The organism is Caulobacter sp. 602-1 (genome assembly GCF_003931565.1).
Classification (GTDB): domain Bacteria; phylum Pseudomonadota; class Alphaproteobacteria; order Caulobacterales; family Caulobacteraceae; genus Caulobacter.
In genome coordinates this window covers 340,488-453,090 of record NZ_RRYI01000004.1, presented here as the reverse complement: position 1 = coordinate 453,090, position 112,603 = coordinate 340,488, and the positions used below count along the sequence as shown (strand labels likewise).

The following is a 112,603-nucleotide window of genomic DNA, read 5'->3' as shown; positions in this document are numbered from 1 at the left end:
CGGCGAACTCGATGGCGAGGGATTTCGTCGCCGAGTTAATGCCGCCCTTGGTCAGGCTGGCCAGTACCGAAGGCACGTTGGTGTTGGCGTGATCGGTCAGGCTGGTGGTGATGCTGACGATGTGGCCGGAGCCCTGCTTGAGCATCCCCGCCGCCGCCCACTGGGTAATATGGAAGAAGCCGATCAGGTTTGTTGCGAGGTTCGCGTCGAAGTCTTCCGGCGTGAAGGCGGTGAACGGCTTGGCCGTGAAGATGCCCGCATTATTGACCAGGGTGTCGATCCGGCCGAAGCGATCCAGGGCTTGGCCAATGACGCGCTCGGCGGTCGCGGGGTCGGCGATGTCGCCTGCGACGGCCAGGATGTCGGGGTCGCCGCCCTGCTTGATCGAGCGCGATGTCGCCACTACGCGGTAGTTTCGGCTTCGATAGGCCTTGACCAGTTCAGCGCCAATACCCTGGGAAGCGCCGGTGACGATGGCCACCTTCTGTTCGTTGCTCATGGTTTGCCTCATGTGACGGAGGCGTGGATCGCCACCGGATGAGTGCAATGTCGGGTCGACCGACCACCGAGAGAATGGACACTTTGGTATCGGCAGTGTTGCGCGAACCGGTACAATTGGACCCGGTGGGTGGGATTAACCCCGGATCGTGGCGTGGTCGGATGCAAGCGCCTCGGCGTCGGCCGACAAGCGCGCAAACTCGGCCCTCAAACGTGGCGCGGCGAAGTCCAGGAAAGCGCGGACCTTCGGCGTGGCCGTCCGCCCCTGCGGCGTCACCAGGTGCACCGGGAGCGGCGGCGGCTCAGCATCCCGGAGAAGCAGGCGCAAGCTGCCGTCAAGCACACGCTCGGCCACATGATAGGTGTAGAGCCGGGTCACTCCGACACCAGCGACCGCGGCCGCCAGAGCCGCCCGGACGCTGTTGACCACCAACCGGGGCTTGAACTGGACCGATCGCGCGCTCCCGCCCGGCGAGGCCGGCGGAAACACCCAAATGTCGTGTCCGAAGTGCGTGGTGGTGACGATCCGGTGCCGGACAAGGTCGGACGGCTCCTCAATGCGTGGGTGCTCGGCCAAGTATCGCGGCGCGGCGGCGACCACCCTTCTCACGCCACCGCCGACCTTTACCGCCAGCATGGAGGAGTCGGGCAACTGCCCCACCCGTAGCGCGACATCGATCCCCTCCTCGACCAAGCTGGCGTGCCGGTCGAGAAGCAGCAGATTGACGGCCACGGCTGGAAAGGCGTCCAGGAAGGCGTCGATCACCGGCCGAAGGATTTCCTCGCCGCTGATCGGTGGCGCGGTGATGGTCAGAGTGCCGCGGGGCGCGGACCGTTCGCCGAGAACGACGAGATCGGCCTCCTCCAGATCGACGAGGATGCGCCGGCAAGCGGCCGCATAGCGCTCGCCGGCCTCGCTGAGCCTCAGCGAGCGCGTCGTCCGATGAATGAGCTCGACTCCGACGTGCTGTTCGAGGGATGCGATCGCTCGGCTGACGGCGGCCGGCGAGCGCCCAAGCTTTCTTCCCGCCGCCGCCAGGCTGCCCTCGTCCAGCGCCGCGACGAACACCCGCATCGCCTCAATACGGTCCATGACGCCCTTCCTGAGGATCAACTTCAATCCGCACCAAGCGATACCTCCAAGCGGTGCAGCGATCCATTCGTCGCAGGCGGGCCACGAACGGTCAGAAACTTGCGCTCGTCTTCAGGCCGAGAACGATGACGTCCCGTTTCGCCGCCAGGCCGCCCGGGTTATGGATGTACTGGAGGTTCGGACGGACCGTGAGCGTCGGCGTCGCCGCCCAGCCGTAGAACAGCTCCAGCGGGTACTCGGCATGAGGGGTTGGCGCGGCCCGGGACGCCCCTCGATTCTCCTGCGCTATGCGTCGCCGGACCTTGCGGTTGACGCCCAGCCGCCCCAGGGCGAGCCCGAGTGTGTCTTGCGGCCGCGACGCCAGCGGTCCGCGCCAGAACACGCCGACCTCGCGCACCGAACCGACGACGGAGACATCCTCGTCGGACTGGATGAAGTTGGCGAACACCGTCGGACCGCGACGTGGATCGCCCGGCGCTGGATGAAGCGGCTGCTCGGCCATCAGATAGTAACCGCTGGCATGGTTGAGGCGACGGGGCCGTCCGCCGTCTTGTCCGATCGGCGATCCGGCCTCGTTGAAATAGAGATCCTCGAACTTGCCCGTATTGCGCCAGACACCGATCCGGTAGGCCCCACCTAGGCCCGCCAAGTGCGGTGTCCACGTCAGTTCCGCAACGGCGTGCGCCCCGGTGGTTCCGGACGGATTGCCAAGCTCCAATCCTTGGTCCGGCCGGGTGAAGGTCGGATTGACCTGATAGACCGCCGTCTGAAGCCACAGCTTTTCGGCCAACCGGCTCTTGATCGCGGCCGCCCACTGGCTGGCGGGCCAAGTGTGCCAATTGGGTGTGATGTAGCCCGGGACCGCCCCGCAGAATCCCAGATTCTGGAACTCGCAGGAGAACGGAAAGATGTCGCCGCTCATCGGCAGACGGCCCAGTTTGACCGTAACCCGGCCAGCCATCAGCGTCTGTTGGTAGTAGAGCTGAGCCAGGCGCGTTGTGCGACCATAGCCGTAAATCTCCTGCGGGCTGAGCAGGAGGCCCAGGCTTCCCTTTTCGTTGAGGTCCACGCCGTTCCGGTTGGTGAGCGTCGCGTGCAGACTGGCGCCCTCCGGCGCGCCGATCCGCTCAAGATCGAAGTTGGCGTCCAACATGATCTGGTCGGCGTAGCTCGCCTCACGGCTTTCCCCGCCCCGCGCGTTGCTGGCGATTTCGTTGACGTAGGTGACCTGCAGGTCCACGCCCCGATCGTGGAGTGTCTGGCGCACGCCCTTCCAGTCGCCGAGCGCATAGGGCGCCGGGTCGGGAGCTTGCGCCCATCCAGGAGGGGCGAGCGCCAGCACGACCAGACCGGCCATGAGCCAGCTCACGACCTTCGGGGGACCGGCCACGTCTCAACCGCCGGCCTGGGCGGCAGCCATATGGGCCGCGTACCAATCGGCCCAGGCGGGGTCGGCCGCGCCGGTGAGCTTCTCGTGCTCGCCGTGAGCGGCGGCCGCGCGTCGCAGAGCCTCGGCCAAGTCGGCGACCGAGCTGAAGCTGGTCACGCCGGGGTCGATGCGGCCCGGGAAACGCGACGTGATTTCCTGCAACACCCAGCCGTTGCCGTCAGGATCGTCGAACGTCACGAACGAGGCGTAGCTTCGCCGCTGAGGGTCTGGTCCCTCGGCGCGGGCGGCCGGATCAAAGCGGTTGTAGCCCCCTGCCGCGTCATGGAAGACGGCGCTGGCCTGCACGCCCTTGCTGACCAGTTCGGCCCGCGCGGCTTCGATGTCGGTGACGATCAGATGCAGGAACTGCGCCGTGCCTGGCGCGGACGGGGTCAGTCCCGTGCCGATCAGGATGGAGGCGGGCGAGCCTGGCGGCGTGAACTGCAGGATCCGACCGCCCGCGTCGGTCGTGATGTCGGCGTCCACGCGCCAGCCCAGGCGGCGATAGAACGCTGCCGCGCGGTCGACGTCCGACACCGGTACGACGACCACCTCGAGCTTGTAGTCAGACATTCTCGCCTCCTCTTGTTCAGCCTGCGGCCGCGCGCTCAGTCCGGAGCAAGCCCGCGGAGATAGCGACCGAAGTTCAGCTCGAAGTCGCTGCGTCGGCCGTAGTCGAACCTGCCGAGCCGGGCGCGCCGGGCCTGCGTGTCGGGGTGGCGCAGGGCGTCGAAGAACATCCGGTTGCTGGACTCCAGTTCGTCGCCCGTCGGTACGCCCACGCGGTTGACCTGCGCCTTGAGGTCACCGAGCGTCTGACGGTCGAACGTGGCCAGTCGTCCGGCCAGCGCGTCCACGAACTCGTCGAGCGCATCGTCGTCGAGGGCGCGGTTTATCCAGCCGTAGCGCTCGGCCAGGTCAGCGTCGAAGTCGTCGCCGCTCAGCACGATTTCAAGCGCCCGCGATCGACCGGCCAGGCGCGGCAGCCATTCCAGCGCCCCGCCTCCGGGTGGGAGGCCAACGCCTACTTCCGGATTGCCAAGGATCGCGCTCTGGCGGCTGGCGAAGCGCATGTCGCAGGCGAGCACGAACTCGCTTCCAACACCGCGCGTGCGGCCGCGGATCTTGGCGATGCTCACGACCGGCGAACGGGCCATTCGGACGACGACGTCGATCCAAGGCGAATGGCCACTGGGTCCGGCTGTCCGCGGGAGATCGGCGGCTCGGGCCGTGTCGAAGTGGGCGATGAAGAAGTCCGGATCCGCGGATTGGAAGATCATGACCTTGGCCTGGGGATCGGCCTCGATCTCGGTGACCACCCTCTGCAACGCGATGATGCCCTCGGGCGCCAGCATGTTGATCGGCGGATTGTCGAACGTGATCCGCCAGACACCCGGCTGAGATCGATCGACCGTCAGGTGACGCTCGGCGCTCATCGCGGGATCTCCCGCAACCGGCCCACCAGGACTGCGGTCGTGAGGATTTCGCGGGTGTAGGTCGGACCATTGATCTCGTGGGCGGCATGCATCGCCTCGGCGCTGAAGGCGGCCGTCGCGTCACGCACCAGGGTGACGTCGTAGCCTAGCTCCATGGCGAAGCGGCCGGTGGCTTCGATACAGGTGTTGGCGATCAGTCCGACCAGGATCAGGCTCTGGATGCCCGCTTGTCGGAGTCTCAGATCCAGATCGGTATTGGCAAAGCCGCTGGAGCCCCAGTGCTCCTTGGCGACGATATCGCCCTCCCGCGGCTGGAAGTCGTCGTGGAACGCGCCGCCCCACGAGCCGCGGGCGAAAATCTGGCGCTGTGCGCCGGCCCGCTGGTAGGGTGTGGCGTGGCGCCAGTCCTCGTAGTCGCCTGGCTCCCATCGGTGGTGCGGCACAAAGACGATCTGCAGCCCGGCCGCCCGGGCTTCGGCGACGACCGTGCGCAGGTGGTCAAGCAGGCTCACCTCCTCGGCGATCGCCCTGAGGCGCGGCCAGGTCTTGCCGCCCTCGCTCAGGAAGTCGTTGTAGGGGTCGACGAGCAGAACGGCGGTGGTCTTGGGATCGTAGGTCATGGTTCAACCTTTCGCGGCCTGGCGCAGGGCGTAGCGCTCCAGGCTGGCGGCGAAGAGCGGTGTCTCTCCGGCGTTGTGGGCGCGGCTGAACGGCTGACGCTGAGCCCGGAAGACGTCGAACGGGATGCCCTGCCGGTCGAGATAGGCCGTGAACTCTTCAGTGGCCCAGGTCCGCACGTGATTGGTGAACTCGCAGCGACCATCGTCGAGCGGCGCCACGCTCAGTTCCCACATCACCACCATGGTCGTGCGTCCCGCGGCGGTGAAGAGGTCCGAGACGGACTCCAGAACCAGGTGGTGCGGCTCTGCGTGCTTCTCGACGTAGTGCTGGACCATCGGCGTGCCGCCGATCACCTCGACGTTGATCGACATCCTCCGGCCGTCCGGCGCCGTGGTCGCGCCGGCCGCGACGTGGGCAGGCGAGCACCCTTGGTATTCCTTGTCCGGCAGGCTGAAGCACCACGCCGGGATGTCGATAGCCCCGATCGGCGCGTTGATCACGGCCGTGAAGCTGGAGTCGACGATGACATTGTCTTCCATGGGTCCAATCCTTCTGAAATCAGCCGCGGGCGGTGTCGAGGATCGCCAGAGCGAAGGCCTCGGGCGCCTCCTGAGGCAGGTTATGGCCGACGCCGCCTTCGACGGTTCGGTGGGCGTAGGGTCCGGTGAACTTTGCCGCGTAGGTCGCGGGCTCCGGATGCGGGGCGCCATTGGCGTCGCCCTCCAGGGTGATGGTCGGGACGCCGATCGTTGGGGCGCGCGCCAGGCGTTGTTCCAGCGGCTCGTAGCGCCCCTCGCCCTCCGCCAGGCCCAGCCGCCAGCGATAGTTGTGGATCACAACGGCGACGTGATCGGGATTGTCCAAAGCGGCCGCCGAGCGCTCGAACGTGGCGTCGTCGAAGGTCCATTTCGGCGAGGCCAGCCGCCAGATCAGTCGGGCGAAGGCCCGGCGATTGGCGTCATAGCCGGCGCGACCGCGCTCGGTCGCGAAGTAGAATTGGTACCACCACTGCAGCTCCGCCTCGGGCGGCAGTGGCCGCGCTCCGGCCGCCTGCCCGCCGATCAGATAGCCGCTGACCGACACCAGGCCCCGGCAGCGCTGTGGCCACAGCGCGGCGATGATGTCGGCGCTCCGCGCGCCCCAGTCGAAGCCGGCGAGAACGGCGCGCTCGACACCCAGCGCGTCCATCATAGCCACGGTGTCCAGGGCGACTGCCGAGGGCTGCCCGTTGCGGAGGGCGTCGGCGGAGACAAAGCGGGTCGCACCGAAGCCTCTCAGGTACGGCGCGATGACACGGAGTCCATCGGCGGCGAGCCGGGGCGCGACCTCGGCGAAGGCGTGGACGTCATAGGGCCAGCCGTGCAGCAAGATGACCGGCGAGCCATTGGGCGGCCCCCATTCGGCGTAGGCGATCTCCAGATCGGCTGTCCTGACCCGCTTGAGCGATGGAAGAGGCGCGACCGGGGAGCCAAGATTCGATGGCGACGCGGCCAGGCTGGTGGGGGGCAGGCTCGCCGTCGCCGCCGAGACCACGGCGGCGCCCAGGAGGGTGCGGCGAACGGGATCAATCGTCTGGGACATCCGGTTGCTCCGCTAGCCGAAGGTGAAGCAGTAGGCGCGTGGTCCCGCGTCCTGGAACTCGATTTCGAAGGTTCGATCGCGGACCACTCCGGCCTGACGGATCAGCTGGTGCATTCGGGCCTCGCCAAGCTCGCCCCAGCCGGCGGCGTCGATGTCGACGCCGTGGTCCGCGCCAGGCTCGGCGCCGTCGATCCGCACGCGAAAGCGCGTGGCGCGCTCATCCGCCCCCGGGCTCATCACCAGATGCAGATCGCGAGCATGGAAGCGGAAGACGATCGATCCGCCGGCCTGTTCCACGGCGGCGAATTCCGGCTGGACATCCCACCGTCCCGAGAAGCCCCAGGCGTTCAGCGCCAGGCGCCCGGGCGCCGCATAGTCGGCCGCGCTCCCACGGCGCAGGCCGCCCCGCCCCGCGAAGTTCTCGGCCTTGGCGTAGCCGGTATAGGTCTCGGGGCTGGCCAAGTCGCCCCAGTCGGGCGCCGCCTGAGCCCGCTCCCCGACCACAGGTGAGAGCGGCTCCGTAACGCGTTGCCCCCGGACCTCGCCCAGCAGATCCTGAATGACGCGTTCTGAGCGAGCATAGTCTTCCTCACCCAGCCGTCGGTGCCGAATGCGCCCAGACGCATCGATGAAATAGAATGCCGGCCAGGCTGTGTTGTCGAACGAGCGCCAGATCGCGAAGTCGTTGTCGAGCACGACCGGATAGCGCACGCCCTGCTCAGCCACCGCCCGCCGCACCCGGGGCAGCTCGCGTTCGAAGCTGAATTCGGGAGTGTGGACGCCAAGCACGACCAGTCCGCGATCAGCGTACCGGTCCGCCCAAGCGCGTAGGTAGGGTAGCGGCCGTAGGCTGTTGATGCAGGTGTAGGTCCAGAAGTTGACCAGAACGACCTTGCCCGCCAGGTCGCCGGCGAGCAGAGGCTCGGTGTTGAGCCAGGCCATGCCGGGGGACAGCGCCTTGAGTGACTGGGCCTGGCTGACGCCGCAGGTGGCCAGCAACGCACCGGCGGCCGGCGCGGCCATCAGTCCGAGGGCGGCGCCTCTGCGGGTCGGCGAGACGGTTGACGGGCGGGAAACAGCAGGCATCGCGCATCCTCTGGCGACGAGTTAAGTTTCGGGGCGGATCGGACTTTGGGGGGAGGACGCCGATCCGCCCCGCCGGCCGCGGCTTAAGCGCGCCGCAGCGGCCGGAAGGCGGCCCGGAGATCCTCGGTCAGCCGCTGTGGCTGCTCCCAGGCGGCGAAGTGCCCGCCCTGGTCGTGCCGCTTGTAGAAGACGAGGTTGGGATAGGCCTTGCGCGCCCAGCTCTCGGGGGCCTGGTAAAGCTCGTCGGCGAAGGCGCTGACCGCCACTGGGATCGTCACGCCCTTCGGCGCGAAGAAGGCGAGCTTGCTTTCCCAGTAGAGTCGCGCGGACGAAACGGCCGTATTGGTCAGCCAGTAGAGCGCGACGTTGTCGACGACGTCTTCCTGCGAGAGGCCTTCCTGTTGGCCGGCGAACACCCGCGCGATCAGCTGCTGGCTCTTGGCGTCGTGGTCCAACATCCAGGCGGCCAGGCCGATGGGCGAGTCGGCCAGGGCGTAGAGCGTCTGCGGCCGGTTGGCCATCTCGTTGGCGTAGCCCAGGCCGTGCTTGTAGAAGGTGTCGAGCTGGTCGAAGGCGCGGCGCTCGTCGGGGGTCAGGCCGGCCGGGGCGGGCTCGCCATACTGCAAGGCCCTGGCCACATCGGCGGGCACGGTGGCGGGCATGTTGGTGTGAATGCCGATCAGGCCCTTGGGCTTGAGCAAGGCCATCTGCTCGGTGACGGCGTTGCCCCAGTCCCCGCCCTGGGCGACGTAGCGGGTGTAGCCAAGGCGCTGCATCAGCACGACCCAGGCCCGGGCGATCCGGATCGGATCCCATCCCGGCGTTGTCGGCTTGGCCGAAAAGCCATGGCCTGGCAGTGACGGGATCACGATGTGGAACGCGTCCGAAGCCGAACCGCCATGCGCCGTCGGGTCGGTCAACGGACCGATGATCTTCAACTGCTCGATGATGGAGCCGGGCCAGCCGTGCGTGACGATGATCGGCAGGGCGTCCGCGTGCTTGGACCTGATGTGCAGGAAATGGATGTCGAGGCCGTCGATCTCCGTCACGAAATTGGGAAGATTGTTCAGATAGGCCTCGCAGCTACGCCAGTCGTAGCGATTGGCCCAGTAGTCGGCCAAAGCCCGCATGGTGGCCAGTTGCACGCCCTGGCTGTCGTCCCCGACGGTCTCCTTCTCCGGCCACCGGGTCGCCAGGATCCGGCGCTTGGTGTCGTCGAGCGCGGCTTGGGGGATCTGGATCTTGTAGGGCCGGACGCCGACGCCGCCCGCCGGCTCGGCCGAGAGCCCGGCGATCTCGGCGGCCGCCGAACCGGCAAGGCCGATCGCCCCGGCGACGGTCGCCGACGCGGCGAGGAAGTGCCGGCGGGTGGACGGATAGAGTTCGGATTTCATGGCTGCTCTCCTCGACTTTGTCTGGAGTTCTTCGAGAACTTCAATTTCGAAGACAGCATGTATTGAGACTTTGCAGGCGCTCCATCAGACGTTGGTATTGGCGATACCTTGGTATGTGAAGGACAAGACAGGGTCAGAAATGGCAACGACCGTCGCCGGCCTGACCAGCGACGATCGCCCGCGTGACCAACCCTTCAAACCAGACTGACAGAGAGCGTGATCTCGGCGTTCAGCGCCTTGGAGACGGGGCAGCTCTTTTCGGCCTCGCGCGCGATACGCTCGAAGTGCTCGCCGTCTATCCCCGGAACCGAGGCGCGCACGCTCAGCGCCGAGCGGGTGATCGTGAAGCCCTCTCCGTCCCGCTCCAGCGAAACCGCCGCTTCGGTGTTCAGTTCGGTGGGCGTCAGGTCCGCCGCTTGCAAGGCGAAGGCCAGGGCCATGGTGAAACAGCCGGCGTGGGCGGCCGCGATGAGTTCCTCGGGGTTCGTGCCAGGCTGAGCCTCGAACCGGGTCCTGAATGAATAGGGGGTGTCGTGCAACGCCCTCGAGCCGGTCGAGAGGACGCCTTCGCCATCGCGGCCCGAACCTCGCCAAACCGCCTGCGCCTTGCGGATCATGTGTAGCTCCCTTGGCCGGACGATCCGGCCTGGCCACCATCGACGATGCGCGCGGCAAGTCGATTGGACCTTGGTGTCGCCGATACCTTGGTGCAATCGACGCCCCCGCCGCCCCACGCGATGCTCGCGCGCGCTTTGGGGAGAGTGGCATGCACCGAGGTTGGCGGGCTTTGGGCCTTGCGATGGTGGTTGGTCTCGCCGCGGGACCAGCGCTGGCGGACGACGACGGCGGGCCATCGATCGAGCCGGTCATCGTCACGGCGCAGAAGCGCCAGCAGACGGCTGACAGCGTGAGCATGGCCATCACCGCCGCCTCGGGCGAGACCCTCCGCCTCCGAGGGATCGACGCCGTCTCAGACCTGCCGCGCCTCGTGCCGGGCTTGACCCTCCAGGAGAGCAACTTCGCCTCGACCTCGATCACCCTGCGTGGTGTTGGCTTTTTCAACAGCGACCTGGCCACGCCGCCGGCGGTGTCCATCTATCTCGACGAAGCGCCCCTCCCCTACCCCGCGATGAGCAAGCTCGTCGCCTTCGACCTGGCGAGGGTGGAAGTACTCAAGGGACCACAAGGCACACTCTTTGGCCAGAACGCCACGGGCGGCGCGGTCAACTACATCGCCGGAAAGCCTGGCGAGGTCTTCGAGGCGGGGGCGGAGGCGACCTATGGCCGCTTCAACCGCGCCCGCCTGAGCGGCTACGTCGCGGGCCCGATCTCCGACACCCTGACGGGCCGGATCGCCGTGCAAGGCCGCTGGGGCGAGGGTTGGCAAAAGAGCATCAGCCGACCAGGAGACCGCCTCGGCCGGGTTCGCGAGTTGCAAGGCCGGGCGACCGTGGAATGGCGGCCGACGGACGCGCTCACCAGCCGCCTGACCGCGACGCTGACGCATGACGGGTCCGACAGCCTGGCGGGTCAGTTCCATGCCGCCGCGCCGATCGTGCCGGCGCTGGTCATCCCTGGACTGCTCGCCTTTCCCGTCGTCGCCAAGCCGCGCGCGGCGGATTGGAGCGCAAGGGCCGTCGGCGCGGATCAGCCGTTTCCGTACGCCAGCGACACCAGCTTCTTCCAGGCGCTCTGGCGCACGGACTACCGGCTGCGGAGCGAGCTCACCCTCACGTCGCTGACAGCGTTCACGTCCCTGGACCTAGCCTACGGTCAGGATCCGAACGGCACGCCGTTCAATCTGAACGAGGTCATCGACGAGGACGGCGTGATCGCCTCCTATTTCCAAGAGCTTCGGCTATCGGGACACAAGCGGCGGCTGACCTGGCTGGTTGGCGGCAACTACGCTCATGACAAGGTCAAGGACCAGCCGCGGCAGATCTTCCGCGACGTCGACCTGTCGCACATGTTCGAGGCTCTCGATCCGCTGGCCTATGCTGACCTCAACCAGATGACCAGCCGCGTCCGTGTCGACACCGCCGCCGTGTTTGGTCGCCTCGAGTATGGGCTTACCGACACGCTGATGGTGGAAGGAGCGCTGCGCTACAACAGCGACCGGCGCAGCTTCGACAGCTGCGTGCTGGCGGTGACCGACCACTTCGCCCGCTTCTGGAACTTCTTCCGTGGCGGTGCCGCGCCGCCCACGCGCGTTGGTGACTGCATCGTCCTCGACCCAGCAAACGGCTTGCGCCCCGTCGAGAACGTCCACAGTGACCTTGACCAGGACAGCCTGTCCTGGCGCGCAGGGCTCAACTGGAACGTTCGACCCGGTTTGCTCGCCTACGCCAATGTCAGCAAAGGCCTCAAGGCGGGCACGGTTCCCGTGGCTTCGGTCTCGGCCGTTCCGCAATATGCCCCGATCCCGCAGGAGTCGGTCATCGCCTACGAGGCCGGCGTCAAGGCAAGCCTCCTCGACCGACGCGTCCAGCTCAACGGCGCGGCTTACTACTACGACTATCGCGACAAGCAGTTGCGCGGCGCGGTCCAGGACGTGGCGTTCGGCCCCCTCGAGGCGCTGGTCTCGATCCCAAGGTCACATGTGCTGGGGGCGGAGGCCCAGCTGGTCGCGCGCCCGACCGAGGGCTTGGTGCTGGACGCCGCCCTCACCTACGGCCACACCCGCATCGACCGGTTCGAGGGCTTCGACGCCACTGCGGTCTTTGGCGACCAGTCCGGCACGCCATTCCCCTTCTCTCCCCCGTGGCAGGCGGTGGCCAATGTCGATTACGCCTTCCCGCTGAACGACCAGTTGCGCGGCTTCGCCGGCGGCTCGCTGACCTACCGCAGCGCCACCTACGCCGGGGTGGGCGCCCCCGAAAGCTTCCGCATCGCCGCCTACGCGCTGCTTGACCTGCGCGTCGGGATCGAGCGGGCCGACGGCCGCCTGCGCGCCTGGGCCTGGGGGCGCAACGTCACCAACGAATACTACTGGACGAACGTCTTCCTGAACGCCAACGCGGTCGCCCGTTTTGTCGGCCAACCCGCGACCTATGGCGTGACACTGGCCGCACGCTTCTGAGCATTCGACCGTGGACGTCACCTCCAACCAAGACCAAAGTACAATGGACGGCGGGTCGCGTTGGTCCGCATCGTCACCGACTGGCGGGCCATGAAAGCCAAGAATGGACACCGACCTTCGCCGACTGCTGGACGCGCTCCCCGGGATGGTCTGGACCGCCACGCCGGATGGCGCGTGCGACTTCGTCAACGAACGCTGGCGTGACTTCACCGGGGTCGGACTTGAGGCGCTGGCCGATCAAGGGTGGATTTCCTTGTTCCACCCCGAGGACGTCCCCGGCGCGTTGAGCACCTGGGCCGCGGCGCAGGCGGAGGCAAGGCCGCGAGAGATCAACATCGTGGCCCGGATCCGGCGCGCCGACGGCGTCTATCGGCGTTTGAGCCTGCAGACCCGGCCGCTCTATGACACGGGCGGGACGCTCACGGGCTGGTGCGGCGTCAACACCGACATCGAGGATCGGACTCGCGCCGAGGCGCAGCTTGCGGCCGAAAAGCGCCTGCTCGAACTCGTGGCGCGCGGCGTGGATCTGCCCAGCATCTTCGAAACGCTGTGCGCCGAGGTCGAGGGCCTCAGCCCCGACTCCCTCTGCAGCATCCTGTTCGTCGAGGAAGATGGCGATGACGGGCGGCGTCGGTTCCGGGTCGCCGCCGGTCCCAAGCTTCCCGAAGCCTACAACGCCGCCCTCGATGGCCTGCGGGTCGATCCCCACTACGGCCCCTGCTCACTGGCGGTGGAAACCCGATCGACGATCATCGCCGCCGATCCGCCTCGTGATCCGCGCTGGAGCGCGTCGGCCTGGCCCGGTCTCGTCACCGGGTTTGGCTTGGCCTCCTGCTGGTCGGCCCCGATACTGGGCAGCCATGGCGAGGTGCTGGGGATCTTCGCCATCTACAAGCGCGCGCCCAAGGGCCCGACCGACCAGGAAGAGGAGTTGATCGACCGGTTCGCCCGGATTGTCGGCGTGGCGATCGAACGCGCCCGGGCCGACGAGGCCGTGAAGGCGCACGCCGCGCGGCTGCGCCGCGCCCATGACCATCTGGCTCAGGCCCAGGAACTCACCCACACGGGAAGCTTCACGACGGACCTGGCCGCCGACACCCACGTCTGGTCCGATGAGCTCTATCGTATCCTCGAGTTCGAGCCGGGCGCGGCGGTCTCGCTTGGCGCGCTTCGATCCCTGATCCATCCGGACGATCTGGAGGCGTTCAACGCCGGTCTTGGCGCGACCCTGAACACGGGCGTCGACTTCGATGTCATCTTCCGCCTCACCACGCCCAAGGGGGCCCTGAAGTACCTCCACGCTGTCGCCAAGCACGTCGAGGCCGGCGCATCTCCCATGTTCATGGGCTCCATCCAGGATGTGACCGAGAGCAAGTTCTCCGAAGAGGCCCTCAAGGCGAGCGAGGCCGATTTGCGGCGCGCCAACCGCTATCTCGCCGGCGCCCAGCGCCTCAGCAAGACGGGCAGTTTCACATGGGTCGTGGAGACCGATGAACAGGACTGGTCCGAGGAGCTCTTCCGGATCTGGGAGATGCATCCGGGGGACGACCGCACGGTCTCGACTCTCAAGTCAACCCGCCTGCATCCCGACGATGTGTCGGGCGTCGAGAGGATCATGGGGCCGGCGGTCGCCGCCGGAGCGGACTACGAAGTCTCCTATCGCATCATCACGCCGAGCGGAGCGATCAAGCACCTGCATACCGTCAACCAGCGCCTGACCGACATCACCGACAAGCTCGTCTATGTCGGCGCGACCCAGGACATGACGGCCAGCCGGCGAGCCGAGGAAGCGTTGAGGGCGCGCAAGGCCGAGCTGACGCGGGTGAACCGTTATCTCGCCGCCGCCCAGACCCTCAGCCGGATCGGCAGCTTCACGCTGGACACCGCCACTGGCGTCCAGGACTGGTCCGAGGAAAACTACCGGATCTGGGAGTTCGATCCCCAGACGCCGCCGACGATGGAGATGGTCGCCGCAGCGATTCACCCCGACGACCGCGACCGCGCCCTAGAGACGCTCGGCGCGGCGACACAGGAGGGCGAGGACTTCGAAGTCTCCTACCGTATCGTCACCCGTAGCGGCGCCCTCAAGTATCTGCGCACGGTGGCCGTGCGGGTTCCCGACATCGAGGATCATCTTGTCTTCTTTGGGAGCAGCCAGGATGTCACCGAGGACAAGCTTGCCGAGGAGACGCTGCGCGCCAGCCAAGCCGAGCTCGTCCGCGCCAACGCGCACCTGACAGCCGCCCAACGCCTCAGCAACACCGGTAGTTTCACCTGGGACGTGCTGGCGGACGACCATCATTGGTCCGACGTCATCTATCAGGTGTTCGGCTTCGAACCGGGGAGCAGGGTCTCGGTGGGCATGATGTTGGCCGCCATTCATCCCGAGGACATAGCCGATGTTCAGGCGCTGATCGGCGAGGCGTCGAACGGCGAGAATTTCGAGCTCGTCTTCCGTATCGTCCAGGCGAGCGGCGACCTGCGCTACGCCCACGTCATGGGCCATCGCATCGACCAGGTCCCCGACCACCCGGTGTTCATGGGCGCGCTGCAGGACATCACCGCCCGCAAGCTGGCCGAGGACGATCTGAACCGGGCGCGCGCCGAACTGGCTCACATGTCCCGAGCCGCCGCGCTCAGCACCCTGACCGCTTCGATCGCTCACGAGGTCAGCCAGCCGCTGGCCGGGATCCTGGCGAATGGCAGCACCTCGGGTCGAATGCTGGCGCAGGTCCCCCCCAACCTCGACGGCGCCCGCGCCGCGATCCAGCGCACGATCCGAGATGGTCAGCGCGCCTCCGAGGTCATCAAGCGCCTGCGCGCCATGTTCGTCCGGCGACCGCCCAGCTTCGAGCCAGTGGACCTGCAAGAAGCCGCGCGCGAGGTGCTGGCCCTTTCGGCGAGCGAACTTCAGCGCCGACGCGTGCTCGTGCGCACCGATTTCGACGAGGGGCTGCCGCTGGTGCAGGCCGACAGAATTCAGATGCAGCAGGTGATCTTGAACCTTCTCCTCAACGCCGTCGACGCCATGGAGGCGGTGGATGACCGTCCGCGCGAGTTGCATATCGCCTCGCGACGTTCGGACGGCCAACTGGTGCTCGAGATGCAGGACGTGGGCGCGGGAATCGAAACCGACAACATCGACCAGCTCTTCGACGCCTTCCATACGACCAAGCCCGAGGGCATGGGCATTGGCCTCTCCATCAGCCGGTCCATCGTCGAGGCCCACGGCGGCCGGCTCACGGCGTCGCCCAACCCCGATGGTTCGGGCGCCACCTTCTCGTTCTCAATCCCCTGCGATCCGCCGAGCGCAGGCCTTCGCACAGGGCACGCGTAATGACCAACCCAAGCCTCGTCTCAGTAGTCGACGACGACGAGTCGGTGCGTGAGGCCCTGCCAGAACTGCTGCGGTCCTTTGGTTTTGACACGCGGGCGTTCGACTCCGCGGAGGCTTTCCTGGCGTCGGACGCCTTGGAGGGCACGGGCTGCCTGGTGCTTGACGTCGCCATGCCCGGCATGACGGGCCCTGAGTTGCAACGCGAACTCGCCCGCCGACAAATCAAGGTCGGCATCGTCTTCATCACCGCCCAGTCGGACGACCGCGTCGAGGTCGACGCCATGCGCCGCGGCGCCACCGCCTTTCTGCTCAAACCCTTCGATGAGACCCTGATCATCGACGCCGTCAACGCTGCGCTTGGCAAAGAGTAAGGGACCTTCCCATGCAATATGCGCCTTCAACCGCCCCGAAGAAGACCACCGCGCCGCCTGCGGCGACGGTCATGGTGGTCGACGACGACATCTCCATCCGGGAGTCGCTGGAAGCCTTGATCCAGGTCTGCGGCTGGGAGGCCCGCACCTTTGCGTCGGCCACCGACTTTCTGGAAAGCCGCCCTCCGCCCGGCCCGAGCTGTCTGGTGCTCGATGTCAGCCTGCCCGACCTGAACGGCCTGGACCTCCAGGCCAGGATCGCCGACGAGCGCGCCGAAATGCCGATCATCTTCATCACCGGCTACGGGGACGTTCCCACGAGCGTCCGGGCGATGAAGGCCGGCGCCGCCGAATTCCTCACCAAGCCGTTCGGCGATGAGGTGCTGCTCAGCGCCATCAGCGCAGCCTTGGAGCGCAGCGCTGGCGCCGTTGACGAGCGGGCGGCGCTGCAAAGCCTGCGAGAGCGGCGCGCCTCGCTCAGTCGCCGAGAGTGCGAGGTCATGGATCTCGTCGCATCGGGACTGCTCAACAAGCAGGTGGGCGGCGAGCTCGGTATCAGCGAGATCACCGTGAAGGCTCACCGAGGCCGGGTGATGGAGAAGATGCAGGCCCGCTCGCTGGCCGACCTGGTGCGGATGAGCGAGCGGCTGGGACTGCGCACCGGACGCACACGATACGAAAGTCTCGGCGATACCTAGGTTCAATGGCCGGCTACCGCGATTGGCGCTCTGATCGGAACCATCGCCGCGGCGCGGATGACGCCGGCGGGCATCGGGAGATCGGGCATGTCACGGGAATTCCAACTGGCTTCCGACGGTCGCGCGAGCCTGCCATTGCACCTGGTTGAGGAGATCAGCCACCGGGTCGTGAACGAGTACGCCGAGGCGATCTGCGGGCTTTCGCTGGCGGCGACGGGGCCTGTGGGCGGCGAGCTGCGGCAAGCCCTTCGCCGGGCCGCCGAACGCCTCCAGGCTCACGCCGAAAGCCACCGGGCGCTGCTGCCGCCCAGGAACGCCCAGGTCAATCTCGCCGATTATATCGGCACGGTATGCGCGGCGTTCTCCCGCGCGACGCTGGCCCAGCGTCGTGTCGGGCTGGTGCTTGAGGCCGACGAGATCTGGATTGCCTCCGACCGCGCCTGGAGGCTCGGCCTGGCCGCGGTGGAACTGATCCGCAACGCCGCGCGCCATGGCCTCCAGGGGCGCGGCGGCGTCATTTGGGTGCAGGTCATGCGGTCCTGCGGCGACGTGATCTGCCTGGTCAACGACGACGGCGCCGTCCCCGCGCGTCGCGCGCCCGGCCGGGGCACGGCCCTGGTCCAGGCCCTGGCCGGCGAGTTGGGGGGAACGGTGGAATGGCGCACCGGAGAGCCCGGCTGCTTAGCGTGCCTACGTATTCCGGCGGAGGCGGGCGCATGAGCGGGCTCCTCTCGCGGCTCGGCGTCAGGCTGCCGATCATCCAGGCGCCGATGGCGGGCACGTCGACGCCGCAACTGGCCGCGGCGGTCACCGAGGCCGGCGGCCTTGGCTCCATCGCGCTCGGCGCGGTCGATGCGGCGGCGGGCCGCGAGATGATCGCGGCGGTGCGCCGCGGCACGAACGGCCCGTTCAATGTCAATCTCTTCTGCCATCGACCGGCGCGGAGCGATCCGACCCTGAACGCGGGCTGGCTGGCGGCGCTTGCGCCCACCTTCGCAAGCTTCGGCGCCGCCCCACCAGCCGCCATCAGCGAGATCTACACGAGCTTCGCCGCCGATGCGGAGATGCTGGCCATGCTCGAGGAAACCCGGCCACCGGTGGTCAGCTTCCATTTCGGCCTGCCGCCCGCGGCGGCGATCGCGCGTCTGAAATCGACCGGCGCTCTCCTGCTCGCCACCGCCACATCACTGGCCGAGGCCCAGGCGTCGGTCGCCGCCGGCGTCGACGCCGTTGTCGCCCAGGGATGGGAAGCGGGCGGCCATCGGGGCGTCTTCGAGCCCGGCGCGCCGGATGGGCGGCTGGGCGTGGCAGTCCTGACGCGGTTGCTGGTCAAGCAGGTTCCGGTCCCGATCATCGCCGCTGGGGGGCTCATGGACGGAGCCGCCGTGGCCGGCGTCCTGGCTCTTGGGGCACAGGCCGCTCAGCTCGGAACCGCATTCGTGGCCTGCCCGGAGTCCAGCGCCGACAGCTATCACCGGGACGCCTTGATGGGCCCCGGGGCCGTCGCGACCGAAATGACCGACCTGATCTCGGGGCGTCCGGCCCGGTGCCTGCCCAACGCCTTCACGGCGCTTTCGGAAACCCTCCAGGCGACGCCGCGCCCCGACTATCCGATCGCCTACGACGCCGGCAAAGCGCTGGCGGCGGCCGCGCGGGCTCGGGGCGACGGCCGATACGGTGCGCAATGGGCCGGCCAGGGCGCCCCGCTAGCGCGCGCCCTGCCGGCTGCGGCGCTGATGGCCGCCCTCGAGCGCGAACTCGAGCTGGCCCGGCGCCCGTCCTAGGCCCCAAGCCCCCAAGCCATTGTTTGAAGGCCTGCTGGCGCGCGCATGACGTTGGTCATTTCGCGGCCGACCGCCCGCGCGTCGCTCTGGCGGAAGCGGCGAGCAAGACGAAGGTGTCGGCGACACCAAGGTCCAATACCGATCCGCGCTCCGCCGGCCCAGGTTTCAGAAACCGGGCCGACGCCCGGCCTGAACCGACGGAGCACCCTTATGACGCAAGAGCAAAACCGGGCGAAAACGCGGGCCCGCGACAGCGTTCTGGCCGTGCTGGGCGCGGCGACGATCGCGGCCCTGCCCTTCGCCGCGCCGGCGCCGGTCCGGGCTGAGGTTGTGGCCCAACCCGGCCAGGCCGGCGTTCCGTACAAGGGCATGCCGGCGCTCGCCCCGATCGGCGTTCGAGTCGACCACTACCTTCCGGTCCCCGGCCCCGCCGCCCCGCCCGTCGACCCGGCCAAGGGCTACCGCATCCAGGACCTGGGAACGGGCCTCTACATGGTCACCGACAACGCCTATCAGTCGATGTTCATGGTCTACGAGACCGGCGTCGTGGTGATCGACGCGCCGCCCGGTTACTCGGCCAAGATCCGCCAGGCCATCGCCGAGGTCACCGACCGGCCGATCACCCACGTCGTCTACAGCCACGCGCACACCGACCACATCGGCGGCGTGACCGACCTGGGCGGCCATCCGACGATCATCGCCCACGAGGAGACCCGCCGTCTCCTGGCGCGGGCCAATGACCCCAAGCGCCCTCTCCCGACGGTGGTGTTCAAGGATCGTTACGTCCTGAAGGTCGGTAGCCAGACGCTTGAGCTGAGCTATCCGGGGGTCGCTCACGAGCCTGGCAACATCTTCATCTACGCCCCCCGCCAGAAGACCTTGATGATCATCGACGTCGTGTTCCCGGGCTGGATGCCGTGGCGGCGATGGGCCCTGGCCAAGGATGTCCCCGGCTACTTCGCCCAGGTCGCCGAGATCGATCGCGTACCGTTCGAGACGCTGGTCGGCGGCCACGTCAACCGTGTGGGAACGCACGACGACGTCCGCGCCCAGCTGGAGTTCATGAACGACGTGAAGGCGGCGGCCGCGACGGCGCTTAAGACCACCGCGCTGGGCGGCGAGATGGCCGACAACGACAAGGCCAACCCCTGGGCGGTGTTCGACAACTACATCGACCGCGTGGTGGTCCAGTGCGTCGACGCCGTGACGCCCAAGTGGCAGTCCCGTCTGGCCGGGTACGACGTCTACATCTGGGACCAGTGCTACGCGATGGAACAGAGCCTCCGGATCGACTGACCGGCGCCGACGGAGACCTCCCCCCATGAGCAACAACACCCACAGCCTTGCCCTGATCACCGGCGCCTCGACGGGCATGGGCGCGATCTATGCCGACCGCCTGGCGCGTCGCGGTCATGATCTGATCCTGGTGGCCCGTAACGGCGACAAGCTGAACGCCATCGCCGACCAGATCGCACGGGACACCGGCCGACACGTCGAGACCCTGACCGCCGACCTGCGCCGCGCGGCCGACCTCGCGAGCGTCGCCGATCGGCTGCGCGCCGACCCGGCCATCACGATGCTGGTCAACAACGCCGGGGTCGGCGCCTCGACGCCGTTGCTCGACAGCGACGTGGAGGCGATGAGCGAGATGATCGCTCTGAATGTCGAGGCCTTGATGCGGCTGACCTACGCCGCCGCCCCCGCTTTCGTGGGCCGCGGCGGCGGGACCATCGTCAACATGGCGTCGATCGTCGCCATCGGGCCGGAGATCCTGAACGGGGTCTACGGTGGGACGAAGGCTTTCGTGGTCGCCTTGACCCAGTCGCTGCACCACGAACTGGCCGGACGAGGTCTAAGGGTCCAGGCCGTGTGCCCGGGGGCCGTCGGGACGGACTTCTGGGCGCTGGCCGGAACGCCGCTGGACCAGCTTCCGCCCGCGATTGTCATGAGTCCGCAGGACGCGGTCGACGCGGCCTTGGCTGGACTGGATCAAGGCGAGCTGGTCACCCTGCCAGCCCTGGCCGATCTCGCAGCCTGGCAGATCTACGAAGACGCCCGCCAGGCCCTGATCCCGGTCATCTCGCGCACCCGCCCGGCGGCTCGTTACGGCGTCGGGGACCGACCGGCGCCGTCCCCCACCGCCTAAAAGTTCACCCTTAACAGCGGGAACTCTCATGAAAGCCCTTCTCCTGGCCGCCTTGGCCTCGGCCGCCGCTCTGGCGACGCCGCAAGCCGTCAGCGCTGAAGACCAGCACGCCGCGGCCGCCGGCGAGCGCCCGGCGAGCCAAACCATCCTCCTGACCAAGCTCACGCCGGCCTACTGGCGCGTGACCTTCGCCAACCCACCGCTCAACATCGTCGGACCGGTCGAGGTGCGCCGCCTCGTCGAGATCCTGGACGAGATCGAAGCCGATCCGCGCGTGAAGGTGGTGGTCTTCGACAGCGCCGTGCCAGGCTACTTCATGGCCCACTACGACCTGCTCAAGCCGCTCGAGGACTCCACGAGCATGGCGCCAGGCCCCACCGGCATGCATCCCGTGCCCGACTTCATGGTGCGGCTGGCGCGCCTGAAGGCCGTGACCATCTCCTCGATCCGCGGACGCACCAGCGGCATCGGCAGCGAACTCGTCCTGGCCACCGACATGCGGTTCGCCAGCCGCGAGAAGGCCAGGCTTTCGCAGTTCGAGGTCGGGGCCGGCTTCGCGCCCGGCGGCGGGCCGATGGCGCGCCTGCCGCGCCTGGTCGGTCGGGGACGGGCGCTGGAGATCCTGCTCGGCGCCGACGGTTTCGACGGCGCCCTGGCCGAGCGCTATGGCTACGTCAACCGCGCCTTGCCGGACGCTCAGCTCGACGGCTTCGTCGACAGCCTCGCCAGGCGGATCGCCTCGTTCGACCAGCAGGCCATCATCGACACCAAACACCTGGTCGACGTGGCCAGCTTGCCGCCGGACGCGGAGATGCGCCAGGGTTGGGACGCGTTCATCACCTCCGTCCAGCGCCCGGGCGCCCAGGCCCGCGTGGGCGCCCTGGTCAAGCGTGGCCTGCAGAAGCCCGGCGACCTGGAGGACAATCTCAACACGCGTACGGCCGACTACAGCGACGCGCGGAACTGATCGGGATGGCCGCCTCTCCGATCTTGCGGTCGACGACCGCGACGGTCACCTACCATCGCGCCGAAATCGACGGCGTCGATGTCTTCTATCGCCAAGCGGGCCCCAAAGACGCTCCCGTCGTTGTGCTGCTGCATGGCTTCCCCTCGTCATCGCGGATGTTCGGCGGCGTGATCCCCCTGCTCGCCGTCAACCACCGGGTCATCGCGCCGGACTATCCTGGGTTCGGACACAGCGACGCGCCTCCTCCGGACCGCTACGCCTATTCGTTCGACCAGCTGGCGAGGACCGTGGACGGCCTTCTGGATCATCTCGGCGTCACGCGCTGCGTCTTCCTGATGCAGGACTATGGCGGTCCCGTCGGCTTCCGCTTGGCCATGTCCCGCCCCGACCGCGTCCAAGGCCTGATTATCCAGAACGCCAACGCCTACCACGAGGGCCTCGGCGCCAAGTGGGCGGGTATCGCCGACTACTGGCGCGATCCGGAAAGCCACGCCGAGCAACTGGACACCTTTCTCTCGTTCGAGGGCGCGCGGCGGCGCCATATCGGCGACAGCCCCAACCTGGACCGGTACGATCCAGACAGCTGGACCGACGAGTTCGCCGGGCTTTCGCGCCCCGGCCAGCGCGAGATCCAAGCGTCCCTGCTTTTTGATTACCAGACCAACGTGGCGGCCTATCCCCAATGGCAGGCGTGGTTGCGCGCGCGCCGGCCGCCGACCCTTGTGCTGTGGGGACGATACGACCCGTCTTTCGTCACCGCGGGCGCCGAGGCCTACCGACGCGACCTGCCCGACGCCCGCATCCACCTGCTCGACGCTGGACATTTCGCCTTCGACGAAGCTCTGGACGAGGCGGCGACGGTGATCCTGGACTTCCTCGCGGGGGTGGGACCATGACCCCCGCAGGCCAGCCCTCCCTCTGGCGGGCGGTGCTCTCGGGCGCCTGCGCCGCCCTGATCGGCATCGGGGTCGCGCGCTTTGCCTACACCCCGCTCCTGCCGGCCGTGGTCAGCGCCGGCTGGTTCAGCAGCGAGGCGGCCGCCTATCTGGCCGCCGCCAATCTTGGCGGCTACCTGGCCGGCGTGTTGCTGGCGGAGAGGTTCGCGGCCCGGCTGTCGGCCGTGACGACGTTGCGCGCCGCGATGGTCATTAGCACCGGAAGTTTGCTGGCCTGCGCCTTCCAGGCGGGTTTCAACTGGTTTTTCCTCTGGCGCTTCGCATCTGGCGTCGCGGGCGGCGTCATCATGGTCCTGGCCGCTCCGCTCATCCTGGCCCATGCGCCGCCGGCACGCAGGGGCTTGATCGGCGGATTTATCTTCATGGGTATCGGTCTTGGTATCGCCGCGTCAGGAACGCTCGTTCCCCTGCTTCTGCGCCAGGGTGTCGGTCAGGCCTGGATCGGTCTCGCTGTCACCACGGCCATGCTCACGGCGGTGGCCTGGGGCGGATGGCCCAATCCCCCTGCCCCAGCCCCAGCCCCAGCCAAGGCCGAGCGCCACAGCCGTCGGCCTCCTCGCCACCGGCTCACATTGCTGCACTTCGAATATGCCCTGAACGCCGTGGGGCTTGTGCCGCACATGGTGTTCCTGGCGGTGTTCGTCGCCCATGGTCTCAACCAAGGTGTGGATGCCGCGGGGTTCTACTGGGTGCTGTTCGGGTTGGGCGCGCTCGTTGGCCCGCTGGTCTTTGGGCACCTCGCCGACCGCGCCGGACATGACCGGGCGCTGCGGCTCGTGCTGCTGCTCGAAGCCGCCGCGACCTTGGCGCCGGCGGTCTGGAACGCGCCCGCGGCGTTGGCCTGCTCGAGCTTGTTCATGGGCGCGGCCACACCTGGCATCGTGCCCGTTGTCCTGGGACGCGCGCACGAGTTGGCTGGTTCGGGGCTGGCGGACCAGCGCGCGGCGTGGCGGATAGCCACTACCGGCTTCGCCGCGGCGCAGGCTGTCGCCGCCTATGGCCTCGCCTTCGTGCTCTCCGCCTCGCAAGGCGCTTACGGCCTGATCTTCGCGCTCGGCGCGGGAGCCCTGCTTCTGGCGTTCCTGATCGACGTCGTGGGTGAGGCGGTCGTGAGGCCAAGAACGCGGCGCGCCTGACCGATACCTTGGTCTCGCCGATACCTCCGTTCAATGTCGCCGGCTGGCGCGGGTCGGTATCCAGACCGAACGCCGCGGGACTGGCCTGCGGCGCAGAAAGACGGTGTCGCCATGACCGCAAAATACAGGGTGGCCGTGATCGTCGGCAGCCTGCGGAAGGATTCCTACACGCGAAGGCTGGCCAAGGCCTTGATGGCGCTAGCGCCCGCCAGCCTAGACTGCCACATCGTCGAGATCGGCGACCTGCCGCTCTACACCGAGGACCTCGACGCGGCGCCGCCAGCGGCCTGGACGCGATTTCGGCAGGACATCAGCCGGGCCGACGCTGTGCTCTTCGTCACGCCCGAATACAACCGCTCCGTCCCGGGCGGTCTCAAGAACGCCATCGACGTCGGCTCGCGCCCGCCGCAGCAAAGCGTCTGGGACGGGCTGCCAGCCGCGGTCGTCAGCCAGTCGCCCTACAAGCTGGGCGGCTTCGGCGCGAACCATCACATTCGTCAGAGCCTGGTGTTCCTGAACATGCCGGTGCTTCAGCAACCGGAGGCCTACATTCCGCAGGTTGGCGAGCTCTTCGACGACGTTGGCGAGCTTACGGCCGAGGCTCAGGCCTTCCTCACCCGCCTGGTTGCGGCGTTTGTGAACTGGGTAGCGCTCGTGGGTGGAGCGCGACCGTCCGGTGCGGAGCGCTAGGACCATGGACTCCACCGGTTCATGCGCGGGGAAGAAGCCGCGCCTCGTCGACGATGAACCCTCGCCGGCGCACGCCGAAGCATCGCCCTTGCCGCCGTGGCGTCTGCGCAAGATTCTCGGCCGGATCGAGGCCGGACTTGACCAGCGGATCAAGCTATCGGAGTTGGCGGCGCTGACCGGGCTGTCGACCGGCCATTTCAGCCGCACCTTCAAGAACAGCGTCGGCGATACGCCGCTGAGCTTCATTCGACGTCGGCGGATAGAACGCGCCAAGGTGCTCATGGCCGAGACTTCCGCTGGACTGGCTCAGGTGGCTCAGGACTGCGGGTTTTGCGATCAAGCGCACTTCACACGCGCCTTCCACCATTTGGTCGGACTGTCGCCCCACCGCTGGCGTGTCGGCCTCCGGGGGCCGGCTCGCTGACGGGCGGACGAGTGCGCCGCAACGCCTTGTGTCCGGTGTCGATTGCGCTCAGCTTGATGACCTTCAGGCATTCGGTGAACCGCGCCCGCGCGGCTCCCGAGGAGACGCTCTGAAGGCGCGGAAATCATGATGGAAGAGACCAGGGCGCCGGGGGCGCATTCAGCGTCGGACTTCGCCCCGACGCGCCAAGACCATGTGCTCCTCGACGGCGCGGGCGATCGGACCGACGACGAAGTCCGCGAGAGTGAGCGCGAGCTGCGGCTGATCGTGCAGAGCGTCGCCGGGATGATCTGCGTGTTCTCACCTCAAGGCGAGCTGATCGGCGGCAACCAGCAGCTGCTGGACTACTTCAAGCAGCCGCTTAGGGAAGTCGGCCAATGGGCGACGAACGGCACGACGCATCCCGAAGACCTTGACCATTGCATCGCCAGTTTCAACGCGTCGCTGGCCTCGGGCGAGCCCTACGATTTCGAGACGCGCTTCCGGCGGTTCGACGGGGCGTTCCGTTGGTTTCAGATCCGTGGACAACCGCTTCGTGACGCGGACGGTCAGATCGTGCGCTGGTATGGCCTGCTCACCGACATCGACGATCGCAAGCGCGCCGAAGAAGCCCTGCGCGCCAGCGAAGTTGACCTTCGTCTGACCATCAACAGCCTTCCGGGCCTGATCTGCACGTTCACCGCGGATGGCCGGTTCGAAGGCGGCAACCAGCGCTTCTACGACTACCTCGACATCGACCGGACAAGCGCCGAGGCCTGGGCGAGCAAAGGGCCCGCCCATCCCGACGACGTCGAAGTCGCCATCGCCGCGTTCAGGCAGGCCATGATCACCGGCGAGCCTTTCGAGTACGAGTCCAGGGCCAGGTGCCATGACGGCGTCTATCGCTGGTTTCAGGTCCTGGGTCGGCCCCATCGGGACGACGAAGGACGGCTCGTGCGCTGGTACAGCCTGCTGATCGACATAGACGATCGCAAACGGGCCGAGCGGGCGCTCGAAGCCAGCGAGCGCAATCTTCGACTGACGATCGACACCATCCCGGCCCTGGCCTGGTCGGCGACAACCGACGGAGCGGCCGACTTCCTCAATCAGCATTATCTCGACTACGTCGGCCAGTCGCTCGAAGGCCTGGCAGACTGGCAGTGGAGCCATTTCGTCCATCCCGACGACCTGCCCGCCCTCACCGCGGCTTGGTCCGGCTTCCTGACGAGGGGAACCGGCGGTGAGGCCGAAGCGCGGATCAGGCGCCGCGACGGCGTCTATCGATGGTTCCTATTCCGCGTCGATCCACTGCGCGATGGGGCGGGCGAGATCGTCAAATGGTATGGCGTCAACACCGACATCGAAGACCGCAAACGCGCCGAGGCGGCCCTGAGGCGCAGCGAGACTTTTCTGGCTGAAGGCCAGCGCATCAGCTCCACCGGCAGCTTCTCCTGGCGCGTGGATTCGGACGAACTGAACTTTTCCGACGAACTCTACCGCATCTTCGAATTCGACCCGGGCATGAGGGTGACGTTCGACCGCATTCGGGAGCGGGTTCATCCTGAAGATCATGATCTGCTCGCCGCCAAGATGGCGGAGATCCGCTCGGGCCGCGACAATCCCGATTACGAAATCAGGCTGCGGACCCCGGGCCAGCGTATCAAGTATGTGCGCGTGTTCGGCCGTCTGGTCCGACATCCGGAGCGCGGCCTTGAGTGCCTCGGCGCCGTCCAGGACGTGACCCAGCGCAAGCTCGCCGAAGACGGTTTGCACAGGGTGCGCGCCGAGCTCGCCCATGTGACGCGGGTCTTGAGCTTTGGCGCGCTCACCGCCTCGATCGCGCACGAGATCAATCAGCCGCTTTCGGGCATCATCACCAACGCCAACACCTGCCTGCGCATGCTGGCCGCTGATCCGCCCAACATCGAAGGCGCCCTTGAGACGGCGCGTCGCACGATCCGCGATGGCGCTCGGGCGACGGACATCGTTCTGCGCCTTCGCAAGCTCTATTCGAAGGACACCGAACGTGGCGACAGGGTCGATCTCAACGACGCGGCCGCCGAGGTCGTGGCCCTGCTGGCCAGCGACCTGCAACGCGCGCAGGTTACGGTGGAGACCGATTTCGCCAAGAACCTGCCTGTCATCGCCGCTGATCGCGTCCAGCTGCAACAGGTGATCCTGAACCTGCTGACGAACGCAGCAGACGCCATGTCGCAGGTTCGCGGGCGACAGCGACGAGTCACCATCCGGACGGCGAGAGATGACGCGGCAGCCATCGTCCTCAGCGTCCATGATCTTGGCCCTGGCATCAGGTCACACGACCCCGACGAGGTGTTCCAACCGTTTTTCACGACGAAAGCCAACGGCATGGGCATCGGTCTTTCAGTCAGCAGGTCCATCATTGAGAGCCATGGCGGACGCCTTTGGGCCGCTTCCAACCCTGACGGCGGAGCCATTTTCTCATTTTGCATTCCGGGGCCCGAACCGGTCGCGGCCGGCTAGGATCATTTCGGGCGCGGCAAGTCTCCTAGCCCCCGAGCAGCCTCAAGAGCTCCAAGGCCCCATAGGTGGACGACGCGGGGTTCTGCCCGGTGACCAGGCGGCCGTCGACGACAGCGAACGGGAGCCAATTGTCGGTCTTCTCGTAGAGACCGCCGAGGCGCTGGAGTTCATCCTCCACGAGGAAGGGCACGACATGGGTCAATTCGACGGCTTCCTCCTCGGTATTGGTGAAGCCGGTAACCCGCTTGCCGCTCACCAGAGGCTTGCCGTCGTGCATCACCTTGTGGAGCACGGCAGGAGCATGACAGACCGCCGCGACCGGTTTGCCGGCCTCCCAGAAGGCGCTGATCAGCGCGATGGAGACCGGATCATCAGCGAGGTCCCACATCGGACCGTGGCCGCCCGGATAAAAGACCGCGTCGAAATCCGTAGCCGAAACGGTGTCCAGCCGATCCGTGTTGGCCAAAACCTGTTGCGTAGCCGTGTCGTTCTTGAAGCGCGTCATGGCGTCGGTCTGATTGCCGGGCTCATCGCTCTTGGGATCGATTGGCGGTTGGCCGCCTTTCGGCGAGGCCAGCGTCACGGCCGCGCCAGCGTCCTTGAAAACATAGTAGGGCGCGGCGAACTCCTCGAGCCAGAACCCGGTCTTGCGGCCGGTATCGCCAAGCTGGTCGTGGGAAGTGATGACCATGAGGATCTTCATCAAGTGTCTCCATCGAAAGGCGCTTGGTCCCAAAGGGGGCGTAGGGCGGCCGTCTCGGGACAAGATCCGGGACGTGACGCGACGTTACGGGTTGCGTGGATCAGCGGCCATTGCACCTAGGTGTCGCCAATCCCAAGGTCTAACCCGTCCGCCCCGGGGTCAGGCCGTTCGGAAAGAGCCTGGCGGATGATCCGCTCGTAAACCTCGGGCGGCTGGGCGCCGGAGATCAGGTAGCGGCCTTCGACCACCACGGCGGGCACACCCGTGACGCCCGCTTGCAGCCAGTCGTGTTCGGCCTTGCGTACCTCATCGGCATAGCGTCCGGAGACAAGTACTTCGCGCACGGCGGCGCGATCCAATCCGACGGAGGCGGCCGCGGCCTCCAGCACTGAATGGTCGCTGGGAGGCTGCATGTGGCTATGATAGGCCGCCAGCAAGGCGCGCTTCAGCGCCGGCTGGCGACCTTGGCCATACGCCCAGTACAGCAGGCGGTGCGCGTCGAAGGTGTTGAAGAACCGGCTATCCTCGGCCGTCACCATGTCGAAGCCCAGGGCTGCGGCGAGAGCGCGTTGGCGTTCGCGGTTCGCCCTCGCTTGGTCGCGCCCCGTGCCATACTTGCGCGCGACGTTGGCGTAACGGTCCTCGCCCTCGGGCGGCAGGTCCGGATTGAGCTCGAAAGGGTGGAAACGGATGTCGGCCTCGACCAGGCCGTCCAGCCTCTTCAGGGCGACATCGAGATTTCCAAGACCGATGACGCACCAAGGGCAGGAAACGTCGGAGACAAAATCGATGGCGACGGTGCGTGGCATGGGACTTCCAATCTCGACGAGAGTCGCAAGCGCCCCTCGCCCGCCGAAGGCGTTCCGGACGCGAGCTTGAGGTGGGACCGACATTGCGCGCCGTGAACACTCGCCATCCGCACGACAGCCTTACGCCGAGCGGTACAACGATCGTCAGGGACGCAATGGCGCCCTGAGCCTCATCGGAGGCCGCCCCGGCGGCGCGGATCGTCTTCCGACGCGACGTAGTCGAGCCCAAGCGGCCCCATCGCCGTCACCTGGGTGATGTATTCGCCGTCCCTAGCCCAATGGAAATGAGGTTGGCCACCGGGCAGCACGACGAGGCTGCCAGGCCCAAAGGCCTGCAGCTTGTCTGTGACGAAGGTCTCCCCAAGACCGATGTAGAAGATCCCCGAGAGCACAGTGTAGGTCCGGTCCTCGGGATGCCGGTGCGGAGCGATCCTTGCGCCGGCGGGCAACCGGACCCGGATCACGTAGATCCCGGCCTGGCCGGGGTCTCCGAGCAGCACCGCCAGGCGGGCCTCGGGCGGAAAGGCCGCGAACTGCCGCCAGGCGACATCCTCGGGCCGCACGAAATGAAAATGGTCCTGGCCAGGTTGATGGGCGGCGGACATGGCGAGCTTCCCGAACGGCGATGCAGACCTGCAGATGCGCCTTCCCGGTCTTGGCCACCATTGGACCTTGGTGTCGCGAGGGCTCGATACCAAGGTCTCATCGAACCTTCAGGCGGTGCTCCCCAGATCTGGCTCGGTTGTTCTCAAGCAGGGCCTATTGCCATGACCGCATACGCCATTTTCATCCGTGAGCGCCTGCGCGACCCGGAAACCATCAAGAAGTACTACGAGAAGCTTCCGCACAGTTTCGACGGTCGAGACGTCGTGAGACGGGCCAACCAAGCCACCCCGTTGGTCCTCGAAGGCCCGGCAATCGAGAGCGTCGTGGTGCTTGAGTTCCCAACGATCGAAGCGGCGCAAGACTGGTATCATAGCGACGCCTATAGCGAAGCCCGTCGGTACCGGAACCTCTCAGCCGACTATCGGGCGTTCATCGTCGAAGGCCTCTGAGCCCACCGGGCGGCTTGGTGTTTGCGAAGCATCGCCGGCGAAGGGGCGGACAACGACCGGTGAGCGTGTCGACTGGGCATACCGCTCCCACCTCGCCGCGGCCCCCTCCCCCCTTTTAGCCGACCGTCCAGCCAGCGCGGTTAGCTGTTTGGATCCGGACAGGAACGGAACTCGCCAACCACTTCGTACACGCCCGGCTCAAATCGGGCAAAAGACAGGGCCTCTTCGAGAAATGGGCGTGGAGCCGGGTCTTGGCGCATAGCTTCGTAGTCAGCGAGACTGGCCCATCGAGCATACATGGTCACCTTGCCGCCATCAGTGCTCCGGTGAAGTGTTGATGAAATGAATCCGGGCGCTTTAATAACGATCTCGCCCGTGACTTTGGTCAGTATGTCTATTAACCGCTGCTGATTGGGCTGATCGACATAGAACACGTTGATGAAGACAACCATGGCATTCCAATTTGAGCGTTGAAGCGACCGTTCAGCCGAGATGGGAGTTGCCGGCGTAAAGGCAACAGCACATTCGCCACACTTCACCGCCATCACCGGCGGAGGCTTTCTTGGCAGCGTCGCGCCAGGAACGGCGGTCATCCACAGGTTCCGCGATCTGCCCCGCTACCCAGCATCATGCATCAGGACGTCTGAGACTTCGCCACGCACTTCCGCGCGGCGAATTCAAAATGACCTCAATGCCCCGCAAGCCCACGCCGCCCGCCGACGGTCGACAATCCCTGGACAACTCGCCAAACCGAACGCCAGCGCCCCAGAAGAAGCGCGGCCGCGCGCCCCGCCCCATCGTTCCCTTCCCGTCCCCGCTCTGGGAGGACTGGGACGATCCCGAGGACTTCGCCGAAGCGCTCGACCTCCACATGCGCCGACACAAGGACACGGGTTATGGCCTTCGCCGGGCGGTGTGCGGTCGCGACGACAAGGTGGAGAGCACGACCTTCACGGCCTGGCGACGCGGCGACAAGGCGCCGCGCAGCGCCACCAGCTTTAGGATCCTGGCCGCGCTCGAGCGGCGCTGGCGGCTGCCGCCCGGATATTTCCGCGCCAAGCTGCACCACCCGGGCAGGATGATCTCCAACGAGGCTCTGATCCCTCTTCCCGAGCCGGAACGCCGGCGGATGGCCTGGCACCTGCCCGACGACTTCGCGCGGCTCCCCCAAGCCAAGCGGGATGAGATCGTGGCCTGGGTGAAGTCGGTGATCATCACCGGCGCGACCGACTATCGCCGCTTCCAGGCCACGGCCATGAAGCAGCGGTTCGCGATGCAGTTCTCTGCGACAGGAACAATCAGACCAAACGCGGGGAAGTACTGGCCTGACGATGGCAGGACACGTCCCGTCGCCGCACCACCGGCTCTCGACGCCGAAGCCAAGGACCTTCTCGAGTTCAAATGCGCGACCCTGACCAGTCGCGGGCGCCAACGCGCCGGCGTCTGGGGCCCCGACACGGCCGATCAGAAGATGGAACATCTTGGCTTGATGCTCGGAGCGCTGGTCGCCTCCCCCGACGGCGACGTCGGTGGATTCGGGGTCGCCCTCGCGGACGTTACGTTCGGCCTGCTTGCGTTCCCGGCGGTTTGGGACTGGTACCTTGGCTGGCGACAAAAGCGCCGCGGGTTCTTCACGCAGTGGGAGTCCGAGATGCTGATCCTTGGCGCATCGCTGTGCCGGCGCGAGACGGGCTGGCTGCGACAGACCCCAGCCCTGGCCGAGCGTTTGACGCCGATTGAAGGGCTGATCACCGCCGCCGACGTGGCCGCCGCCCATGCCGACTGGAACGCGGTTTGCGACGAACAGCACCGTCATGCCCTGATCCGCGCCAAGGAGATCGCGCGCGTCAGCCGGGTCCATCGCGACCCGTTCGAGCCCATTCTGCCAATCTTGGAAGCCGACAGTCCGGTGGGCGAGTACCGCAAGATCACCGAGGAAGTGCTTCGCTATCGCCCCAGTCGGCGGCGTCATCCGATCTCCGCAGCGGAATCGACCCGCGCGTTTTTGATGCTCCGCTTTGGACTGCATCTGGGCCTGCGCCAGAAGAACCTGCGCCAACTCCTCTTCAAGCCCAGGGGCTGGCCAGCCACACCCGAACGTCAGCTGGAAGCTCTCAAACGCGGAGAGCTCCGTTGGAGCGCTCGAGACAACGGCTGGGAGGTGCTTGTCCCGGCCGCCGCGTTCAAGAACGCCGGTTCAAGCTACTTCCGCAAGAACCCGTTCAGACTGGTGCTGCCCGATCTCGGCGGCCTTTACGAGGAGATCGCCCAGTACATCGCGACCGACCGAGCCGTCCTCCTGCGCGGCGCGACGGATCCGGGCGAGTTCTTCGTCAAGACGATGAAATCTAGAAGCCGCGAGGCCGCCTACGACCAGAACACCTTCTACGAGGCCTGGCGGGTGACCATCCAGCGCTACGGCATCTACAACCCCTACACCGGCCGCGGCGCGATCGAGGGGCTCCTGCCCCACGGCCCGCACAATGTGCGCGATGTCCTGGCCACCCACGTTCTCAAGCAGACCGGCTCATACGAGCAGGCCAGTTACGCGATCCAGGATACCCCCGACACCATCGCGCAGCACTACGGTCGTTTCCTCCCCCAGGACAAGGCAGCGATGGCGGCGGGCGTGCTCAACAAGGTTTGGGCCGCCTAGATCGTGTCACCGCCGTAGAACCCGATCTTCGCCTTCATTTCTCGCGCGAGGTAACGGCGCCTCATTGCATTGTTTAAATAACGGCGCGGCGATCCCGCGCTGTCTGCACTCGGCTAGCCCACCCTTCGCTTGGCGGAATGTCAGGGATCAAATTTGGCGGGGAGCAGCCGCCGCTGCATCCAGGGTGTAAGAGCGCCATGAGCGGACTCTGGCATGGCTCCAGGAACTGGACGTTCACCTAGCGACCGACAAAGACGGCTTTCGACTCATGGCGGACCTTGCGCGAAGCACCGCTCGCTTATGGGTGAGCTATGCCCCAAACGCGTTTTCGGCAGCGATGCCGCGTCTTCTCGCTATGCTCTCTGGCGTTAGGCACGAGCCTAACGCCCCCTATCGGAGCGCGTGATCACGGCTTGGCCGGCGGCGCGGCGACGCGGCTAGGACAGGAGCTCGAGCAAGCGGTCGCACGCGAAGCCGATATTTCCCGCATGCAAGTTGGTGACGCCGAGCAGCAGGCCAGGTCGGGCCGTCGAGCGGTCGTGATACCAGGGCGAGAGCGGAAGCGGGGCCATCCCAAGGTCCAGCGCCCGACGCGCCAAGGCGACGTCGTCCACCTCGCCCGCAAGCGGGGCCGCTAGGGCCAAGGGCGCGGCATCCTCTATCGCGATCCTGTGCCGCAGCGACGCGTCGAGCGCGCCTTTCCGTTCCCGGTACAGGCGCCGCATCTGGCGCAGGTGGCGCAGGTAATGTCCGTCAGCGATAAACGTGGCCAGCGCCGACTGCGTGATCGTATCGGGCGCCGGGTTGAGGACGGCGGCGGCTTGGGCGAACCGATCCGCCAGCGCCGCGGGCGCGGCCACGTAGCCAAGCCCGGCGCGCGGGCCCAGCGCTTCGTCGAAGGCGCCGATGAGGATCACCCTGCCAGCTTTGTCGGCGGCGGCGAGGGCCGGCGCGGAGGGACGTGCCAGCTGCAGGCCGCCGAGTCTGTCGTCCTCGACGATCCAGGCGCCGTCGCGCTCTGCCCAATCGAGGAGATCCCTGCGCCTCCCCTCGGAAAGTGTGGCTCCCGTCGGCGCCTGTATCGTCGGCGAGACGATCGCGAGCCTCGCCGACGGCGCAAGCGCCACGCCTCGGTCGAAGACAAGGCCGTGTTCATCGACGGCAACGGGGACTAGGTCGACGCCGGTAAGGCGCAAGGCCTCCCTCGTGACCGGGCAACCCGGATTCTCGTGCCAAGCCTTCTTCCCGGCGGCCTCCAGCACCTGCATCGTCAGCCACAGGCCGATCCTGTAGCCGCTCGTCAGGACGATCTGGTCCGGCGTGCACCGGACCGAACGGGTAATGCCCAGCATGGCGGCGATCTGGCGGCGAAGCGCTGCGCTGCCACGCGGATCGGGCTCGGCGACGAGACTGGCGGCGTCGCGACGAGCGGCCCTGGCGCAAAGACGCGCCCAGAGTTTCGCCGGGAGCGCGTCTTGAGCCGGCATTCCGGGTTTGAAGGGAAGCGGCTCTGGCGAGACGCCGTCCAGCGGCGAAGGCTCTATGTCCGCAGCCCGGACGGGTGACGGTCCAGCCAGGCGGACGCGGGTGCCCGAGGCTCCCGCCGGAACCACCAGCAGTTCGTCCGCCAAGGCGTCGTAAGCGGCGCGAACGGTCCCGCGTGCGACCCCCAGCTGGTCGGCCAGGTCGTTCCAGCTGGGGAGCCGGGCGCCTTGCGCCAAGCGGCCCTCGAGTATTGCCTCGCGCAGGGCCGCCGTGATCTGCCCGGAGATCGAGCTCACCGGCGACCGGTCAATCCGGGGCAGGATAGTCCTGATCGCGGCCGATGAAGTCATGACGTCAGCTCACGGCTGCCTGCCGGAGCGCAGGCCGCCGCTAGAGCTATGGGTCCGACGCCGGAGGGTCGAGACGAGGTCGGATCATACAAAGGGAAGGGCTGACCTCGACCTTGGCATCGTCCACCCCGGTGGGACGTCCGCGCGACCTCAGGCGGACGTCTGCACCGCCTTTGCGTCCGCATCGAAAGCGGCGAGGAGTTTGGACCGGAGCGCGTCCAGCACGTTGGACGCCGTCACGCAGCGCGGGTCTTTCCGGTCGAGCGCGGTCGCGGCGGCGTTTAGTTCCTGGATGCGCTCGGCGAAGAAGCGGCGTGCGCTGGGGCCCGAAGGAAGCGCCGCGGCGTTGCGCTGCGCCGTGAAGGACATGCCGGCATTGATCCCCGGGAACGAGGGTCCGGCCGGCAGGCGCGCGGCCCGCTCGGCCAGCGGCGTCATGGCCTGCATCAGCCCCACCGCGCTGTGCACATACAGCAGCTTTTCGTCCGAGCCGGCCGGCAGGCCGTAGGCGGCGGCCAGCAGTCTCATCATCAGGGCATAGGTCGCGTTGGCGAGATCGACCGTGGCGATCGCATCGCGGTCATGGAGCCAGACATGGCCTTGCGGCTCCGGCGGCCGGCGCAGGACGGGATTTTCGGCGCTGGGATGGGCCGCAGAGAATGACGGGTTCTTCGCCTTCAGCGACCGCATCTCGGCGCGGATCTGGCGGAAGCGCTCGTAGTGCGAGTTTTCGCGGTGCCGCGGCGCGCCCTCGCCTTCCACGACGATATGCTCAATCGCCGCCAGGGCGCTTTCAAGGTTGGTCACGGGCGTGGCGCCGGGAAGCTTGGATTCGGCTTGGGTCAGCTGCAGCCGGGGATCGCCGCAGAACACGGCTTCCTCGCCGATCTGGGCCGTCAGGCGGCGCAGGTCGGCGGCGATCTCCTCATAGAACTCGCCAACGCTGCGGTATTGATATCCGGTCGGGGTCAGGCGCACCCCTGGCGCATGACGGGAGAAGACCTCGGCCGATTCGAAGCTCGGATCGTCGTGCTCAGCCGCGCCTTCGGGGCGTTCGAGATAGACGAAGTGCTGGATCACCGCGTCGCTGAAAGGCGCGAGCCTGACGACCAGGTTGGCCGGCAAGACACCTGGCGCTAGGGGGAGATTGTCGCGACCGAAGCGCGGCGCCGCGCCCAAGGCGGCCGTGATGTTCCACACGGCGATCAGATGGCTCATCTCCCCGACCGAGATCCCCAGGATCGCGCGCCGCCAGTTGGCGACCGCTTCGGCTTCCTCGGCATTCAGCCCCTCGCCCTCTCCGTCACGCAGGCTGAACATGGCGTAGAGGTAGGCGCACATCAGGCAGTGCTCGAGTTCAGCCGCCTCGTAGAGCGCATGCACAATCTTCTCGCGGGTCACGGCCATCATCTCTGCATTCCCTTCGCGGCCCGGCCCGAGATTGGGCGCCGAGGCGCGATTGCTCCATGACCGCTGAAGAGAGCGACGTGTAGGACCGTTTGGCGCCCGAAGGGCTGTACCAAGAATGGCTCTGGAGCGACGCGCGTCCTCCGCCCCGTCCAAGCCAGAGGACGGCAAGGCACTGGACTGAAACGGAAATCTGGGCGCGTTGCCGCTGGCCGACGAGGTTCCGCGCGCCGTCGCCAGACCCTTGGCTCAATACTAAAGTATAGGCGCAGCCCGCCCTTGGTCCGATCGCTGACGGTCAGCCCCGGTGCTAGCTTTCAGACCTTAGCGGTGACGTATCGAGCTCGGCGTCGGCCGTGCCGAGAGAGCCGCCTTGAGGTTTGCGTCGGCGCATGGAGGCGTCTCGTCCAGGATGAACCCGCCTTCCAGGCGCGTCGCTCCCAGGCCCACGGCCGAAGACGTACCGACCCCTGACTTTTTCCTGGCCGGCCGCTCGGAGTCCCTGCGCGGCGCCCTCGTGCGGTACTTCTTTCGGCGGGTCGGGAACCTCAGCGAGGTCGACGACCTGGTGCAAGACGTCTTCCTTCGCATCGTCAGGCGCGGAGCGGCCAGCGAACTGGAGAAGTTCGAGGGCTATGTCTTCAAGACCGCCGCGAGCGTGCTCGCCGACCGCGCACGCCGGCGAAAGGTGCGCCACGCCGCGCTACACGTCGCCTTCGAACCCGAAATCCATGCCGGCCAGACGCCGGGCCCCGAACGGACCCTCCTTGAACAGGAGGCGCTGCAGGCCGTCGGCGTCGCCCTGCTGCAACTTCCCGAGCGAACCCGCCAGGTGTTCGTACTTCGGCGGATAGAGGGCCTGTCTTCTCCCGAGGTCGGCCGCCGGCTCGGCATATCGCCAAGCTCCGTGGACAAGCACATGCTCAAAGCCATGGCCTGGATCCTGGCGCGCACGAGGGACGCCCGATGATCCGCGCCATCGTTCGAACGGATCCCTTGACCGCGGAGGACGCGGCCGCCGAATGGCTGCTGCGGCGCGAGGCCGGCCACGACATCGAACGCGACCCGGGCTTCGTCGCCTGGCGCGACGGGGCCGTGGAGCACGCAAAGGCCTGGGGCCACGCCACAGCGCTCTGGGACCTGGTCGACGGACCGGTCGCGGATGATCCGCTCTTTGCGGCGCTGAGGCGGGATGCGCTCCAGGCGCGGCCCCAGCGGCCGGCCTGGACCATCGCTGCGATCGCGGCCGCGGTCGTGGTGGGCGTCGCCCTGGTGGCGGTTCCCTGGATACGGGACATGTTCGACGGGCGATCGCTTGTCGCCCCGCAGCCAAGTTCGGCGTCGACCTACGCCAGCGGCGAGGTCCCGGAGACCATCGCCTTGGCGGACGGCAGCCGCGTGACCTTGGCGGCGAACGCCGCCATCGCCGTTGACGACCAGACCGGACGTCGCGCCGTGCGCCTCCTGCGCGGGGAGGCCTATTTCAGCGTCGTCCACGATGCTGGACGGCCGTTCGAGGTCGCGGCCGGCGGACGCACGATCACAGACCTCGGCACCGAATTCGACGTTCGGCTCGACGATGGCGCCATCACGGTCACGCTCGCCAAGGGCGCGGTCGCCTTGCCGCCCGCCGGGGGCAGCGGCCAGGCGCTCTTGCTCGTCCGCCCGGGGCAGCAGGTGACCGCGGCGCCCGGGCGGGCAGACAGGGTCGGCCAAGCGGACCTGGCCGAAGCCTTGGCGTGGCGCAAGCCCCTCCTGGATTTCTCCTCGACCCCGCTCTCCGAGGCCGCCGCCGCCGTGAACCGCTATGGCGGCGGCCGCGTCGGGATCCTCGACCCCAGCGTGGCGGCGATCCGGATCAGCGGGCAGTATCGAGCCGGCGATCCGGTCCGTTTCGCCCGCTCCGTCGCCGACGCCTACGGCCTGAAGGTGCGCATGGCCGCCGACGGCGCCGCAGAGATCGTCGCGCGCTGACGGCTGCGGTACAGGCGACGAACGACGGATTTTTTCTTCACGTCGGTGTGAGCTTGGCCACGGGCTGCGTTCTTGGTGCGCAGGAGGTCCCTGTAATGCCTGCACTGCTTGACCAGAACATCTACGGCAACGCGTCGCGCCCCGACGTGATCGCCTACGCCGGTCGCCTTTCCCTGCCCGCGCCAGCGTCGCCGGCGGATGAGGAGGAGCCGATCGTGGTCATCGTCGACGATGACGATGAGGTACGCGCCTCGATATGCGAACTGCTCGCCTCCGTCGGGATCTTGGCGCTGGGCCTCGGCTCCGCCGAGCGATTGTTCGACGGCGACCTGCTGGGCAAACCCGGTTGCCTGATCCTGGATGTCCGGATGCCGGGCGTCAGCGGCCTGGCGCTGCAGGAGCAGCTGATCGCCCGTGGCGAGGGCAAGCCGATCATCTTCCTCACCGGCCACGGCGACATCCCAATGACGGCCAAGGCGATGAAGGCTGGGGCCATCGACTTCCTGACCAAGCCCTTTCGCGACCAGACCCTGCTCGACGCGGTGTCGCTGGCGCTGGCTGTCGATGTCCGCCAGCGGGCCGAATGCCTTTCCCGGCGACGGACCCTCGACCTCTATGCGGCGTTGACGCCTCGCGAACGACAGGTGATGGCCGCCGTCGTGCAGGGCGGCCTTAACAAGTGCATCGCCTATGAGCTGGGGATCAGCGAGGTGACGGTGAAACTCCACCGCAGCAGCATGATGCGCAAGATGTGCGTGCGGACGGTGGCGGATCTGCTGCGCGCCTGGCAGTCGCTGCCGCTTCACATCCAGGCAGCGGAGGTCTCACCGTTCGAGGCCGTCGGCTAGAAGCGCGTCGACAGCGAGGCCACGATCCGCCGGCGACGGGGATCGCCGTACGGGCTGAAGCCGAGATCGGGCAACGACGCCATGATCGGCGGACTTTTGTCGAAGAGGTTCTGGATCGAGAGGCTCGCGTCCAGGACCGGCGAACCGAAAGCCTTTGACGAGGAGCTGAACCGCCGGTGCAGGCTGAGGTCGGCATAGGCCTGGGCCGCAACCCGATCACGCCCCTGATCCAGGATGTTCTGGGCGTTCCCGACCGTCGACGGGTCGGCCAGGCTCACGCGGTAACTGGCGTAGTACTGGACGTTGAGATCGACCGACACCGACCCGCGGCGCCAAACCGCGCCGACGTTGCCGCGCCACCGCAGCGGACCATCGGCAAAGCCCACCTTGTCGTAGACCCGCCCGCCGGGCGATCCGCCGGTGGTGAAACGAGGCTCCCAGGTCGCCGCGCCATAGAGGCGCGTCTCGACCTCGCGCCAGGCCGGAAGCGGCCAGTCCAGCTTGACGTCGACGGCCTCGACCTTGGTTCGGCCGGTGTTGATCAAGGTCATGTCGAGCACGGTGATCCGTCCGACGGTGTAGCCGGCCGCCCGATCGGCGTCGGTCAAGGGCGCGCGGATCACCCGGTCGGGATAGCGATGCTCGGCCGCCAGGAGTCCGGCCGGATCCAGCAGGAAGCGCACCGGTTCGTGGGACGCCAAGATCCGCGTATAGTCGACGGAGAGGCGCGGCGCGTCGGGTGTCTCGGGATTGACGACGAATCCAACCGAAAGGCTCGTGGCCTTGGCGGGGCCGACGCGCGTCGACCCGGCGGTGAGGAGTTCCCAGGATCCCTCGCCGCCAAGGGTCCGGCCCGGCCGGCGCGGATCGGGCACGGCCGCGGAGCCTGCCGGCTTTGACAGCGTGGCGCCCTGGAAGTCGGCCAACGTGGGCGGTCGACCGCCGGTCGCCAGGCTGGCGCGCAGGAGCAGCCGCCGTGTCGGCGCCACCCGTGCGCCCAGGGTGAACATGGTCGTGTCCTGCCGCTTCGAGAACCGGGAAGCGTTGGCGCCGGACGGCAGGATCTGCGCAGCGCCTTCCTGGACCGTCCGTTCGTGTCGCACCGCCAGCTGCGCTTCAAGTCCCCTGACCAGCGGGTTGGCGGCTTCCAGAGAGCCAAGCGGCGCCCGCAGCTCCAGATAGGCCGAACCCGCCTTCTCGACGCGCCTCGGCAGGGGGACGGTCTGTCCAAACAGGACCGTTTCGGCGTCGGCGACGCGTTCGCGCCTCGCCTCGACCACGACGGTGGTGGTCAGCGGCCCGCCCGGCAGGATCGTCAGCGGTCCCGACAGGCGCAACGAGGCGTCGAGAAGCCTTCCGTCGAGCCGGAGTCGTTGCTCGCTCGGGGTCGAGTAGGCCGGGAGCGCCGCGACCACCGCCGCCCAGCTTGCGAACGGCGCGATCGGCGGCTCGCCGCCCGGCCCAGGCCGACCCGTGGAGACCACCGTCAGGAGCTCCGCCCCGATGCTTGCGGCGTCTCGCCGGTAGCGGGTCCGCCCGGCGGTATAGTCCATCGCCGTCTTCCATCCGCCCGGCAGGTCGACGATCGCGCCCAGGGTCCAGCGCGAGGTCTCGATCGTATAGGCGGTCTGGTCGTTGACGACGCCGATGGGGAAACTGAGCGCGATCGGCTGAGCGAAGGGATTGCCGGGGGCGTCCGACGACAGGAGGAAGGTTCCGTCGGATCGGGCGCCGGCCCATCGACCGGCGTCGCGCAGGTAGAGGCCGTCCGCAAAGAACTCGGCCCGAGCCCCCAGGCAGCGGCGGACATTGAAAAGCCCGGACGTGGCGATTGGCGCGGTGGCGATATAGCGGCGCTTGCCGGAGAGGTCGTCGGAGATGTCCGCCGGTAACTTTCCGGCGTTCGCGGCCAGCGCCGCCTCGGCCTGCGCGGGCGCGCCTTCAAAGCCCAGCGGCAGGAAGGTGAAGGCCGAGCCGAGCGCCCTTGGGCCCTGGGCCGTCTTCAGCACGAGATCGCCGGCGAGGCTGGCGACCGAGACGCCGTTTCGGATCGGCAGCGAAACGGCGTAGGCGGCCGGATTGTTGTCGAAGCGCAGGCTAGCGGCGTCCTCGACATAGCCCCTGCGCCCGGTCTCGAGCGGGCCGGCCCGCCCGTGCGAGACGAAGAGCATGATGTCGGTGCGCCCACCGTCCGGCGTGAACCCCAGCCAGCCTTCGAGGCGGGACTGGGTTGCGTCGCCGCGATCGCTGACGCCGCCTTGGGCGGTCAAGGAGAGGCCGCGATAGTCCCGCCGAAGCACGATGTTGACGACGCCGCCGATCGCGCCCGGACCGAAAATGCCGCCCGCCGTGCTGGCGAGCACCTCGATGCGGTCGACGGCGCCGGGCGGGATCGCGTTGACGTCCGGCTGGCTGAAGTCGCCGATCGGCGAAGGCACGAACGGCATGCGTCGGCCATCGACGAGCACGAGGGTCGACGCCTCGCCAAACCCCCGCAGGTCGATCGTTGAGCGGACGTCGCCGCCGCCCAGGGCCAACGGACCCGCCTGGGCGTTGGCTGGCTCGTCCACGCGCAAAACCTCGTCCAGCGTGCCGCGAGCGGCCGTCGCAAGCGCGTCCGATCCCAGGACCTTGTAGGGCTGGATGTCGTTTTCGGTGCGGCGGATGTCGGCGTTCTGGGTTCGGCGACCGACCACCAGCAACTCGGCCACGGCGCCGTCGCCCGGGTCGATCTTCGGGGGCGCAGGAGGCGGGAGCGCGAAAATGACAAGGACGCCGTCGGGGGTCCTGCGCCAGGCAAGTCCGCTGCCCGCCAGCAGTCGGGAGAGGGCGGTTTCGCCACTCAGGCGACCGCGCACCGATGGCGCGCTTCGCCCGCGCAGGAGCTCGCGGTCGAAGAAGAGCTCCATTCGGGTCTGCCGCGCAAGGTCGGCCAGGGCGACCGCCAGATCGCCCGCGCGCACGTCGACCGAACCGACCGTGGCCGCCCACGCCGACGGCGCGGTTGCGAGGGCGACGGCCAGGGTCGCGCGTACGGCGGTTCGAACGAGGTGGTTTGCCAAGACGTGGTCGACCCTACGCCAGGACCAGGCGCAAGGGCCGCCCTGTCCGAGGGGGCTGCGCCCCCCCAACTGGGGCTTGCCAGGGGCCCCAGGAACAGCGGCAACTACGGCCTGCTCCGGCGCTCGGAGTCAGGAAAGCTGCGGAATCCGATTGTGCGATCGATCATGGCCGTCCTCATCGCGGTTCTGACCCTCCATCCCGCGATGGCGCCTGCGGCCGAGCAAGTCCGGCGGCTGACCCACTATACGCACCAAAGGTGGACGGAGGAGGCCGAGGCGCCCGCTCCGGTCTCGGCGATCGCCCAGGGACGGGACGGCTATCTTTGGCTCGCCACGGGCATGGGCCTGTTCCGCTTCGACGGGATCACCTTCGAGCCCATCGCCCTCGATGGCCGCGCCGACCAGGACGACCTTCCCAGCGCGATCCTGGCGGCGCGCAATGGCGACATCTGGGTCAGCTTCGCGGGCTCGCGCCGTTTCGCGGTCTATCGCGACGGATCGCTCCGCCCCTCCGCGATGCCCCCCGCGCCCGACCGCGTGGTGTCGATGGCCGAGGGCCGCGACGGCGCCGTCTGGGCGCTGACCGCCCGCTTCGACGCCCAGGTCCTCCGGGTTCAGAACGGGCGCTGGGAGGCGTTCGACAGCCGCCAGGGCCTACCGCGCGATGACGCGCTGAGCCTCCTGACAGCCGCGGACGGCGCGGTCTGGGTTTCCCTCACCAACGCCGTCGTCCGCCTGCCTTTCGGCGGACGCCGTTTCGAGGTCGTGCGCGCCACGCCCCGCGCCAACGGCATGCTGTCGCAGGACTTCCAGGGGCGCGTCTGGCTGTCGGAACGCGGCGGCAGCTACCCGCTGACCGGCCCCGGCGGACGGGGCCAGCCCGCTCCGGGGCCGCCGTACCGCACCGACGGCGCGCAAATCCGCGGTGCGCCGCTGTTCGACCGCGGCGGAAACTTGTGGATCGCCACCCGCTACGACGGAGTCCAGCGCGTGGCCGCCGCCGCGTCCGCCTGGGGGGCGCGCGCCCCGCCCCCGATCGAGGCGCGGCACGGAAGGGACGGTCTCTCGTCCGACCTGACCAACCAGGTGTTCGAAGACCGGGAGGGCAATATCTGGGTCGGGTCCGAAAAGGGCTTGGACAAGCTGCGGCCGGCGACCCTCAGGTCCGAGCCCCTGCTGGCGCGGCCCGCCGCCTTCGGGGACAAACTGCTGTCGGCCTCCGACGGCAGCGTCTACATCGGCGAGGCCGACGCGATTTATCGCGTCCCCCTCGGCGGCGAGCCCAGGGTGATCCTGCGCGGCCAAGAACCGCAGAGCCTGTGCGAAGCGCCCGACGGCGCGGTGTGGGTGGCGTTCGCGACCCGCATCGTCGTCCTGCGGGACGGTCGTACGATCCGGACCTTCAGCCGTCCCGACACCGACAGCATCGTCTATGACTGCGCCTTCGACCTGCGCGGGGACTATTGGATCTCCGCCGCGGCGGGCGGGCTGCTTCGCTATAGCGACGGGCGGTGGAGCACGATGTTCCAGCAGCCTGACGGCGAGGGCTTCCATCCCATGACCATGGTGCGCGACGCTCGCGGCCGGGTCGTCGTGCAGTGGTCGTTGCGGCGCCTGGCCTGGCTGGATGGTCCAGCGCCGCGCTTCTCTCCCCTGGCGCAAGGCCGAGATCCGACCGCGGTGACCCTCTACCCTACGGCCGACGGCGAGGTTCTGGCCGCCGGGGCCTTCGGACTTTCGCGGTTCAAGGACGAGCGCGTCGATACGATCGCGTCGGACAAGGGTCCGGGCGGGCGCATCAGCGGCGTGGTCCAGACCGAGGGCGGCACGTGGCTGGCCTATCCTCGCGCCTTGGTGCGCATCGCCTCGCCGGATCTGGAGCGTGCGTTCGCCAACCATGCCCTGCCCCCGCCCAGCTTGTCGCTCGGCTTCGGCGACGGCCTGACGGGCCGCCCCCATTCCCATAGCCAGCGAACTCTCGTCCAGGGCGGCGACGGCCGCCTTTGGGTCGCGACCGAAACGGGGACGATGTGGATGGACCCACGGCGTATCACGCGCACCAACCTGCCCCCTGGCGTCGCGGTGCGCTCGGTGGTCGGTGGCGGCCGCCTGGTCCGCGACCCGACGGCGCTTCGGCTCGTGAAGGGAATCTCGAGCCTGGAGATCGACTACGCCGTCCTCAGCTTCGCCGATCCGCGCCAGGTGAGCGTGCGCTACCGGCTCGAGGGCTTCGACAAGGACTGGATCGACCCGGGTCCCCGGCGCCAAGCCTTCTATACGAACCTCAAGCCGGGCAAGTACCGCTTCCAGGTGATCGCCGCCAGCAACGAGGGGGTCTGGAACCGGGAGGGCGCGACGGTCGCCATCGAGATACCGCCGACGTTCCTTCAGTCGCCGTGGTTCATCGCCCTTTGCGTCCTCGCGGCGGCGACACTGCTTTGGCTCTTCTACCGGCTGCGGCTGGCGCAGATGGAACAGCGGATCCACGTCGGCCACGAAGCCCGGCTGAGCGAGCGCGAGCGCATCGCCCGCGAACTGCACGACACCCTGCTGCAGAGCGTGCAGGGCCTGGTCCTTCGCTTCCAGTCCGTCGCCAACAAGATGCCGCCGGACACCAGATCCCGCGAGTTGCTGGAGTCGGCCTTGAAGCGCGCGGACGACGTGATCATCGACGGGCGTAATCGGGTGCGGGACCTGCGCGTGGCCGAAAGTCCCAGCGACCTGGCCGCCATCCTGGAGGAACGCGGGGCGGCCGCCGGGTTCGATCCGCCTATTCCGGTGCATGTCGTCACCGAAGGCGCTTCGCGCGCGGTCCACCCGTTGGTGGCCGCCGAACTCGGCCGGATCGCCGGCGAGGCGCTGTTCAACATCGCGCGTCACGCCAAGGCCCAGACCGTCGACGTGACTATCCATTTCACCGATCAGCAGCTGACCGTGCGCATCTGCGACGACGGGGTGGGCATTCCGGCCGATGTCGTCGCGCGGGGCCACAAGCCCGGGCACTTCGGCCTCGTGGGCCTGCGCGAGCGCGCCCAGCGGATCGGCGGTCGACTGTCGATCGCCAATTGCGCCGGCGCCGGCGCCGAAATCACCGTCAAGATCCCCGCGAAACTAGCCTACGCCGACAAGGCGTCCGCCAGGTCGCGGCTTTCGTCCCTCCTCCGCCTTTTCGGGAGATCCCCCGTTGTCTGAGCTCAGTGCGCGTCCCATCCGTATCCTCGTGGTCGACGATCATCCCATCCTTCGGGAGGGCGTGGCCGCGATCCTGGAAGACCGCGACGACATGCAGCTGGTGGGCGAGGCGCGGGACGGCGCCGAGGCCATCGAGCAGTACCGCGTCCTGCAGCCCGACGTGACCCTCATGGATCTCCAGATGCCCGGAATGGGCGGGGTGGAGGCCATCAAGGCGATCCGCGACGAACAGCCGAACGCCTGCATCGTGGTCCTCACCACCTACGACGGCGACGTCCAGGCGGTCCGGGCCCTCAAGGCCGGCGCCATGGGATATCTGCTCAAGAGCAGCCTGCGCACCGAGATGCTCGACGCCATCCACAGCGTTAGCCAGGGGCGGCGTTACCTGCATCGAAACATCGCCGACGAGATCGCCTTGCACATCCTGGACGACGGGTTGAGCGAGAGGGAGGTCGCGGTCTTGCAGCTGGTGGCGATCGGCAAGGCCAACAAGCAGATCGCCTTCGAGCTGGGCATCTCCGAGGAGACGGTGAAGGGCTACCTGAAGGCCATCTTCACCAAGCTCAACGTCGCCGACCGCACCCACGCCGTCACCATCGCGGCGCGGCGCGGGATCATCCAGCTCTAGGCGTCTTTAGCCACGGGCCGGCAAGCCTCAAGGCCGCCGGCCCAGCCACGCGGCGATGTTGAGGACGTAACGGTGCGTGTCGCGCAGGGCTTGCGGCTCGCGGGCCATGCCCTCGCCCGGGGTTTCGGAGACGAAGCTGGGGCAGCCCCGCGACAGGTCCCAGTTGTAGTCGGTGAAGTGGTGGAAGGTGCTCTGGGCGATCGCGCGTCCGCCCTGCGCGTCCCCCTCGAACGCGACCGCGAGGTTGAAGTCCCGGCCGGTGCTCTGGCTGCGCCCGGTCATGATCACCCGGGCATCGGCGTCCTTCGGCGCCATCACCGCGCCCTCGTGGGGATGGGCCGGCAGGTAGCGGAGGGCCCCTGTCGGCGAAGCGGGGTCGGCCAGCACGGGATGTAGCGGCTCCAGGGGTCGGATGAGCTGGTAGTCGCCGTTGGCGCCGGACCTGTAGTTGGGCCAGGAGATCGCCTGCGTCTCTTCATCGTCGCGGATATGCCGGCCGGTATCCGGCTCGGGATTGCGCGTGTGGAAGTGGTGCGCGGCGCCGACGCCGCCCAGGGTGCAGACCGAGGATCCAAGGTCCATATGGTCGCGCGTCACCATCATGCCGCCGCTGGCGGCGCGGAACCGCGAGATGGCGCCGCAATCGGCCTCCGTCAGGCCATCGCCGACATCGACCGCAAACAGCCAGAGTTGATCGAAGTCGCTCTCGTCCAGGCGCGACAGCACCGGGTCGGGCTCGCCCATGGCCGCCCGGTCGCGGGCCTCGACCGCGTAGAGCGGCCGGCCAGCGTCGTCGGTCGCGGCCGCCAGGAGGTCGCGGAGCAGGCCAAACCGCGCGATGGACCAGTCGTCTTCGGTTTTGGCGATCGTGGTCTGGAGCAAAATCCGGGTCGGCCGCGCGTTCATGGTCCCTCACATGTTCGGATAGTTGGGCCCGTCGCCGCCCTGGGGCGTCGTCCAGGTGATGTTCTGCGACGGATCCTTGATGTCGCAGGTCTTGCAATGCACGCAATTTTGGAAATTGACCTGGAAGCGCGGATTGGCGCCCTGCTCGTCGTAGAGCACCTCGTAGACGCCCGCCGGGCAGTAGAGCCTAGCCGGTTCCCCATATTTCGGCAGGTTTACGCCAATGGGGATCGAGGGATCCTTCAGCTTCAGGTGCGACGGCTGGTCGTCGGCGTGATGGGTGTTCGAGAGGAACACGCTCGAGAGCTTGTCGAACGACAGCACCCCGTCGGGCTTGGGATAGGCGATGGGCCGGTGGTCGGCGGCCAGTCCCGTCGCGGCGGCATCCGTCCCGCCGTGCTTGAGCGTGCCGAAGAACGAGAAGCCGTCGAAGCGGGTGGTGAACATCTCGATCAGGCCCAGAAGGTTGCCAAATATCGTCCCGAACCGCGACCATAGCGGTTTGACGTTGCGCACCGTATGCAGCTCCCGCCAGATCCTGGAGCCCTCGTAAGCTTCCTCGTATTCGACCAGCGTGTCACGGCCCCGGCCTGCGCGCAGCGCCGCGAACGCCGCTTCCGCCGCGAGCCTTCCGCTGGTGATGGCGTTGTGGCTCCCCTTGATCCTCGGGAAATTCAGCAATCCCGCCGCATCACCGAGCAGAACCCCGCCGGGGAAATAGAGCCGCGGCGTCGACTGGAAGCCGCCTTCGATCACGGCTCGCGCGCCATAGGCGATCCGGCGGCCGCCCGCCAGGTGCTTGGCGATCGCCGGGTGCTGCTTGGCGCGCTGGAACTCGTCGAAGGGCGACAGCCAGGGGTTCTTGTAGTCGAGGTGGACGATGAAGCCGACGGACACGTATCGGTCGCCGAAATGGTAGAGGAAGCTGCCGCCGCCGGTCTTGTCGTCCAGCGGCCAGCCCAGCGTATGCTGGACGAAGCCGGGCCGGAAGACCGCCTCGGGCACCTGCCAGAGCTCCTTCAGCCCGATGCCGTACTTCTGCGGTTGGCTTGCCCTGTCCAGGCCGAAGCGGGCGATGAGCTGCTTGGCGAGCGACCCGCGCGCGCCTTCGGCGATCATCACGTAACGCCCGTGGAGCTCGACGCCCGGCTCGAACGCAGGCCCGGGCTTTCCATCGCGGCCGACGCCGAAGACGCCGGCGACCACGCCCTTGACGGCGCCGCTCGTGTCGAGGACGAGGTCCGAGGCGGCCATGCCGGGATAGATCTCGACGCCCAGGGCTTCGGCCTGGGTCGCCAACCAGCGGCACAGCACGCCCAGCGACGCGATGTAGTTTCCACGGTTGTGGACGTAGGGCGGCATCAGCCAAATCGGGATCTTGAACGACCCCCTGCGTCCCAGCAGCAGGAAGCGGTCGGACGATACCGGCGTCTCCAGCGGCGCGCCCAGGAGCTTCCAGTCGGGGAAAAGCTCGGAGAGGCCGACCGGGTCGATCACCGCGCCCGAGATTGTGTGGGCCCCGACCTCGGAGCCCTTCTCGATCACCGCCACCGAGAGGTCGACACCGGCGGTCTTGGCCAGGTGCTTCAGGCGTATCGCCGCGGCGAGCCCCGAGGGGCCCGCCCCGACGATCACGACGTCATAGGCCATGACCTCCCGTTGGCGGGCGCCGGCTTGATCCATGGTCATGGCCTCGTTCCCAGCTTCAGCGCGCCGAGGCCGCGTCTTCGATCAAGGCGGCGACCTTGGCCGGCTGCGACACGAGCAGGGCGTGGGAGCCGCCCTCGACGACCACGGTCTTGCGGGCCTGGGCCCGAGCGGCCATGAACGCTTCGACCTGCGCCGGGACGTTGCGGTCGGCGGTGCCGTAGATGACGTAGGACGGCAGGCGTTTCCAGGTCGGGGCGGTGGCCATGTCCGAAAGCGCCCGTCCGGTGATCGGGCGCTGGCTGGCCGCCATCAGCGCCGCCTTCGCGGCCGGAACGTCCGCGGCGAACTGGGCGTGGAACTTGGCCGGTTGGATATAGAGGTCTTCGTCGCCGTCGGGCAGGGTCACCGTGGACAGCGCTTCGCCCAGGGTGGCGCCCGGGAACTTTGCCGACAACGACTTGGCCGATTCCCCCGCTTCCGGCAGGAAGGCGGCGACATAGACCAGGGCCGTGACGTTGGATTGGCCGTTCGCCGCCTCGGTGATCACCTCGCCGCCATAGGAATGGCCGACGAGCACCACCGGGCCGTTGATCGACTTGACCAGGGCCGACACCGACTGGGCGTCCGACTTCAGGTCGCGGAGCGGATTGGCGGCGGCGATGACCGTATAGCCGTCCCGGCTGAGCTTGGTCACGACGTCGTTCCACCCCGAGGCGTCGGCGAAGGCGCCGTGCACCAGCACGATGGTGGGCTTGACGGCGGGGGGCGCCGCCTGGCCCGCGGCCGGCAGGAGCAGGGCCAGGCCGAGCATTGCGGCCTTGAGGGAATTGCGCATGGAGAACTCCGTGGGTTCGAGGCCAACGCCTCGTCGTCCCGACCATGCGGCGTCCGGCGGCGGCCGCCCATCTCGCGGAAGGGAGAGGTCGCCCCCTCCCAAGGTCTAGGCGGCCGCCACATCTTAGTCAGAGCATGGTCATGCCGCCGTCGACCGCCAGGTTGACGCCCGTGATGAAGCTGCCCGCGTCTGAAACCAGGAACAGGGCCGCGCGCGCCAACTCCTCGGGGCGCGCCAGACGCCCGAGCGGTATGCGCTCGGCCATGCCGGCCTCGAAGGCGTCGCGTTGCTCAGGCCCCACGCCCAGCTTGCCCAGGATGGCGGTGTCCGTCGGACCAGGGCTTAGCACGTTAACCCGAACGCCGCGGTCCTTCAGCTCGAGCGCCCAGACTCGGGCGAAGGCCTCCAGCGCGGCCTTGGAGCCGGCATAGGCGGCATGGCCATGCAGCGCCTTTTGGCTGGCGATCGACCCGGTCAGCAGGATCGCGCCCCCGTCGCGCAGCAGCGGTTCGATCTTCTGGACGCCAAAGAACACGCCCCGCGCATTGACCGCGAACTGGGCGTCGTATTCGGCCTCGGTGACCTCTGGCGACGGCATGATCGTGTTGACGCCGGCATTGGCCATGTAGACGTCCAGACCGCCGAACCGCTCGCGGACGGCCTGGGCGACCGCCTTATGGTGGCCGATGTCGGCCACGTCGCCGACCAGGCCCAGGGCGGCGGGACCAATCTGGGCGACCGCGGCCTCGACCGCCTCGGCGCGACGTCCGGTGACGACGACCTGCGCGCCTTCCGCCGCGAAGAGCTTGGCCGAGGCCAGGCCGATGCCGCTGGCGCCGCCGGTGATCACGGCGACCTTGTTCTTGAGGGTGTCCACTGTTCTTACGCCTCCAGGCGATGGGTTGATTGCACCGTCCCAGATGGCCGTGAATGTGGATCGGATAAGACAAGCCGGCGGCACAGGGCCTGTTCCATCCTGGCCCAGATGATCGATCCCCTGGACCATGCCGCAGGCCTGTCGGCCTTCATCGACGCCGTGGAGACCGGCTCGTTCAGCGCGGCGGCGCGGCGGGCCGGAACGACGCCCTCGTCGGTGTCCAAGAGCATCGGGCGGCTGGAGCGCCGGCTTGGCGTGCGCCTGTTCGTGCGGTCGACACGCAGCGTCGCCACGACCGTCGAGGGCGCGGCCTATTTCGAGCGCGTCGCCCCGCTGCTACGCGCCTTGGCCGAGGCGCAGGACGTGGTTCGCACGCGCTCGGCCGAGGGGCGGCTAAGGGTTTCCCTTCCCACGGACCTTGGCCGACTGCTGCTCGATCCGTTGACCCGGATCTTCATCCCGCGCAATCCGGGCGTCAGGTTGGAGGTGGACCTGAGCGACCGCCACGTCGACCTCGTCCGCGAAGGCTACGACTTGGCGCTCAGGGCGGGCGTCGCGCCCGATCCCGATCTCGTCGCACGCCCGCTTGGCGCCGCGCCCCTGGTTCTGGTGGCCTCGCCCGAGCATCTCGACCGCCATGGCCGGCCCGAAACCCTCGCGGACCTGGCGGCCGCCCGGCACGTCCGCTACCGCCTCCACGGCGAGCTCTTCCCAATCCGGTTCGCCAACGGCGTCACGCTGCGCCCGGAAGGCGTCCTCGACTGCGACAGCGGCTTTGCGCTGAGGTCGGCTGCGATCAACGGCGTGGGCGTGGCCCAATTGCTGCGCTGGACCGTCGACGAGGATCTTCGGGCCGGGCGGCTCGAGGTCGTCATGGCCAACAGTTCCCTTCCGATCGTGCCCTTGAGGATCCTGCACGCCTTCGGCCGCTTTCAGCCGCTCAGGGCGCGCCTGTTCTCAGATTTCGTCGCCGAGCAGGTTGACCGGTTGGCGCATTAGACGCGGCGACATCCAACCCTATCCGCAGGCATAGGATCGGCCTGCCTTTTCGCCGGATCGATGCAGGTCCGCGCCGCGCCTACCGTTTGCTTGAACCCGCCGTCGCCATTGGCCGGTGGACTGAAGAGAGCCACGGAACCGCCGCCATGCCAGCGACCGACTTCAACGAGACATCCAGCCTGCCCCTGCCCAACCTCACCGCCCTTATGGCGCACGCGCTCGGCGGCGTGTCGACAGGGCAGGACGGCGCCGGAAACACGCTCAGCGGCGCTCTGACGAAGAGCGTGCAGCCTCCAGCGACGATCGTCTACACTGGGGGACTTGCGCCCTGGCAGGTCAAGCGCCTTGAAATCCACCTGGCGCAAAGCCTGGACGCCCCTTTGCGTCTCCAGGAAATGGCCGCCCTCGTCAGCGTCAGCACCAGCCATTTTTCCCGCGCGTTCAAGAAGACGTTCGGGCGCCCGTTCTCGCAATATGTCACCGCCACCAGGCTCGAACGCGCCCGCACGCTCCTGCGGAGCACCCGCCAGCCGATCAGCGACATCGCGCTGGCATGCGGGATGACCGACCAGTCGCATCTGACCCGGCTCTTCCACCGCCGCTTCGGCGCGCCGCCGCACGCCTGGCGACGGGCGCACGGCTGGCCCGGGACGGTCGATCAGGCCGAAGGATGATCTAGCGGCAGTAAGATCGTGAACATGGCCCCGCCCGCGGCGTGGTTGGCGGCCGAGATGGTCCCGGCGTGCTCGGTGATGATCGACTGGCAGATGGCCAGGCCAATGCCGATACCGCTGTCCTTGGTCGTGAAGAAGCCGTCGAAGACGCTGGCCAGGTGTTCGGCCGCGATGCCGGGCCCGCTGTCGTGGATGGCGATCGCCACGCCCGTTGGCGCCGGAGAAGCCGAGAGATGAATCTCGCGCCGTTCGGAGCCGTAAAGATCGATCGCCTGCACGCTGTTGACCAGCAGGTTGACGACGACCTGCTGCAACTGGATCCGGTCGCCGTGGATGGCGGGCAGGTCGTGCTGGAGCGCCATCATCAGCGTGATGCCCTTGGCCTCGATCTCGTGCCGGACGATCATCACGGCCTCCTCGATCGTCGCGCGGACGTCCAGTCGCGTCCGCTGCGGCTCGCGCTTCATCGCCATGCCGCGGATCCGCTCGATGATCTGGCTCGCGCGTCCGGCGCTGGCGGCGATGCGCTCGGTCAGCAGACGGGCCTTTTCCAGGTTGGGCTCCTGCTGGCCCAGCCATCGCAGGCTGGTGTCGGCATTGGTCATGATCGCCGAAAGCGGCTGGTTGACCTCGTGGGCGATCGAAGCCGCCAGTTCCCCCAGGGTCGAAAGTCGCGCCGCATGGGCGAAGTTGGCCTGGAGCCTGCGCAGCTCGGCTTCGGTTCGAAGGCGCTCGGTCACGTCTTCGAGCGTGATGAAGGTCGTGTCGAGGTATTCCGGCGGTGCGGGATAGGTCACCGACAGCACGACATCGCGCAGGCGCCCATCGAACGTCCGCAGCTTGGCCTGCTCAAAATAGTTCCGGCGGCCCTCGAAATGGGCGCGCATCACGCGGTTGGCCATCTTGGGGGTGGCCGAGAAGAGATAGCGCACCGACTGGACCAGCTCGGCGGCGCTGCTGGCTCCGAACAACCGCACGGCCGCTTCGTTGACCTCGGTGACGAGGACGATGTCCTTGGCGTGTTCGACAAGCTCGGGATGGTCGTCGAGATAGGCGGCGATGTCGGTCACGCCCTGCGCGCGAAGCCGTTCGAGCGCCTCGCCCGAGTGGCGGGCGTCGACATAGAGCAACGGCACCGGCGTGAAATGGATGAGCTTCCTGTAGCGATCCTCGCTCGCCTGCAGCTCCCAGGCGGTGCGGTCGTCGCTGACCGCGCCGTTGATCATCAGGAACAGGCTGTTGGAGCGACCGGGTTCGACTGATCGCCAGGCCGTCGCGGTCGCACCCGCCAGGCGCCCGTAGGGTCCAAGCGTACGGACCAGGGGCGAGCCGATCGGGCGCAGCCGGACCTCAGCGATCAGTCGGGCAATGTCGTCGCGACTCTCGGCCGGCCAATAGTCGGTCAGCGGGCGACCGATCATCTGGTCGCGGTCGGCCATGCCGCCGAACAGGCGCACGGTACGGGCGTTGGCGTCTATGATGCGGCACGCGTCGAGCAGGGTCAGGCCCTGGGCCTGGGTGCTGGCCAGCGTATCCAGTTCCCAGCAGGCCGCCGTCGTCCGCCGGAGGTCGGCGATGGGGTCCAGGGCGGTTTCGTGCGCAGACAAGCGGACGGGCTGGCCGTACTCCACCACATCCCTCAAGCTACCGTCAGGATGGCGCCTGAGCGTTCGCCGCACCCGCGCGCCGACGATCCGGCCGGCGGCGCTGCGGCGCGCGACCTCACCGGCCCAGGCGCCTTCCTGGACCAGGAGCGCCCATTGCTCGGCGTCGCGCACGGGATCGTCGGCCATCTCGCGCAACGGCAGCCCGACCATGGCCATGGCCGGCCATCCGTACAGCGCCTCGGCCGCCGGGTTCCAGTAGCGGATCACCCCTGCGGGGTCGGTGACGACCACCGCTTCCGCGGCCAAGTCGACTAGGTCCCCGCAATCATCCTGCCCCAGGGCGCGAAAAAGTACGGTCATGAGGCCTCGGCCCATGCGGCGAGGACGGTGCGGTCGGTACGGGAGGCGCAGCAGAACGTCATAGGCGGAGTTTTATCGCGCACCGTCCGCCTTCTCCTCCCACGAACGAGCCCCCTGGGCGCCCCTCTTTCGCGTGGACGGTCGTTTTGACGACGGCAAGAGGCGCAGCGAAGCCCGTTCGCCGGTCTCACAGCGGACCGCGCGGCCCGCGCCCCCGGTACGGCGGCCCTATCCGTTGGTCTAGGCCGCCTTCGACCTTGTGCGAGCCCGTCGCCGATCTTGGCGACCCAAAAGCCGCCGAGCGTACAGTGTCGGCCCAACGGGCGCTTCGGTAGCAATAGGTCGAGCCGTGTTAATCGGACGCGCCAGGGATGGTGGATGCAGGGGTTTTTCCGGTTTCCCTCTGCGACCAACGAAACGGTAGGCGAGCGCCCAACCTGTCCGGCTCATCCTATTCCATTCGACGCGGGTTCTCGGCGCCCGGGCGGCAAACAGGTGAGACCATGATTACTCCGGAAAGCTCCATCACCCAGGGCGTTCGGGCGCGCGCCCTCTTCGAAGGCCACGACATCGCAGACAGCGCCGACGTGGTCGTCGTGCGCGATCCGGGTCATCCGCCCGCCTACTACTTCCCGCGCAAGGACGTGTTCATGGTCTTCCTGCGCGAGACCGACAAGGTCACCCACAACGCCGACAAGGGCGAGGCGCGCTACTTCACGATCTATCGCGACCAGCACATCGTCGACAACGTCGCCTGGTCCTACGAAGCGCCGCCGCCCGCCTTCGCGGCCATCGCCGGCCGCATCGCCTTCCAGCCGGCCCATGTCGACTTCCAGGTCGAGGGCCATTCGACGGCGGACGCCCAGGAAGACGATGACCAAGAGGCCGGCCCCGCCTGATCGGGGGGGGCGAAGATCCCCAATTCGGGGCGTCCGCCACAGCGCCGCGAAGTTTATAACGCGGACCTAGAAGGGTCGCGTTATGAGCAAGACTGCGGACGACATCGGTCCTGAGCGGGACAAGCGCGGCGCGGGCCTCTACGGCGCGGCGCTCGAGTACGGCCTGCACTGCCTCACCTGGCTCGTGGGCCGCGAGCGTCCCGCCAGCAGCCGCGACTTGGCCGCCCTCCAGGGCGCGCCTGCGGCGATGGTCGCCAAGATCATGACCAAGCTGGAGAAGGCGGGCCTCGTCGTCGCCAGCGGGGGCGTGCGCGGCGGCTACAGCCTGGCCCGCTCGCCGGAGACCATTTCCGTGCTGCAGGTGGCCGACGCCATCGACGGCCGCAGGCCGCTCTTCGAATGCAGAGAGATCCGGCGCAGCTGCGCCCTGTTCGAGGCCGATCCGCCGAACTGGGCGACCCGCAAGGTGTGCGGAATCCATGCGGTCATGCTGCGCGCGCAGAAGACGATGCGCGACGAGATGGCCAAAACCAGTTTGATGCAGATCGTCCAGGGCGTGCCCGCGCCGCCCGAGTTCGGCGTCCAGGTCGGACACTGGTTGGACGATCGCATCGAGGTTCGCGAACAGGCGCGGGTCGCCGGCATCAAGCGCAGGGAGTCTGTTCGATGACCAACGCCGCCCGTGAAGCGCGCACCGACCTGGAGATCTCCAGGCGCCGCGACGATGACCTAGCCCCCGTCGTGATCGTGGTCGATGACGACGATGCGGTGCGCCTGTCGATCTGCGAGTTGCTGGAGTCGGTGGGCATCGCTTCGCTGGCGTTCGCCTCCGCCCGGGAGCTGATGGAGGCCAGCGTCCTGGACCGTCCCGGCTGCATGATCCTCGATGTGCGCATGCCCGGTCTCAGTGGACTGGACTTCCAGAGCCACCTGGCCACGCATGGCATACCCACCTCGATCATCTTCCTCACCGGCCATGGCGACATCCCCATGACGGTGCAGGCGATGAAGGCCGGCGCCGTGGAATTCCTGACAAAGCCGGCTCGCGACCAGACCCTCCTGGACGCGGTCAACCGCGCCATCGCCGCGGACCTGGCCAAGCGCGGCGACGCGCGCATGGCGCGCGAGAACATCGCGCTCTTCCAGCGGCTCACGCCCCGGGAGCGCCAGGTTATGCGCGCGGTGGTGCAAGGCGCGTTGAACAAGCAGATCGCCTACGAGCTCGGGATCACCGAGGTCACAGTCAAGCTGCACCGGAGCAGCTTGATGAGGAAGATGCGCGCGCCCTTCGTGACCCACCTGGTGCGCGCCTGGCAGTCCTTGCCCGCGGAGCTGCGCGAGGAGGCCGGCGGCTAGACCTTTGTATAGGTAGGACCTGAGCCGGATTGCGCGGATGAATTGTCCCAACGACAAAGTCCTGCCGCGTAAAGGGCCCTAAGCTTGTCCACCGAGCCTCTTTTCGCGATCGTCGACGATGACGAGGCCGTGCGACAGGCGCTGTCCGAACTGCTCGAGGTCTCGGCCTGGCGCTGCCTGACCTTCTCGAACGCTCCAGCCTTCATCGCCGCTCATGCGCCCGGACGCTTCGCGGCGGTTGTGACCGACCTCAACCTGCCGGGGCAAAGCGGCTTGCAACTGCAGCACCATCTGCGGTGCGTCGACCCTGGCCTGCCGGTCATCGTCATCTCGGCGCAGTCGGACCCTGGCGTCCGCGCCCGGTGCCTGGCGGCGGGGGCCATCGCCTACCTGACCAAGCCGATCAGCGACGAGATGCTGCTGGTGCACCTGGCTGCCGCCGCCAGACAAAGCTGACAGCCTGTACGCTGGTATGGGGCGCCCTGCCCCTTTGGCCAAATCGTGGCCGACGCCCCGACACCCTAGGGTCGCCCGAACGCCTAGGCGGGCTTCTCCCGCCGGCCCACCTCCGGGAGATCCTGATGAAACTCTATTACGCTATCGGCGCCTGCAGCCTCGCCGACAAGATTGCTCTGGCGGAAGCCGAGATGCCTTGCGACTTCGAGCGCGTGGAGCTGCCCGAGCGCGTCACGGAAACCGGCGCCGACTATGCCGCCATCAATCCCAAGGGTTACGTCCCGGCCCTGATTCTGGACGGCGGGGAGATGATCACCGAGAACGTCGCCATCCTGTCCTGGATCGCCGAACAGTCGCCCAAGCTGCGGCCCGAGGGCCCGCTAGGGTGGTTCCGGCTTCTCGAAGCCCTCGCCTACATCTCGACCGAGGTGCACAAGAGCTTCCACCCCTTCTTCACGCCCGGCGTCACCGAGGACGAAAAACAGGCGGCCCGCGAGTTGGTCGGCCGCCGGCTGGACTATCTGGCGGCCGGCCTCTCCGACGCGTTCCTCCTCGGACCGCAGCTGACCGTGGCCGACGCCTATCTCTTCGTGATGCTGCGCTGGGCCAAGCCCAATGGCGTCGTCCTGCCCCCGCCCCTGGCCGCCTTTTACGAGCGGATGAAGGCCCGTCCGACGGTCGCCGCGGCCCTAGCCGGCGAAGGCCTCTACGCCTAGGCCGACGTTCGACGACCGGGACCTATGCGCCGGTATAGGTCCCGCACGTCCTTTCGCCCAATCGCATTCGGCCGCCCCGCGGTCCTAGCCTCCGTCGCTGGTCGAATGACCTCAGGACGGAGGCGATAGAGATGAAGATCGTGGTGGTTGGCGGCAGCGGCCGCATCGGAGAAAAGCTCGTCTACAATCTGCGCCAGGACGACTACAAGGTCCTGGAGGCGTCTCCGTCGTTCGGGGTCAACACCATCACCCAGCAGGGCCTGGACGCTGCCCTGGCCGGCGCGGACGTGGTCGTCGACGTCACCCAGTCGCCGAGCCTGGACGGACCGCCTGCGCTCGAATTCTTCGACACCTCCGGCAAAAACCTGCTGGCCGCGGCCAAGGCCGCCGGCGTTCGCCACCACGTGGTGCTGTCGATCGTCGGCACCGAGCGACTGCAGGCGAGCGGCTACTTCCAGGCCAAGAAGCTGCAGGAGGACCTGGCCAGGGACTCCGGCCTTCCCTTCAGCATCCTGCGCTCCACCCAGTTCTTCGAATTCATCAGCGGGCTGGTCCAGGACGGCACGGGTCGCGACGTGGTCATTTCGCCAGCACGCGTCCAGCCGATCGCGGCCGAGGACGTCGCCGAGACCCTCGCCGACATCGCGCTCAGCGCGCCTTTGAACGGCATGGTCGAGGTGGCCGGGCCCGATCGCTTCCAGCTCGACGAGGTGGCCCGGGAGGTGCTGACTGCCTACGAGGATCCGCGCCAGGTCACCCCCGACTGCGGCGCGCGCTATTTCGGCGCACTGCTCGGCGACACGTCCCTGCTGCCGCAGGACGTACCGCTGATCGCCGAGACCCGGTTCCACGATTGGCTGAGCGCCAGCCTGCAGGCCTCGCCGATCGTCCAGAAGCGCAGGCAAGGGTGAGCATCATGAACATCGTCGTTGCCGGCGGGACCGGCGTCGTGGGCGCCAAGCTCGTGGACATTCTCCGGCGCCAGGGCCATGAGGTCCGCATCGCGGCCCGTTCTGCGGGGGTCGACGTCCTGACCCGCCAGGGCCTGGACGAGGTTATGGTCGGCGCCGACGTCGTGGTCGACGTCCTCAACTCGCCGTCGTTCGACGACGCGCCCGCCCTGGAGTTCTTCGAGACCTCCACGCGCAATATCCTGGACGCCGCGGCGGCCGAGGGCGTGAAGCACTACCTGGCCCTGTCCATCGTCGGCGCCGACCGGCTGCAGGCCAGCGGCTACTTCCGGGCCAAGCTGGCGCAGGAGCGGCTGATCCGCGAGGCCGGTTTGCCCTACTCGATCCTGCGCTCGACGCAGTTCTTCGAGTTCCTCCAAGCCGTGGTGAACGACAGCCTCGACGGCGACGTCGTGCGCCTGGCTCCGGCGCGGGTCCAGTTCATCGCCGCAGAGGATGTCGCGGCCGCCCTGGCCGACATCACCGGCCGCGCGGCGGCCAACGACACGATGGAGGTGGCGGGTCCCGACCCGCTGCGCCTCGACGACCTCGTCAAGCGCTTCCTGGCGGCCCGGCGGGACGAGAGGTCGGTGGTCGCCGACCCCGACGCGCTCTATTTCGGCGCGATTCTGGACGACCAGACCCTGATCGCCGGGCCGGCGCCACGCTTCGGGCACACCGAGTTCGACCTATGGATTCGGCGCACGGCTCAGGCGGCGGCCTAAAGCCCCGCGCCCCTTCCAAACGCGGCGGGCGGCCCTTTAAGGACCGCCCGCCTTTTTCATTTCTTCGACAGGCTGGGCGTCAGGCTGCGGCCGGAACATTGGCCTTGAGCCAGTCCTCGAAGGTCGTCAGGCCATGGATGTGGGCGTCCGTGGGCGTCAGCGAACGATCCTCGAGCTGGACGCCAAAGTAGAGCGCCTTGTGATCGGCCACGACCTTGCGGGCGTCGCCCGTCGCTTGCAGGTAACGGGTGACGAACTTGTCCAGGCCGAACGCCTCTGGCCCAGCGACCTCGAGAAGCCCGTTGACCGGCTCGCCCACCACCACGTCGGTCAGGGCGCCGGCGACGTCGGGCGCGGCGATCGGCTGGACAAGGGCTGGAGAGACGTGGATCTCCTCGCCGACCTGGCCGGCCTGGATGATGCCTTGGACGAACGGGAAGAACTGCGTCGAGCGCAAGATCGAGAAGGGGATCGGGGAGGCCCGGATCAGCGCCTCCTGGACGATCTTGGCGCGGAAGTAGCCGCTGTCCTGAAGGCGTTCGGTCCCCACCACCGACAGGGCGACGTGGTGCTTGACGCCCGCCTTCTGGCCGGCGGCCAGGACGTTGCGTCCCGAGGTGATGAAGAAGTCCAGGGCCGGCGCAGCGTCGAACTGCGGGGAGTTGGCGACGTCGACGACGACGTCGGCGCCCGCCAGGGCCGCGTCCAGCCCTTCGCCGGTCAGGGTGTTGACGCCGGTATTGGGCGCCGCCGCGACCGCCTCGTGACCTAGGGCGGCGAGATTGGTGACGACACGGGACCCGATCAGGCCGGTGCCGCCGATGACGACGATCTTCATGAGGCGTCTCCTCGGTTGGAAAATGGCCGGCGCAGCATCGCGCGCGCGCGGGCGCGGGAGGATCGCCTCCAAGGGTCGGGCGGCATGGTGACCTGGGCTGAGCGCGTATAGACCAAAGACGTAGGGCCCGCGACGCCGCCTCCGCCCACGATACGTCCTTCGCATAGGTTGACGCACCGCCTGGCGAGACCAGCGGCGTAGCCGCCTGCGCCAACGGCGTAGTCCCGCGCGCTGGGCGCACAATGGCGGCCTTGCCGGTCGAAAGCGCACTGTCGGCAGGTCTTCACCGTCACAGAGGAAACGACGATGACCTCCACCCCGCGCTTCGCCCCGTTCAAGCTCCTGCCGGACGTCACCAAGGCGATGATGGCCGTCGAAGCCGCCCTGGGCGACAGCGGCATCGAGATCGGCCTCGCCGAGTTGGTCCGCCTGCGCGCCTCGCAGATCAACGGGTGCGCCTTCTGCATCTACATGCATGTGCAGGACGCCAAGAAGCACGGCGAGACGGACCTGCGCCTGCAGCTGCTGGACGCCTGGCGCGAGTCCCCGCTGTACACCGAACGCGAGCGTGCGGCGCTCGCCTGGACCGAGTCCTTGACCCGCGTGGCCAAGACCCACGCCTCCGACGCCGACTACAGCCTGGTCAAGAGCCAGTTCAACGAGACCGAGATCGCGGCCCTGACCGCGCTGATCAGCATGATCAACGCCTGGAACCGGCTGCAGATCGGCGCCGGCGCGACCCACCCCGCTCCCGCCGCGCCCGCGGCCTAACCGATCAGGCCGCCGCCGGCCTGAGGCGCATCGACGCCCCTCCCCCCAAGGTCGATGCGCCACGACGACCATCCCTCCCCGCGGATGTCGCGTCGTTACGGCCACGCCCCGGCTCCATAGCGCCGGGGCGTGGCTTTTCTCTTTTCAAGGATCCGTCTGATGTGGAAATCCATCTCCATCACCCTGGCCGTCGTGCTGGGGATCGCCGCCGTCGCCAACGGCCTTTTCATGCTCGTCTCGCCTGAAGGGTGGTACTTCGCCGTGCCCGGCGTGACGACCACCGGCCCGTTCAACCAACACTTCATCCGCGACATCGGCCTGATCTTCATGCTGATCGGCGCGGCCTTCCTGATCGGTGCGCGCAAGCCGGAATACAGGCTGTTCTTCTGGGCGGCCCCGACCATCTGGCTTTCGGGCCACGCGCTGTTCCACTTCTGGGAAGTGGCCGTGGGCATCTGCTCGGCCTCGGTCCTGCCCCGGGACTTCCCGGCCGTCACCCTGCCGGCGATCCTCGGCTGGGTCGCCACGATCTGGGCCTGCCGTCAGAAGCCAGCGTCCTAGACGGCGGCGGCGCCGGGCCCTTGCCCCCCGGCGCCGCGCCTATCGCCCCGGATGGTGTCGCTCGCCGTTGGAAAGATGCGCCACGCGCCGATCGGGCAGGATCCACATGCACGCCACCACGGCGTAGAGGCCAAGGGAAACCCACGGCGCCACGAACGCGATCGCCACCCCCACGGCATAGATCGCGATGGAAAGATCGGTCTTTCGATCCCCGTTGAGGGCTGTCGCCAACTCTGACTGCGCCCCCTCGCGCCGCACGAGGCAGGCCGAAAAGATCCGGAACGCCGCGCCCGTCAGCAGCAGGATCAGGCCGTAGACCGCCACCGGCCCGTGCGAGAAATGGCTCTGCTCCATCCACGCCGTCGTGAACGGGATCAGCGACATCCAGAACAGCAGGTGCGAATTGGCCCACATCACCGAGCCGCAGATGCCGCTCGAGGCCCGCATGATGTGGTGGTGGCTGTTCCAGTAGATGCCGACATAGACGAAGCTCAGGGCATAGCCCAAGGCCGTCGGCAGCAAGGGCGCCAGGTCCGATAGACCGACGCCCTGCGGCGGGCGCAGTTCCAGCACCATGATGGTGATGATGATGGCGATGACGCCGTCACTGAAGGCCTCCAGCCGCGTCTTGGACATGCCCTTCTCCCTGCAGCGTTGAGCACGGGAGTAAAGCCAGCGGGGCGCGGCCGCGCCCAGATGGCCCTAAGGCTCGCCCGACCTGACCCTTGGTATGGCGCCCGCCGAGGCCGAACGAGCATGGGCCGACAAGACCCGGCCCCGAGGCGCGGTCGACGATTTGCCGGGCCCAAACCGGGCAAGGAGAAGACCATGACGACCAAGGACACCGAAGACCAGACCCCGACGCAAGCGGTCGCGCCCGGCGAGGAGGACGAGCTCCTGGACGAGGCGCTGGAAGAGAGCTTCCCCGCCAGCGACCCGCCTGCGGCGGATCATTTCGACTAGGCGACCTTCGCTGCGGCGCGTGTCGGCCCAGTGGCCCCGCCGCGCCGACCGGCCGCGATGCGGGGAGCGACGGCCCGACACCCGGGCGCCCGACCGCCCGGCCGGTCCCACGCATCCGCACCTCCCCGTTCCCCTCATTTTCGAGACACCTGACCATGACCGATGCGGTTCCCACCACCGAAGCCCATTTGCGGGCGCACTTTCCGAGCCTCCCGCAATCACCCCTGATCTCCAGGGCGTTCGACTATGCCCGCGAGCGCTGTCCGGCCTTCCTGTTCAATCACGTCGCGCGCTCCTGGGCGTTCGCGAGCAAGCTGGCGGTCCAAGACAACCTGGCGCACGACGCCGAGGTCCTGGCCGTGTCGACGTTGCTGCACGACCTGGGCCTGACCGACCACGCCCCTGGTCCCAACCGTTTCGAGGTAAATGGCGCGAACCTGGCGGCCGCCTTCGTTCGCGAGCAGGGTTTCGACGACCGCCGCGCCCAATTAGTGTGGGACAGCATCGCCCTGCATGCGACGCCGTCGATCAGCGCGTTCAAGGAGCCGGAGGTCGCGTTGTGCGCGCGCGGTATCGGCGTCGACTTCGGGACCCCCGACAACGACCTCCTGGGCCCATCGCCCATCGCCCTGGCCCTCGCCGCCGCGCCGCGTCTCGACATGAAGCGCCAGTTCACCGCCTGCGTCTGCCAATTGGCCCGCTCGCGGCCCGAAACGACCTACGCCAACTTCATCCGCGATTTCGGCGAGCGGCTGGTCCCCGGCTACAAGGCGCCGTCCTGGGTCGACGTCATCGCCAACGGACCGTTCGAAGAGTGACCCGTGCGGGCCGGGGCGGCTCCCGCTTCCCCGGCCCCCGCTCCCCGGCGGACAATGGGGTCGGTTGCGCGCCGACCGAGCCATCCGCCCGCGCTGCGGCCGAGCCGACGTGTCGGTCCCGAACCCCTTGGGAAGCAGCTTTTCGGACCGGCCTGGCCCTTACGGCGCCTGGCACCTATGCGGCGGGATAGGCTCACCCAACCTCCGCCTTATCCGCCAAGACCACGGGACAGGTGGGGGCGCCGAACCCCGAACCGTAGAGTTAAGGCCTGACGGAGCGGCCGAGACACGGGCTCGGTGGAGACGATCGAAGGCCTGCGCCTCGGCCAAGTCGCCGCGGCTCGGAGCGTCGCCGACCGACCCACTTTTCGCGGCTGTTTTCGGAAGGCCGTCGAGGGCCCCCTCGGCCACGGCGGCGGACTGTCCCCTCAACGGAAGAAAACTCGATGAACCATGAAAGCCAAAACGCCTCGCGGCGCGGCGTCATGACCGCTGGCTTGGCCGCGGCCGCCGCGATCGCCGCCGCGCCGGTCCAGGGCGCAGCTCAGACCACCCCCTCCTCCTCCCACAGCAAGTCAGGAACCACGACCATGGGCAGCAACTTCGTCACCGCCAAGGACGGCGTCCATATCTTCTACAAGGATTGGGGCCCCAAGGACGCCCAGCCGATCGTGTTCCACCATGGCTGGCCGCTCTCGGCCGACGACTGGGACAACCAGATGCTGTTCTTCCTGTCCCAGGGCTACCGCGTCATCGCCCATGACCGCCGCGGGCATGGTCGTTCGAGCCAGACGGACACGGGCAACGACATGGACACCTACGCCGCCGACCTGGCGGTGCTGACCACCCACCTGGACCTGAAGAACGCCATTCACGTCGGCCACTCCACCGGCGGCGGCGAGGCGGCGCACTATGTCGCCCGCTACGGCGGCGCCGGCCGAGTGGCCAAGGTGGTGCTGATCGGTGCGGTGCCGCCGATCATGGTCAAGACGCCGGCCAATCCGGGCGGCATGCCGATCGAGGCGTTCGACGGGCTCCGCAGCGCCCTGGCCGCCAATCGCGCCGAGTTCTACCGCGACCTGGCCTCGGGGCCCTTCTACGGCTTCAATCGCCCCGGCGTGAAGCTCCGTCAGGCGGTGGTCGACAACTGGTGGCGCCAGGCGATGATGGGCGGCGCCAAGCCGCAGTACGACTGCATCGCCGCCTTCTCGGCCACGGACTTCACCAACGACCTGAAGACCATCGACGCGCCGGTCCTGCTGATGCACGGCGACGACGACCAGATCGTGCCGATCGCCGACGCCGCTCTGATCGGCATCAAGCTGCTGAAGAAGGGCACGCTGAAGGTCTACAAGGGCTTGCCGCACGGCATGGCCACGACCCACGCCGACATCATCAACGCCGACCTGCTGGCCTACATCAAGGCCTAGCGACGTTCGCGCGGAGGCGCTCGCCTGCCGGCGGGCGCCTCCCCAGCGCCGAAGCCGCCAAGCTGTTCAAGCGCTGCAGCGCCCACGGCTAGACGCACGATCGCAAGACCTATGCCCTGGTATGGCGCGTCCTATGCCTCGGCCCAAATCGACCCTACGGCCTATCGCCTCCTAGGTTTCGACGCCGCGTTTGAGCGGCCTCGAGAAGGATAGGTACATGACCGTAGGCAATATCTCGCCCGTGCTGGGAACGGGCTCAGCAGACCTGGTTCCGTCGCGTTATGCGGTGCGGATTGGTGAGATCGACGTCCTGGTGATCAGCGACGGGATCCTGCCGATCGCGACCGAGGTGATGTCCAGCAATGTCGATCCCGCCGAACGCAAGGCATGGTTCAACGACATGTTCCTGGGTCCGGACGCGTTCGACTGGCCCCTCAACGTGGTGGTGATCCGCGCCGGCGACCAGACCATCCTCGTGGACGCGGGCCTCGGCGGGCAATTCGACGGCTTCCCCCGGGCGGGCCAGTTTCCGCAGCGCCTGAAGGCCGCCGGCATCGACCTGGCCTCGCTGACCGACATCGTGATCACCCACATGCACATGGATCACGTCGGCGGCCTCCTGATCGACGAGGTGAAGGCGCAACTTCGCCCCGACGTGCGGATCCACGTCGCCGCCGCCGAGCTCGAGTTCTGGAAAGCGCCCGACTTCTCCCGGACGGCCATGCCGCCGCCGATCCCGGACGTCCTGCGCGCGACGGCCCAGCAGTTCGCCGCGCAGTTCGCCGACAAGATCCAGACGTTCGTGGACGAGAAGGAGATCGCGCCGGGCGTGGTCGCCCGGCGCATCGGTGGGCATACGCCTGGTCACAGCGTGGTGCGCGTTACGTCCGGCGACGACCAGCTGACGTTCGCGGGCGACGCCCTCTTCCCGGTCGCCTTCGATCACCCCGATTGGCAGAATGGCTTCGAGCATGACCCGGAGGAGGCCACCCGCGTGCGCCTGCGCCTCATGAAGGACGCGGCGGCCAGCAGCGAAATCGTGGTGGCCTCGCACCTGCCGTTCCCGTCCGTCGGCCGGATCGCGCTCAACGGCGATCGCTTCCGCTGGGTCGCGGCGGTCTGGGATTACTGATGGCCTGATCGACTAGGCGCTGGCCGGGGGCGGATCAACGATCCGCCCTTGGCGGCGCGACCTCGACGCGGACCCACAAACGGAGGGGTCAAACCCCGCCCTGCTAGAGGCCACGAACCCGCGGCCAGTCGCCCCAGAGCTCCGTCGAATCCCGTTCGGACGCGGCCGGCTTCGCCTGGATTACGATCCTACGGCGTGCGCCTCCAGCGCCATGAGCGCCGGGTCGCCAACGGCGGCTGACCGCCGCCGAGGCGCCACTTATCTGAGGGGGCCTAGTGGCGGGTGGTCGGCACCGGATCGCAATCGGCCGGGAAGGTCAGCCGGGCGCCCTCGCCATGCGGCCCCATCGACCATTCGATCCGGCCATGCAGCAGGCTCACGAGATTGATGACCCGGCAGAGACCGGAGCCCCAGCCCCAGCCGCGGCCGACGCGAACCACTTCACAGAAGACCTCTCCGTCGGCGACGCCGACGCGGATCACGATCTGGCGCCCCTCTCCCCGCGGCGCGTGCGAGGTCGCGCTGCCGACGAGCTCGGCCACAATGAGGCTGACCAGCCAGCAACGCCGCGCATCGATCGCGACGGGATCGCACACCAGGCCCAGGCGGATTCCATAGCGTTGGAGCTTGGCGTGAGTGAGCGCGGCGCACAGCGCCTCGAGGTTATCGGACAAGTCGATCGTTTGGCCCCATGCGGGCACTTCGAGCGCGTGCTGAAGCCGGGCTTGGTCGCGCAGGTGATCAGCCGCGTCGTTCAGCGCCTGCCGAGCCGCGCCGGTCGGCTCGCCGGCGGCGGCCAGCCGGAGCATCGCCACCGCCGCCGTGATCTCGCCGATCATGCGCTTCGACAGAGCGGCGAAGAGGTCGATCCGCGGGTCGGCGCCGGCGTCATAGGCCAGGCTGTGGTCTCGGGGCATGAGCTGGCTCCTGAAGTCCGCGTCAGAGTGCGCCAGCCCCGTCCCAGAAGATTGTCGGATCAGATCGCCTTCACATGCCGGATATGCCTCCCCGCCGCTACCAGCGGCGGGATCGTTCCAGTCGACCCACGGCGGCCGGCGATCAGGCCGAGGCGCCGCCATCGATGGTCAGGCTGGCGCCGGTGATGAAACCCGCCTCTTCGCCCGCGAGGTAGGAGACCAGGCCCGCGATCTCGCCCGGGCGACCCAGGCGTCCAAGCGGGATCAAGGGCAGGATCATCTCGTGGCTTCCCTCGGTCAGGTCCGTTGCCGTGGGACCTGGCTGGATGTTGTTGACGGTGATGCCACGGGGCCCCAGGTCGATCGCCGCGCCCCGGACGAGCGCCGCCACGGCGGCCTTGGTCATGGCGTAGACGCTGGCTTGTGGGAAACCGACCCGCATGGCGATGTTACTGCCGATCGTGATGATCCGCCCGCCGGCCGTCATGCGCGGCGCGGCATGGCGCAGGGCCGCGAACACGCCGCGCACGTTCACCGCCAGGACGCGGTCGAAGTCTTCGAGAGAGACCTGGTCGATCGGCGCGTTGCGCAGAATCCCGGCATTGACCACCAGGATGTCGAGTCGGCCGAAGATGGCGATGGCCGCCTCAATCGCCGCCGCCACCTGATCGACATCCCCGCTGTCGGCCTCGAGCGCAACAGCCTCACAGCCGGCTCCCTTCAACCGCGCCTCCAGGGTCTGCGCCGGCTCAGATGAGGCGGCGTAGGTGAAGGCCACCGTAGCGCCGTCCATCGCCAGCCGCTCGACGATCGCCGCGCCGATTCCGCGCGAACCACCCAGCACCACGGCGACCTTCCCGTCATGCACACCTTCGAAATCCATCAGAACCTCACTGTTACTTGGGTTGGCCGTGGCGCACGCCGTCGGCCAGATGGGCCACGCGGCGGTCGGGCAAGATCCACATCGCCGCGACGAGGGCGTAGAGCGCCAGGGAGATGACCGGCGCGAAGAACGCGATCGCGACGCCGGCGGCATAGGCGGCGATCGATAGATCGGTCTTGCGATCCCCGTTCAGGGCTTCGGCCAGCGCCGATTGCCGACCTTCGCGACGAACCAGGCTCGCAGCGAAGATCCGGAAGCCGAAACCAGTCATCGAAAGCGAGAGGCCGTAGACCGCGACTGGTCCGCGCGCGAAATGGCTTTGCTCCATCCAGGCCGTGGCGAACGGGATCAGCGACATCCAGAAGAGCAGGTGCGAATTGGCCCACATCACCGATCCGCTGATGCCGCTCACCGCGCGCATGATGTGGTGGTGGTTGTTCCAGTAGATGCCGATGTAGATGAAGCTCAGCGCATAGCCGAAGAGTGTCGGCAGCAGCGGCTTGAGCGCCGATAGCTCCGGGCCTTGAGGCGGCCGTAGCTCCAGCACCATGATCGTGATGATGATGGCGATCACGCCATCGCTGAAAGCTTCAAGGCGGGCCTTGGGCATTCGCGTCTCCATCGTCCAAGGCCTGAACTTGGGAAGAGGAGCTACGACGCGGCCGGGCGGTAGCACAGATGGCCTTTAGGCCGAGCGATCCTGACCTTTGGTATGCCTTGGCCACACCCTAGCGCCGCAATGACCGGGGCTGTACCATGAGCCATGCCCGCTCGTTCGCGTCCGACCGCCCGCCTCCTGACCCCTGCCGGCTGGACTAGCCTGCTGTTGCTGGGCGGCGTGCTCGCCGCTCTGGCGGCCCTGACGCTGTTGTACGCCTGACGTCGCCGGGCGTTGGGAAGCCTTTCTCATGGACGATCGCGGTCACGGGCGCGCTTGAACCGAATGCGGTGAGAGGTCGCTTTGCAGGCCCGGCCTGCCATGGGGCGCTAAAGCCTCGCGACGTCGAGGATCGCCTGTACGAAAGCCATCGGAGCCTCCTGCGGCAAGTTGTGGCCGACACCGCCCGTGACCAAGCGGTGGGCGTAGGGGCCGTCGAACTTCCCGGCGTATGCTAGGGGCATCGGGTGGGGCGCGCCGTTGGCGTCGCCTTCCAAAGTGATGGCCGGAATGGTGATCGGCGGACTGGCGGCCAGCTGCGCCTCCAGCGCATCGTACTTGCTCTCGCCGTCGGCCAGACCAAGGCGCCAACGGTAGTTATGGATGACGATGTCGACGTGGTCGGGATTGGCGAAGGACTTGGCCGTCCGGGCGAAGGTCGCATCATCGAATGCCCATTTCGGCGAGGCGAGGGTCCAGATCAGCCGGTTGAACGCCTCGGTGTTGGCGGCGTAGCCGGCCCGACCGCGCTCGGTGGCGAAATAGAATTGGTACCACCACTGCAGCTCAGCGCTCGGCGGCAAAGGGGCGCGACTGGCTTGCTGGCTGCCGATCAGGTAGCCGCTGACGCTGACCAGCGCCTTGCAACGCTCGGGCCAGATCGCGGCCAGGATGTCGGCCGTCCGCGCACCCCAGTCGAAGCCGGCGACGATGGCGCGCTGGATCTGCAAGGCGTCGAGAAAGGCGATCGCGTCCATGGAGAGGGCGGCCTGCTGGCCGTTGCGCGGGGTCCGCGAGGACCGGAAACGCGTCGGACCGTAGCCGCGCAGATATGGAATCACCACCCGATGGCCTGCGGCGGCCAGACGGGGCGCGACCTCGGCGAAAGCGTGGATGTCGTAGGGCCAGCCGTGCAGCAGAAGCACTGCGGGCCCTTCGCTCGGCCCCATCTCGACGTAGGCGACGTCCAGCGGGCCAGCCTCGACTTGCCTGATCGCGCCGAAAGCCGCCGGAACCCGCCTCGCCGCCGGCGCGTGCCTCACAGAGCTGGCGACGGGGAACGCCAGGGGTGTTGCGCCGAGTACTTGGCGCCGGCTTGGACCATCGTCTCGAGCGGCGGGCATGGCTGCTCCCTGGCTTGCGGACCGCCTGGTACGCGATCGGGTTTGGCTACCGGTGCAACCGAATGGTCAGTCTGGCTGCCCAGGCATGAGCTATGCTCCTTCCGCCTCCGAGGCTTGAACATCGATGCTCGTCGCTACGCGGAGATTGATGGCGCGCCAAGGTTGCGGTTCCACAAGCCCCTATCAGTCGCTGAACGAGCGTTGGGCTTGCGCCGCAGAAGTGTTTCAGCACGCAAGCGCCATGAGCCGACATTAGCGCGCCTGCAGAAAGGCGACCTTCAGCCAATTCAAATTGGCGAAGATCCGGACGCTCCCGGAGCGCTAAGGCGTCCAGACCGGCGGAGACCCTATGGCGGTGCGCAGGGCGTAGGTGAAAGCCCGGAACTTGGCTGAAGGCTCAGGCAGCGCCCTGAGCAGGTAGATGCCGCTCGGCCGCGCATTCCAGGGCTCGCCATCCAGCTGAAGCCGCACGAGCTTGCCCTCTCGAACGTCCGGTCCCGCCACCCAGCTGGGCAGGAAGGCCACGCCGGCGCCCTCCCCGGCCGCGAGCCGCAGCGCCTCGAAGTCGTCGGATCGGAAGACGACCTCTCCGCAATCGGGATGGCCAGCCGCACCGCCCAGGAGGTCCGCCCATCCCAGAAGGTCCGCGCCATGCAGCTTGTCGAGCAATCGGTGGCCACGGAGGTCGTCGATGCAACCTGGCGTTCCGTTGCGGGCCAGATAGTCCGGCGCGGCCACCGCCAACCGCATCTGGTCCGCCAGTTTGCTGGCGATCAGGGCGCTATCGGTCAGCTGCCCGATGCGGATGACCGCGTCCAGACGGTCGAGAACGGGATCGGCCAGCCGCTCGGTCAGATCCAACTCGACTTTCAGGCGCGGATGCTCGCGCATCAACGCGCCCGCCACCGGGAGAACGTAGCGCTTGCCGAAGGTCGGAAAACACGCGATCCGCAAGGTTCCGGCCACCGCGCCATCGAAGGCGGCGACCTCGGCATGGACATCCACGAGGTCGTCGACGAGCCTTTGCCCGCGCTCGAACAGCCTCTGGCCCGCGTCCGTCGTGGCCAGGGCGCGCGTCGAACGCACCAGCACACGCACGCCCAGATCGTGCTCCAGCGCATCGATCTGCCGGACGATCGCCGAGGGCGTCACGCCGCGCCGACGGGCCGCGCCCGAAAAGCTTCCGGCCCGGACGACATCGACGAAGACGGCCACGAACTCGGCGAACCTTGGATCCCTCATCTTTGCTCCACAGGCAAAACGGTTACGGCGAATGGCTGCGTTATCACGCGGCGCTCCTGACTTCATGGTCCAGGTCATCGGACGCGGCCTTGTCGCGCCGATCCACTCAAAGCCAGGAGCCGCCATCATGGTCGCCGTTCTCGATCGCATCCTCTCCCAATCGGCCTACAGCCACGACATCGACATCCCGATCAAAAAGATCGACATCGCCGACTGGCTGTTCACCCTGCCCGAGGCGGAATATCAGCGCTGCTGCGCGCCCGACCACATCGCCGCGGGCGTCACCATCACCGACGATGGCCGGCGGATGTCGATCAATGTCGAGCAGATCGGTACGGGCCTGGTGGTTCAGCACTATGTGGCCGACGAGGCCGGTCCGACCTATTGCCGTATGAACTCCATCTCCGACGTCTTCACCGCCAACGGCCGCACCCAAGTCAATGTCGTCTGGGAACTGATCGCCGAGCCGATCGACGACAACCGCACGCGCTACACCAATCGCGTCACCGCCCATCCGACGGACGTCTTCATGGATTTCCTGGCCGAGCACGGCCTGGACTACGAAGCCGCCGCCGCCGCTCGCCAGGCTGCTGGCGGCGATCATAACCGCCGCGAAACGCCGATGTTCGCCGAAAGCATCGCGCGCCGCGCCCTGGCCCGCGCCAGCGGAGCCGTGTCGTGAGGGCGATCGCCTATGATCGCTTCGGCCCGCCGGACGTGCTTCGGCTGGTCGAGGCGCCAACCCCGCAACCCAGGGCCACCGACCTGCTGGTCCGCGTGGCCGCCGCGGGCGTCAATCGCGCCGACCTGATGCAGCGTACGGGCTTCTACGGCGACCGGAGCTTTGGCGAGAGCCCTTTGCTCGGCCTCGAGCTGGCTGGCGAAGTGGTGTCGGTCGGCGCCGAGGTCACGGGCTTCGCCATTGGCGACCGCGTGATGGCGATCGTCGGCGGCGGCGCCTATGCAGAGTTGGCCCGCGTCGATCACGGCATGGCGGTCAAGGTTCCGGAAGGCCTGCCGCCGACGCAGGCGGCGGGCGTCATGGAAGCCTTCGTCACAGCCTGGGAGGCCGTGGCGCATCTGGCCGGGGTACGAGCGGGCGACCGCGTTCTCATCCATGCCGCAGCCGGCGGCATCGGCTCGGCGGCGGTGCAGATCGCCAAGGCCCTGGGCGCTACGGTCTACGGGACGGCGTCGGCCGAACGAGCGAGCGATGTACGCGGCCTAGGCGCCGATGAGGTCATTGACTATCGCAACCACGACTTCGAGACGGCGCTAAACCAGATCACGCAGGGTGCGGGCGTTCATGTCGTAATCGATTTCGTCGGTGGCGATTATCTGGCGCGCAATCTCCGCAGCCTGGCGCCCGGCGGCGTCCTGGTGCAGGTCGGCGTGCTCAGCGGCGACGCCGACGCCACCATCCCGCTCGACTTGCTGCTGCATAATCATCTGCGCCTCTTCGGCACGGTGATGAAGTCGCGAACCTCGGCGGAAAAGCGCGCAATGGTCGCGCGTTTCGCCGCCAACGCCTTGCCGCTGCTTGCGACCGGCGACCTGAAGCCGGTGATCGATCAAGCGCTGCCGCTGGCCCGCGCCGCAGACGCCCACCGGCGGCTCGAACGTGGCGGCGGATTCGGAAAGATCATCCTCGAGGTTGGCTCCGGCTGATGGGGCCGGCCAGCGCCAAAACCTGCCGGGGACTTCAAGGTAAGAGGCGGCTGTTCGACAATCTGCACGATTGGCCGACGGGTGTCGGCTCGAACGTCTGACGCCACCATGTCATCGCTGTCGGCTGACGTAGCTTGGCCAAATCGAACGCCAGCGCCTGGGCGGACCCATTCACCGCGGTGCTCCAGAGTGCGATTATCACGCTTACCCAGGCGGGCCGAAGCGGGCTAGAGCCGTCCGATGCCCTCCCCCGCCGTCCTCGCCGCCACCCTCATTGTCTGTACCGCGCCGACGGTTCACGACGGCGACACGCTTCGCTGCGGCCCCGAACGGGTGCGGCTCTTTGGCGTCGACGCGCCCGAGGTGCGTCGCGGCCAGACCCCGGCCGAGCCTTTCGCCTACGAGGCCCGTGACGCGTTGATCCAACTGACCCGCGGCCGCGTGGCCTGCCGTTTCGTCGAGCGCGACCGCTACGGCCGGTTCGTCGGCAAATGCTGGTCCAGCGCCAGCCCAGACGTCAACGCCGCGCTCATCCGATCCGGGTTCGCCACGGAGTATCGGCGCTACAGCAAGGGCGCATACGCCAAGGCCGAGGAGGAGGCCAAGGCGACGGGTCGCGGCCAATGGGCGGACGGCGTCCCCTCCACCCGGAAATAGAGGAGACAAGGCCAAGCGCTTGGGTCAGGCCGGCCCTTACGTAGGGCGCTTTCGCCCCCGCACGAACCCGCGGTCGCTGGCCATGAAGCGGGACAACATCGGCGCGATCAGCTTAACCGGCTCGGCTGGCTTAGCGCCGCTCTCTGCGGCCAGGGCCTTGGCATAGTCGACGAGATCACGATGGATCGCTGCTGGCAGGTCGACGGTGACTTTGACCGGCGTGTCGTCCTCCAGCGGTCCAAGCTTCAGTTTGCTCATGGGCGCGCCTCCTCGCCATAGGGTTCGAGCACTAGGTCACGCGACAGCAAGACGCGCAGGGGCGCGCCTGGTCGGATCGTCAGGGTCGGGGTCAGGGACAGGCTGCGCCCCACGGCCTGCTGGCCGACGTCGCTGATCGACTGGCTGGCGCCGCGACGGATCGCCCGCTCCAAGTCATCGCCGCCGCTCGACTGGCCGGCCTCCGCGCCGATCGCCAGCACCGTGCTGAGCGCGGCGGCGGCGAGCACCGCCTTGCCGTGCCGATCGACGCCGTCCTCCAGTCCGGCCATGCCCTGGGCGTCCGCCGCCGGCAGCTTGTCGAGAATGATCGAGCGGCCCGTCGGCAGGATCAGACGCGTCCAGACCACCGACAGACGGCTCTGGCCGACGCGGGTGGCGGCCTCATACTGCCCGATCAGTCGGGACCCGGCCGGGATCAGACGCACATGGCGGCCCAAACTGTCGAAGACATCCTGACTGACCTGGGCGATAGCCAAGCCCGCCGCATCCGATCGAATTCCGGTCACCAGCGCCGCCGGAATGATCGATCCGGCCTGCAGCAGATAGGGCGAGGCCGGCGGCTGCAGCCGCTCGGGGCTGGTCGCCCGCTCGTCGGCGATGCTGGCGACTGCCACGCCCGTCGAAGTGGCGGGCGACGTCTGCTCACCGCCCTTCACCGTCGCCGCCGCGAACAGACCGGCTTTGCGCGCCGCCTGACGGGCCTGGACCGCCGGGTCCACCGCCACGGGCCTCTCGACCGGACGCGGGGTCACTGGCGGCGGCAAAGAGGTCGCCTGCTCCGACGGCGCGGCTGTAGCGTCAAGCCCGCGAGCGCGCTGGGCGCTGAGCATGGGCCGGCCAAGATCGCCCGGCAGCGGCGGCCCCAGCACCGGAACCTGCCGACGTTGCAGGTAGTCGCGCGGCAAGCCGGTGACCGCTTCGGGCGGCGAGGCGGCAGGCTGGAACACCGGCTGGGCGGCGGAACGCTCCTTTTCGCGCAGCGACCACGCCACGGCGGCGGCCACGCCGATCGCCACAACGCTAGCGGTGATGATCAGGGCCTTGCGCGAGACGCGCGCCACGGGCTTGGCCGCGCCTCGCAGGCGCAAACTCTTGGCGATGGCCTGCTGTTCTTGATCGACAGGCGGGGTCATTGGCCGACCTCCCGCCCAGACGCCGTTCGCTCGATGCGGATGCGGCGTTCCCATCGTTTCAGGCCAAAGCGCAGCTCGGCGCGGTCGAACAGCCGATCGACCACCAGCCGACGACCTTCGAGGCGATAGTTGATCAGTTCCGAGGTCTTGCCGTCGGGTCCCAGACCGTAGAGCGGCGGCAGGTCGGACAGGGCGATCGCGGGACCAAACTCGACATAGGTCCGTGCGCCGTCGTCATAGACCCGCGCTGGCCGCCAGCGCGCCTCGCCCGTGATGCGATAGCCGAGATTGAACGTCACCGGCGCTGGCGGAGCCGGCGGTGACACCAAGACGACCGGCTTGACCGGGACCGTCGACGCCAGGTTCGGCGCTTGCGGATACCGCCAGGCCACCTGCGAAAGATAGGCGCGCGGCGAGGCGCGCATCGACAGGTGATAGCTGCGCCGACTGGTGTTGATGATCAGGTTGGTCGAAAGGCCCGCCTCAACGGGCTTGACCAGGACATGGACGCGGCGGCTCTCCCCCTCCCCGCTCGTGGTGTCGCCGATCACCCAGCGGGCGGTGTCGCCGGCGGCGATCGGATTGGTCTCGACCAGGGCTTCGCCCGGCTCCAGGACGATGTCGGTGATCCGGCCTGGCGCGGCGACCAGCTCGAACACCCCGCGCTCGACGAAGAGATACTCCGTGGCCGCCACCGCCTGCACAGTCCGGTCGGCGGCCTTGTGGGCCGGCGCCGCCAAGCCGGCCGCCGGCGTCGCGAGCCCCGCCAGCGCGATCATCAGCATCGAGCGGGTCATGCGCCGTACTCCCGGGACCACGAAATCGCCCGCACGAAGATCCCGAACGGGTTCTTGACGAAGGCCTCCGGCGAGGTCGGCGCGGCGATCACCAGGGTCAGGATGGCGCTCCAACGCTGGGTCGAGACCAGCTGGCCATCGACATAGCGCCGCTCCGTCCAGGCCAGGCGGAAGCTGTCGGGCGAGGCGCGCACGACATTGGTGACGTCGACGGAGACCTGCGCCTTGCCGACCTCTACGAAGGGATCAGCGCCCCGCGCATAGTCCGACAGGGCCGCCGCGCCCGCCGCGTCGGTGAAGTCGTAGGCGCGCCGCCAGTTCTGGCCCAGCACCACCGGGTCGGCCGGCAGGGCGCGGGTGTTCTCGATGAAGCGCGACAGGGTCCAGGCAATGACCGGATCGGGCGGACGATAGCCGCGAACCGCAGGGCCGACCGCGAGGGTCTGGCCGAGGCGATCGACCTCGACGACCCACGGCGTGACCGTGCCGCGCGCGGCCTGCCAGATCATGCCGCCGGACTGGACGATGTTGCTGGCCAGCAGGCCCAGGGCGATCAGCCGCCAGTTGGCGGCCTGGACCCGGGCCGAACCGATGCGCTGGTCCCAGGCCTGGCCGGCGCGCTGGTAAGGGGTTTCAGGGACGGGGGTCGCGCCCAGGCGCGAGGGACCCTTGAAGGGGTTCATCAGCTTTGCTCCGAGAGAGAGGGACTGGCGCCGCCGCTGTGGTCGTCGCCGCTGGCCAGGCCGTGGGCGGCCAGGCTCGCGCCATGGGCCAGGGCCTGCTGTTGCTTGAGATCGCGCGCCCAGGCCGGCGCCTCGGCGGCCGGGGCCTCGCCCGCGCCGGACGACGCGGCGCCCGCGCCGGGCTCGCCGCCGCCCGAGGTCGCGGGCCTGCTGGGCGCGGCTCCGCCGGCCGGCTGCGCCGACCCGCCGCCCGATCCAGGACCCGGGCCAGGTCCTCCGCCGGCGCCGCTGGGAGCCGGCGTATCGGGACCCGGCCGCGGTCCGCCGGAGCCGCCGGCGGTCGAAGCCGCCGCGGCCAAGCCCGCCCCGCCGCGCGCGGCCATCTGCGCCGCGCCCGCCCCGACCATGGCCATGCCCGCCACGGTCAGGCCCGTGCCGACCGCCGCTCCGGCGCCCAGTTGCGGCGCGCCCGACACCAAGCCCGAGGCGATGCCCGGCCCGAAGATCGACAGGCCCAGGAGCGTCAGGGCCGCCAAGGCCATGGCCAGGACCTCTTCCAGGGTCGGCTGACCGGAGGCGGCGCTGTTGAATTCCGAAAACAGCGTCGAGCCGATCCCGACGATCACCGCCAGGACCATCACCTTGACGCCGGAGGCGATAACCGCGCCGAGAACACGCTCGGCCAGGAACGCGGTGCGGCCAAAAAGGCCGAACGGGACGAGGACGAAGCCGGCCAGGGTGGCCAACTTGAACTCTATGAGGACCACGAAAATTTGCACCGCGATCACGAAGAAGGCGACGATGACGAGCAGGGCCACGGCCAGCAGGATCACGATCTGGACGATGTTTTCGAAGAAGCCGGGAAAGCCGCCCAGCTCGCTGGCCGCCTGCAGGATCGGCTTGCACGACGAGATCCCCAGGGCCGCCAGCTTGCCGGGCCGCAGGAAGTCGTCGGCCGAAATTCCCGCGCCCGAGGCCTTCAGGCCTAGACCCGAAAAGCTCTTCAGAACGATCAGGCTGAGCGCGTGGAAGTTGCCGATCAGGAAGGCGAAAAAACCGACATAGAGCGTCTTCTTGACCAGGCGCGCGGTGACGTCGTCCTGGGCCCAGGCCCAGAACAGCGCCGCCAGGGTCATGTCGATGGCCACCAGGGTGGTGGACAGGAACGCCACCTCCCCGCCCAGCAGGCCAAACCCGCTGTCGATGTGCTGGGTGTAGACGTCCAGCATCCGGTCGATGACGCCGGTGTCGCTCATGACGCCGGCCGCCTGAAGAAGTGCTCCCGGGCCGCGGCCCAGGCTGCGCGGCAGGCTTCATCGCCCTCCCCCGCCGTCCTGCAGCGCGCAAGCTCGCTCTGGGCCCCGGCCGACCTTGTCGGCGCTGGGGTCACAATTGGCGCTTGGGACGCCCTGCCCGCCAAGACAGCGGCCCCAAGCAAGATGATCAGCGCGGTCCCCCAGACGAGGGCCCGAAAGCCGGCGGACTGTTTCATGGCTGGGGCGCGGCTCCCATGAACTTGGAGAAGCGGGCCTTGGCGTCGGCGCGCGCGGCGGCGCGATCGGCCGCCTCCAGGGCCTGCGCCCGGCCATTGGCCACCACCACGGCGGTCAGGGCCGAGAGCTGTTGGGCCTGCAAGGCCAGGAGTTGGTTGCCGGCCTGGGCCGCCTGCAGCGCGCCGCTGGCGCCCTGGCTGGCCGACACCAGGCTCTGCATCTCGCCACGGCTGGTCTCAAGACCGCCGACCACACCGGCCTGGACCTTCAAGGCGTCCTCGAACCCGGCCACCGAGGTGGTCCAGCGGGCCTCGGCCCGGGCGGTCAGGTCGGCATCCGTGGCGAGAAGATCGGCCACGTCATAGTGGCGATGAAAGGCGTCCTGGATGTCCTGGACATTGTAGGCCAGGGCCCGGGCCTCGCCGAGCAGCGCCTGGGTCTCGGCGACCTGCTGCTGCAACGCCGACAGCGACGAATACGGCAAGCTGGCCAGATTGCGCGCCTGGCCGATCAGCATCTGAGCTTGGTTCTGCAAGCTGCTGATCTGGTTGTTGATCTGCTGCAAGGCTCGCGCCGCCTGCAGCACGTTCTGAGCGTAGTTGCTGGGATCGTAGACGGCGACCTGGGCCACGGCCGTGGTGACCAAGGCCGGCGTGGCCGCCAGGGCGACCGCGCCGCACAGCAGCGCCGCCATGCGGCGACGGGAGAGGCGTCGGGAAACACTCATCGCGAGGACTCCGGGAGTGTGATGGACGGCAGGAGGTCGGCGGCCCAGAAGAGGCCCCGATGGCGCAGCCAGCCGGCGGCGAAGTCCTCGGGACCCTGGGCCGCGAGGACGGCGGCGATGTCGGCCTGGTCGGCTTTCGAGGAGGCCGCGCAGAAGGCCAGAGCGACGGGCCCCAGGCCCAGGTCGAACAGGCGCTCGCCCGCCCGGGACTGGACGTAGTAGTCGCGCTTGGGCGCGGAGCGGCTGAGGATCTCGACCTGGCGGGCGCTGAGCCCGAAGCGGGCGTAGATCGCCGCGCTCTGCGGCTCCAGGGCGCGCGGGTTGGGCAGGAAGATCCGCGTCGGGCAGCTCTCGACGATCACCGGGGCGATCGGGCTGGCGTCGATGTCGGTCAGCGACTGGGTGGCGAACACCACCGAGGCGTTCTTCTTGCGCAGGGTCTTGAGCCATTCGCGCAGCTGGGCGCCAAAGGCCGGGTCATCGAGCGCCAGCCAGCCCTCGTCGATCAGGATCAGGGTCGGCCGACCGTCCAGCTCAAGTTCGACGCGATGAAAGAGATAGGCCAGCACCGCCGGTGCGGCGGCCGTGCCCAGCAGCCCCTCTGTCTCGAACGCCTGGATGGCGCCGGCGGCCAGGGCTTCGTGGTCGGCGTCGAGCAGTCGCCCCCAGGGCCCGGCCAGGGTGTAGGGCGTCAGGGCGCTCTTCAGGTCCAGGGTCGGCAGCAGGGCCGCAAGCCCCGTCAAGGTCCGCTCATCGACCGGGGCGGAGGCCAGGCTGGCCAAGGCCGACCAGATGTGGTCGCGCACCGTCGGGGTGACCGGCACGCCCTGCGCCGAGAGCAGGACCGCGATCCACTCGGCGGCCCAGACCCGCTCGGCCGGATCGTCCACGCCCGCCAGAGGCTGCAAGGCCACCGCCGGACGCTCGGCGTCGAGCAGCACGCCGCCCAGGTCATGAAAGACCCCGCCCATGCCCAGGGCCGCGGCCCGGATCGAGCCGCCGAAGTCGAAGGCGACGATCCGCGCGCCCGCATAGCGCCGAAACTGCAGGGTCAGCAGCGCCAGGAGCACGCTCTTGCCCGCCCCCGTCGGCCCGACCACCAGGGCGTGGCCGACATCGCCGACGTGCAGCGAAAGCCGAAACGGCGTCGAGCCCTCGGTCTTGGCCATCAGCAGCGGCGGACCGCCCAGGTGTGGGTTGGAGGACGGCCCGGCCCAGACGGCCGACAGCGGCGCGATATGGGCCAGGTTCAGGGTCGACAGCGGCGGCTGGCGGACATTGGCGTAGGTCTGGCCTGGCAGCGTTCCGAGCCACGCCTCGACCGCGTTGATCCGCTCCTTGATGATCGTGAAATCCCGGCCGGCGATGACCTTCTCGGCCAGGGCCAGCTTGGCGTCGGCGCGGTCGGGATCCTCGTCCCAGACCACGAGGCTGGCGGTGACATAGGCATAGGCCACGGCGTCGCCGCCGAGGTCCTGCAGCGCCTGGTCGGCCTCATCGGCCTTGTTGACGGCGTCGTTGTCGACCAGGGCCGAGGGCTGCTGGGACAGGGCCTCCTGCAAGAGGACACCGATCGACTTGCGCTTGGCGAACCATTGGCGCCGGATCTTGCCGATCAGGCGGTTGGCGTCGGCCTTGTCCAGGCACAGGGCGCGGGTCGACCAGCGATAGGCGAAGGCCAAGCGGTTAAGCTCATCGAGGACGCCCGGCACGGTCTGGCTGGGAAAGCCGACGATGGTGAGGACACGCAGATGCGCATCGCCGACCCGTGGCTCCAGCCCACCGTCCAGCGGCTGCGTCGCCAGCAGGACGTCCAGATGCATGGGCGTCTCAGGCACGCGCACGCCTTGGCGCTGGGTGGTCACCGCCCCGTGCAGAAAGCCCAAGGTGGCCGCGTCTGACAGCCAGGCCGCCTCGCGGGTCAACCCCTGGATCAAGGCCAGCAGGCGATCGGACCGGTCGATGAAGCCGGCCAGTTGAGCGCGCCAGTCGATGTCGGCGCGAGCGCGTCCCTCGACGAAGAGGTTCTCCATCCGCCCCGTCCGCTCGGCCGGCGGCAGATAGACGAGCGTCAGGAAGTAGCGGCTCTCGAAATGCGCCCCCTCCTCCAAAAAGGCCTGGCGGCGCTCGATATCGACCAGGGCCGAGACCGGGTCGGGGAAGATGCTGTCCGGGTAGGCCATGGCCGGGTCGCGGCGGGCCTCGATAAAGATCGCCCAACCCGAACCCAGCCGACGCAAGGCGTTGTTCAGCCGCGCGGCGACGGCGGCGACCTCGGCGTCGCCGACGGAGTCGAGGTCAGGACCCCGGAAGCCAGCCGTGCGCTGGAAGGCGCCGTCCTTGTTGAGCACCACGCCCGGCGCGACCAGGGCCGCCCAGGGCAGGTAGTCACAGAGGCGCTTGGGCCGGCGGGCATATTCGCGAAGGTCCAGCATGGCTAGACCTCCAGACGCGTGGGCACGCGCACGTGCCGGCGGCCCACCTCGAAGATCAGCGGGTCGTGGCGCGCGGCCCAGACCGCCAGGCCATGGCCGACCAGCCAGACCCCGACGCCGACCAGCCAGAGCCGCAGGCCCAGGCCCAAGGCGGCGGCCAGGGTGCCGTTGACCAGGGCGATCGCGCGCGGGGCCCCGGCGAGCAACATCGGCTCAAGCAGGGCCCGATGCACGGGCGCGGCGAACCCCAAAGCGCGATCGCTGGCCATCAGATCACCGCCCCGCCGCCGAACGAGAAGAACGACAGGAAGAAGCTGGAGGCGGCAAACGCGATCGACAGCCCGAAGACGATCTGGATCAGCTTGCGCGAGCCGCCGGAGGTGTCGCCAAAGGCCAGGGTCAGGCCGGTGACGATGATGATGATCACCGCGATGATCTTGGCGACGGGCCCTTCGATCGACTCCAGGATCCGCTGCAACGGCTCCTCCCAGGGCATGGACGAGCCGGCCGCCTGGGCGTGGCTGGCGGCCAGGATCGCCATCCCGGAAAGCCCGGCGGCGATCGACCGCAGGGTCAGGCGCGAGAAGCGCCAGCGGGGTGGTTCAAACGGGGATCCGGGCGCGACGAGGCTACGAGACATGGGGCATCTCCTTCGAGGTCAGGGCGGGGGTGAGCTGGTAGGCGCCGTCGGGGCCAAGGCCCTTCAGGCGCGCCAGATCGACAAGGCGCCGCTGCCGGCCGCGGCCGGAGATGACGGCCACCAGATCGATGGTTTCGGCGATCAAGGCGCGGGGCACGGTGACCACCGCCTCCTGGATCAGCTGTTCAAGGCGCAGCAGCGCGCCCAACGCCGATCCAGCGTGCAGGGTGGCGACGCCCCCCGGATGGCCGGTGCCCCAGGCCTTGATCAGGTCGAGCGCCTCGGCGCCCCGGACCTCGCCGATGATGATGCGGTCGGGCCGCAGGCGCAGGGACGAGCGCACGAGGTCGGCAAGCGAGGCCACGCCCTCCTTGGTGCGCAGGGCCACCAGGTTGCGGGCCGGACATTGCAGCTCGCGCACGTCCTCGATCAGGACCACGCGCTCGTCCAGGGCGGCGATCTCGGCCAGCAGCGCGTTGACCAGGGTGGTCTTGCCGCTGGAGGTGGGCCCTACGACCAGGATGTTGCGGCGCTCGGACACCGCATCGGCGAGCGCCCTCGCCTCCTCCGCGCGCATCACGCCCTGCTCGACATAGACGCCGAGGGGGAAGACCACGCTGGCCGGCTTGCGCAGGGAAAACGTCGGCCCAGAGACCAGCGGCGGTAGCAGACCCTCGAAGCGCTCGCCGCCGCCCGGCAGTTCAGCGGCCAGGCGCGGCCGGCCGGCATGGACCTCGACCCCGACGTGATGGGCGACCAGCCGAATAATCCGCTCGCCGTCGGCGGGGCTCAGGGACAGGTCGGCGGGCCGCAGCCCCACGTCGAACCGGTCGATCCAGACCGTCCCATCGGGGTTGAGCATGACCTCGGCGACGCCGGGATCTTCCAGCCGCGCGAGCAGCAACGGGCCCAGGGCCGTGCGCAGCATGCGATGACTGCGCGACATCTCCAGATCAGGCTTGGAAGGCTCCACGGCGCATCCCCGTTGTTGACGGGGATGAGTAAGAAGACCGCGTCGGGCCGGCCTCAACAGCCAAATGGTCTGGGAAAACAACGGCTACGAGAGAGAACCTCGCTGCATGGCGAGCGGCGGATTCTGCGCTAGATCCGTGAGCGGGGCGCCTTGGCTATCGGACCCTGCGGTCAGGATGCGCCAGTTGCTGACCTCAGCGCACCTCCGGAAACCGGACATTCAGCTCGCTAGGTGCAGAGGCGAGATCGCCTCGTTGCGGGCCTTTGATCGGATGATTGTCCCCGATCGCGCATCATCTTGGATGCTCGCCGATGAAGCCGATGACATGGTCGGCGAACACCTTTGGGCGTTCTAGATACATCAGGTGTCCGCTCGCCGGCACGATGATCCGGCGCGCGCCCGGGACAGCCGCTTCGATCGCCCTGGCTTGCTCCTGCACGTCCTTGATATCGACCGCGCCCACCAGCACCAGCGTCGGCGCGCGGATCTCGCCCAGGCGCGGCTTGGCCACCCCCAGCGGCTGCTCCTTGGTCCCGGCGGTGACATTGCCGGGATAGGCCCGTAGCAGATCCGCCACCCGCTTGCGCTCGGCGGTCGCGCCCTTGGTCAGGATGTAGGGGTCCTTCACGGCGCTGTTGACCGCGCCCAGCTTGAACAGGACCAGCAACTTCAGCGTCCGCGCCAGAAACCCGTAGGAGGCGTCGAAGCCGCTGACCCAAGGGCCGACCAGCACCAGACGGTCAACGGCTTCGGGATGGGCCAGAGCGAAGTCCACGGCCACGCCGCTGCCGGAGGATGAACCGACCAGGGTGGCGTGCGGCATGTCGGCGGCCTTCATCACGGCGGCTAGATCCTCGGCTGGCTTGTAGGCCCCCACGGCCGGGGGCGAGGCGCCATATCCGCGGCGGTCGTAGCGCACGACCCGATAGCGCTGGCATAGGATCGGCCAGGCGTCGTCAAAGGCGGCCGAGTGCAGGATGCCGTCATGCAGCAACACGATCGCCTCGGGTCCCGCGCCGCAGGTCTCGTAAGCGAGCTTGCCGCCATCGACGGCGAGCATCCGTGGCGCCGAGGTCGCGTTCGTGGCGCAGAACAACAGGCAGCCGGCCGCAATCGCCCGGGCGGACGTTGAAAATCTCATCGATGATCTCCGATTGGAGCGCCGTCAGCCGGCGCGTTTCAGCGCGTCGTGTTGGACGTCTGGAGGTTGCTCAGGGTGGTATTCGAGGATGTCGCCGGGCTGGCAGCGCAGATACGCGCAGATCGCTTCCAGGGTCTCGAACTTCACGCCCTTCACCTTGCCGGACTTCAGCAGGGAAAGATTGGCGTCGGTGATGCCGATGGCGCGGGCCAGAACATTGGAACGCACCTTGCGGCGAGCCAGCATCACATCAAGCCGAAGGATGATCGGCATCAGACGAAAGCCTCCCGATCTTCCTCGATCTCGCGACCGACCTGCATGACCTGACCGATTACCAGCACAAGCAGGCCCAGCACGAACGCCTGCAGGCTGGCCATGTGCGCCCAGTTCTTGTCGATCTCGTAGCCGGTAGCGCTGAGCGCCAGGTGGCAAAGGAATGGTGAGACCGCATAGGCGCAAAGCCAGCCGCCGATCCCGCCAAAGCGCACGGCGGCGGCCTGGGAAAATACCTCGCCGCCGGCGTAGAGCCGAAACAGCGCCCGGAGGCTCCAGAAGATCATCAGGATCGGCGTCGCCCGTACGATGCCGACCAGCACATAGACAAGCCGGTGGACCAGAGGCAGCGAACCGAACGCCACGGTATTGGCGGGCGCCTCGCCGATGTAGCAGTTGTCCGGCCCAATCCGCACCCACTCGCCGCGATAGAACAGCATGACGCCGATCGCAGTCGCCAAGATCAGCGCCGAGAGAGAGAAGAGGCCCGTGAACAAGCCGGCGATCCACCCGCTGCCGATCCGCACCCGACGCTGAGCGGCGCTCTCTTGTAGCTTCGCGGGCGCACGAACGACCGGTTGCAGCTTCACGACCGTGGCCATGGTGTTCTCCATGGCGCTACGTTCAATCAGAAAAAAGTTTCTGTCAAACGATATGACTTGTTAGGATGGCTGCCGAAGCGCGACAACCGCAAACTACCTCTCACTGCTGATCCAAAAGTCCGAATGGCTGGCCGGATCGCGCCATTTGCTGACGTTGGCGGATTTCCAGGAACTGGACATTCCGCCCACATCTGACGGCGGGATGGTTCGCAAGCAAGAAGCGCGGCGCGAACGCATGAAAAGCCGCGCATCAGACGATCAAAACTGTGGACAGCGATCCATCGAAAACCAACCGGAAACCATCCTGCGTGAGAACTGGGCATTGGATTAAGCCGAGAGGTTTGGTCATGGATTTTCAGGAACACGCACACCACCATCATCATATGCGCGAAGCGCTCGTCACCGCCCTTAACGAGCGCCGCCCCGTCGATCCCACCGCCTTGCGATCGGATCGTCATTGCCCCCTCGGCTGCTGGCTCCATGGCGAGGGCGCCAGGCGCTGGGCCGGCAACCATGCCTTCCTAGGCTTGCTGGAAAGCCATCGCGACTTCCACCAGCAGGCGGGTTTGGTTGCCGACCAAGTCAATCGCGGGCAATGGACCGAGGCGCAGAGATCGCTCCGCCAGGGGTCGCCCTTCGCCCAGGCGCTCGCGGACTTATCCGCCGCCTTGAGGCGAATGCGGGCGACGGCGGGATCGCTTGCGGCCTAGCTAAGCGCGCAGCGCCAAGGCCGCTTCCGTCCCCGTCGCGTGCGGTGGAAACAGGAAGCGTCCGGCGCGCGCGCCATCGCGCAAACGAATATCCAAGACCACAGGCTCGCCGGCGTCCGCCAGGCGATGCGCCCAGTCGCGCGCGGCCTGCTCGGCGCGCGCGCCGGTAGGGAACTTCAGGGGACTGTCGCGAAAGTCGCCACGAACGATCCAGCCGTCACCCGACGGCTCGACAAAGATGAAACAAGGCATGGTCATAACGCAGAACGGCGAGTTGGACGAAGTAGCGGCCGGCCCTCTGCTGGCCGGCCGCCCGCCCCAACTCAAGAGAACATGTCGCGGTCCAGGCGGCGCAGCGCGGACAGGACCTCGCTGAGCGGAACAGGCGCGGGTGTTCCCAAGAGCCATCTTTGACTGGGCCGATGCTCGACCGCGCTCGCGTCGGAAGCCCAGGCCGCCAGGATTTCGCGCTTTTCGGCGAGATCGAGATCCTGATCCTTCAGCACCTCCAAAGGGTGGAGGAAGCCGACCGCCGGTCGAACGGGCCATGGACGAACCCGGTCGACCGCATTGGTGTCCGTGCGCATGGCAAGCTCCTTACGCGGCCTTGCGTGTCTTGGCGGGCTTGAGCTCCAGCATCGGCTCCCGCGCGCCCATGCCAATTGGAATTTGCTTGGGCTTCAAGGCCTCAGGCACTTCGCGGGCAAGATCGATCGACAAGACCCCATGGGCATGAACGGCATCCTTGACGACGACATAGTCGGCCAGCTCGAACCGACGCTCGAAAGCGCGTTGGGCCAAGCCTTGGTGCAGGAAGGTTCGCGTCCCCTGCCCTTCGCTCGCCGCTCGCCTTCCCTTGATCACCAGGAGATTGGGCTCGGCCACGACCTGCAGATCCGTCGGCGCAAAGCCCGCCACCGCCAGCGAAATTCGATATGCGGCCTCGCCGGTCTTTTCGATGTCGTACGGGGGATAGCTGGCGCTCGCCTCGGTGCGCAGCGCCGTCTCGACGAGATCGACCATGCGATCCACGCCGATCATGGAGCTATAGAGGGGGGTGAAATCAAATGCGGTGCTCATTTCCATCTCCTCGAAAGCAAGTTGGACATGAAGGGCGCCGAGCCAAGCGCTCTGCGCCCCAGGGCCAGGCCCTGTCGGCGCCCGGCAAGCAGGCGATGAATTAGGGCGGGGCCGAAACGCGTCAAGACGCTCGCATCAGAAATTTTTTGATCCCTGAACCCAGGCGTGACCGAGCCCGAAGCCAAGGCTGAACCTCGCCTTTGCGCATCGCGGACTGGACCCTAATGCAGCGAGATCACGCCATTGACGGCCCGCCACTCCGAAGGACCGATCAATCGATGGTGGGCGACCTGGACCGAGTGCAGCGCCGCCTCGATCTCGCGACGCCAATGGTCAAGAAAGGCCTGCAGCACGGGAAAGCGTGGCGCCAGGTCGTATTCCTGCCAGACGTAGAGCTGGAGCACGGCCGGATAGTCGAGTCGATAGTAGTGGATCTGGGCGGTCGCCAGACCATAGCCGTCGAGCTGCTTGAGAAAATCCCTGTCCATGGGCGGCGTCCTCAGGCGTCGGCGCCGAAGCGCTTGGCGATAGAGACACGGGCGCGGGGCAAAATGACCTCCTCTTCTTCGATCCTTTCGCATTGGCGAACGCCGATGAGGGCCGTCCGCGTGACCTGATTTTTCGCGCCGACGCCGGAAGCGTCAAGCCGCCAAAAGGCTGTGACGCAGGGGGCTTTTGGGAGGGGTTGCGACCCCGTCAAAAAATTTTGAGCGCAGCCTCTTGAAGCGGTTCACGCGCCGCCTAGCTTGACGTCCGTCCGCCGGGTGCGAGCCTGGCGGATCCATCCCATTCTGTTTTGCATCTGGAGGTTATGCATGCATTTCCGCCCCTTGCACGACCGTGTGGTCGTCCGCCGCATCGAAGCCGAGGAGAAGACCTCGGGCGGCATCATCATCCCCGACACCGCCAAGGAAAAACCGCAGCAGGGCGAGGTGGTCGCCGTCGGCCCCGGCGTCCGCGATGACGCCGGCAAGCTGGTCGCGCTGGACCTCAAGGCCGGCGATCGCATCCTGTTCGGCAAATGGTCCGGCACGGAGGTCAAGATCGACGGCGAGGACCTGCTGATCATGAAGGAGAGCGATATTCTCGGCGTTCTGACCACGGAGGCGACGCTCAAGAAGGCGGCCTAATTCGCCATCGCAAGTCCATCCACTGACAGCCCAACCGAGAGGAGTAGGAACCATGGCTGCCAAGGAAGTGAAGTTCTCGTCCGACGCGCGCGACCGCATGCTGCGCGGCGTCGACATCCTGGCCGATGCGGTGAAGGTCACCCTGGGCCCCAAGGGCCGCAACGTCGTCATCGACAAGAGCTTCGGCGCCCCGCGCATCACCAAGGACGGCGTCAGCGTCGCCAAGGAAATCGAACTGAAGGACAAGTTCGAGAACATGGGCGCGCAAATGCTGCGTGAAGTGGCCTCCAAGACCAACGACCTGGCCGGCGACGGCACCACGACCGCCACGGTCCTGGCCCAGGCCATCGTGCGAGAAGGCTCCAAGGCCGTGGCCGCCGGCATGAACCCGATGGACCTCAAGCGCGGCATCGACCTGGGGGTTAGCGCCGTGGTGGCCGATCTGAAGAGCCACGCACGAAAGATCAGCGCTAACACCGAGATCGCCCAGGTCGGCACCATTTCGGCCAACGGTGACGAGGAGATCGGGCGCATCCTCGCCGAGGCCATGGAAAAGGTCGGCAACGAGGGCGTGATCACCGTCGAGGAAGCCAAGAGCCTGGCCACCGAACTGGAGGTGGTCGAGGGCATGCAGTTCGACCGCGGCTATATCAGCCCCTATTTCGTGACCAACAACGACAAGCTCCGCGTCGAGCTGGACGACCCTTACATCCTGATCCACGAGAAGAAGCTGTCGAACCTGGCCGCGCTGGTGCCGCTGCTGGAGAAGGTCGTGCAGTCGGGTCGCCCGCTGCTGATCATCGCCGAGGACGTCGAGGGCGAGGCGCTGGCGACCCTGGTGGTCAACAAGCTGCGCGGCGGCCTGAAGGTGGCGGCGGTCAAGGCGCCAGGCTTTGGCGATCGCCGCAAGGCCATGCTCGAGGACATCGCGGTGCTGACCGCCGGCAATGTGGTCTCCGAAGAGCTCGGGACCAAGCTGGAGACCGTCACCGTCGAGATGCTCGGCCGGGCCAAGAAGGTCACGATCGACAAGGACAACACCACCATTGTCGACGGCGCCGGCCAACGCGGCGAGATCGATGCTCGCGTCGCCCAGATCCGGCGCCAGATCGAGGACACCACGTCCGACTACGACCGCGAGAAGCTGCAGGAACGGCTGGCCAAGCTGGCCGGCGGGGTCGCGGTCGTGCGCGTCGGCGGGGCGACTGAGGTCGAGGTGAAGGAAAAGAAGGACCGCGTCGACGACGCCCTGCACGCCACTCGGGCGGCGGTGGAGGAAGGCATCCTGCCCGGCGGCGGCGTGGCCCTGCTGCGCGCCCTGAAGGCGCTTGACGGCGTCAAGACCGCCAATGATGACCAGAAAGCTGGCCTGGACATCGTGCGCCGCGCCCTGCAGGCGCCGGCCCGCCAGATCGTCGCCAACGCGGGCGAGGACGCCTCCTACGTGGTCGGCAAGCTCCTGGAGAAGACCGACTATAGCTGGGGCTTCAACGCCGCGACCGGCGAGTATCAGGACTTGGTGAAGGCTGGCGTCATCGATCCGGCCAAGGTGGTGCGCACCGCCCTGCAGGACGCTGCTTCGGTCGCCTCGCTGCTGATCACCACCGAGGCGTTGATCGCCGAGGCGCCCAAGGACGTCGCGCCCACGCCGGTTCCGGCGATGGACTACTGACCATCGCCCTGGCGCACCAAAACTTCGAGGGGCCTTCGGGCCCCTCTTTCTTTGATTGAAATCCGCAACTCCAAAGCGGCAGGGGCCAACCGCTTGACGGTCCTGCGAGCGCCAATTGCTGCCGTTGGCGCACCTCTCGAAACACGACATTCGTTGAGCATCGTCGCGCCAGAGAGCGCACGACCGCTCGAGACGTCTTAGACTCGCGCCAGAATTTCGCCTCAGGGTGATCGTCGCCCGTAGATCGCGACTAGGTCAGGCACGGGTTCCCGCTGCACCCAATAATTCAACCAGTCCAGCCGCCTGTGTTCAGCGTCTGCCTGCAACGTGGGTTCGGCGATACCGTGACCTGTGCGAGGCATGACCACGAATTGGCTTGGAATTCTGTAGTGGGTGTAGCCTTGGTAGAGGTCCAAGCAACCCTGTTCGACGGACACATGAAGGACGCCGCACTGAAGCATAGCTGGCGTACGCGTTCGGCTCATGTAGGTCAGCGGCGAATTTCGCTTGATCTGCTGGAAGACGCCAGGATCGTAAATGTTGCCGAAGCCCGACACCGAACGAGCGATGTGCAGGTTGTAGCCAGTGACCTTCTGGTATGCGTTGTGGAGGTAGTCAGCAACGCCTGGGTCGCCAAGCACGGCGGCCTTGAACTGATCGCCCTGACCGATGGCGTAGGCGCTAAGGCTGGCCCCGTAGCTGAAGCCGATGAGCCCCACCCGCTTGGGATCGGCAATACCGGCCTTCACGGCGTAATCGAGCGCGCCCATGATATCCGTATACGGACCAGGCATGTAATCACCGCTCCGCCGGATCGCGGCGGCGAAACGGTCGCCATAGCCGCCACGACCACGGGTGACCGGCAATAGCACCGCATAGCCCTTGGCGATCATCGGCAAGTTCAGATGCTGGCCAAGCGTATCCCCCATTACCCGAGCATTGACGGGGCTGGGGCCGCCGGTAACCGAGATTACGAGCGGGCGACGACCGTCTGAGCCGATGGGCGTCATAAGCACGCCGGGAATTTGGAAGGCGCCATCAGCGCTCGGCCAAGAGACCACTCGGATGTCCACGTTCGGGCCGAGGTGTCGATCCAGCGCAGTCACGGCGCGCGGCCGCCAGGTCTCGGCGGCGGACTTAGGGTTGGCTACAGCGGCTCGAAGGAAAAGCTCGCTAGCGCCGACGAAGCGATCACGAACATACAGAACCTGGCCGTTCTTGCCCACAACCGGCGATCGGGCGCAGGCCGTCTCGTCGCCCTCGTCCACAGCGCTCAGGGTTTGCGCTGAAACAGAGATCACCTGAAGGCGGCACCCCACGCCCTCATAGGTCGCCGCGATCAGTCGATCGCCATCGAGCCAAGCAAGATCACTGTAGCCTCGCTCCCATTTCGCGCCGAAAGTCGTCGCGTGGCCGGTCGTGATGTCCTGCACCACGATCTGTCCCGTCTTGTAGACGTCGCCATTCACTGGCTGAGTAAAGACGATCCGCCGCCCATCGGGCGAAAAGCGGGGGCTGGCCGCATAGTCCAGACCGACCACCTTGTTCACACGGCGCACGGACTGACTGGCCAGGTCGAAGAGGTAGATGCCCTGCCCCGTCCAACCACTGCCGCCGACAGGTCCCGTATCCGTCTCACGAACCGCGGCCAGTACGATCGCCGATCCGTCGGGCGACCAGTCTAGGTCCCGCGGACTGAGCTCGTCGCTCGTCCGTGCCAATAGGCGCCCGTCACCGGAGTCGACCACCAGAATATGGGTCGCTGAACTGCGCTGCAGACCCATGGGCTTACGCCAATTGTCGTCGACAAGCACGCCGCCCCGCAGCGGCGCGGGGTTCAACGGCGTCGTCGCGAGCAGCGCGAGCTTGCGCCCATCAGGCGACCAGCGGAGGTCGGAAACTCTGACTTGGGCGCCAGGGACATTTATACTGCGCGCCTGACCGTCCGCCACCCCGACGACACGGACTTCGCCAACCGCGCCGTCGAGCACGGCAAGGCTGAGACCGTCGGGGGAAAAGCGCGCGATCGGCCAAAGCGGCGCGCCGGCGTTGGTCTTGGCGCTAATCACTCGGTAGGGCGCCGAGGGAGCGCTCAGATCTAACAACCGGACTTCAGTGGTCACCGTGCCCGCGGCGACATTCGCCAATGCAACCGCGTAGACGGCCCAGCGGCCATCGGCGGAGAGGTCATGACGCGTGTAGAAGGAAAGTTTCGGCTGCTCTAGGACGGCCGTGACAAGATCGAAGCTCGTGGCAGGCTGGGATGCCGCCGCATCCGGCGGTGCGGTCGCCGCCACAAGGAGTGCGGCGACCAAAGCAAGGGCTACCATCGCTTCACCAGGCGGATTTGCATCATTCGGCCCAGGATGGAGCCGTTGGCGGCGTCATAGGCTGGTTCGGTGCTCGTGGCCGGGAGCAGATAAGGCGCAAGCTTATCGAACAGGTTGGTGATCGAGAGTTCCACCGACACACCCTGCAAGATCGGGGCGACCGAGGTGAGGTCCGTCGACAGGTTGCCGTCGAAGGTGGTCCATGACGCTTCCCGTCTGGGCCTCGCCGGCGACCGGAGATCATCCAGACCGCTGCGATAGCTCATGGCCAGACCCCCACGCCAAGCGCCATGCAGCAGGTCCACGCTTAGACGCTCGCGCAAGCGCGGGCGGAAGTAGACCTGTCCCTCGTAGCTGCGGACCGGTCCGCCGGGGCGGGTCTGGACGTCGTAGCTCAGGGTGATGGTGCTCTGACTGGCAAGGTAGACGCGGCCCAGGCGGGTGTCGCGGCTGTAGTTCACGTCCACGTCCAGGCCGTCTGTCTTGAAGGTGGCGAGGTTGATCGTGCGATTGTCGAAGATCGAGAAGACGCGGGTCGGATCGAACGGAAGGCCGCTGAGATTACCGAACGTCGGCGTGAGGGCCAGGACGGCCTGGACTTCAGCGAGCGTGGGGTTGCGGCGAATGAACGGCTGCACGTCGGCCGCATCGAGGTTGTCGGTGTTGGCCACGGTCTGGTTTGGCCGACCAAGACGGTTCGTGAAATCCACGCGGAAATAGCCCGCCGAGACCTTAAGGCCATGGGCCCAGGCGGGCGTGTAGTCGAAGCCCGTGGTGTAATTCTTCGAGGTTTCAGGCTTGAGGCCCGGCAATGGATTGCCGTTGATGAACAGGCCGACGCCGAACCCGCCCGGGATGGACGTGCTGGTGACGCGGCGGCCGAGGACGGAGGTGACGCGCCCGAACTGGTCGCGCAGCGAGGGCGCGCGGAAGGACGTGGAATAGGCGCCGCGCAGGAGAAGATCTGCGATCGGCGACCAGGCCAGCCCGATCTTCGGGTTTAGGGTGTGACCAAAGTCCGAGTAGTCATCGTAGCGTATCGAGGGCGCCAAGGTGAGGGCCCGCACGCCCGGAACGTCCATGGCCTCCGACACAAGCGGCGCGACGGCTTCGGCATAGACCGACCGGATATCGCGCGCGGCGTCGAACAGGGGCAAGCCATCGCCGAACCCTTGATACGACCTGCGCTCGCGCCGGACCGCCGCCCCGAACGCCGTCTGCACCCCGCCCCCTGGCAATTGCAGAAGCTCGCCCGTGAGCGAGGCCTCCAGGGCGGTTTCGCGGCCCTTGTAGGTGTTGTCGACCAGCAGGGGCGCGGCCGCGCCGTCGACACGAGAGATCCGGCCGAGCGTCGGCTTGCTGTAGGCGTTCGCCACTTGGGCGTAGGTGTTGAGCTTCCAGGTTCCGCCCAGCCGGTAGTCAAGATTGACGCTCAGCATATCCTGTTCGTTGTCGCTGCGCGACCGAGACAGGGTGGTGACGTCATTGATGATCGTGTCGTCGTAGATGCTGCGGCTGTAGAGCGCTGTTACGGTGGCGTCGAGACGATCCGACAGGCTCTGGCGCAGCGTCGCGTAGAGCGAGTTCTGACGGCTCTCGGGCAGAATGAGGCCGTTCAGCTGCGACGCGCCGGTCAGCATGACCCGGGTGGCGGCGCGCTCGCCGTAAGCCAGGGACGTGGTGCTGTCGTACTGGTAGGCGGCGAACAGAGAACCCGACGCCCAGGACTTGCCGAGCGTCTGGCTCGCCTGAACCTTTTCGTAGCCTTTTGCAACCGCGTAGCGCGCCGAGCTTTCCCATTGGTCGGCGGACTTGCGGCTGATTAGATTGATCACGCCGCCGATTGCGTCCGCGCCATAGATGGAAGACGCGCCGTCCGGCAAGACTTCGAGCCGTTCGACGGCGGCCAGGGGGATCAAGGACAGATCGATCGAGTAGCCATTGCCACCCACGGGCAGACGGTGCCCGTCAAGCGCGACCAGGGTCGCGCTGGCGCCCAAGCCCCGAAGATTGGCCGACCCGGATCGCGACCGGTTGTTGAGGGTGTCGTTGAAGCCGCCGCCCGACGAACCGCGCGAGCCGGTCGTTTCGGAATCGTAGTCGCCGCCGGCGTTGGCTGGCAGGGTCGAGATTATTTCCTGAACCGAGGCGTAACCCCTACGTCGCATATCGCTGGCGTTTAGGGTTTGCACTTGCGAGATGATCGCTCCACCGCGCAGGCGCGTGCCCGTGACGACGACCTCATCAACGACCTGAGCCTCAGCGGCGACGACCGACTGGGGGCGCATTTGGAGTACGATGGTGCGGCCATCGTCCTTGGCCACCACGAGGCCGGTGCCCTTCAAAAGGGTCTGCAGGGCTTCACGGGCGTCGAGCGATCCGCTCAAGGCCGTTGTCTTGACCCCCTTTAGAGCGTCGGTCGGGGCCGTAATCTGCACTCCCGCCTGTAGCCCGTATTGGGCGATGGCGTTTGCGGCGTCTTGAGCAGGGATATTGAAGGTCCGCTGTTGCGCGAAAGCACTGGTGGCCAAAAGCAGCGCCACAACGCCAGCCCCATAAGTCAGGCCGATTTTACGCGAATTTGCGGTCATCTCGATGTCCCCAGGACGGGCCTCCCGTGGGCCCTCAGGGATGAAGTCGAGCCAGGTTCGCAAATCCACCACGCTCTTGTCGCAAAAACTCTACAAATTCCGCAGTTGGCTGTTTCCCGCACTCAGCGGCTGATCCGCACTTGGTCACGGCCGATTTCCGCATGCGCGTTGAGGCTGAGCGCGACGGCCTGGGCAAAGCCGACGGGATCGGAAGCGTCGAAGACACCCGCCACCCCCCTGCCCGCCAGATCAGCATCGGTGACCACGATCTGGGTGTCACTATATCGCGCGAACTGCGCGACGGCGGCAGAAAGGCTTTCCCCTGCAAAGACCAGTCGTCCCTGCTGCCAGGCGAGTTCACGGCTGATCTGGTCGGGCTCGACCTTGGCGACGATCAAAGGGGTCGCGGAGGCCTCGGCGATCACGGCGCGGGTGTTGGCGGCGACCCGCATCGGCGCGTTGGTCGCGATCCTTGGCCTCTTCACCTCGACAACGCCCTCGCGGACCAAGACTTCGATGGGACTTCCTGCGAGGCGGCTTACCGTAAAGCTGGTGCCAACCGCGCGCACGTCGGTATCGGCCGCCCGCACGATGAACGGCCGCGTTTCATCCTTCGCGACATCGAACAGAGCCTCGCCATCTTCCAGACGGACGAGTCGCCTATCCCTTGAGAAGCTGATCTCAAGTCTGGTGGCTGTATTAAGGGTCACGACCGAACCGTCTTCCAGCGTGACAACCTGTTTTTGCCCTTTGGCGGTGTTGAACCGCTTCGGTTGCCGGAACGCTGCGAAAACGCTAGCAGCGGCGACTGAAGCGGCCAGCAGTCCAGCGCCGGCAAGCAGGCCTTGTCGACGGTTCGGCAGGCGCAAAGGCGCAGGCCCGGCGCCGGCCGCAGCCACCTCCCCACTGACCATAACCGCGTTCATCCGAAGATAGGCGCCGGCGTGACGCCGATCAGCGTTCAACCAAGCTTCCAACGCGATTTCTTCGGCTGCGGTGAGCCCGCGGTCGGAGCGCGCGGCCCAGGCTGCAGCCATCTGGTTGATATCGTCAGGGCTCATCGGAACATGATGCGGGCTCAACCTCGAGGCCCCCTTCTAGTCATCTCGACCGACACGCTTTCACCAGTCGTGTTCACCACCTCAAAGCCTTGGGCGATCAAATAGACACCTCGCGCCATATGCTTTTCGACGGTGCTCTCCGTGATGCCAAGGCGCGCGGCGACCTCGCGTTGCGATAGCCCTTGCACACGACGAAGTCGGAAAACCTCGGCCACGCGGGGCGGAAGAGCCGCGAAGACTCTGGCGAGACGCCGCAGCTGATCACGGGCTACAGTGACGACCTCGGGACTCGGCTCTTGGTCGACGGCGCCGGCAGCGTCCACATCCTCCACGTTTGTGATCGGCACGACCTTGAGGCGCCGCATGAAATCCATGGCGATGCCACTGGCCATGCGAAAGATGTAAGAGCGTGGATTGTGGATGTGGTCGACCGACGCCAGTCCCGCTAGCCGAGCGTAGATTTCCTGCACGATGTCATCGACTTCGAAGCCGACCGGAGCCCTTCGCGTTAGCATGCGACGCAACTCAGGTTCGTGCGGCAGAACGTGGCGAGCGATCCATTGGGCGCGTTCACGATAAACCGTCGCGCGGTCAGCTCGCCCCCTCGCCTCCACGTCGGTATCGCCGTTCTTGGGCGCTCCGGTCATCTCGCCTCCAGGAGGCGAAGGTTACGACACTGGGTCGGCGGCGGAGAAGCGATCATCCAGAGTAAACAGCCGATTTTCCAATCCGAGACGGCAAACGGCCGGTTTGAGCCGGGTTTCGCGACCTTCTTGCCGCAGTCCGGAAATCTCGTTCGACGGCATTGCGGAAAACAAGCTCTCGCCCGACGTCGGCAGACGCCGGCCGGAGCGGCCAATAAGGTCGCACCGCCCACAGCCCTCCTGGTCTGACAGAGTCGCTTGACCGAAAGGGAGCGCCCTCCCCGGCGTCGGGGGCGCCGGGCGGCCTCTACTCTTGCGTAGTGAGATGGAAAGCCGCACCTTCCCGCCACCTGCGCTGGAGCCTCCGATGTCAGAATTCGCACCCGCCAGCTGGCTCGCGATCTTCGTGGCGATCAGCGGAGGACTCATTGCTGTCTTCGCGGGCCGCAGGAGGCGTTAGCTCCTTGTCCTATCCGTCCTAGCCGATTGATATTTCCGCGTCTTAGTCGAGGCCACGCAAGTTGCTGCCGTTGGCGCGCCTCCAGCAAGCGGACATTCAGCGTTCAAGGCGCGGGGTTGAGATGTAGCCAAAAGGCTACGGTCTCTCGCTCTGCGAATGGATCCGGTCGGGAGCGGCCACACTCCGAGGGACACCAATAATTCGTCCTTATGCCGGAGATAGGCGCCCGCTGCGTCAGCGCGGCGAGGCGGAGATGACGATCCTGTCTTCCTCCTGCCGTAGAGCGAGGTGGAAGACCTCGTTCATGATGCGCCCAAACGCCTCAGGTTCGTCCGCCCTGAAGCGGCCGCTGACCTGCATGGCGGCCGTGCTCGCTCCCTCGACGACCAGTTGACGCTGATTGTAGCGATTGAACTCGGCCGCCGCGTCGGCCAGGGTCGCGTGATCGAACGCCAGCATGCCGTCGCGCCAGGCCAAGTCGTTGGCGACCTTCTGCGGAGCGTTCAAAGACAAGCGGGTCTGCTCACCTTCGCTGAGCATGATGTCGCCCGGCAACGCGATCGCCCCGTCCACGCGAACCCGCCCCTCGACCACCGCCACCTCGACCCGCTCGCCGTCGCGGCGAACCGAGAACTTGGTGCCAAGCACGGTGATGGTCTTAGGCCCCGCATGCACCACGAAGGGACGCGAGGCGTCGTGAGCGACGTCGAAATAGACCTGGCCGGTCTCGAGCCAGACCTCGCGCCGCTCCGCGCCGATCTTGGCGCGCAGGCGCGTGGCGGTGTCCAGATCAAGCTTGCTGCCGTCCTTCAGCGGCGTGGTCTGCCGTCCGCCCTTGTCGGTGCTATAGGTCTGGACGCTCAGGGCCAAAGAGGCCGGCCCCGCGATCACCAGCACAAGGCTGGCGGCGAGCAAAGCCCCCGCGGCGGCCAAGGGCCAATGCCGGGTGGAATGTCGCCGCAGTCGCCCCACTTGACCCCAACTGTGCTCCAGCTCCCAGAAGGCCACCTTATGCCTTGGGTCGAGGGCCAGCCAGGCCTGCAGCCGGGCCTCGTCCTCGAGCCCCCAGTCGGGCTCCTCGCGCCGCATGACCCAGAGGGCCGCGGCCTCTTCGATCTCGCCGGCCTGGCTCATCGGCGAACCACCTTGGGGCTGATCGTCGTGACCGAGGCGGCGCGCTGGATCTTGCCCGACCCGCCGCGCATGAAGTCGTTGAGGGCGCGAATGCCATAGAGCGTCTGCTGCTCCACGGTATTGACGGTGACGCCGAGCTTCTCGGCGACCTCGCGGGTGGAAAGACCCTCGACCTTGCGCAAATAGACCACCTCGCGGCAGCGGGGCGGCAGGCGGCCAAGCCCCTGCTCCAGCCGCCGCAGCTCGTCGCGCGCCAGCAAGGTCCGGTCGGGGGTTATGTAATCGGCCGGAACCGGCGCACTCTCCAGATCGGTCACGTGGCGCATGGACACGACATGGGCGCTCTTGGCGATGTCGATCATGTGATTGCGCGCCACCGCGTAGACGAACGCCTTGGCTTGGACGGGCAAGGCGTCGCGCGCGGCGAGATAGACGCGGGCGAACACTTCCTGACGCAGGTCGGCGACGTCGGATTCATTGGGCCACTTGCGGCGAATGAAGCGCGTCAGCCCTGGCGCGAGAGGCAGGACCTCGCGCTGAAACCAAGCTTTGATCGCCGCATCCGTGTTCATGCTAGGGGATTAAGACGACAGGGCCCCGCAAACCCCGAACAGAATTTTTCCGTTACCAGTTCGCGTGATCGGCTCGTCTCAGCTCGATGCGGCCATGGGAGGCCGTATCAGAGGGGGACCGAATGCATCGGGGACTTAAGACGGCGCTCATCGCGGGCGCGGCGGCCATGGCGCTGACCAGCGCGGCCTGGGCGCAGACCACCACCTTCAACGTGCCGGCCGGCGAGATGTCGGCGGGGCTGGACGCCTTCGCCCGCGCCAGCGGCACGCCTTTGATCTATCGTCCGCAGGACGTGGCGGGCTTGAAGACGGCCGGGCTAAAGGGAGCCTACACGCCAGAGGACGGCCTGCGCAGACTGGCCGAAGCCGCCGGCTTGACCGTAACGAAGGATCGCTCCGGAGCGCTCGTGGTGTCGCGCCCCCAGGCCCAAACGGCGGTCGTCGCGGCCGCCGCTGAGCCCGAAGCCGTCAGCGAAATCGTCGTGACGGGCTCCAATATTCGGGGCCTGAAGAACCCCACCAGTCCGGTTCTGGTGTTTGACCGAGGCGCGATCGCGGCCACGGGCGCCGGCACCGTGCAGGACTTCATGCGGACCCTGCCGCAGAACTTCATCGGTGGGCCGAGCGGTGCGAGCCAGGATGGCGTGCTGGGCTCGGGCGCGTTGCGCAACACCAACAACGAAGCCGCCAGCGGCGTGAACCTGCGTGGCCTGGGCAACAAGGCCACCCTGGTGCTGCTCGATGGCCACCGGATGGCCCCCTCGGCCTTCGGCGCCTTCGTCGACATCTCGGCGGTTCCCCTCGCGGCGGTCGACCGGATCGACGTGCTGACGGACGGCGCCTCCTCGATCTACGGCGCCGACGCCGTGGGCGGGGTGGTGAACCTGATCCTGCGCAAGGATTACGAGGGCGCGGAGACCTCGGCCCGCATCGGATCGGTGACCAACGGAGGATTGCGCCAGCAGACGATCAGCCAGCTGGTCGGCGCGAGCTGGTCGGGCGGCGCGGCGATGGCCAATCTGCAATACGAGCATCAGCATCGCCTGTCGGTGACCGAGCGCAGCTTCACCCAAGCCTCGCCCAGCCCCACCGACATCATGCCGACCTATCAGAAGCTCACCGCGATCGTCAGCGCCCATCAGGACCTGACCGATCGGGTGACGGTCTATGGCGACGTGTTGGCGGGGCAAAATCTTCAATGGCGTCAGATCACGTTTGGCCCGACCTCGCGCGACGTCAACAAGGCCAGGATCGAGAACACCAACGTCCATGCCGGGGTGCGCGCCGAGTTTGGCGCTTGGCGCGGTGATCTCTCGGGCACGCTCAGCAAACAGGTGCTCTGGAAACGCAACTCGGTGCTCACGCCGCCGCGCGTCGGCTACACCCTGGGCGAGGTTTCCATCAAGAACGTGCAGGACGTCAGGTCGGTCGACCTGAACTTCGATGGCCCGCTGTTCGACCTGCCGGCCGGAACCGTTCGGCTGGCCGTCGGCGCGGGCTACCGGCAAGAGGAGTTCCGAAGCCTCCTGCCCTATTCCACCGTCCCGACGAGCCGCCTGCGGGCCATGAACCGCACCGTGCGAGCGGTCTATGCCGAGCTCGCCGCGCCGCTGGTAGGGGACGCCAACGCCCTGCCGCTCGTGCGATCCCTCGATCTATCCGCCGCCATTCGCTACGACCGCTACTCGGCGTTTGGCGGGACGACCAATCCCAGGATCGGCCTGCGCTGGGAGCCCGCGAAGGGCCTGGCGGTGCGCGGGGCGTGGGGCACGTCCTTCCGCGCGCCGGCCGCCGATGAGGTGCTCAACCAGGGCTCTGGCCTGCTGCTCGCCAGCTATCCCTTCACCAACCCCAATGGCCCCGGCACGATCCCGATCTTCATCGAACAGGGCCAGAGCGCCGACCTTGGGCCAGAGACGGCCGACACCCTCAGTCTTGGCCTCGACTATCAGAGCCAGCGGCTGCCCGGCGCGCGCCTGCAGTTCAACTATTATGACGTCGACTACCGAAACCGCATCGTCACCCCGCCGTTCGACACCACCGCCCTCCTCCACCCCAGCACCTACGGCGCCCTGATCAGCAGGTTCGCAAACGACGCCGCGGCGATCGCCTATTGGAAGACGCGCGAGGCCGATGGCCTTCGGCTCTATGACTACGGAGGCACCACCGGCGCCGGCGTGCGCTACCTCTACCGCGCCAGCACGCTCAACGCGGCCTTGGTCCGACAGAGGGGGCTGGACGGCTCGGCGACCTATCGCTTCGCGCGGGGCGCCGACGCCTACGATCTAGGCCTCAACGCGACCTACATCCTCAAGATCACCTCTCGCCTGGCCAAGGGCTCGGACCCGCAGGACGTTCTGAACAATCTGGGCGAGCCCAATCGCTTACGGCTGCAGGGCAATCTTCGCTGGACGCGCGGCGCGTGGTGGGTGAACGGGCTGATCAACCACGTCGGCCCCTATCACAACAGCTTCGTGATCCCCACCGAACGGGTCAAGGCCTGGACCACGGCGGACATTGTGATCGGCTTTAGGCCGGACGCGGCCCGGGACGCGCTTTTGCATGGCGTGAGCGTCACTCTGTCGGCGATCAACCTCTTCGACCGCGAGCCGCCGTACGTTAACGCCAGCAACGTGATGACCAAGGGCGTCCAGTATGACGCGGCCAACGCCGATCCGCGGGGCCGCTATGTCTCGCTCGAACTGCGCAAGTCGTGGTGATCCGGATGCGTCGGCTTCCCCTCGCCATGTTCGCGCTGCCGCTGGCCCTGGCGGCCGCGCCCTCTTCTCCAGCCCGAGCCGCCCCGGCGCCCGCCCCGGTCGCGCGTCCCTGGGCGATCGCCGACGTCGCCCAGGCGCCCGAGGTCGTCAGCCTGGCCCTGTCGGCCGACGGCCGCGAGGCGCTTTATGTCGTGCGTCGCGGGGACCTGGCGACGAACGAAAAGGTCTCCCGCCTGCGGCTTGTGGACCTGGAGACCGGTCAAGGCCGCGATCTGCTCAAGGCCCGCTGGATCAGCGATGTCCGCCTTCAGCCAGGCAGCCAGCGATGGATGCTGCTGGCCGACGTGGGCGCCGGAACCCAGCTTTACATCCTTGATCGCGCCGGGCGCCTGGAGCCCCTGATCGTCAGCCCCTCGGTCGATCAGGTTGGCGGCGCCATGGAGCGGCTTCGCCCCGTCGGCGTCTCGGCCTATGGCCCGCTGAGCGAGGGGGCGGGCTTTTGGTACGAGCAGCGCTCGGCGCCAGACCCCGAAGCCGTGGTGGTCAATCCGCAGTTCTCGCCGCTGCTGCGGATCTATGGGTCGGGCCAACTGCAGTTGCGCCTCCGCTTGGCGGACGGCCAGGACGCCTTGGTCGATCAGATCTCGGCGCCGGACGGTCTGTTCGCCAACCCCATCTGGGATCAGGGTTCAAGGTCCCTGACCTACAGTCGGCTCCTGTGGAAGGAGGGTGTTTGGTCAACCTGGCGATGGTCGAATGGCGAGAAGGCCCAGCGGACAAGCGCCTCGGAGATCGACCGTCTCTACAGCATCCCCCTGGGGCTCGACGGCGGCGAGTTCGTGACCGTCGGCTATGGCGACGCCATGCGGCTGGTGGAAAAGACCCCGGACGGCCGTCAGGTCGACTATGGCCCGATGAACGTCGTGCTGAACGTCTATTGGTCCTCAGGCGTCTTTGTCGCGCCGGATAAAAAGACGGCCCTGGTCGGCTACCTTGATCGACAAACCGGACGCGCGGGGCTCTTGCGGGTTCACCGCGGCGGCCGCGTGGAACGGATCACCGCCGATGGCAGCCTGACGGGATGCGCGGTCGATCAGACCTTCACCAAAGCCGCCTGCATCCTGCAATCGCGGGAAAGGCCGCCCGTCCTGGTGAGGCTCAATCCGGCGACCGGCCAGATCACGCCCGTCGACCACCTAGCGCCCGATCTGGAGGCGATCTCACCGCTGAAAAGCTCGGCGCGGGTCTGGACGACGCGCGACGGCTTCAAGGCTTCGGGATTTGTCGTCTATCCGCGCGACTATCGTCCGGGCGTTCGCTATCCAACCATCCTTGTCACCCACGGCGGCGATGGCCTCGATCGCTTCGCCGACGCGGCTTTCCAGTGGCAGTATCCCGTCCAGGTCCTGGCCGAGCGCGGCTATCTGGTGGTGGCGGTCAATGATCCCTCGCGGCGCGAGAGCGAGGCGATCGACCAGGCCTACAAGCAATGGTCGGGCTCGAGCGGCCCCCATGACAAGGCGCGGCTCAGAGACCTCCTCTGGCTGAGCTCCACCCATGCGTTCGAGGACGCGATAGAGGCGCTCGCCAAGGAGGGTCTGGTGGATCTTGGCCGTGTCGGGATCGCCGGCTACAGCCGCGGTTCCCAGGTCACCAACGTGACCATGACCCAATCCAAGCTCTTCAAGGCCGCGTCCAGCGGCGACGGCGGCTATCTCGAGCCCGCCGGCTACTTCTGGGTGGAGCCCTACAAGATCATCTTCGGCGGCTCGCCCTACGACCCCGCCGCCGCGCCGAACTATCAGCAACTCTCGCCGACCTTCCGCGCCGGCCAGGCGGCGGGTCCGATCCTGCAGCAGGTCGCCGACAGTCGGGCGCCCTTTATCCAGCTTCACGTGGCTTTGCGCGAGGTGGGCGTGCCCTCGGAAACCGTGGTCTATCCCGACGAGAGCCACATCTTCGCCAAGCCCAGCAATCGGGAGCGGGCCATGGCGGAAAATATCGCCTGGTTCGACTTCTGGCTGCGCGACATCACCCAGTCGGCGTTCATATCGCCAGAACAGGCAGAGCGTTGGGGGATGTTGAAGGCGACTTGGGAAGCGAAACGCGCTGCCGAAACCCGTCAGCCAAAGTGAGGACGAACTAACCCTAACGGCGCTCCGCTCTCGGCCGGTCACGTCGATAACCTTGGTGACCGGCTAGCGCCAAGAGCTGCCGCTGGCGCATCGCCAGAAACTGGACGCTCAACCGCCCCGACTATCCCACCGGCAACCAGCCTCAGCGCACCTGAGACGCGCCGAGAATTGGCCGGTTGGACGACAACATTAGACTTTAGGGATGCGCCTCCACCGTCCTTGACAAGGGTAGGTCGCGCGACGAGCCGCCCACCCGCACGCGGCGCGGCCCTGGCGGCTGGCGCCAGGCTTTGGCCTGCGGCGACCAATAGGACAGCGCGCGCCGCTCGACCTTTACGTGGATCTCGCGGCTCTCGCCGGCGCGCAGGGTCACACGCTGGAACCCGGCCAGGATGCGCGGGGCGAAGGTCAGGCCCTCCGGAGGCGCGGTGGGTCCATCGATATAGACCTGGGCCACCTCGGCGCCGTCCGCCGGACCGGCGTTGCGCAGGGTGAAGGCCACGTCCAACCCGTCAGCTGCCGGCGTGACCTTCAGCTCGCCATACTGGAATCGCGTGTACGAAAGGCCGTAACCGAACGGGAACAGCGGCTTAGCGCCAAGGGCGTCGTACCAGCGGTAGCCGACCAGCACGCCCTCGGAATAGGTCTGATGGCCATCGATGCCGGGGAAGCGCTCGGGTTGGGCGACGGCGGTTTGGCTATCGCTGGCCGGGAAGGTCACCGGCAGTCGGCCCGACGGATTGGCCTTGCCGGTCAGGAGGTCGGCGGTCGCCTCCCCGCCCCGCTGGCCGGGATACCACATCTGCAGCACCGCCTTGACCTGACCCAGCCACGGCATCAGCACCGGCGCGCCGGTGTTGAGCACGACCACAGTGTTGGGGTTGGCGCGGGCCACCGCCTCGATCAGTTCGTCCTGGCGATAGGGCAAGGCCAGCGAGCGGTTGTCCTCGCCCTCGGTGCCTTCGACATGGGCGAAGACGATGGCGACCGGCGCGGCCTTGGCGGCCGCCGCGGCGGCGTCCAGCAGCTGGCGGCGCAGGGCCGGCGTCGTCCAGGCCAGGCGCAGGCGCAGCGGTTCGACAGCCGAGGCTTTGACGCTCAGCTTCAGCCGGTGACGCACGCCGGCCTCCAGATGCACGACCTGGCCCTGGTTGAGCAGGCCGTCCGAGGTCTTAATCAGGCGCGCGCCGCCAAACAGCCGGCCGCCCTCGATGATGCGTTTGCCGTCCAGCTCGACATCGGCCATGCCGCGATCAGCCTCGGCCAGGGCCAGACCCCCGACCGGCGTGAACTGCAACATCAGCTCGTAGTCGCCGGTTTCGGGGACCGTAATCCAGCCCTCCCAGCTGGCCGACTGGCTCTTGTCGAGACTGGCCGCGCCGATGAACGGACCCGTAGCGCCCGCCAGGCCCGGACCCGAGTCGGAACCGAGCGCCGTCGCCGCAATGGGCTCGCCCTCCAAGCGCAGGCCCTCGGCGAAGACCAGCGGCGCGCCGGCTTGCGCGCCCAAGGCCTCGTAGGGATTGTCCAGAGCCGTCGGCTTGACCTCGGCGCTGCCGCCGCCGCCATACAGGGCGCGCTTGGCGGTCGGGCCGATGACGGCGACCTTCTGCAGGGTCGCCGCGCTCAGCGGCAGGACGCCGCCGTCGTTCTTCAGCAGCACCGCGCCTTCAAGAGCGATCTCCAGCGCCAAGTCGGCATGGGCCTTGCGTTGGGCGCCGTCCTCGAACGGGCGCTGGACGGCTTCGCCCAGCATGCCGATGCGGTTCATCTGGGTCAGGATGCGACGCACCGAGCGGTCGATGTCCGCCTCGGTCAGTTCGCCCTTGGCCACGGCGTCCTTGAGGGCTTCACCCAGGAACTTGCCGCGCGGCATCTCCATGTCGAGGCCCGCCTTCACCGAGGGCGCGGCGCTGTGCGTGGCGCCCCAGTCGGACATCACGAAGCCGCCATAGCCCCACTCCTGGCGCAGCACCTTTTCCAGCAGGAACGGGTTCTCGCAGGCGGCCAGGCCGCCGACCTTGTTATAGGCGCACATCACCGCCCCCACGCCGGCGTCGACCGCGGCCTGGAACGGCGGGAACTCGATTTCGCGCAAAGTCCGCTCGTCGACCTGGACGTCGATGGTCTTGCGGTCGGTCTCCTGGTTGTTGGCCGCGAAGTGCTTGACGGTGGCGATCACCCCGCCGCCCTGCAATCCCGCCACACTGGCCGCCACCAGTCGCGAAGCCAGCAGCGGATCCTCACCGAAGGTCTCGAAGTTGCGCCCCGCCGTGGGCACGCGGACATTGTTGGTCATCGGGGCCAGCAGCACGTGCTGGTCGCGGGCCAGGGCCTCGCTGGCCACCGCCGCGCCCCAGGCCTTGGCCAGGTCCGGCGAGAAGGTCGACGTCAGAGCCACGGGCGCGGGAAACGCCGTCGCCGTCCGCGAGGTCCGCACGCCGGCCGGACCATCGGCCAGCCGCAGCGGCGGAATGTTCAGCCGCGCGACGCCGGGAATATAACCGCCGCCGGCCAGGTGCTCCGGATCGTCCTGGCCATGCAGAAAGCCGATCTTCTCGTCCAGGGTCATGCGCCCGATCAGGGCCTCGACCTTGGCGCTGTTCGCCAGGGCCGCCGGGGCCGCCGTCAAGGTCCAGGCGAGGACGGCCATGCTGGCGGCCTTGGTCGGGAAACGCGAACGGGAGGGCATGCGGATCAGTCTCCAGCCGAACGAAAAATCGCCCGGGCCGACCAGCGGCCCAGGCGCAAGGGGGGAAGCGCTATGGGAAGGATCAGAACTTGGCGTCGAGGCGCACCCCGGCGTAGCGACGTGCGTCGCGGCCGTACCAGCCGGCCAGCGCCGCCTTGTTGCCCCAGCGGCCGCCGACGTCGGAGATGTTCGACAGATAGAGCTTGTCGCCGACATTGTTGACGAAGGCGGTGACCGACCAGCTCTGGTCCGGACGCCCCACCGAAGCCGACAGATTGACGATGGCATAGCCGTCCTGGGTGGCCAGCGGGTTCTTGTTCGGATCGAAGTTGATCTTGCTCTGATAGTTGACGACGCCGCCCAAGGTCAGCTCCAGGTCGCTGAACAGATCAAAGCGCTGCTCGGCCCCGGCATTGAATTTGAAACGCGGCGAGTTCGACAGGCGCGCGCCCGACAGGTTCTGGAAGCTGGCGCCGTTCAAGGTGGTGCAGCCGGTAGCCGCCGTCTGGCCCGAATAGCAGGTCGCGCCGACGAAGCTGTCATACTTGGCGTCGACATAGGCCAGCGAGCCGTTCAGCGTCAGGCTGTGGGTCGGGCGGACCGTGGTGTCCAGCTCGACGCCGCGCGTGCTGGCCTTGCCCGCATTGGTCAGCTGGAAGGTCGGCACGGTGGTGGTCGGGTCGACCGCCTGGACCTGGAAGTTCTTGTAGGTCGTATAGAAGGTCGCCAGGCTGAGGCTGACGCGGCGATCGAAATAGTCGCCCTTCAGGCCGCCCTCGAAATTGTCGACCTGCTCCTTGTTGACCGGGTTGAAGGTGTTGGTCGCCGTGACCGTGGCGTCGAGGTTGTAGACCTTGGGCTTGTAGCCCCGCGAATAGGTCACATAGACGTTGGCCCGCGCGCCGATGTCCTGCTTCAGGGTGACGTCGCCGACCACCGTGTTGAAGCTGTCCGAGCCCTTGCGGGTGAACGGCGTCGTGTTGCTGGCCGGGGTGGTGTTGTACTGCAGGTTATAGACGTAGCCGATCTTGTCGCGGTTGTAGCGTAGCCCGGTGATCAGGGTCGTACTGTCGGTCAGCTTGAAGTCTGCGCGGACATAGGCCGCGTAGCTCTTGTTGTTGGCCTCGCGATAGGCGCCCAGGGGAATGGGCGTGCCGAAGGCCGGACGGTCGAACTGGAAGCCGGTCTTGCTGTGGTCGTAATAGAGGCCGGCCAGCACGCGACCGAAGCTCAGATCGTGCGAGGCGACGCGGAATTCCTGGCTGAAGCCGTCGAGCTTGAGCTGCGAGCGCTGGATATTGTTCCAGGAATAGGTCCCGCCCGACAGGCGCGAGGCCCAGTCGATCTTCTGGCCATAGACGTCGTAGCGCAGGTCGCGATCCTCGTGCGACTTGGCGGTGATCGAGCTGAAGATGAAGTCGCCGACCTCGTAGTTCACCACGGCGCTATAGAGCTGGTCCTTGGTGTGCTGACCCGGCGTGGTGATGGTGTTGTAGTCGGTGTTGCTGCGGCTGGGCGTGACGCCGACCAGGGCCTCGCTCTGGGCGAAGGAGCCGCGGAAGCGGGCCGTCGGGTCGATCTGCACGAAGGCCTGGAACTGGCCGATGTCGCGCGCGTCGACATAGTTGGCCGACAGGGTGACGTCCAAGCCGTCCTTGGGCTTGAACAGCAGCTTGCCGCGCACGCCGGCCGCCTTGGAGACGTCGTTGTCGCCGGTGGCCAGGTTGCGGGTCACGAACTCGGTGCGATTGCGGAAACCCGACAGCGAGAAGCCGACGGCGTCGCTGATCGGGCCCGCCACGAAGGCTTGGGCGCGCACTTCGCTATCGGTCGTGGCGCTGATCGAGGCGCGGCCTTCGAACACGTTGCTGGGCTTGCGGGTGACGATGTTGATCACGCCGATCGAGGCGGTGCGGCCGCCCAGGGTCGACTGCGGGCCGCGCAGCACCTCGGCGCTGGCGATGTCGGTCAGCTGGCGGGCGGCCAGCGATTCCGGGGCCAGGGTCACGCCGTCCAGCATCACGGCCACGCCGCTGGGCGAGCCGACGGTGATCACGTTCGTGCTGACCCCACGTAGGGTGTAGAAGGGCCGCAGCGTCGTGGTCGCCGGCGAGGCCACCAGCGACGGCACAGCCTTGCCCAGATCATCCAGGGTCGCCACGCCGGCCGCTTCCAGCTGCTTGGGCGCCACGACGGCCACGGACACGGGCGTGTCGCGCAGGTTTTCCGTCCGCTTCTGAGCCGTGACCACGACCTCGCCGATCTGATTATCCGGCGTGGCCGGGGGGGCCGCCGCCTCTTGGGCGTAGGCGCTGCTGGCGGCGAGACCGACGATCAGCGCTTGAAGACCGGCGACCGAACACAAGACGGTTCTGTGCTTCATGGTTCCTCTCCTGGGGAGTGCTTTTATGGGTGGGGCGCGGGTCGGCCGACGGGCCGGCGAGCGCTAGGGACGGACGTTCACCAAGACCCGGCGATAGCGCGTGATCGCGGGCGCGCCGGAGTCGCGGACTTCGAGAATGACTTGGTAGGTGGTGGGCTCGACCACGGTCGGGACCACGAAGCGGGCCTGCGGCTGATCGGCGTCGACCACGTCCAGCTTCGGCGGCGACAGGCCCGGCCGCCCGCTGACCTCGGCATATTGCCACCAGCGATAGGTCAGGGCGTCGCCGTCCGGGTCCTTGGACCCCAGCGCGCTCAGCTTGATCGTCTCGCCAGCCTTGGCGCCCAGCACTGCCGGGGCGTCGCCGGGGATGCCGTTCAGCACCAGCGCGGGGGCGTGGTTGGCCTTGGTCCGGTCGGACGTCAGGGTCCAACCGATCCGGGCGGCAAAGTCGTTCTGGAAAGCCGCGCGCCAGCGGAACACCGTCGCCTGGTTGCTGGTCCAGCTCGCGCCGCCCTCGCCCGTCACCGTGTCTTGGGTGTCGCCATACTGGACCCCGCCTTCGTAGGTCGGGACGTAGCGACCGCCCCAGCCGCCGTATTCAGGATGCGCGGGGACGTTCAGGCCGTTGGGGATCAGCCACAGGAAGGCCGGGGTGTCGCCTTCCATGATGAACAGGTGCGGCGGATAGAGCGCGCCCAGCGGGCCACGGCGGACGTTGGTCTCTAGCCAGGCGTTGGTGACCATCTCAGCCGCCGGCCATTTGACCGGTCGGCGCACGTCGCCGGAAATGCCGGTCCAGGTCGCCATGCCGTATTGGCTCCAGCCATGCACGCTGGCGACCCAGAAGAGGTCCGGAAACTGCTGGCGCAGCCAGGCGCCGGCGTCGTCCTGGTCGGAGATCGAATAGACCCGCAGCTTGGCGACGAAGGCCTTCAGTTGCTCGGGCGTGCGGGTGGCGCGAACCGTCGACAGGGCCTGGGCCAGGTCCAGCGCGCCGCCCCAAACCGACACATAGACCGGCCGGGGATCGGGGCGGTCGACGGCCTCGATGATCAGGCGCGAGCCGTCCGTATCCAGCCCCTTGCCGACGCCCCGCATGCCGTAGGCGCTGCTGCCCGAGCGGACCAGCGCGTCCAACTTGGCGGCGTCGGGATAGCCTTCCGCATGCTGGCGAAGATTGGGCAGGACCTGGCCATAGGCCGCGATCCGCGCATGCATCATCTGGGGCTGGACCTTGTCGCGCTGCCAGGTCGAGGTCGTGGCGATCAGGCCTTCGAGATCCAGGTCGTTGGCGTATAGCAGCAGGCGGACCAGGGACTCGGAATCGTCGGGCTCATTGCCGATGTCGGACAGGACGATGACCCGCGGCTTCTCGGCCGCCTGACCGGTCGCGCCAGCAGCCAAGGCGCCCAGCCCAGCGATCGCGACCAACCACAGTCGAGCTTGACGCTTCATCGACCTCCCCTTTCGCGAAACCCGGTTCGATCACCGGACTTTTTCATTCACTTTCGAATTTCTTCGAATTTGACAGAAGACCTAGCCATGCTTCGAAGCCATGTCAATCAACCACAGCGATCCGGGTTATCCGCAGAGCGGAAATTCGACAATTCTACTTCAAAATCATATGTTTATGGGATCGAAAGGAGGGTGCCGCCTCGCTTCCGACCGCCTTCACGGCAGGGTCGAAATTCGAAGGCTTTCAACGGGTCAGCCTGGACGCCGCCAGCACGCTGAATCCAACGGACTCCAAAACGCGATCCCTACATCGGATTTTATCATGAGAAATGAATTTGACTATAGGCAACAAGCCAATCAACCTTGGCCGGCGCATAATCCCCCGCCGTCGCGAGACGGATCGCGCGCCTAGCAGCCAACGGCGGGACCCTTTCCAAGCGCGGAGGAGACGTGATGGCAGGCATGCAGTCGGAGCCCGGCGCCGGGATCGATCCCGTTCGGTTCGGCCCCTTCCAGGTCGGCATCGCCGCCCTATGCGCCCTGGTCGCCATGCTGGACGGTTTCGACACCCAGTCGATCGCCTATGTCGCGCCGCGCATAGCCGAGGACTGGCATTTGGCGCCGTCGGCCTTCGGTCCGATCTTCGGCGCGGGCCTGCTGGGCCTGACCATCGGCGCCTTCGTGCTGAGCTCGGCCGCCGACCGGTTCGGTCGCAAGATCATCATCCTGCTGTCGGTCGCGATCTTCGGGATCTTCGCCCTGCTGACCGCGCGCGTCAGGACGATGGACGAGCTGCTGGCCTTAAGGGTCCTGACCGGGATCGGCCTGGGCGGGGCCATGCCCAACATCATCGCCCTGACCAACGAGTACGCGCCCGCGCGCTATAAGGCGACGCTGGTGACGGTGATGTTCTGCGGCTTCCCGCTGGGCTCGACGATCGGCGGCCTGGTCACAGCGCCCTTGATCGCCGACCACGGCTGGACGTGGGTGTTCCTGCTGGGCGGCGCCATGCCGCTGGCGCTGCTGCCCGTGCTGGCGTGGCTATTGCCGGAGTCGGCGCGTTTCCTGGCCCTGCGCCCCGGACAGGAGCCGCGCATCGCGGCCATCCTGCGCAAGGCCTCGCCGGAGCTGTCGGTCGAGGCCTTCGTCGCCTCGGTGCGGGCCGAAAGCCAGGGCAGCCAGACCCCGCGCTTCCCGGTCGCCGCCCTGTTCGCCGAGGGCCGCGCCGGGCGGACCATCTTGGTCTGGACGGCATTCTTCATGAACCTTCTCGTCATGTACTTCCTGGTCAACTGGCTGCCGTCGCTGCTGAAGAGCCTGGGCCTGCCCCTGAAGACGGCGATCCTGTCGACCGCCCTGCTGAACCTGGGCGGGGTGGTGGGCGGTGTCGTGCTGGGCCGGCTGATCGACCGCCGCGATCCCTATCTGATCCTCAGTGCGGCCTATTTCGCCGCCGCGCTGTTCATCGCCGTCATCGCCCTGGCCGGCCCCAACACCGCCCTGCTGCTGGCGGCGGCCACGGCCTGCGGGTTCGGGGTGTCGGGCGCGCAGATCGGCCTGAACGCGGTGACCGCCAACGCCTATCCGACCGCGATCCGCTCGACGGGCATCGGCTGGGCGCTGGGCGTTGGGCGGATCGGCTCGATCCTGGGCCCGACCATCGGCGGCGCCCTGCTGGCCCTGGGCTGGACGCCGCAGAGCCTGCTGCTAACCGCCATCGCGCCGGCGCTGGTCGCGGCCCTGGCGGTGTTCGCGCTGCGCCGGACCTGACCCCGCCTAGGAGGCGCGGCGATAGCCGGGCAGCGCCACCGGATCAGTCGCGCAGCGGCGGCCCGACCGTGATCGCGCAGTCGCTGAGACCCGCGACCGAGACCACGACCGCCTCGCCCTCGACCACCGCCCCGACGCCCGCCGGGGTGCCGGTATAGATCAGATCGCCCGGCTCCAGCCGATAGAAGCGCGAGACATAGGCGATCACGTCGGCGACCGGCCAGATCAGCTCGGTCAGGTCGGCGTCCTGCCGGACCTCGCCGTTCACCGTCAGCATGATGCGGCCCGCCTCCGGATGGCCGACCTCATCGACCGGATGGATCAGACCCAGCGGCGAGGACTGTTCGACGTTCTTTCCGGTGTCCCAGGGACGGCCCTTCTCGCGGGCTTCCAACTGCAGGTCGCGACGGGTCATGTCCAGGCCCGTGGCGTAGCCATAGACGTGGTCCAGCGCCTCGCCCGCGGCGATGTCGCGACCGCCCTTGCCGATCGCCACGACCAGCTCGGCCTCATAGTGGAAGTTGGCCGTCTCGGACGGATAGGCCACCGTCGCGCCGGTCGGCACGACCGTCTCGGCCCACTTGGTGAAGAAGAACGGCGCCTCGCGGTCGGGATCGCGGCCCATCTCGCGGGCGTGGGCAGCGTAGTTGCGGCCGATGCAGAAGACCCGGCGGACCGGGAAGCCATCGCCCGCGCTGGTCGCGGCGATCGTGGGCGCTTGGGGTTCGAACACCAGGGTCACGCGCATTGTTCCTTGTACAGATTGAGCTTTTCCTGGGCCGCCTTGTCGGAATAGCCGAACAGCACCAGGTCGTCGGCCGCGCCCAGGCGCAGCTCATGCCAGGACGGCACGACCAGGACGTCGCGCGGCTTCAGCGCGATCTCGCGCCCCTCGACCATCGCCCAACCCCTTCCCTCGACCACGACGAACACCGTGCCGTCGGTCGCGCGGCGGGCGCGGGTCTCGAAGCCCGCCGGCAGCAGGCGCACATGGGCGGCGATGGTCGGCATGACCGGACCGCCGTCGGCCGGGTTGAGGAATTCCAGGGCGTGGCCCAGGTGCGGATCGATGTCCGCGCCGACCGCCAGGGCCGCGAGCGCGGGACGCCAGTCAGAATAGGGATAGTGGAACAGCGGCTGATGGGCCGGCCGCCGATCGGCCGCCGAGCCGCGCAACGGTCGCAGGTTGCGGCCATACCTCGCGAGCGTGTCGCCAGCCGGCGCGGTCTCCGGATGGGCCTTCTCGGGATAGCCCTCGGCGAAGCCGGCGTCGAAATGGCGGACGGTCGGGATGTCCAGGCCGTCCAGCCAGATCATCGGCTGGTCGGTCGGATTGCCGTGGTCGTGCCATTGCCAGCTGGGCGTCAGCACCAGATCGAACGGCCGCATGATCGCCTTTTCGCCGTCCAGCGCGGTGAAGGCGCCCTCGCCTTCCAGCACGAAGCGCAGCGCGCACTGGGCGTGGCGGTGAGCCGGCGCGACCTCGCCCGGCAGGATCAACTGCAAGCCCGCATAGAGGCTGGGAATGATCGCCGACTGCCCCTGCAGGCCGGGGTTTTCCAGGATCAGCACCCGCCGCTCGGCCTGCTCGGCGCTGATCAGATCGCCCGCCCGCATCAGGTAGTCGCGCGCCTGATCGTACGACCAAAGATGAACCTTGGCCGGCGATTGGGGTTGCTTGGGCACCAGCTGGGCCAGCGCCTCCCACAGCGGCGTCAGGTGCTCCGGCGCCATCTCGGCATACAGCGCTTCGAGCTGGGCGCGCTGGTCGTTGGGGAGGGTCATCACGCATCCTTCATCGCCCACATCGCGAGACATGGCGCAGATACGTTTTTGACACTACGCAATCACTTGCGCAATGTAGAATTACCTCAGGCGAACCAGCCCAGCTGGGCGCTGACCTCGCGGCACAGCCCCTTCAGCTCGCCCAGCGCCTCCTCGTGACGGCCGCCGGCAAACGCCTCGGGCAGCAGCGCCGTCGCGGTCAGCACCGCCCGCCCTTGCAGGTCGAAGATCGGAAAGGCGGTGGCGCGCAGCCCCGGCACCATCGTGCCTTCGACATGGGCGTGGCCCTGCGCGCGCACAGCCAGGCGCAGAGCCTCGGCCTGGGCGCGGGTCATGGGGCCGCTCGCCAGCTCACGCTCCAGCAGATGCTCGGTCTCGATCGGCGGCGTGAACGCCAGGAACGCCTGCCCCGTCGCCGAATAGAGCAGCGGCAGCACCGAGCCGACATTGAACGAGGTCATCACCGCCGGCCGGCCCATGTTCCAGCGGACGATGGTCGGTCCCAAGGGCCCCAGGGCGGCGATCTGCACCGTCTGGCCGGTCCGCTGGGTGAACTCGCCGATCGCCGCGTCGACCAGCCGGAAGGCGTCGATCCGCGACAGCGCCGCCATGCCCAGCTTCAGCGCCTTGGGACCCAGGTCATAGCGGCCGGTGGCCGGGTCCTGGTGGGCCATGCCGGCGATGATCAGACTCTGCAGATAGCGGTGTACCTGGGGCGGAGCCATGCCGCTGGCCTGGGCGATCGCGCTCAGCGTCGAGGCCTGCCCCAGCCCGGCCAGGGCTTCCAGGATGCCCAGCCCGATCTCGACGGACTGGATGCCTCGGCGCCGCGC

The 112,603-nt window shown here is 67.6% G+C and carries 105 protein-coding genes (2 of these 105 only partly in view); 46 read left to right on the top strand and 59 right to left on the bottom strand.

Translation table 11 applies throughout. From position 1 onward, the window contains the following. The 11 genes from EIK80_RS14665 to EIK80_RS14615 form a co-directional block, all read right to left on the bottom strand. On the bottom strand, positions 1-499 hold the 5' portion of the coding sequence (locus EIK80_RS14665) for an SDR family NAD(P)-dependent oxidoreductase (RefSeq protein ID WP_125157737.1). 212 nt of this gene lie to the left of the window's left edge; only the first 499 of its 711 coding nucleotides appear in the window; its start codon is at positions 497-499; its stop codon lies off the left edge, out of view. A gap of 135 nt (positions 500-634) precedes the next feature. Beyond that, on the bottom strand, positions 635-1,591 hold the full coding sequence (locus EIK80_RS14660; RefSeq protein ID WP_125157736.1) for a LysR family transcriptional regulator: 957 nt from the start codon (positions 1,589-1,591) through the stop codon (positions 635-637). A 91-nt stretch (positions 1,592-1,682) separates the two neighbouring features. Beyond that, entirely contained in the window at positions 1,683-2,948 is a 1,266-nt protein-coding gene (locus EIK80_RS14655; protein WP_125157735.1) for a carbohydrate porin, read from the bottom strand. A gap of 36 nt (positions 2,949-2,984) precedes the next feature. After that, positions 2,985-3,593 carry a VOC family protein gene (locus EIK80_RS14650; protein WP_125157734.1) on the bottom strand — a complete coding sequence of 203 codons (609 nt, stop codon included), beginning with the start codon at positions 3,591-3,593 and terminating at the stop codon, positions 2,985-2,987. A 35-nt stretch (positions 3,594-3,628) separates the two neighbouring features. Further along, the gene (locus tag EIK80_RS14645) at positions 3,629-4,456 is read right to left on the bottom strand and encodes an enoyl-CoA hydratase/isomerase family protein (protein WP_125157733.1); all 828 of its coding nucleotides are present in this window, start codon (positions 4,454-4,456) and stop codon (positions 3,629-3,631) included. After that, complete coding sequence (locus EIK80_RS14640; protein ID WP_125157732.1) at positions 4,453-5,076, bottom strand: isochorismatase family cysteine hydrolase; 624 nt, start codon at positions 5,074-5,076, stop codon at positions 4,453-4,455. Before EIK80_RS14640 ends, EIK80_RS14645 begins: the two co-directional genes overlap by 4 nt. Positions 5,077-5,079: 3 nt before the next feature. Then, positions 5,080-5,616, bottom strand: coding sequence for a hypothetical protein (locus EIK80_RS14635; RefSeq protein WP_125157731.1), 537 nt, complete (start codon positions 5,614-5,616; stop codon positions 5,080-5,082). A gap of 19 nt (positions 5,617-5,635) precedes the next feature. Continuing rightward, a complete protein-coding gene (locus tag EIK80_RS14630) occupies positions 5,636-6,658 on the bottom strand; it encodes an alpha/beta fold hydrolase (RefSeq protein WP_125157730.1) in 1,023 nt (340 codons plus the stop codon). 12 nt (positions 6,659-6,670) lie between these two features. Next, the gene (locus tag EIK80_RS14625) at positions 6,671-7,744 is read right to left on the bottom strand and encodes a redoxin family protein (protein WP_125157729.1); all 1,074 of its coding nucleotides are present in this window, start codon (positions 7,742-7,744) and stop codon (positions 6,671-6,673) included. 83 nt (positions 7,745-7,827) lie between these two features. After that, positions 7,828-9,138, bottom strand: coding sequence for an epoxide hydrolase family protein (locus tag EIK80_RS14620; RefSeq protein ID WP_125157728.1), 1,311 nt, complete (start codon positions 9,136-9,138; stop codon positions 7,828-7,830). Between the two features lie 194 nt (positions 9,139-9,332). After that, positions 9,333-9,755 carry an OsmC family protein gene (locus EIK80_RS14615; RefSeq protein ID WP_125157727.1) on the bottom strand — a complete coding sequence of 141 codons (423 nt, stop codon included), beginning with the start codon at positions 9,753-9,755 and terminating at the stop codon, positions 9,333-9,335. Positions 9,756-9,904: 149 nt separating this feature from the next. Here EIK80_RS14615 and EIK80_RS14610 point away from each other — a divergent pair, with 149 nt between their 5' ends. The 14 genes from EIK80_RS14610 (at position 9,905) to EIK80_RS14545 (ending at position 27,207) form a co-directional block, all read left to right on the top strand. Further along, entirely contained in the window at positions 9,905-12,217 is a 2,313-nt protein-coding gene (locus EIK80_RS14610) for a TonB-dependent receptor (RefSeq protein ID WP_158624696.1), read from the top strand. Between the two features lie 103 nt (positions 12,218-12,320). Further along, on the top strand, positions 12,321-15,554 hold the full coding sequence (locus tag EIK80_RS14605; RefSeq protein ID WP_125157725.1) for a PAS domain-containing protein: 3,234 nt from the start codon (positions 12,321-12,323) through the stop codon (positions 15,552-15,554). Next, the gene (locus EIK80_RS14600; protein ID WP_125157724.1) at positions 15,554-15,925 is read left to right on the top strand and encodes a response regulator; all 372 of its coding nucleotides are present in this window, start codon (positions 15,554-15,556) and stop codon (positions 15,923-15,925) included. Before EIK80_RS14605 ends, EIK80_RS14600 begins: the two co-directional genes overlap by 1 nt. A gap of 11 nt (positions 15,926-15,936) precedes the next feature. Further along, positions 15,937-16,623: a response regulator transcription factor gene (locus EIK80_RS14595; RefSeq protein ID WP_125157723.1), complete on the top strand. Its 687-nt coding sequence runs from the start codon at positions 15,937-15,939 to the stop codon at positions 16,621-16,623. Between the two features lie 87 nt (positions 16,624-16,710). Next, a complete protein-coding gene (locus EIK80_RS14590; protein ID WP_158624695.1) occupies positions 16,711-17,343 on the top strand; it encodes a sensor histidine kinase in 633 nt (210 codons plus the stop codon). Beyond that, positions 17,340-18,407 (top strand): nitronate monooxygenase family protein, encoded by a 1,068-nt coding sequence (locus EIK80_RS14585; protein ID WP_125157721.1) that lies wholly within the window; start codon positions 17,340-17,342, stop codon positions 18,405-18,407. Before EIK80_RS14590 ends, EIK80_RS14585 begins: the two co-directional genes overlap by 4 nt. A 210-nt stretch (positions 18,408-18,617) precedes the next feature. After that, a complete protein-coding gene (locus EIK80_RS14580; RefSeq protein WP_199743485.1) occupies positions 18,618-19,703 on the top strand; it encodes an MBL fold metallo-hydrolase in 1,086 nt (361 codons plus the stop codon). A gap of 25 nt (positions 19,704-19,728) precedes the next feature. Then, positions 19,729-20,553, top strand: a complete 825-nt coding sequence (locus tag EIK80_RS14575) for an SDR family oxidoreductase (RefSeq protein WP_125157720.1) — start codon at positions 19,729-19,731, stop codon at positions 20,551-20,553. A gap of 28 nt (positions 20,554-20,581) precedes the next feature. Then, positions 20,582-21,520 carry an enoyl-CoA hydratase/isomerase family protein gene (locus EIK80_RS14570; protein WP_125157719.1) on the top strand — a complete coding sequence of 313 codons (939 nt, stop codon included), beginning with the start codon at positions 20,582-20,584 and terminating at the stop codon, positions 21,518-21,520. A 5-nt stretch (positions 21,521-21,525) separates the two neighbouring features. Further along, positions 21,526-22,416 (top strand): alpha/beta fold hydrolase, encoded by an 891-nt coding sequence (locus EIK80_RS14565; protein WP_125157718.1) that lies wholly within the window; start codon positions 21,526-21,528, stop codon positions 22,414-22,416. Beyond that, positions 22,413-23,612, top strand: coding sequence for a YbfB/YjiJ family MFS transporter (locus EIK80_RS14560; protein WP_125157717.1), 1,200 nt, complete (start codon positions 22,413-22,415; stop codon positions 23,610-23,612). The genes EIK80_RS14565 and EIK80_RS14560 overlap by 4 nt, the downstream gene beginning before the upstream one ends. A gap of 111 nt (positions 23,613-23,723) precedes the next feature. Further along, positions 23,724-24,302 (top strand): NADPH-dependent FMN reductase, encoded by a 579-nt coding sequence (locus tag EIK80_RS14555; RefSeq protein ID WP_125157716.1) that lies wholly within the window; start codon positions 23,724-23,726, stop codon positions 24,300-24,302. A 4-nt stretch (positions 24,303-24,306) separates the two neighbouring features. Continuing rightward, positions 24,307-24,726 carry a helix-turn-helix domain-containing protein gene (locus EIK80_RS14550; protein WP_125157715.1) on the top strand — a complete coding sequence of 140 codons (420 nt, stop codon included), beginning with the start codon at positions 24,307-24,309 and terminating at the stop codon, positions 24,724-24,726. Positions 24,727-24,852: 126 nt separating this feature from the next. Beyond that, on the top strand, positions 24,853-27,207 hold the full coding sequence (locus EIK80_RS14545) for a PAS domain-containing protein (protein ID WP_125157714.1): 2,355 nt from the start codon (positions 24,853-24,855) through the stop codon (positions 27,205-27,207). Between the two features lie 25 nt (positions 27,208-27,232). On the opposite strand, the gene EIK80_RS14540 is transcribed toward EIK80_RS14545, so the two are convergent. The 3 genes from EIK80_RS14540 to EIK80_RS14530 all read right to left on the bottom strand — a co-directional run bounded on the left by EIK80_RS14540 (position 27,233) and on the right by EIK80_RS14530 (position 29,324). Continuing rightward, positions 27,233-27,910 (bottom strand): type 1 glutamine amidotransferase domain-containing protein, encoded by a 678-nt coding sequence (locus EIK80_RS14540; protein ID WP_125157713.1) that lies wholly within the window; start codon positions 27,908-27,910, stop codon positions 27,233-27,235. A 116-nt stretch (positions 27,911-28,026) separates the two neighbouring features. After that, positions 28,027-28,719 carry a DsbA family oxidoreductase gene (locus EIK80_RS14535; protein WP_125157712.1) on the bottom strand — a complete coding sequence of 231 codons (693 nt, stop codon included), beginning with the start codon at positions 28,717-28,719 and terminating at the stop codon, positions 28,027-28,029. Positions 28,720-28,889: 170 nt separating this feature from the next. After that, the gene (locus tag EIK80_RS14530) at positions 28,890-29,324 is read right to left on the bottom strand and encodes a cupin domain-containing protein (RefSeq protein ID WP_125157711.1); all 435 of its coding nucleotides are present in this window, start codon (positions 29,322-29,324) and stop codon (positions 28,890-28,892) included. Positions 29,325-29,486: 162 nt separating this feature from the next. On the opposite strand from EIK80_RS14530, the gene EIK80_RS26130 reads away from it, so the two are divergent. Continuing rightward, positions 29,487-29,774 carry a DUF1330 domain-containing protein gene (locus tag EIK80_RS26130; protein WP_158624694.1) on the top strand — a complete coding sequence of 96 codons (288 nt, stop codon included), beginning with the start codon at positions 29,487-29,489 and terminating at the stop codon, positions 29,772-29,774. Positions 29,775-29,914: 140 nt separating this feature from the next. On the opposite strand, the gene EIK80_RS14520 is transcribed toward EIK80_RS26130, so the two are convergent. Then, a complete protein-coding gene (locus EIK80_RS14520; RefSeq protein WP_199743484.1) occupies positions 29,915-30,367 on the bottom strand; it encodes an antibiotic biosynthesis monooxygenase in 453 nt (150 codons plus the stop codon). A 98-nt stretch (positions 30,368-30,465) separates the two neighbouring features. Between EIK80_RS14520 and EIK80_RS14515 the strand changes: the two genes are divergently transcribed. Beyond that, complete coding sequence (locus tag EIK80_RS14515; protein ID WP_233586645.1) at positions 30,466-32,430, top strand: hypothetical protein; 1,965 nt, start codon at positions 30,466-30,468, stop codon at positions 32,428-32,430. 437 nt (positions 32,431-32,867) lie between these two features. On the opposite strand, the gene EIK80_RS14510 is transcribed toward EIK80_RS14515, so the two are convergent. Together EIK80_RS14510 and EIK80_RS14505 are read right to left on the bottom strand one after the other, a co-directional pair. After that, positions 32,868-34,265, bottom strand: coding sequence for a PLP-dependent aminotransferase family protein (locus EIK80_RS14510; RefSeq protein ID WP_125157709.1), 1,398 nt, complete (start codon positions 34,263-34,265; stop codon positions 32,868-32,870). A gap of 150 nt (positions 34,266-34,415) precedes the next feature. Continuing rightward, positions 34,416-35,828, bottom strand: coding sequence for a ferritin-like protein (locus EIK80_RS14505; RefSeq protein WP_125157708.1), 1,413 nt, complete (start codon positions 35,826-35,828; stop codon positions 34,416-34,418). A gap of 256 nt (positions 35,829-36,084) precedes the next feature. Here EIK80_RS14505 and EIK80_RS14500 point away from each other — a divergent pair, with 256 nt between their 5' ends. The 3 genes from EIK80_RS14500 (at position 36,085) to EIK80_RS14490 (ending at position 38,494) form a co-directional block, all read left to right on the top strand. Beyond that, positions 36,085-36,642, top strand: a complete 558-nt coding sequence (locus tag EIK80_RS14500; RefSeq protein ID WP_125157707.1) for an RNA polymerase sigma factor — start codon at positions 36,085-36,087, stop codon at positions 36,640-36,642. Beyond that, a complete protein-coding gene (locus EIK80_RS14495; RefSeq protein ID WP_125157706.1) occupies positions 36,639-37,646 on the top strand; it encodes a FecR family protein in 1,008 nt (335 codons plus the stop codon). The genes EIK80_RS14500 and EIK80_RS14495 overlap by 4 nt, the downstream gene beginning before the upstream one ends. A 95-nt stretch (positions 37,647-37,741) precedes the next feature. Then, positions 37,742-38,494 (top strand): response regulator transcription factor, encoded by a 753-nt coding sequence (locus EIK80_RS14490; protein ID WP_125157705.1) that lies wholly within the window; start codon positions 37,742-37,744, stop codon positions 38,492-38,494. On the opposite strand, the gene EIK80_RS14485 is transcribed toward EIK80_RS14490, so the two are convergent. Further along, positions 38,491-41,556, bottom strand: coding sequence for a TonB-dependent receptor (locus EIK80_RS14485; RefSeq protein ID WP_125157704.1), 3,066 nt, complete (start codon positions 41,554-41,556; stop codon positions 38,491-38,493). The two genes, EIK80_RS14490 and EIK80_RS14485, sit on opposite strands and share 4 nt — an antisense overlap. Positions 41,557-41,721: 165 nt before the next feature. On the opposite strand from EIK80_RS14485, the gene EIK80_RS14480 reads away from it, so the two are divergent. Both EIK80_RS14480 and EIK80_RS14475 read left to right on the top strand, forming a co-directional pair. After that, positions 41,722-44,748 (top strand): sensor histidine kinase, encoded by a 3,027-nt coding sequence (locus EIK80_RS14480; protein ID WP_233586642.1) that lies wholly within the window; start codon positions 41,722-41,724, stop codon positions 44,746-44,748. Further along, the gene (locus tag EIK80_RS14475; protein WP_125157702.1) at positions 44,741-45,376 is read left to right on the top strand and encodes a response regulator transcription factor; all 636 of its coding nucleotides are present in this window, start codon (positions 44,741-44,743) and stop codon (positions 45,374-45,376) included. The genes EIK80_RS14480 and EIK80_RS14475 overlap by 8 nt, the downstream gene beginning before the upstream one ends. Positions 45,377-45,403: 27 nt before the next feature. On the opposite strand, the gene EIK80_RS14470 is transcribed toward EIK80_RS14475, so the two are convergent. The 4 genes from EIK80_RS14470 to EIK80_RS14455 all read right to left on the bottom strand — a co-directional run bounded on the left by EIK80_RS14470 (position 45,404) and on the right by EIK80_RS14455 (position 49,644). Further along, a complete protein-coding gene (locus EIK80_RS14470; RefSeq protein ID WP_125157701.1) occupies positions 45,404-46,282 on the bottom strand; it encodes a hypothetical protein in 879 nt (292 codons plus the stop codon). 6 nt (positions 46,283-46,288) lie between these two features. After that, the gene (locus EIK80_RS14465) at positions 46,289-47,971 is read right to left on the bottom strand and encodes an electron transfer flavoprotein-ubiquinone oxidoreductase (protein ID WP_233586635.1); all 1,683 of its coding nucleotides are present in this window, start codon (positions 47,969-47,971) and stop codon (positions 46,289-46,291) included. A 16-nt stretch (positions 47,972-47,987) separates the two neighbouring features. Continuing rightward, a complete protein-coding gene (locus tag EIK80_RS14460) occupies positions 47,988-48,767 on the bottom strand; it encodes an alpha/beta fold hydrolase (RefSeq protein WP_233586632.1) in 780 nt (259 codons plus the stop codon). A 127-nt stretch (positions 48,768-48,894) separates the two neighbouring features. Beyond that, positions 48,895-49,644, bottom strand: a complete 750-nt coding sequence (locus EIK80_RS14455) for an SDR family oxidoreductase (RefSeq protein WP_125157700.1) — start codon at positions 49,642-49,644, stop codon at positions 48,895-48,897. A gap of 108 nt (positions 49,645-49,752) precedes the next feature. Here EIK80_RS14455 and EIK80_RS14450 point away from each other — a divergent pair, with 108 nt between their 5' ends. Continuing rightward, positions 49,753-50,643, top strand: coding sequence for a LysR family transcriptional regulator (locus EIK80_RS14450; protein ID WP_125157699.1), 891 nt, complete (start codon positions 49,753-49,755; stop codon positions 50,641-50,643). 146 nt (positions 50,644-50,789) lie between these two features. Then, positions 50,790-51,317: a helix-turn-helix domain-containing protein gene (locus EIK80_RS14445; RefSeq protein WP_125157698.1), complete on the top strand. Its 528-nt coding sequence runs from the start codon at positions 50,790-50,792 to the stop codon at positions 51,315-51,317. On the opposite strand, the gene EIK80_RS14440 is transcribed toward EIK80_RS14445, so the two are convergent. Next, positions 51,302-53,284 carry an ATP-binding protein gene (locus EIK80_RS14440; protein WP_158624693.1) on the bottom strand — a complete coding sequence of 661 codons (1,983 nt, stop codon included), beginning with the start codon at positions 53,282-53,284 and terminating at the stop codon, positions 51,302-51,304. The two genes, EIK80_RS14445 and EIK80_RS14440, sit on opposite strands and share 16 nt — an antisense overlap. Before the next feature lie 503 nt (positions 53,285-53,787). On the opposite strand from EIK80_RS14440, the gene EIK80_RS14435 reads away from it, so the two are divergent. From EIK80_RS14435 to EIK80_RS14405, 7 genes are all read left to right on the top strand, one after another. Continuing rightward, complete coding sequence (locus EIK80_RS14435) at positions 53,788-54,183, top strand: DUF427 domain-containing protein (protein ID WP_125157696.1); 396 nt, start codon at positions 53,788-53,790, stop codon at positions 54,181-54,183. Between the two features lie 82 nt (positions 54,184-54,265). Further along, positions 54,266-54,853: an Rrf2 family transcriptional regulator gene (locus EIK80_RS14430; protein WP_125157695.1), complete on the top strand. Its 588-nt coding sequence runs from the start codon at positions 54,266-54,268 to the stop codon at positions 54,851-54,853. Beyond that, complete coding sequence (locus EIK80_RS14425) at positions 54,850-55,539, top strand: response regulator transcription factor (RefSeq protein ID WP_125157694.1); 690 nt, start codon at positions 54,850-54,852, stop codon at positions 55,537-55,539. Before EIK80_RS14430 ends, EIK80_RS14425 begins: the two co-directional genes overlap by 4 nt. An 84-nt stretch (positions 55,540-55,623) precedes the next feature. Then, positions 55,624-55,995: a response regulator transcription factor gene (locus EIK80_RS14420; RefSeq protein WP_125157693.1), complete on the top strand. Its 372-nt coding sequence runs from the start codon at positions 55,624-55,626 to the stop codon at positions 55,993-55,995. 125 nt (positions 55,996-56,120) lie between these two features. Further along, on the top strand, positions 56,121-56,711 hold the full coding sequence (locus tag EIK80_RS14415) for a glutathione binding-like protein (RefSeq protein WP_125157692.1): 591 nt from the start codon (positions 56,121-56,123) through the stop codon (positions 56,709-56,711). Positions 56,712-56,842: 131 nt separating this feature from the next. Then, positions 56,843-57,622 carry an SDR family oxidoreductase gene (locus EIK80_RS14410; RefSeq protein ID WP_125157691.1) on the top strand — a complete coding sequence of 260 codons (780 nt, stop codon included), beginning with the start codon at positions 56,843-56,845 and terminating at the stop codon, positions 57,620-57,622. A gap of 5 nt (positions 57,623-57,627) precedes the next feature. Next, positions 57,628-58,386, top strand: a complete 759-nt coding sequence (locus EIK80_RS14405) for an SDR family oxidoreductase (RefSeq protein WP_125157690.1) — start codon at positions 57,628-57,630, stop codon at positions 58,384-58,386. Between the two features lie 79 nt (positions 58,387-58,465). On the opposite strand, the gene EIK80_RS14400 is transcribed toward EIK80_RS14405, so the two are convergent. Then, a complete protein-coding gene (locus EIK80_RS14400; RefSeq protein ID WP_125157689.1) occupies positions 58,466-59,224 on the bottom strand; it encodes an SDR family oxidoreductase in 759 nt (252 codons plus the stop codon). A gap of 306 nt (positions 59,225-59,530) precedes the next feature. Between EIK80_RS14400 and EIK80_RS14395 the strand changes: the two genes are divergently transcribed. Together EIK80_RS14395 and EIK80_RS14390 are read left to right on the top strand one after the other, a co-directional pair. Further along, on the top strand, positions 59,531-59,995 hold the full coding sequence (locus EIK80_RS14395; RefSeq protein ID WP_125157688.1) for a carboxymuconolactone decarboxylase family protein: 465 nt from the start codon (positions 59,531-59,533) through the stop codon (positions 59,993-59,995). A gap of 159 nt (positions 59,996-60,154) precedes the next feature. Further along, positions 60,155-60,556, top strand: a complete 402-nt coding sequence (locus EIK80_RS14390) for a hypothetical protein (protein ID WP_125157687.1) — start codon at positions 60,155-60,157, stop codon at positions 60,554-60,556. 39 nt (positions 60,557-60,595) lie between these two features. On the opposite strand, the gene EIK80_RS14385 is transcribed toward EIK80_RS14390, so the two are convergent. Beyond that, complete coding sequence (locus tag EIK80_RS14385; protein ID WP_125157686.1) at positions 60,596-61,192, bottom strand: TMEM175 family protein; 597 nt, start codon at positions 61,190-61,192, stop codon at positions 60,596-60,598. Positions 61,193-61,384: 192 nt separating this feature from the next. Here EIK80_RS14385 and EIK80_RS26895 point away from each other — a divergent pair, with 192 nt between their 5' ends. The 4 genes from EIK80_RS26895 to EIK80_RS14370 all read left to right on the top strand — a co-directional run bounded on the left by EIK80_RS26895 (position 61,385) and on the right by EIK80_RS14370 (position 64,899). Continuing rightward, a complete protein-coding gene (locus EIK80_RS26895) occupies positions 61,385-61,519 on the top strand; it encodes a hypothetical protein (RefSeq protein ID WP_255414591.1) in 135 nt (44 codons plus the stop codon). Between the two features lie 155 nt (positions 61,520-61,674). Then, complete coding sequence (locus EIK80_RS14380; RefSeq protein WP_125157685.1) at positions 61,675-62,337, top strand: hypothetical protein; 663 nt, start codon at positions 61,675-61,677, stop codon at positions 62,335-62,337. Between the two features lie 590 nt (positions 62,338-62,927). Next, positions 62,928-63,767, top strand: a complete 840-nt coding sequence (locus tag EIK80_RS14375) for an alpha/beta fold hydrolase (protein ID WP_233586676.1) — start codon at positions 62,928-62,930, stop codon at positions 63,765-63,767. Positions 63,768-63,984: 217 nt separating this feature from the next. Next, on the top strand, positions 63,985-64,899 hold the full coding sequence (locus tag EIK80_RS14370; RefSeq protein WP_125157683.1) for an MBL fold metallo-hydrolase: 915 nt from the start codon (positions 63,985-63,987) through the stop codon (positions 64,897-64,899). A 272-nt stretch (positions 64,900-65,171) separates the two neighbouring features. Here EIK80_RS14370 and EIK80_RS14365 read toward each other — a convergent pair whose 3' ends face one another. The 5 genes from EIK80_RS14365 to EIK80_RS14345 all read right to left on the bottom strand — a co-directional run bounded on the left by EIK80_RS14365 (position 65,172) and on the right by EIK80_RS14345 (position 69,942). Then, positions 65,172-65,816, bottom strand: coding sequence for a hypothetical protein (locus EIK80_RS14365; protein WP_125157682.1), 645 nt, complete (start codon positions 65,814-65,816; stop codon positions 65,172-65,174). A gap of 142 nt (positions 65,817-65,958) precedes the next feature. Continuing rightward, positions 65,959-66,699: a 3-oxoacyl-ACP reductase family protein gene (locus EIK80_RS14360; protein ID WP_125157681.1), complete on the bottom strand. Its 741-nt coding sequence runs from the start codon at positions 66,697-66,699 to the stop codon at positions 65,959-65,961. 13 nt (positions 66,700-66,712) lie between these two features. Then, positions 66,713-67,309: a TMEM175 family protein gene (locus tag EIK80_RS14355; RefSeq protein ID WP_125157680.1), complete on the bottom strand. Its 597-nt coding sequence runs from the start codon at positions 67,307-67,309 to the stop codon at positions 66,713-66,715. 377 nt (positions 67,310-67,686) lie between these two features. Next, positions 67,687-68,502, bottom strand: a complete 816-nt coding sequence (locus tag EIK80_RS14350; protein ID WP_233586630.1) for an alpha/beta fold hydrolase — start codon at positions 68,500-68,502, stop codon at positions 67,687-67,689. A 519-nt stretch (positions 68,503-69,021) separates the two neighbouring features. Beyond that, entirely contained in the window at positions 69,022-69,942 is a 921-nt protein-coding gene (locus EIK80_RS14345) for a LysR family transcriptional regulator (protein ID WP_125157678.1), read from the bottom strand. 127 nt (positions 69,943-70,069) lie between these two features. On the opposite strand from EIK80_RS14345, the gene EIK80_RS14340 reads away from it, so the two are divergent. The 3 genes from EIK80_RS14340 (at position 70,070) to EIK80_RS14330 (ending at position 72,267) form a co-directional block, all read left to right on the top strand. Continuing rightward, complete coding sequence (locus tag EIK80_RS14340; protein WP_125157677.1) at positions 70,070-70,624, top strand: hypothetical protein; 555 nt, start codon at positions 70,070-70,072, stop codon at positions 70,622-70,624. Next, the gene (locus EIK80_RS14335) at positions 70,621-71,610 is read left to right on the top strand and encodes an NAD(P)H-quinone oxidoreductase (RefSeq protein WP_125157676.1); all 990 of its coding nucleotides are present in this window, start codon (positions 70,621-70,623) and stop codon (positions 71,608-71,610) included. Before EIK80_RS14340 ends, EIK80_RS14335 begins: the two co-directional genes overlap by 4 nt. 240 nt (positions 71,611-71,850) lie before the next feature. Beyond that, on the top strand, positions 71,851-72,267 hold the full coding sequence (locus EIK80_RS14330; RefSeq protein ID WP_125157675.1) for a thermonuclease family protein: 417 nt from the start codon (positions 71,851-71,853) through the stop codon (positions 72,265-72,267). Positions 72,268-72,303: 36 nt separating this feature from the next. Here EIK80_RS14330 and EIK80_RS14325 read toward each other — a convergent pair whose 3' ends face one another. The 14 genes from EIK80_RS14325 to EIK80_RS14260 all read right to left on the bottom strand — a co-directional run bounded on the left by EIK80_RS14325 (position 72,304) and on the right by EIK80_RS14260 (position 83,443). After that, positions 72,304-72,525, bottom strand: a complete 222-nt coding sequence (locus EIK80_RS14325) for a DUF2274 domain-containing protein (RefSeq protein WP_125157674.1) — start codon at positions 72,523-72,525, stop codon at positions 72,304-72,306. After that, positions 72,522-73,679 carry a TrbI/VirB10 family protein gene (locus EIK80_RS14320; protein WP_125157673.1) on the bottom strand — a complete coding sequence of 386 codons (1,158 nt, stop codon included), beginning with the start codon at positions 73,677-73,679 and terminating at the stop codon, positions 72,522-72,524. The genes EIK80_RS14325 and EIK80_RS14320 overlap by 4 nt, the downstream gene beginning before the upstream one ends. Continuing rightward, a complete protein-coding gene (trbG, locus tag EIK80_RS14315; protein ID WP_125157672.1) occupies positions 73,676-74,476 on the bottom strand; it encodes a P-type conjugative transfer protein TrbG in 801 nt (266 codons plus the stop codon). The genes EIK80_RS14320 and trbG overlap by 4 nt, the downstream gene beginning before the upstream one ends. Further along, entirely contained in the window at positions 74,473-75,159 is a 687-nt protein-coding gene (gene trbF / locus EIK80_RS14310) for a conjugal transfer protein TrbF (protein ID WP_125157671.1), read from the bottom strand. Before trbF ends, trbG begins: the two co-directional genes overlap by 4 nt. Then, positions 75,159-76,415 (bottom strand): P-type conjugative transfer protein TrbL, encoded by a 1,257-nt coding sequence (gene trbL / locus EIK80_RS14305; RefSeq protein WP_125157670.1) that lies wholly within the window; start codon positions 76,413-76,415, stop codon positions 75,159-75,161. The genes trbF and trbL overlap by 1 nt, the downstream gene beginning before the upstream one ends. Continuing rightward, positions 76,412-76,651 carry a putative entry exclusion protein TrbK-alt gene (gene trbK-alt / locus EIK80_RS14300; RefSeq protein ID WP_125157669.1) on the bottom strand — a complete coding sequence of 80 codons (240 nt, stop codon included), beginning with the start codon at positions 76,649-76,651 and terminating at the stop codon, positions 76,412-76,414. The genes trbL and trbK-alt overlap by 4 nt, the downstream gene beginning before the upstream one ends. Further along, a complete protein-coding gene (gene trbJ / locus EIK80_RS14295) occupies positions 76,648-77,379 on the bottom strand; it encodes a P-type conjugative transfer protein TrbJ (protein WP_125157668.1) in 732 nt (243 codons plus the stop codon). The genes trbK-alt and trbJ overlap by 4 nt, the downstream gene beginning before the upstream one ends. Then, positions 77,376-79,814: a conjugal transfer protein TrbE gene (gene trbE / locus EIK80_RS14290; RefSeq protein WP_125157667.1), complete on the bottom strand. Its 2,439-nt coding sequence runs from the start codon at positions 79,812-79,814 to the stop codon at positions 77,376-77,378. Before trbE ends, trbJ begins: the two co-directional genes overlap by 4 nt. Positions 79,815-79,816: 2 nt before the next feature. After that, positions 79,817-80,083 (bottom strand): VirB3 family type IV secretion system protein, encoded by a 267-nt coding sequence (locus EIK80_RS14285; RefSeq protein WP_125157666.1) that lies wholly within the window; start codon positions 80,081-80,083, stop codon positions 79,817-79,819. Then, entirely contained in the window at positions 80,083-80,454 is a 372-nt protein-coding gene (locus EIK80_RS14280) for a TrbC/VirB2 family protein (protein ID WP_255414590.1), read from the bottom strand. The genes EIK80_RS14285 and EIK80_RS14280 overlap by 1 nt, the downstream gene beginning before the upstream one ends. After that, entirely contained in the window at positions 80,444-81,382 is a 939-nt protein-coding gene (gene trbB, locus EIK80_RS14275; protein ID WP_125157915.1) for a P-type conjugative transfer ATPase TrbB, read from the bottom strand. The genes EIK80_RS14280 and trbB overlap by 11 nt, the downstream gene beginning before the upstream one ends. Before the next feature lie 337 nt (positions 81,383-81,719). After that, positions 81,720-82,568, bottom strand: a complete 849-nt coding sequence (locus EIK80_RS14270; protein ID WP_125157665.1) for an alpha/beta fold hydrolase — start codon at positions 82,566-82,568, stop codon at positions 81,720-81,722. A gap of 24 nt (positions 82,569-82,592) precedes the next feature. After that, a complete protein-coding gene (locus EIK80_RS14265; RefSeq protein ID WP_125157664.1) occupies positions 82,593-82,841 on the bottom strand; it encodes a helix-turn-helix transcriptional regulator in 249 nt (82 codons plus the stop codon). Further along, complete coding sequence (locus EIK80_RS14260) at positions 82,841-83,443, bottom strand: DUF2975 domain-containing protein (protein WP_125157663.1); 603 nt, start codon at positions 83,441-83,443, stop codon at positions 82,841-82,843. Before EIK80_RS14260 ends, EIK80_RS14265 begins: the two co-directional genes overlap by 1 nt. A 145-nt stretch (positions 83,444-83,588) precedes the next feature. Between EIK80_RS14260 and EIK80_RS14255 the strand changes: the two genes are divergently transcribed. Together EIK80_RS14255 and EIK80_RS14250 are read left to right on the top strand one after the other, a co-directional pair. Then, positions 83,589-83,774 (top strand): hypothetical protein, encoded by a 186-nt coding sequence (locus EIK80_RS14255; RefSeq protein WP_125157662.1) that lies wholly within the window; start codon positions 83,589-83,591, stop codon positions 83,772-83,774. 16 nt (positions 83,775-83,790) lie between these two features. Further along, positions 83,791-84,153, top strand: coding sequence for a CZB domain-containing protein (locus tag EIK80_RS14250; protein ID WP_125157661.1), 363 nt, complete (start codon positions 83,791-83,793; stop codon positions 84,151-84,153). Positions 84,154-84,476: 323 nt separating this feature from the next. On the opposite strand, the gene EIK80_RS14240 is transcribed toward EIK80_RS14250, so the two are convergent. The 3 genes from EIK80_RS14240 to EIK80_RS14230 form a co-directional block, all read right to left on the bottom strand. Then, on the bottom strand, positions 84,477-84,740 hold the full coding sequence (locus tag EIK80_RS14240; protein WP_125157659.1) for a hypothetical protein: 264 nt from the start codon (positions 84,738-84,740) through the stop codon (positions 84,477-84,479). Between the two features lie 10 nt (positions 84,741-84,750). Beyond that, a complete protein-coding gene (locus EIK80_RS14235) occupies positions 84,751-85,233 on the bottom strand; it encodes an Hsp20 family protein (protein ID WP_199743482.1) in 483 nt (160 codons plus the stop codon). 221 nt (positions 85,234-85,454) lie between these two features. Then, positions 85,455-85,721 (bottom strand): usg protein, encoded by a 267-nt coding sequence (locus EIK80_RS14230; RefSeq protein ID WP_125157657.1) that lies wholly within the window; start codon positions 85,719-85,721, stop codon positions 85,455-85,457. A gap of 327 nt (positions 85,722-86,048) precedes the next feature. On the opposite strand from EIK80_RS14230, the gene groES reads away from it, so the two are divergent. Both groES and groL read left to right on the top strand, forming a co-directional pair. Then, positions 86,049-86,363: a co-chaperone GroES gene (groES, locus tag EIK80_RS14225; RefSeq protein WP_125157656.1), complete on the top strand. Its 315-nt coding sequence runs from the start codon at positions 86,049-86,051 to the stop codon at positions 86,361-86,363. A gap of 52 nt (positions 86,364-86,415) precedes the next feature. Then, complete coding sequence (groL, locus tag EIK80_RS14220) at positions 86,416-88,035, top strand: chaperonin GroEL (protein ID WP_125157655.1); 1,620 nt, start codon at positions 86,416-86,418, stop codon at positions 88,033-88,035. 221 nt (positions 88,036-88,256) lie between these two features. Here groL and EIK80_RS14215 read toward each other — a convergent pair whose 3' ends face one another. From EIK80_RS14215 to EIK80_RS14190, 6 genes are all read right to left on the bottom strand, one after another. After that, a complete protein-coding gene (locus EIK80_RS14215; RefSeq protein ID WP_125157654.1) occupies positions 88,257-90,365 on the bottom strand; it encodes a prolyl oligopeptidase family serine peptidase in 2,109 nt (702 codons plus the stop codon). Further along, positions 90,359-92,956 (bottom strand): TonB-dependent receptor, encoded by a 2,598-nt coding sequence (locus tag EIK80_RS14210; RefSeq protein ID WP_125157653.1) that lies wholly within the window; start codon positions 92,954-92,956, stop codon positions 90,359-90,361. The genes EIK80_RS14215 and EIK80_RS14210 overlap by 7 nt, the downstream gene beginning before the upstream one ends. Before the next feature lie 122 nt (positions 92,957-93,078). After that, a complete protein-coding gene (locus tag EIK80_RS14205; RefSeq protein ID WP_125157652.1) occupies positions 93,079-94,038 on the bottom strand; it encodes a FecR domain-containing protein in 960 nt (319 codons plus the stop codon). Next, complete coding sequence (locus tag EIK80_RS14200; protein WP_125157651.1) at positions 94,035-94,664, bottom strand: RNA polymerase sigma factor; 630 nt, start codon at positions 94,662-94,664, stop codon at positions 94,035-94,037. Before EIK80_RS14200 ends, EIK80_RS14205 begins: the two co-directional genes overlap by 4 nt. A 691-nt stretch (positions 94,665-95,355) precedes the next feature. Further along, positions 95,356-96,255, bottom strand: coding sequence for a FecR domain-containing protein (locus tag EIK80_RS14195; protein WP_125157650.1), 900 nt, complete (start codon positions 96,253-96,255; stop codon positions 95,356-95,358). Then, the gene (locus EIK80_RS14190; RefSeq protein ID WP_125157649.1) at positions 96,252-96,827 is read right to left on the bottom strand and encodes an RNA polymerase sigma factor; all 576 of its coding nucleotides are present in this window, start codon (positions 96,825-96,827) and stop codon (positions 96,252-96,254) included. Before EIK80_RS14190 ends, EIK80_RS14195 begins: the two co-directional genes overlap by 4 nt. A 122-nt stretch (positions 96,828-96,949) precedes the next feature. Between EIK80_RS14190 and EIK80_RS14185 the strand changes: the two genes are divergently transcribed. Both EIK80_RS14185 and EIK80_RS14180 read left to right on the top strand, forming a co-directional pair. Further along, complete coding sequence (locus EIK80_RS14185; protein ID WP_158624691.1) at positions 96,950-99,547, top strand: TonB-dependent receptor; 2,598 nt, start codon at positions 96,950-96,952, stop codon at positions 99,545-99,547. A 5-nt stretch (positions 99,548-99,552) separates the two neighbouring features. Continuing rightward, complete coding sequence (locus EIK80_RS14180; RefSeq protein ID WP_125157647.1) at positions 99,553-101,682, top strand: prolyl oligopeptidase family serine peptidase; 2,130 nt, start codon at positions 99,553-99,555, stop codon at positions 101,680-101,682. 196 nt (positions 101,683-101,878) lie between these two features. Here EIK80_RS14180 and EIK80_RS14175 read toward each other — a convergent pair whose 3' ends face one another. The 3 genes from EIK80_RS14175 to EIK80_RS14165 form a co-directional block, all read right to left on the bottom strand. Beyond that, positions 101,879-104,374: a glycoside hydrolase family 3 C-terminal domain-containing protein gene (locus EIK80_RS14175; protein ID WP_158624690.1), complete on the bottom strand. Its 2,496-nt coding sequence runs from the start codon at positions 104,372-104,374 to the stop codon at positions 101,879-101,881. Between the two features lie 82 nt (positions 104,375-104,456). Then, positions 104,457-106,757, bottom strand: a complete 2,301-nt coding sequence (locus EIK80_RS14170; protein ID WP_125157645.1) for a TonB-dependent receptor — start codon at positions 106,755-106,757, stop codon at positions 104,457-104,459. A 63-nt stretch (positions 106,758-106,820) separates the two neighbouring features. Further along, entirely contained in the window at positions 106,821-108,215 is a 1,395-nt protein-coding gene (locus EIK80_RS14165) for a DUF1593 domain-containing protein (RefSeq protein ID WP_125157644.1), read from the bottom strand. A 462-nt stretch (positions 108,216-108,677) separates the two neighbouring features. Here EIK80_RS14165 and EIK80_RS14160 point away from each other — a divergent pair, with 462 nt between their 5' ends. Continuing rightward, positions 108,678-109,985, top strand: a complete 1,308-nt coding sequence (locus tag EIK80_RS14160; RefSeq protein WP_199743481.1) for an MFS transporter — start codon at positions 108,678-108,680, stop codon at positions 109,983-109,985. 43 nt (positions 109,986-110,028) lie between these two features. Here EIK80_RS14160 and EIK80_RS14155 read toward each other — a convergent pair whose 3' ends face one another. From EIK80_RS14155 to EIK80_RS14145, 3 genes are all read right to left on the bottom strand, one after another. Then, complete coding sequence (locus EIK80_RS14155; RefSeq protein ID WP_125157642.1) at positions 110,029-110,727, bottom strand: fumarylacetoacetate hydrolase family protein; 699 nt, start codon at positions 110,725-110,727, stop codon at positions 110,029-110,031. Beyond that, entirely contained in the window at positions 110,724-111,770 is a 1,047-nt protein-coding gene (gene gtdA / locus EIK80_RS14150) for a gentisate 1,2-dioxygenase (protein WP_125157641.1), read from the bottom strand. The genes EIK80_RS14155 and gtdA overlap by 4 nt, the downstream gene beginning before the upstream one ends. 86 nt (positions 111,771-111,856) lie before the next feature. Further along, positions 111,857-112,603, bottom strand: the 3' portion of a protein-coding gene (locus EIK80_RS14145) for an IclR family transcriptional regulator (protein ID WP_125157640.1). It continues 30 nt past the right edge of the window; the window shows 747 of its 777 coding nt (coding positions 31-777); its start codon lies off the right edge, out of view — the gene reads right to left on this strand; the stop codon is at positions 111,857-111,859.

Excerpts from the sequence above, each read along its gene's own strand:
- EIK80_RS14660 (WP_125157736.1), bottom strand. The coding sequence starts at position 1,591 with ATGGACCGTATTGAGGCGATGCGGGTGTTCGTCGCGGCGCTGGACGAG.
- EIK80_RS14655 (WP_125157735.1), bottom strand. The coding sequence starts at position 2,948 with ATGGCCGGTCTGGTCGTGCTGGCGCTCGCCCCTCCTGGATGGGCGCAA.
- EIK80_RS14650 (WP_125157734.1), bottom strand. The coding sequence starts at position 3,593 with ATGTCTGACTACAAGCTCGAGGTGGTCGTCGTACCGGTGTCGGACGTC.
- EIK80_RS14645 (WP_125157733.1), bottom strand. The coding sequence starts at position 4,456 with ATGAGCGCCGAGCGTCACCTGACGGTCGATCGATCTCAGCCGGGTGTC.
- EIK80_RS14640 (WP_125157732.1), bottom strand. The coding sequence starts at position 5,076 with ATGACCTACGATCCCAAGACCACCGCCGTTCTGCTCGTCGACCCCTAC.
- EIK80_RS14635 (WP_125157731.1), bottom strand. The coding sequence starts at position 5,616 with ATGGAAGACAATGTCATCGTCGACTCCAGCTTCACGGCCGTGATCAAC.
- EIK80_RS14630 (WP_125157730.1), bottom strand. The coding sequence starts at position 6,658 with ATGTCCCAGACGATTGATCCCGTTCGCCGCACCCTCCTGGGCGCCGCC.
- EIK80_RS14625 (WP_125157729.1), bottom strand. The coding sequence starts at position 7,744 with ATGCCTGCTGTTTCCCGCCCGTCAACCGTCTCGCCGACCCGCAGAGGC.
- EIK80_RS14620 (WP_125157728.1), bottom strand. The coding sequence starts at position 9,138 with ATGAAATCCGAACTCTATCCGTCCACCCGCCGGCACTTCCTCGCCGCG.
- EIK80_RS14615 (WP_125157727.1), bottom strand. The coding sequence starts at position 9,755 with ATGATCCGCAAGGCGCAGGCGGTTTGGCGAGGTTCGGGCCGCGATGGC.
- EIK80_RS14610 (WP_158624696.1), top strand. The coding sequence starts at position 9,905 with ATGCACCGAGGTTGGCGGGCTTTGGGCCTTGCGATGGTGGTTGGTCTC.
- EIK80_RS14605 (WP_125157725.1), top strand. The coding sequence starts at position 12,321 with ATGGACACCGACCTTCGCCGACTGCTGGACGCGCTCCCCGGGATGGTC.
- EIK80_RS14600 (WP_125157724.1), top strand. The coding sequence starts at position 15,554 with ATGACCAACCCAAGCCTCGTCTCAGTAGTCGACGACGACGAGTCGGTG.
- EIK80_RS14595 (WP_125157723.1), top strand. The coding sequence starts at position 15,937 with ATGCAATATGCGCCTTCAACCGCCCCGAAGAAGACCACCGCGCCGCCT.
- EIK80_RS14590 (WP_158624695.1), top strand. The coding sequence starts at position 16,711 with ATGTCACGGGAATTCCAACTGGCTTCCGACGGTCGCGCGAGCCTGCCA.
- EIK80_RS14585 (WP_125157721.1), top strand. The coding sequence starts at position 17,340 with ATGAGCGGGCTCCTCTCGCGGCTCGGCGTCAGGCTGCCGATCATCCAG.
- EIK80_RS14580 (WP_199743485.1), top strand. The coding sequence starts at position 18,618 with ATGACGCAAGAGCAAAACCGGGCGAAAACGCGGGCCCGCGACAGCGTT.
- EIK80_RS14575 (WP_125157720.1), top strand. The coding sequence starts at position 19,729 with ATGAGCAACAACACCCACAGCCTTGCCCTGATCACCGGCGCCTCGACG.
- EIK80_RS14570 (WP_125157719.1), top strand. The coding sequence starts at position 20,582 with ATGAAAGCCCTTCTCCTGGCCGCCTTGGCCTCGGCCGCCGCTCTGGCG.
- EIK80_RS14565 (WP_125157718.1), top strand. The coding sequence starts at position 21,526 with ATGGCCGCCTCTCCGATCTTGCGGTCGACGACCGCGACGGTCACCTAC.
- EIK80_RS14560 (WP_125157717.1), top strand. The coding sequence starts at position 22,413 with ATGACCCCCGCAGGCCAGCCCTCCCTCTGGCGGGCGGTGCTCTCGGGC.
- EIK80_RS14555 (WP_125157716.1), top strand. The coding sequence starts at position 23,724 with ATGACCGCAAAATACAGGGTGGCCGTGATCGTCGGCAGCCTGCGGAAG.
- EIK80_RS14550 (WP_125157715.1), top strand. The coding sequence starts at position 24,307 with ATGGACTCCACCGGTTCATGCGCGGGGAAGAAGCCGCGCCTCGTCGAC.
- EIK80_RS14545 (WP_125157714.1), top strand. The coding sequence starts at position 24,853 with ATGATGGAAGAGACCAGGGCGCCGGGGGCGCATTCAGCGTCGGACTTC.
- EIK80_RS14540 (WP_125157713.1), bottom strand. The coding sequence starts at position 27,910 with ATGAAGATCCTCATGGTCATCACTTCCCACGACCAGCTTGGCGATACC.
- EIK80_RS14535 (WP_125157712.1), bottom strand. The coding sequence starts at position 28,719 with ATGCCACGCACCGTCGCCATCGATTTTGTCTCCGACGTTTCCTGCCCT.
- EIK80_RS14530 (WP_125157711.1), bottom strand. The coding sequence starts at position 29,324 with ATGTCCGCCGCCCATCAACCTGGCCAGGACCATTTTCATTTCGTGCGG.
- EIK80_RS26130 (WP_158624694.1), top strand. The coding sequence starts at position 29,487 with ATGACCGCATACGCCATTTTCATCCGTGAGCGCCTGCGCGACCCGGAA.
- EIK80_RS14520 (WP_199743484.1), bottom strand. The coding sequence starts at position 30,367 with ATGACCGCCGTTCCTGGCGCGACGCTGCCAAGAAAGCCTCCGCCGGTG.
- EIK80_RS14515 (WP_233586645.1), top strand. The coding sequence starts at position 30,466 with ATGCCCCGCAAGCCCACGCCGCCCGCCGACGGTCGACAATCCCTGGAC.
- EIK80_RS14510 (WP_125157709.1), bottom strand. The coding sequence starts at position 34,265 with ATGACTTCATCGGCCGCGATCAGGACTATCCTGCCCCGGATTGACCGG.
- EIK80_RS14500 (WP_125157707.1), top strand. The coding sequence starts at position 36,085 with ATGAACCCGCCTTCCAGGCGCGTCGCTCCCAGGCCCACGGCCGAAGAC.
- EIK80_RS14495 (WP_125157706.1), top strand. The coding sequence starts at position 36,639 with ATGATCCGCGCCATCGTTCGAACGGATCCCTTGACCGCGGAGGACGCG.
- EIK80_RS14490 (WP_125157705.1), top strand. The coding sequence starts at position 37,742 with ATGCCTGCACTGCTTGACCAGAACATCTACGGCAACGCGTCGCGCCCC.
- EIK80_RS14480 (WP_233586642.1), top strand. The coding sequence starts at position 41,722 with ATGGCCGTCCTCATCGCGGTTCTGACCCTCCATCCCGCGATGGCGCCT.
- EIK80_RS14470 (WP_125157701.1), bottom strand. The coding sequence starts at position 46,282 with ATGAACGCGCGGCCGACCCGGATTTTGCTCCAGACCACGATCGCCAAA.
- EIK80_RS14465 (WP_233586635.1), bottom strand. The coding sequence starts at position 47,971 with ATGACCATGGATCAAGCCGGCGCCCGCCAACGGGAGGTCATGGCCTAT.
- EIK80_RS14460 (WP_233586632.1), bottom strand. The coding sequence starts at position 48,767 with ATGCGCAATTCCCTCAAGGCCGCAATGCTCGGCCTGGCCCTGCTCCTG.
- EIK80_RS14450 (WP_125157699.1), top strand. The coding sequence starts at position 49,753 with ATGATCGATCCCCTGGACCATGCCGCAGGCCTGTCGGCCTTCATCGAC.
- EIK80_RS14445 (WP_125157698.1), top strand. The coding sequence starts at position 50,790 with ATGCCAGCGACCGACTTCAACGAGACATCCAGCCTGCCCCTGCCCAAC.
- EIK80_RS14440 (WP_158624693.1), bottom strand. The coding sequence starts at position 53,284 with ATGACCGTACTTTTTCGCGCCCTGGGGCAGGATGATTGCGGGGACCTA.
- EIK80_RS14435 (WP_125157696.1), top strand. The coding sequence starts at position 53,788 with ATGATTACTCCGGAAAGCTCCATCACCCAGGGCGTTCGGGCGCGCGCC.
- EIK80_RS14430 (WP_125157695.1), top strand. The coding sequence starts at position 54,266 with ATGAGCAAGACTGCGGACGACATCGGTCCTGAGCGGGACAAGCGCGGC.
- EIK80_RS14425 (WP_125157694.1), top strand. The coding sequence starts at position 54,850 with ATGACCAACGCCGCCCGTGAAGCGCGCACCGACCTGGAGATCTCCAGG.
- EIK80_RS14415 (WP_125157692.1), top strand. The coding sequence starts at position 56,121 with ATGAAACTCTATTACGCTATCGGCGCCTGCAGCCTCGCCGACAAGATT.
- EIK80_RS14410 (WP_125157691.1), top strand. The coding sequence starts at position 56,843 with ATGAAGATCGTGGTGGTTGGCGGCAGCGGCCGCATCGGAGAAAAGCTC.
- EIK80_RS14405 (WP_125157690.1), top strand. The coding sequence starts at position 57,628 with ATGAACATCGTCGTTGCCGGCGGGACCGGCGTCGTGGGCGCCAAGCTC.
- EIK80_RS14400 (WP_125157689.1), bottom strand. The coding sequence starts at position 59,224 with ATGAAGATCGTCGTCATCGGCGGCACCGGCCTGATCGGGTCCCGTGTC.
- EIK80_RS14395 (WP_125157688.1), top strand. The coding sequence starts at position 59,531 with ATGACCTCCACCCCGCGCTTCGCCCCGTTCAAGCTCCTGCCGGACGTC.
- EIK80_RS14390 (WP_125157687.1), top strand. The coding sequence starts at position 60,155 with ATGTGGAAATCCATCTCCATCACCCTGGCCGTCGTGCTGGGGATCGCC.
- EIK80_RS14385 (WP_125157686.1), bottom strand. The coding sequence starts at position 61,192 with ATGTCCAAGACGCGGCTGGAGGCCTTCAGTGACGGCGTCATCGCCATC.
- EIK80_RS26895 (WP_255414591.1), top strand. The coding sequence starts at position 61,385 with ATGACGACCAAGGACACCGAAGACCAGACCCCGACGCAAGCGGTCGCG.
- EIK80_RS14380 (WP_125157685.1), top strand. The coding sequence starts at position 61,675 with ATGACCGATGCGGTTCCCACCACCGAAGCCCATTTGCGGGCGCACTTT.
- EIK80_RS14375 (WP_233586676.1), top strand. The coding sequence starts at position 62,928 with ATGGGCAGCAACTTCGTCACCGCCAAGGACGGCGTCCATATCTTCTAC.
- EIK80_RS14370 (WP_125157683.1), top strand. The coding sequence starts at position 63,985 with ATGACCGTAGGCAATATCTCGCCCGTGCTGGGAACGGGCTCAGCAGAC.
- EIK80_RS14365 (WP_125157682.1), bottom strand. The coding sequence starts at position 65,816 with ATGCCCCGAGACCACAGCCTGGCCTATGACGCCGGCGCCGACCCGCGG.
- EIK80_RS14360 (WP_125157681.1), bottom strand. The coding sequence starts at position 66,699 with ATGGATTTCGAAGGTGTGCATGACGGGAAGGTCGCCGTGGTGCTGGGT.
- EIK80_RS14355 (WP_125157680.1), bottom strand. The coding sequence starts at position 67,309 with ATGCCCAAGGCCCGCCTTGAAGCTTTCAGCGATGGCGTGATCGCCATC.
- EIK80_RS14345 (WP_125157678.1), bottom strand. The coding sequence starts at position 69,942 with ATGAGGGATCCAAGGTTCGCCGAGTTCGTGGCCGTCTTCGTCGATGTC.
- EIK80_RS14340 (WP_125157677.1), top strand. The coding sequence starts at position 70,070 with ATGGTCGCCGTTCTCGATCGCATCCTCTCCCAATCGGCCTACAGCCAC.
- EIK80_RS14330 (WP_125157675.1), top strand. The coding sequence starts at position 71,851 with ATGCCCTCCCCCGCCGTCCTCGCCGCCACCCTCATTGTCTGTACCGCG.
- EIK80_RS14325 (WP_125157674.1), bottom strand. The coding sequence starts at position 72,525 with ATGAGCAAACTGAAGCTTGGACCGCTGGAGGACGACACGCCGGTCAAA.
- EIK80_RS14320 (WP_125157673.1), bottom strand. The coding sequence starts at position 73,679 with ATGACCCCGCCTGTCGATCAAGAACAGCAGGCCATCGCCAAGAGTTTG.
- trbG (WP_125157672.1), bottom strand. The coding sequence starts at position 74,476 with ATGACCCGCTCGATGCTGATGATCGCGCTGGCGGGGCTCGCGACGCCG.
- trbF (WP_125157671.1), bottom strand. The coding sequence starts at position 75,159 with ATGAACCCCTTCAAGGGTCCCTCGCGCCTGGGCGCGACCCCCGTCCCT.
- trbL (WP_125157670.1), bottom strand. The coding sequence starts at position 76,415 with ATGAGCGACACCGGCGTCATCGACCGGATGCTGGACGTCTACACCCAG.
- trbK-alt (WP_125157669.1), bottom strand. The coding sequence starts at position 76,651 with ATGAAACAGTCCGCCGGCTTTCGGGCCCTCGTCTGGGGGACCGCGCTG.
- trbJ (WP_125157668.1), bottom strand. The coding sequence starts at position 77,379 with ATGAGTGTTTCCCGACGCCTCTCCCGTCGCCGCATGGCGGCGCTGCTG.
- trbE (WP_125157667.1), bottom strand. The coding sequence starts at position 79,814 with ATGCTGGACCTTCGCGAATATGCCCGCCGGCCCAAGCGCCTCTGTGAC.
- EIK80_RS14285 (WP_125157666.1), bottom strand. The coding sequence starts at position 80,083 with ATGGCCAGCGATCGCGCTTTGGGGTTCGCCGCGCCCGTGCATCGGGCC.
- EIK80_RS14280 (WP_255414590.1), bottom strand. The coding sequence starts at position 80,454 with ATGTCTCGTAGCCTCGTCGCGCCCGGATCCCCGTTTGAACCACCCCGC.
- trbB (WP_125157915.1), bottom strand. The coding sequence starts at position 81,382 with ATGCTGCGCACGGCCCTGGGCCCGTTGCTGCTCGCGCGGCTGGAAGAT.
- EIK80_RS14270 (WP_125157665.1), bottom strand. The coding sequence starts at position 82,568 with ATGAGATTTTCAACGTCCGCCCGGGCGATTGCGGCCGGCTGCCTGTTG.
- EIK80_RS14265 (WP_125157664.1), bottom strand. The coding sequence starts at position 82,841 with ATGCCGATCATCCTTCGGCTTGATGTGATGCTGGCTCGCCGCAAGGTG.
- EIK80_RS14260 (WP_125157663.1), bottom strand. The coding sequence starts at position 83,443 with ATGGCCACGGTCGTGAAGCTGCAACCGGTCGTTCGTGCGCCCGCGAAG.
- EIK80_RS14250 (WP_125157661.1), top strand. The coding sequence starts at position 83,791 with ATGGATTTTCAGGAACACGCACACCACCATCATCATATGCGCGAAGCG.
- EIK80_RS14240 (WP_125157659.1), bottom strand. The coding sequence starts at position 84,740 with ATGCGCACGGACACCAATGCGGTCGACCGGGTTCGTCCATGGCCCGTT.
- EIK80_RS14235 (WP_199743482.1), bottom strand. The coding sequence starts at position 85,233 with ATGAGCACCGCATTTGATTTCACCCCCCTCTATAGCTCCATGATCGGC.
- EIK80_RS14230 (WP_125157657.1), bottom strand. The coding sequence starts at position 85,721 with ATGGACAGGGATTTTCTCAAGCAGCTCGACGGCTATGGTCTGGCGACC.
- groES (WP_125157656.1), top strand. The coding sequence starts at position 86,049 with ATGCATTTCCGCCCCTTGCACGACCGTGTGGTCGTCCGCCGCATCGAA.
- groL (WP_125157655.1), top strand. The coding sequence starts at position 86,416 with ATGGCTGCCAAGGAAGTGAAGTTCTCGTCCGACGCGCGCGACCGCATG.
- EIK80_RS14215 (WP_125157654.1), bottom strand. The coding sequence starts at position 90,365 with ATGGTAGCCCTTGCTTTGGTCGCCGCACTCCTTGTGGCGGCGACCGCA.
- EIK80_RS14210 (WP_125157653.1), bottom strand. The coding sequence starts at position 92,956 with ATGACCGCAAATTCGCGTAAAATCGGCCTGACTTATGGGGCTGGCGTT.
- EIK80_RS14200 (WP_125157651.1), bottom strand. The coding sequence starts at position 94,664 with ATGACCGGAGCGCCCAAGAACGGCGATACCGACGTGGAGGCGAGGGGG.
- EIK80_RS14195 (WP_125157650.1), bottom strand. The coding sequence starts at position 96,255 with ATGAGCCAGGCCGGCGAGATCGAAGAGGCCGCGGCCCTCTGGGTCATG.
- EIK80_RS14190 (WP_125157649.1), bottom strand. The coding sequence starts at position 96,827 with ATGAACACGGATGCGGCGATCAAAGCTTGGTTTCAGCGCGAGGTCCTG.
- EIK80_RS14185 (WP_158624691.1), top strand. The coding sequence starts at position 96,950 with ATGCATCGGGGACTTAAGACGGCGCTCATCGCGGGCGCGGCGGCCATG.
- EIK80_RS14180 (WP_125157647.1), top strand. The coding sequence starts at position 99,553 with ATGCGTCGGCTTCCCCTCGCCATGTTCGCGCTGCCGCTGGCCCTGGCG.
- EIK80_RS14175 (WP_158624690.1), bottom strand. The coding sequence starts at position 104,374 with ATGCCCTCCCGTTCGCGTTTCCCGACCAAGGCCGCCAGCATGGCCGTC.
- EIK80_RS14170 (WP_125157645.1), bottom strand. The coding sequence starts at position 106,757 with ATGAAGCACAGAACCGTCTTGTGTTCGGTCGCCGGTCTTCAAGCGCTG.
- EIK80_RS14165 (WP_125157644.1), bottom strand. The coding sequence starts at position 108,215 with ATGAAGCGTCAAGCTCGACTGTGGTTGGTCGCGATCGCTGGGCTGGGC.
- EIK80_RS14160 (WP_199743481.1), top strand. The coding sequence starts at position 108,678 with ATGCAGTCGGAGCCCGGCGCCGGGATCGATCCCGTTCGGTTCGGCCCC.
- gtdA (WP_125157641.1), bottom strand. The coding sequence starts at position 111,770 with ATGACCCTCCCCAACGACCAGCGCGCCCAGCTCGAAGCGCTGTATGCC.